The 115,343-nt window shown below is 71.6% G+C and carries 87 protein-coding genes, 2 pseudogenes and 2 riboswitches (2 of these 91 only partly in view); of the genes and pseudogenes, 43 read left to right on the top strand and 46 right to left on the bottom strand.

All coding sequences use genetic code 11. The features are described from left to right. Nucleotides 1-1,234 carry the 3' end of a serine/threonine-protein kinase gene (locus tag WME85_RS16655; RefSeq protein ID WP_437839423.1) on the top strand. Its footprint begins 3,224 nt before the window's first position, so only the last 1,234 of its 4,458 coding nucleotides appear in the window; its start codon lies off the left edge, out of view; the stop codon is at nt 1,232-1,234. Next, nucleotides 1,231-2,517, top strand: a complete 1,287-nt coding sequence (locus WME85_RS16650; protein ID WP_437839421.1) for a patatin-like phospholipase family protein — start codon at nt 1,231-1,233, stop codon at nt 2,515-2,517. Before WME85_RS16655 ends, WME85_RS16650 begins: the two co-directional genes overlap by 4 nt. A gap of 386 nt (nt 2,518-2,903) precedes the next feature. Here the strand turns inward: WME85_RS16650 and WME85_RS16645 are convergent, their stop codons facing one another. Further along, complete coding sequence (locus WME85_RS16645; protein ID WP_437839418.1) at nt 2,904-5,102, bottom strand: PilZ domain-containing protein; 2,199 nt, start codon at nt 5,100-5,102, stop codon at nt 2,904-2,906. A gap of 259 nt (nt 5,103-5,361) precedes the next feature. Between WME85_RS16645 and WME85_RS16640 the strand changes: the two genes are divergently transcribed. The 7 genes from WME85_RS16640 to WME85_RS16610 all read left to right on the top strand — a co-directional run bounded on the left by WME85_RS16640 (nt 5,362) and on the right by WME85_RS16610 (nt 14,283). Next, on the top strand, nt 5,362-5,727 hold the full coding sequence (locus tag WME85_RS16640) for a hypothetical protein (protein WP_437839416.1): 366 nt from the start codon (nt 5,362-5,364) through the stop codon (nt 5,725-5,727). 337 nt (nt 5,728-6,064) lie between these two features. Beyond that, nucleotides 6,065-6,706: an RNA polymerase sigma factor gene (locus tag WME85_RS16635; protein WP_437839413.1), complete on the top strand. Its 642-nt coding sequence runs from the start codon at nt 6,065-6,067 to the stop codon at nt 6,704-6,706. A 10-nt stretch (nt 6,707-6,716) separates the two neighbouring features. Continuing rightward, nucleotides 6,717-8,141, top strand: coding sequence for a FecR domain-containing protein (locus WME85_RS16630; protein ID WP_437839411.1), 1,425 nt, complete (start codon nt 6,717-6,719; stop codon nt 8,139-8,141). Between the two features lie 378 nt (nt 8,142-8,519). Beyond that, nucleotides 8,520-9,620: a phosphotransferase family protein gene (locus WME85_RS16625; RefSeq protein ID WP_437839409.1), complete on the top strand. Its 1,101-nt coding sequence runs from the start codon at nt 8,520-8,522 to the stop codon at nt 9,618-9,620. A gap of 6 nt (nt 9,621-9,626) precedes the next feature. Then, nucleotides 9,627-10,991 carry an MATE family efflux transporter gene (locus WME85_RS16620; protein ID WP_437839407.1) on the top strand — a complete coding sequence of 455 codons (1,365 nt, stop codon included), beginning with the start codon at nt 9,627-9,629 and terminating at the stop codon, nt 10,989-10,991. Nucleotides 10,992-11,200: 209 nt separating this feature from the next. Beyond that, the gene (locus WME85_RS16615; protein ID WP_437839405.1) at nt 11,201-12,355 is read left to right on the top strand and encodes a hypothetical protein; all 1,155 of its coding nucleotides are present in this window, start codon (nt 11,201-11,203) and stop codon (nt 12,353-12,355) included. Between the two features lie 422 nt (nt 12,356-12,777). Further along, nucleotides 12,778-14,283: a hypothetical protein gene (locus WME85_RS16610; RefSeq protein WP_437839403.1), complete on the top strand. Its 1,506-nt coding sequence runs from the start codon at nt 12,778-12,780 to the stop codon at nt 14,281-14,283. A gap of 211 nt (nt 14,284-14,494) precedes the next feature. On the opposite strand, the gene WME85_RS16605 is transcribed toward WME85_RS16610, so the two are convergent. Then, on the bottom strand, nt 14,495-15,805 hold the full coding sequence (locus tag WME85_RS16605; RefSeq protein WP_437839401.1) for an expansin EXLX1 family cellulose-binding protein: 1,311 nt from the start codon (nt 15,803-15,805) through the stop codon (nt 14,495-14,497). A gap of 504 nt (nt 15,806-16,309) precedes the next feature. On the opposite strand from WME85_RS16605, the gene WME85_RS16600 reads away from it, so the two are divergent. After that, nucleotides 16,310-17,860 (top strand): 3' terminal RNA ribose 2'-O-methyltransferase Hen1, encoded by a 1,551-nt coding sequence (locus WME85_RS16600; RefSeq protein ID WP_437839399.1) that lies wholly within the window; start codon nt 16,310-16,312, stop codon nt 17,858-17,860. Further along, entirely contained in the window at nt 17,857-20,424 is a 2,568-nt protein-coding gene (locus WME85_RS16595; protein WP_437839397.1) for a polynucleotide kinase-phosphatase, read from the top strand. The genes WME85_RS16600 and WME85_RS16595 overlap by 4 nt, the downstream gene beginning before the upstream one ends. Before the next feature lie 223 nt (nt 20,425-20,647). Here WME85_RS16595 and WME85_RS16590 read toward each other — a convergent pair whose 3' ends face one another. From WME85_RS16590 to WME85_RS16525, 14 genes are all read right to left on the bottom strand, one after another. Then, nucleotides 20,648-21,505 carry a formylglycine-generating enzyme family protein gene (locus WME85_RS16590; protein WP_437839394.1) on the bottom strand — a complete coding sequence of 286 codons (858 nt, stop codon included), beginning with the start codon at nt 21,503-21,505 and terminating at the stop codon, nt 20,648-20,650. A 1,833-nt stretch (nt 21,506-23,338) separates the two neighbouring features. Then, on the bottom strand, nt 23,339-24,352 hold the full coding sequence (locus tag WME85_RS16585; RefSeq protein ID WP_437839393.1) for a phosphotransferase family protein: 1,014 nt from the start codon (nt 24,350-24,352) through the stop codon (nt 23,339-23,341). Nucleotides 24,353-24,572: 220 nt separating this feature from the next. Continuing rightward, nucleotides 24,573-26,441, bottom strand: a complete 1,869-nt coding sequence (locus WME85_RS16580) for a cellulose binding domain-containing protein (RefSeq protein ID WP_437839391.1) — start codon at nt 26,439-26,441, stop codon at nt 24,573-24,575. Between the two features lie 630 nt (nt 26,442-27,071). Then, the gene (locus WME85_RS16575; RefSeq protein WP_437839389.1) at nt 27,072-28,457 is read right to left on the bottom strand and encodes an MFS transporter; all 1,386 of its coding nucleotides are present in this window, start codon (nt 28,455-28,457) and stop codon (nt 27,072-27,074) included. A gap of 440 nt (nt 28,458-28,897) precedes the next feature. Next, a complete protein-coding gene (locus WME85_RS16570; RefSeq protein ID WP_437839387.1) occupies nt 28,898-30,280 on the bottom strand; it encodes a sigma-54-dependent transcriptional regulator in 1,383 nt (460 codons plus the stop codon). After that, entirely contained in the window at nt 30,277-33,318 is a 3,042-nt protein-coding gene (locus WME85_RS16565; RefSeq protein ID WP_437839385.1) for an ATP-binding protein, read from the bottom strand. Before WME85_RS16565 ends, WME85_RS16570 begins: the two co-directional genes overlap by 4 nt. Further along, nucleotides 33,315-33,587 carry a hypothetical protein gene (locus WME85_RS16560; protein ID WP_437839383.1) on the bottom strand — a complete coding sequence of 91 codons (273 nt, stop codon included), beginning with the start codon at nt 33,585-33,587 and terminating at the stop codon, nt 33,315-33,317. Before WME85_RS16560 ends, WME85_RS16565 begins: the two co-directional genes overlap by 4 nt. Before the next feature lie 202 nt (nt 33,588-33,789). Then, entirely contained in the window at nt 33,790-34,752 is a 963-nt protein-coding gene (locus tag WME85_RS16555; RefSeq protein ID WP_437839381.1) for a macrolide 2'-phosphotransferase, read from the bottom strand. Nucleotides 34,753-35,046: 294 nt separating this feature from the next. Beyond that, nucleotides 35,047-36,315, bottom strand: coding sequence for a DTW domain-containing protein (locus WME85_RS16550; protein ID WP_437839379.1), 1,269 nt, complete (start codon nt 36,313-36,315; stop codon nt 35,047-35,049). Between the two features lie 47 nt (nt 36,316-36,362). Further along, on the bottom strand, nt 36,363-36,818 hold the full coding sequence (locus WME85_RS16545) for a cupin domain-containing protein (RefSeq protein WP_437839376.1): 456 nt from the start codon (nt 36,816-36,818) through the stop codon (nt 36,363-36,365). A gap of 38 nt (nt 36,819-36,856) precedes the next feature. Continuing rightward, entirely contained in the window at nt 36,857-37,849 is a 993-nt protein-coding gene (gene meaB, locus WME85_RS16540; RefSeq protein WP_437839374.1) for a methylmalonyl Co-A mutase-associated GTPase MeaB, read from the bottom strand. Then, a complete protein-coding gene (gene scpA, locus WME85_RS16535; protein WP_437839372.1) occupies nt 37,846-40,503 on the bottom strand; it encodes a methylmalonyl-CoA mutase in 2,658 nt (885 codons plus the stop codon). The genes meaB and scpA overlap by 4 nt, the downstream gene beginning before the upstream one ends. Continuing rightward, on the bottom strand, nt 40,496-40,957 hold the full coding sequence (locus WME85_RS16530) for a VOC family protein (RefSeq protein ID WP_437839370.1): 462 nt from the start codon (nt 40,955-40,957) through the stop codon (nt 40,496-40,498). Before WME85_RS16530 ends, scpA begins: the two co-directional genes overlap by 8 nt. Before the next feature lie 61 nt (nt 40,958-41,018). Next, nucleotides 41,019-42,524 (bottom strand): M14 family metallopeptidase, encoded by a 1,506-nt coding sequence (locus WME85_RS16525; RefSeq protein ID WP_437839368.1) that lies wholly within the window; start codon nt 42,522-42,524, stop codon nt 41,019-41,021. Between the two features lie 267 nt (nt 42,525-42,791). On the opposite strand from WME85_RS16525, the gene WME85_RS16520 reads away from it, so the two are divergent. The 4 genes from WME85_RS16520 to WME85_RS16505 all read left to right on the top strand — a co-directional run bounded on the left by WME85_RS16520 (nt 42,792) and on the right by WME85_RS16505 (nt 45,900). Next, nucleotides 42,792-43,427, top strand: coding sequence for a rhomboid family intramembrane serine protease (locus WME85_RS16520; RefSeq protein ID WP_437839366.1), 636 nt, complete (start codon nt 42,792-42,794; stop codon nt 43,425-43,427). Between the two features lie 54 nt (nt 43,428-43,481). Further along, nucleotides 43,482-44,177, top strand: a complete 696-nt coding sequence (locus WME85_RS16515) for a uracil-DNA glycosylase family protein (RefSeq protein WP_437839364.1) — start codon at nt 43,482-43,484, stop codon at nt 44,175-44,177. A gap of 392 nt (nt 44,178-44,569) precedes the next feature. Further along, nucleotides 44,570-44,890: a hypothetical protein gene (locus tag WME85_RS16510; protein WP_437839362.1), complete on the top strand. Its 321-nt coding sequence runs from the start codon at nt 44,570-44,572 to the stop codon at nt 44,888-44,890. Between the two features lie 200 nt (nt 44,891-45,090). Continuing rightward, the gene (locus WME85_RS16505) at nt 45,091-45,900 is read left to right on the top strand and encodes a class I SAM-dependent methyltransferase (RefSeq protein WP_437839359.1); all 810 of its coding nucleotides are present in this window, start codon (nt 45,091-45,093) and stop codon (nt 45,898-45,900) included. Nucleotides 45,901-46,162: 262 nt separating this feature from the next. On the opposite strand, the gene WME85_RS16500 is transcribed toward WME85_RS16505, so the two are convergent. Beyond that, a complete protein-coding gene (locus WME85_RS16500) occupies nt 46,163-47,257 on the bottom strand; it encodes an NADH:flavin oxidoreductase (protein ID WP_437839356.1) in 1,095 nt (364 codons plus the stop codon). A 505-nt stretch (nt 47,258-47,762) separates the two neighbouring features. Between WME85_RS16500 and WME85_RS16495 the strand changes: the two genes are divergently transcribed. Continuing rightward, on the top strand, nt 47,763-49,175 hold the full coding sequence (locus WME85_RS16495; protein WP_437839353.1) for an RICIN domain-containing protein: 1,413 nt from the start codon (nt 47,763-47,765) through the stop codon (nt 49,173-49,175). A gap of 37 nt (nt 49,176-49,212) precedes the next feature. Here WME85_RS16495 and WME85_RS16490 read toward each other — a convergent pair whose 3' ends face one another. Genes WME85_RS16490 through WME85_RS16480 form a run of 3 tightly spaced genes read right to left on the bottom strand, consistent with a single transcriptional unit; the run spans nt 49,213 to nt 51,575 of the window. Continuing rightward, the gene (locus WME85_RS16490; protein ID WP_437839351.1) at nt 49,213-49,905 is read right to left on the bottom strand and encodes a glycine-rich domain-containing protein; all 693 of its coding nucleotides are present in this window, start codon (nt 49,903-49,905) and stop codon (nt 49,213-49,215) included. Between the two features lie 3 nt (nt 49,906-49,908). Beyond that, nucleotides 49,909-50,922, bottom strand: coding sequence for a hypothetical protein (locus tag WME85_RS16485; RefSeq protein ID WP_437839349.1), 1,014 nt, complete (start codon nt 50,920-50,922; stop codon nt 49,909-49,911). Further along, nucleotides 50,919-51,575: a hypothetical protein gene (locus tag WME85_RS16480; protein WP_437839347.1), complete on the bottom strand. Its 657-nt coding sequence runs from the start codon at nt 51,573-51,575 to the stop codon at nt 50,919-50,921. The genes WME85_RS16485 and WME85_RS16480 overlap by 4 nt, the downstream gene beginning before the upstream one ends. Before the next feature lie 241 nt (nt 51,576-51,816). Between WME85_RS16480 and WME85_RS16475 the strand changes: the two genes are divergently transcribed. Next, nucleotides 51,817-51,972, top strand: a complete 156-nt coding sequence (locus WME85_RS16475; protein WP_437310246.1) for a hypothetical protein — start codon at nt 51,817-51,819, stop codon at nt 51,970-51,972. A gap of 164 nt (nt 51,973-52,136) precedes the next feature. On the opposite strand, the gene WME85_RS16470 is transcribed toward WME85_RS16475, so the two are convergent. Next, entirely contained in the window at nt 52,137-53,030 is an 894-nt protein-coding gene (locus WME85_RS16470; protein WP_437839345.1) for a LysR family transcriptional regulator, read from the bottom strand. Between the two features lie 157 nt (nt 53,031-53,187). On the opposite strand from WME85_RS16470, the gene WME85_RS16465 reads away from it, so the two are divergent. Then, nucleotides 53,188-54,474 carry an MFS transporter gene (locus WME85_RS16465; protein WP_437839343.1) on the top strand — a complete coding sequence of 429 codons (1,287 nt, stop codon included), beginning with the start codon at nt 53,188-53,190 and terminating at the stop codon, nt 54,472-54,474. A 250-nt stretch (nt 54,475-54,724) separates the two neighbouring features. Then, entirely contained in the window at nt 54,725-54,880 is a 156-nt protein-coding gene (locus WME85_RS16460) for a hypothetical protein (RefSeq protein ID WP_437839341.1), read from the top strand. Nucleotides 54,881-55,203: 323 nt separating this feature from the next. Here WME85_RS16460 and WME85_RS16455 read toward each other — a convergent pair whose 3' ends face one another. The 7 genes from WME85_RS16455 to WME85_RS16425 all read right to left on the bottom strand — a co-directional run bounded on the left by WME85_RS16455 (nt 55,204) and on the right by WME85_RS16425 (nt 64,952). Then, complete coding sequence (locus WME85_RS16455) at nt 55,204-57,315, bottom strand: ATP-binding cassette domain-containing protein (RefSeq protein WP_437839339.1); 2,112 nt, start codon at nt 57,313-57,315, stop codon at nt 55,204-55,206. Beyond that, nucleotides 57,312-60,131, bottom strand: coding sequence for an ATP-binding cassette domain-containing protein (locus WME85_RS16450; RefSeq protein WP_437839337.1), 2,820 nt, complete (start codon nt 60,129-60,131; stop codon nt 57,312-57,314). Before WME85_RS16450 ends, WME85_RS16455 begins: the two co-directional genes overlap by 4 nt. Next, nucleotides 60,128-61,279 (bottom strand): HlyD family secretion protein, encoded by a 1,152-nt coding sequence (locus tag WME85_RS16445; protein ID WP_437839336.1) that lies wholly within the window; start codon nt 61,277-61,279, stop codon nt 60,128-60,130. Before WME85_RS16445 ends, WME85_RS16450 begins: the two co-directional genes overlap by 4 nt. Before the next feature lies 1 nt (nt 61,280). Beyond that, the gene (locus tag WME85_RS16440) at nt 61,281-62,249 is read right to left on the bottom strand and encodes a sigma-54 interaction domain-containing protein (RefSeq protein WP_437839333.1); all 969 of its coding nucleotides are present in this window, start codon (nt 62,247-62,249) and stop codon (nt 61,281-61,283) included. A gap of 819 nt (nt 62,250-63,068) precedes the next feature. Continuing rightward, nucleotides 63,069-63,272: a hypothetical protein gene (locus WME85_RS16435; protein WP_437310238.1), complete on the bottom strand. Its 204-nt coding sequence runs from the start codon at nt 63,270-63,272 to the stop codon at nt 63,069-63,071. A gap of 100 nt (nt 63,273-63,372) precedes the next feature. Continuing rightward, a complete protein-coding gene (locus WME85_RS16430; RefSeq protein WP_437839331.1) occupies nt 63,373-63,906 on the bottom strand; it encodes an LEA type 2 family protein in 534 nt (177 codons plus the stop codon). 110 nt (nt 63,907-64,016) lie between these two features. Beyond that, entirely contained in the window at nt 64,017-64,952 is a 936-nt protein-coding gene (locus WME85_RS16425; RefSeq protein WP_437839328.1) for a hypothetical protein, read from the bottom strand. A 243-nt stretch (nt 64,953-65,195) separates the two neighbouring features. On the opposite strand from WME85_RS16425, the gene WME85_RS16420 reads away from it, so the two are divergent. Beyond that, nucleotides 65,196-66,863 (top strand): LamG-like jellyroll fold domain-containing protein, encoded by a 1,668-nt coding sequence (locus WME85_RS16420; protein ID WP_437839326.1) that lies wholly within the window; start codon nt 65,196-65,198, stop codon nt 66,861-66,863. 62 nt (nt 66,864-66,925) lie between these two features. Here WME85_RS16420 and WME85_RS16415 read toward each other — a convergent pair whose 3' ends face one another. From WME85_RS16415 to WME85_RS16395, 5 genes are all read right to left on the bottom strand, one after another. Continuing rightward, nucleotides 66,926-67,417 (bottom strand): hypothetical protein, encoded by a 492-nt coding sequence (locus WME85_RS16415; protein WP_437839324.1) that lies wholly within the window; start codon nt 67,415-67,417, stop codon nt 66,926-66,928. Between the two features lie 101 nt (nt 67,418-67,518). Beyond that, nucleotides 67,519-70,449, bottom strand: coding sequence for a CHAT domain-containing protein (locus WME85_RS16410; RefSeq protein ID WP_437839321.1), 2,931 nt, complete (start codon nt 70,447-70,449; stop codon nt 67,519-67,521). A gap of 142 nt (nt 70,450-70,591) precedes the next feature. Continuing rightward, entirely contained in the window at nt 70,592-70,855 is a 264-nt protein-coding gene (locus WME85_RS16405; protein ID WP_437839319.1) for a hypothetical protein, read from the bottom strand. 72 nt (nt 70,856-70,927) lie between these two features. Further along, nucleotides 70,928-71,167 (bottom strand): hypothetical protein, encoded by a 240-nt coding sequence (locus WME85_RS16400; protein ID WP_437839317.1) that lies wholly within the window; start codon nt 71,165-71,167, stop codon nt 70,928-70,930. A gap of 72 nt (nt 71,168-71,239) precedes the next feature. Next, complete coding sequence (locus WME85_RS16395) at nt 71,240-72,121, bottom strand: hypothetical protein (RefSeq protein WP_437839314.1); 882 nt, start codon at nt 72,119-72,121, stop codon at nt 71,240-71,242. A gap of 506 nt (nt 72,122-72,627) precedes the next feature. Here WME85_RS16395 and WME85_RS16390 point away from each other — a divergent pair. The 9 genes and pseudogenes from WME85_RS16390 (at nt 72,628) to WME85_RS16350 (ending at nt 90,931) form a co-directional block, all read left to right on the top strand. Then, entirely contained in the window at nt 72,628-73,341 is a 714-nt protein-coding gene (locus tag WME85_RS16390) for a hypothetical protein (RefSeq protein ID WP_437839311.1), read from the top strand. Between the two features lie 28 nt (nt 73,342-73,369). Further along, nucleotides 73,370-80,311 (top strand): eIF2A-related protein, encoded by a 6,942-nt coding sequence (locus tag WME85_RS16385; RefSeq protein WP_437839308.1) that lies wholly within the window; start codon nt 73,370-73,372, stop codon nt 80,309-80,311. Next, the gene (locus WME85_RS16380) at nt 80,311-82,260 is read left to right on the top strand and encodes a metallophosphoesterase family protein (RefSeq protein ID WP_437839306.1); all 1,950 of its coding nucleotides are present in this window, start codon (nt 80,311-80,313) and stop codon (nt 82,258-82,260) included. The genes WME85_RS16385 and WME85_RS16380 overlap by 1 nt, the downstream gene beginning before the upstream one ends. A gap of 305 nt (nt 82,261-82,565) precedes the next feature. After that, nucleotides 82,566-83,744, top strand: a complete 1,179-nt coding sequence (locus WME85_RS16375) for a polysaccharide deacetylase family protein (protein ID WP_437839304.1) — start codon at nt 82,566-82,568, stop codon at nt 83,742-83,744. Nucleotides 83,745-84,093: 349 nt separating this feature from the next. Further along, nucleotides 84,094-84,408 (top strand): annotated as a pseudogene (locus WME85_RS16370) (deoxyhypusine synthase family protein); the annotation flags it as partial. Nucleotides 84,409-84,451: 43 nt separating this feature from the next. Next, nucleotides 84,452-85,495, top strand: a complete 1,044-nt coding sequence (locus WME85_RS16365; protein ID WP_437839302.1) for an NAD-dependent epimerase/dehydratase family protein — start codon at nt 84,452-84,454, stop codon at nt 85,493-85,495. A gap of 146 nt (nt 85,496-85,641) precedes the next feature. Beyond that, nucleotides 85,642-87,528, top strand: a complete 1,887-nt coding sequence (locus WME85_RS16360) for an FAD-binding oxidoreductase (protein WP_437839300.1) — start codon at nt 85,642-85,644, stop codon at nt 87,526-87,528. A gap of 74 nt (nt 87,529-87,602) precedes the next feature. Continuing rightward, nucleotides 87,603-87,810: riboswitch (cobalamin riboswitch) on the top strand. A gap of 440 nt (nt 87,811-88,250) precedes the next feature. Further along, entirely contained in the window at nt 88,251-89,714 is a 1,464-nt protein-coding gene (locus tag WME85_RS16355) for a dockerin type I domain-containing protein (RefSeq protein ID WP_437839298.1), read from the top strand. A 68-nt stretch (nt 89,715-89,782) separates the two neighbouring features. Further along, a complete protein-coding gene (locus WME85_RS16350; RefSeq protein ID WP_437839296.1) occupies nt 89,783-90,931 on the top strand; it encodes a hypothetical protein in 1,149 nt (382 codons plus the stop codon). An 80-nt stretch (nt 90,932-91,011) separates the two neighbouring features. Here the strand turns inward: WME85_RS16350 and WME85_RS16345 are convergent, their stop codons facing one another. Genes WME85_RS16345 through WME85_RS16320 form a run of 6 tightly spaced genes read right to left on the bottom strand, consistent with a single transcriptional unit; the run spans nt 91,012 to nt 97,902 of the window. After that, nucleotides 91,012-91,605 (bottom strand): DUF7676 family protein, encoded by a 594-nt coding sequence (locus WME85_RS16345; RefSeq protein WP_437839294.1) that lies wholly within the window; start codon nt 91,603-91,605, stop codon nt 91,012-91,014. 36 nt (nt 91,606-91,641) lie between these two features. After that, the gene (locus tag WME85_RS16340; RefSeq protein ID WP_437839292.1) at nt 91,642-92,643 is read right to left on the bottom strand and encodes an ABC transporter substrate-binding protein; all 1,002 of its coding nucleotides are present in this window, start codon (nt 92,641-92,643) and stop codon (nt 91,642-91,644) included. Next, nucleotides 92,640-93,431: an ABC transporter ATP-binding protein gene (locus tag WME85_RS16335; RefSeq protein ID WP_437839290.1), complete on the bottom strand. Its 792-nt coding sequence runs from the start codon at nt 93,429-93,431 to the stop codon at nt 92,640-92,642. The genes WME85_RS16340 and WME85_RS16335 overlap by 4 nt, the downstream gene beginning before the upstream one ends. Then, nucleotides 93,424-94,485, bottom strand: coding sequence for a FecCD family ABC transporter permease (locus tag WME85_RS16330; protein WP_437839289.1), 1,062 nt, complete (start codon nt 94,483-94,485; stop codon nt 93,424-93,426). Before WME85_RS16330 ends, WME85_RS16335 begins: the two co-directional genes overlap by 8 nt. 31 nt (nt 94,486-94,516) lie before the next feature. After that, nucleotides 94,517-95,800: a hypothetical protein gene (locus WME85_RS16325; RefSeq protein ID WP_437839287.1), complete on the bottom strand. Its 1,284-nt coding sequence runs from the start codon at nt 95,798-95,800 to the stop codon at nt 94,517-94,519. Beyond that, nucleotides 95,794-97,902 (bottom strand): TonB-dependent receptor, encoded by a 2,109-nt coding sequence (locus WME85_RS16320; RefSeq protein ID WP_437839285.1) that lies wholly within the window; start codon nt 97,900-97,902, stop codon nt 95,794-95,796. The genes WME85_RS16325 and WME85_RS16320 overlap by 7 nt, the downstream gene beginning before the upstream one ends. 178 nt (nt 97,903-98,080) lie before the next feature. Continuing rightward, a riboswitch (cobalamin riboswitch) is annotated at nt 98,081-98,308 on the bottom strand. A 438-nt stretch (nt 98,309-98,746) separates the two neighbouring features. On the opposite strand from WME85_RS16320, the gene WME85_RS16315 reads away from it, so the two are divergent. The 5 genes from WME85_RS16315 to WME85_RS16295 all read left to right on the top strand — a co-directional run bounded on the left by WME85_RS16315 (nt 98,747) and on the right by WME85_RS16295 (nt 102,592). Beyond that, on the top strand, nt 98,747-99,649 hold the full coding sequence (locus WME85_RS16315) for an MbnP family copper-binding protein (protein WP_437839283.1): 903 nt from the start codon (nt 98,747-98,749) through the stop codon (nt 99,647-99,649). Nucleotides 99,650-99,734: 85 nt separating this feature from the next. Next, on the top strand, nt 99,735-100,184 hold the full coding sequence (locus WME85_RS16310; RefSeq protein WP_437839281.1) for a hypothetical protein: 450 nt from the start codon (nt 99,735-99,737) through the stop codon (nt 100,182-100,184). Next, nucleotides 100,181-101,320: an MbnH family di-heme enzyme gene (locus WME85_RS16305; protein ID WP_437839279.1), complete on the top strand. Its 1,140-nt coding sequence runs from the start codon at nt 100,181-100,183 to the stop codon at nt 101,318-101,320. The genes WME85_RS16310 and WME85_RS16305 overlap by 4 nt, the downstream gene beginning before the upstream one ends. Before the next feature lie 604 nt (nt 101,321-101,924). Next, on the top strand, nt 101,925-102,266 hold the full coding sequence (locus tag WME85_RS16300; protein ID WP_437839277.1) for a transcriptional regulator: 342 nt from the start codon (nt 101,925-101,927) through the stop codon (nt 102,264-102,266). Beyond that, a complete protein-coding gene (locus WME85_RS16295; protein ID WP_437839275.1) occupies nt 102,263-102,592 on the top strand; it encodes a hypothetical protein in 330 nt (109 codons plus the stop codon). Before WME85_RS16300 ends, WME85_RS16295 begins: the two co-directional genes overlap by 4 nt. 109 nt (nt 102,593-102,701) lie before the next feature. On the opposite strand, the gene istB is transcribed toward WME85_RS16295, so the two are convergent. Genes istB through WME85_RS16280 form a run of 3 tightly spaced genes read right to left on the bottom strand, consistent with a single transcriptional unit; the run spans nt 102,702 to nt 105,362 of the window. Continuing rightward, nucleotides 102,702-103,526, bottom strand: a complete 825-nt coding sequence (gene istB, locus WME85_RS16290) for an IS21-like element helper ATPase IstB (protein WP_437839273.1) — start codon at nt 103,524-103,526, stop codon at nt 102,702-102,704. Continuing rightward, nucleotides 103,495-104,994, bottom strand: coding sequence for an IS21 family transposase (gene istA, locus WME85_RS16285; RefSeq protein WP_437839271.1), 1,500 nt, complete (start codon nt 104,992-104,994; stop codon nt 103,495-103,497). Before istA ends, istB begins: the two co-directional genes overlap by 32 nt. After that, nucleotides 104,991-105,362, bottom strand: coding sequence for a hypothetical protein (locus WME85_RS16280; protein ID WP_437307435.1), 372 nt, complete (start codon nt 105,360-105,362; stop codon nt 104,991-104,993). The genes istA and WME85_RS16280 overlap by 4 nt, the downstream gene beginning before the upstream one ends. Nucleotides 105,363-105,950: 588 nt before the next feature. On the opposite strand from WME85_RS16280, the gene WME85_RS16275 reads away from it, so the two are divergent. Then, a complete protein-coding gene (locus tag WME85_RS16275) occupies nt 105,951-106,265 on the top strand; it encodes a JAB domain-containing protein (protein ID WP_437839269.1) in 315 nt (104 codons plus the stop codon). A 19-nt stretch (nt 106,266-106,284) separates the two neighbouring features. Here the strand turns inward: WME85_RS16275 and WME85_RS16270 are convergent, their stop codons facing one another. Continuing rightward, nucleotides 106,285-106,776 (bottom strand): hypothetical protein, encoded by a 492-nt coding sequence (locus WME85_RS16270; RefSeq protein ID WP_437839267.1) that lies wholly within the window; start codon nt 106,774-106,776, stop codon nt 106,285-106,287. A 92-nt stretch (nt 106,777-106,868) separates the two neighbouring features. Between WME85_RS16270 and WME85_RS16265 the strand changes: the two genes are divergently transcribed. From WME85_RS16265 to tnpC, 4 genes are all read left to right on the top strand, one after another. Further along, on the top strand, nt 106,869-107,147 hold the full coding sequence (locus WME85_RS16265; protein WP_437839265.1) for a helix-turn-helix domain-containing protein: 279 nt from the start codon (nt 106,869-106,871) through the stop codon (nt 107,145-107,147). A gap of 93 nt (nt 107,148-107,240) precedes the next feature. Next, the gene (tnpA, locus tag WME85_RS16260) at nt 107,241-107,564 is read left to right on the top strand and encodes an IS66 family insertion sequence element accessory protein TnpA (RefSeq protein WP_436617722.1); all 324 of its coding nucleotides are present in this window, start codon (nt 107,241-107,243) and stop codon (nt 107,562-107,564) included. Then, nucleotides 107,561-107,917: an IS66 family insertion sequence element accessory protein TnpB gene (gene tnpB / locus WME85_RS16255; protein WP_436617721.1), complete on the top strand. Its 357-nt coding sequence runs from the start codon at nt 107,561-107,563 to the stop codon at nt 107,915-107,917. Before tnpA ends, tnpB begins: the two co-directional genes overlap by 4 nt. A gap of 50 nt (nt 107,918-107,967) precedes the next feature. After that, nucleotides 107,968-109,875, top strand: a complete 1,908-nt coding sequence (gene tnpC, locus WME85_RS16250) for an IS66 family transposase (protein ID WP_437839263.1) — start codon at nt 107,968-107,970, stop codon at nt 109,873-109,875. A gap of 570 nt (nt 109,876-110,445) precedes the next feature. On the opposite strand, the gene WME85_RS16245 is transcribed toward tnpC, so the two are convergent. Next, nucleotides 110,446-110,721 (bottom strand): plasmid mobilization protein, encoded by a 276-nt coding sequence (locus WME85_RS16245; RefSeq protein WP_437839261.1) that lies wholly within the window; start codon nt 110,719-110,721, stop codon nt 110,446-110,448. A gap of 213 nt (nt 110,722-110,934) precedes the next feature. Here WME85_RS16245 and WME85_RS16240 point away from each other — a divergent pair. Continuing rightward, nucleotides 110,935-111,861 (top strand): annotated as a pseudogene (locus tag WME85_RS16240) (IS1 family transposase); the annotation flags it as partial. 155 nt (nt 111,862-112,016) lie between these two features. Beyond that, complete coding sequence (locus WME85_RS16235; RefSeq protein ID WP_437839259.1) at nt 112,017-112,838, top strand: DUF6602 domain-containing protein; 822 nt, start codon at nt 112,017-112,019, stop codon at nt 112,836-112,838. Between the two features lie 109 nt (nt 112,839-112,947). Here the strand turns inward: WME85_RS16235 and WME85_RS16230 are convergent, their stop codons facing one another. Both WME85_RS16230 and WME85_RS16225 read right to left on the bottom strand, forming a co-directional pair. After that, the gene (locus WME85_RS16230) at nt 112,948-113,211 is read right to left on the bottom strand and encodes a hypothetical protein (protein WP_437839257.1); all 264 of its coding nucleotides are present in this window, start codon (nt 113,209-113,211) and stop codon (nt 112,948-112,950) included. Next, a complete protein-coding gene (locus WME85_RS16225) occupies nt 113,208-113,915 on the bottom strand; it encodes a hypothetical protein (RefSeq protein WP_437839255.1) in 708 nt (235 codons plus the stop codon). Before WME85_RS16225 ends, WME85_RS16230 begins: the two co-directional genes overlap by 4 nt. A gap of 317 nt (nt 113,916-114,232) precedes the next feature. Between WME85_RS16225 and WME85_RS16220 the strand changes: the two genes are divergently transcribed. Both WME85_RS16220 and WME85_RS16215 read left to right on the top strand, forming a co-directional pair. Further along, the gene (locus WME85_RS16220) at nt 114,233-115,039 is read left to right on the top strand and encodes a phosphorylase family protein (RefSeq protein ID WP_437839253.1); all 807 of its coding nucleotides are present in this window, start codon (nt 114,233-114,235) and stop codon (nt 115,037-115,039) included. Nucleotides 115,040-115,188: 149 nt separating this feature from the next. Then, a protein-coding gene (locus WME85_RS16215) for a hypothetical protein (protein ID WP_437839251.1) crosses the window boundary here: on the top strand, nt 115,189-115,343 show its start. 730 nt of this gene lie beyond the right edge of the window; 155 of the gene's 885 nt are visible here — the first part of the coding sequence; it begins with the start codon at nt 115,189-115,191; its stop codon lies beyond the right edge, outside the window.

Below are 115,343 nucleotides of genomic sequence, written 5' to 3'. Positions count from 1 at the left end.
GCTGCGCCAGCTCGCGAAGGAGAGCGGGCAGGCGCGCTGGGCGGCGCTCGCGCTCGTGCGCACCGCGCGGCTCGACCTCGACGACGGCCACCTCGCCCGCGGCCTGCCGGTGGCCCAGCGCGCCGCCGAGATCGCGCGCATCGCGCGCCGACCCGCGCTCGAGGTCGAGGCGCTCACGATCCTCTCGGAGGTGCTGCGCGAGCTCGGCGACGTCCAGGGCGCGATCAGCGCGGCCGACCGGGCCTTGCGGGTGACGCACACGGGCGGGCTGACGCCGCGGGCGCGCGCGGAGGTGCTGCGGACGAAGGGGGTGCTGCTGCGCCGGGTCGGCCGCGTGCAGGAGGCGGTGGAGGCCTACGCCGAGGCGATCGCCGTGTTCCGCGCGGTGGGGGCGCGCCGCAGCGAGGCGCGCGCGAAGAACTCGCTGGCGGTGGCGATGTTCGTGCTCGAGCGCTTCGAGGACGCGATCGCGGTCGGGCTGTCGTCGATCTCCATCGATCTCGCGATCGGCGGGCGGTTCCAGATCGCGAAGACGCTGAGCAACATCGGCCACGCGTACGCCAAGCTCGGCGACATGCCGCGCAGCCTCGCGTACATGAAGCGGGCGCGGGAGGCGCACGAGCGCTATGACGATCAGGACGCGCGGGCCGACACGCTCCTCTGCTCGGCGGGGATCCTCCTCGATGCGGACGAGCTCGACGCCGCATACGCGCTCTGCGCCGACGCGGGCGCGCTCATCGCGGTGACCGGCAGCGTCTACGACATGATCCACGAGCGCAACGTGCGCGGCCTCATCGCGAGGGCGCGGGGCGATGTCCAGGAGGCGATCGCGAACGCCTCCGAGGCGCGGCAGCTCGCCGAGTCGCAGGGGCTGATGAGCTACCACGCCTACGCGACGGCGATCGAGGCGGCGGCGCGGGTGGACGCGGGCGAGGTGCACTCCGGGGTGCTGCTCGCGCGGACGGCGCTCGGCGCGGTCGAGGCGAGCAGCTCCGAGTACGGCATCGAGGTGCGCGACCTCTGCTGCGCGGCGCTGCAGAAGGGCGCGCCGGCGAGCGCCGTGGACGCCTACCACCGCGCCGCGACGCACGTGCGCCAGGTGGCGGGCTACATCCGCGACGCGCGGCTCAAGGCGCTGTTCCTGGAGCGCACCGTGGTGCGGCGCATCCTGGCCGCGGAGGCGGAGGGTCCGGCGGCGGGGCAGGACCCGCTCCGCCGCGGGGAGATGGCATGAGCGGTACGGGTACAAGGGCAGCGACGAAGCCGCGGCGCAAGGTCGCGGTGATCCTCTCGGGCGGCGGCGCGCGGGGCGCCTACGAGGTCGGCGTGATGTCGTACGTGCTCGACGCGTTCGCCCGCCTCCGCGGGGCGCCGCCGCGCATCGACATCCTGTGCGGGACGTCGGTCGGCGCGGTGAACGCGTGCTACCTCGCGGCGCACTTCGACGACCCGACGCTGGGCGTCCGGGGGCTCGTCAACCTCTGGACGCAGCTGAAGCTGGAGACGGTGCTCGGCTTCGGGGTCCGGCAGGCGATCTCGCTGCCGAAGCTCCTGTTCGGCGGCGGGTCGGAGGGCGTGGGCCTGTTCGACGTCTCGCCGATGCAGAAGCTCGTCGAGCGCGAGATCCCGTGGCGCGCGATCGCGCGCACGCTGCGCCACGGCTACCTCTCGGCGGTCAGCGTGTCGGCGACGGAGATCGGGACGGGCCGCACGGTGATCTTCATGCAGACCGGCCCGGACGGCGCGCTGCCCACGACGGCGCCGCCGCGGACCATCATCCGCGGGGCGCTGATCGGGCCGCCGCACGCGCTCGCGTCGGCGGCGATCCCCATCCTGTTCCCGCCGGTGCGCATCGGGCGCGACCTGTACATGGACGGCGGCGTGCGGCAGAACACGCCGATCGCGCCGGCGCTCCGGCTGGGGGCGACGCACGTGCTGGCGATCGGCCTGTCGCGGGAGGTGCGCAGCATCGACGCGGGCGACAGCGGCAAGCCGCCGGGGATGGCGCTCGTGCTGGGCAAGGTGCTGAACGCGTTCCTGCTCGATCACATCCAGACGGACTTCGAGGTGCTGACGCGGGTGAACCACATGATCGAGGACGGCGAGCGGGCGTTCGGGCCGGATTTCCTGCACTCGATCAACGGGGCGGCGGCGCAGCGCGGGGCGCTGCCGTACCGGCGGGTGGAGACGCTGGTGGTGCGGCCGAGCGTGGATCTCGGGCGCCTCGCCGCGGAGCACGTGAAGGCGGGGAAGGTGCAGGGCGGGCCGGCGATGATGCGGCGGCTGCTGTCGCTGGTCGACGTGGGGGCGGAGAACGACGCGGATCTCGCGAGCTACCTGCTGTTCGACGGGTCGTTCACGAAGAAGCTGATCGAGCTCGGGCGGGCGGACGCGGAGGCGAGGCGGCACGACGTCGCGGATTTCTTCGGGAGCGCGGCGGAGGAGACGGAGCCGACCCTCTCGGACAGCGCGGAGTGGTCGATCCCGCCGCCGGTGGGGCCGGGGGGATCCATCTAGTCCAGGCGGGCGCCCTCGGAAGGGGGAGTCGGCCGGCATGGAGCCGGGGGCCCGGCCCTCGGAGGGGGTGTTCGTGGCGCGGTGTGGGGCCCCGCCGAACTCGCCCGGACCCTTGTTCCTCCGGCTCTGCCGGAGGAACAAGGGTCCGGGCTCAGACATCGGCCCATCCCCACACCGCGCCACGAACACCCCCTCCGAGGGCCTACGGGATGGCTGTGATTCAGCCGCTGAGACATCCCCGGATCGAGCACGGGAGATCCCGCGTTGCGCACGAGGGCTGGTGAAAACGGCACGGCCGCGAGGCGCTCTTTCGAACGCTCCGCGGCCGGATTACCTCGAAGGCGACGCCTTGGGGGGCCTCTCGCGCCGGTGCCCGGCGCTGTCCCTCAGCGCTCCTTGCCCTTCTTGTCGCTGCCCTTCTCGGACTTCTTCTTGGCCTCCTGGGCCTTCTTCTTTTCCTTCTTCGACTTCGACGCCACCTTCTTGGGCTCGTCGCGGCCGAGCGAGATCTCCAGGCGATCGCCGCGCGCCTTCGCCTTGTAGGCGGGCACGCCGTCCTTGAACTGCAGGGTGATCTCCGCGCCGTGGGCCGTGTTGACCACGCGCACCGAGGCGATGCGCTTGTCCTTGCGGGCGAGGCCGCTGCCCGAGGAAAGCGCGCGCCGGTCAGGCAGCGACACGGTGAAGCCCATCGCGCCGGCGGCGCCGTTCAGCTCCTCGACCGGGCCGTCCATCTTCAGCTTCAGCACGATGGGGTTCCGCACGACGCCCTGGCCCCACTCCCGCGGGCTCGCCTGCTCGTCGCCGTCGTCCGCCTCGGCCGCATCCTCCTCGCCCGGTCCGCCCGGGATCGCCGCGCCCTGCGCGAGCGGATCCCCGGCCAGCGCGCTCGGGTCGGCGGGCGGCGTCGGCGGCACCGGCTCCGTCGTCGACAGCGGGGTCGCGCCGAACAGCGGGACGTTCGCCGTCAGCACGCCGCCCGGCGCGGCGGCCGCGCCGCCCGGCGCCGTCGGCGCGGCGGCGGCCAGGGCAGGCGCGCCCGAGGATGCCGCCGGCAGCGCCGGAGCGCCCTCGGCCGTCTCGGAAGGCCCGGCGGCCGGCGCGTCGCCGCCGCGCAGGCCGAGCAGGCGCGCCGCGCCGAACACGACGAGCACCGCCGTCAGCCCGAGGAAGCTGCCGATCGCGGCGGCCTTCTTGTTGAAGCGCGGCGGCTCCATCGCCTCGCCCGCCGCCTCGTCGGCCTCCTCGCGGACCACCCGGCGCCGGCCCGTCTTCAGCGCGCCGGCCGGCGGCGGCGCCGTCTTGCGGCGCGGGCCGCCGTCCTTCGCCGCCCCGTCCTCCTCGCCCGCGCCGCGCGCCGCGCGCCGCGCCTTGATCCTCGCCACCATGCCGGCCATCGCCGTGGCCGCGCGCGCCCCGGCCCCGGCGAGCGCGGGCGCGATCTTCCCCGCCACCGCCTTGCCCGCCTTCGCGGCCTTCTCACCGACGTCGCGCAGCCGGCTCGGCTCGGCGGCGGCCGTCTCGGCGCCCGCCTCGTCCGCCCCTTCCGGCGCGGCGTCCTCTGCCGACGGCGGCGCCGCGTCTGCCGCCCGCGCCGACGGCGCCGACGGCGCCGGCGACATGTCGCCGTCGTGATCGTCCTCCGCCTCGGCCGCCGCGCGCTCGACCGGCTCGCGCACCGGCGCCGGCGCCACCGACGCCCGCGCCGAAGCGCGCTCGACCGGCTCGCGCGCCGGCGCCGGCGCCACCGACGCTCGCGCGGCCGCGCGCTCGCCCTGCAGCGGCGCCGATGACGCCCGCGCGCCCTCGCCGTGCGGCGGCGCCGACGAGGCGCGCGCGCCCGCGCCGGCCTCCAGCGTCGGCGCGGACGGCCTCGGCGGGGGCAGGCTCTCGGACGACGCGGACCGCGGCCGCGGCGCCCTGGCCGCGCGGGGCGCCTCGTAACGCAGCGTCACGACGAGCTGCGGAACGCTCGTCGCCGCGTCGACCTCGACCTTCACGTGGTCGATGTACGCCTCGCGGCGCGTGCCCAGCTCGACCTCCTCGAGCTCGAGGGAGCGGCCGACCTTGAGGAACTCCAGGTTGGAGCCGACCTCGAGGTCGTCCGGGCCGCCCGTGCGCACGCGCGCCTTCATGGGCGAGCCCAGGCCGTCGATGTGGAGCCGCACGCGCGCGCCGCGCTGCGCGGTCTCGGCCGCCGAGCCCGAGGGAACGGTGAGCGCCGGCGCGGAGCCCCCGGCGCCTGCGTCCATCGACGAGCACATCGCGCGCACCGCCTCCTCGGCCTCGCCGTCGAGGCCGGTGAAGCGGAGGCCGAACTCGCCGCCGCGCGCCTGCTCGGCACGCCAGCAGACCTCGCCCTCGACGACCAGCTCCTTGCCGAGCCCGTCGAACCGGCAGATCAGCGCGTCGCCGACCCGCGGCAGGTACGCCGTGCGCAGGCGCATCCCCTCCGGGGACATATCGATCGACTCGGCCTCGAAGCCGCCGCCGGACGTCTCGCCGACCGCGACGAGCGCCTCGATGCGGACCCGCTGTCCGGCGCCGGCGCGCCGCTCCCCGCCGCCCTCGCGATCTCTTTCCAAGGACTCCGGCGCCTTGCGAACGCCATCTCCCTCTGCGCCTCGAACGTTCATACGCCCATTCCTCCGCCTTGGCCGCGAAGCCGCGTCCGCGATCGCGGGACCTCCGCGGTGCAGAGGGCCCTCTGGCCGGCAGTACGGCGTAAGCCCCGGGCTGGCCAAATTTTGGAGGCCACGCGGCCCTCCGGGACGCGCGCGCAGCGTGGACCAACCGCTCGCTTCGCCTGGCGCGTGGGGGGCCAGACGTGGGAAGCTCTCGGCGATGGGCAAGGACGAGCCGCCGGAGAAACACGACAAGCCCGCGCCGGCCGCGAACCAGGATGTCGTCTTCATCCACAGCCCCGTCGAGCAGGGCGAGGGCTTCCGGGTGATCCGGAGCCGCGAGGACCGGATCGAGATCGGCGAGCTGCGCCCCACCGAGCACGGGCGCCCGCTGACCGGAGATCTGGTGAAGCTGACGCAGCGGTCCGAGCACGCCCGGCTCTTCGACGTGGAGGTGCTCCTCCCGGCGCAGCGCGCGCCCGAGGCGCAGCGCTCCGGCCCCGCGCAGGTCGCGACCGACACTTACCGCTCGAACTGGGAGGCGATCTTCGGCCGGCGCGAGGAGAGCAACAAGCTCTCCAACTGAGCCCGGCGCAGCCCCGCCGGGCGCCGGGCGACAGCGACGTTGCTGGAGGTGAACTCCCCAGTTCCCTCGGCAAGAGGGATCGCTCACGGGAGATCACATCGGCTCACCCCGGTCCTGCGCCGGAGCTGCTCCCCTGCCCTCCTTGCGTCCCGTCGCCTTCGCATCGACTCATCGCCTTCGCCGGAGCGGCTCCGGGGCGAGCGGAGGGCATCTCCTTCCACGCGTCGATTGTTGAGCCGCGGAGGGCACCTGGGGAACACTGCTGGGCGTGATCCGAGCGCGCCGATCGACCGTACCCCCCTTGACAGGGGTCGCGTCGTCCGCGCAGAGCGGTAACGTGCAAGCGCTGCCGCTGTCTGCCACGGACGACGAGACGCTCGCGCGCGCCGCGGCGCAGGGGCATCCGGGCGCCGCGCCCGTCGTGTGGCAGCGGTTCGCGCCGCTCGTGCGCCGGATCCTGAAGCGCACCCTCGGCCCCGGCGACGAGGTCGACGATCACGTCCAGGACACGTTCCTGCGCTTCTTCCGCGTGGCCAAGGACCTGCGGGACCCGTCGCTGCTCTCGAGCTTCATCGTCGGCATCGCGGTGCGCGTCGCGCGCGCCGAGCTCAGGCGCAGGCGCCTGCGCCGCTGGCTCCAGCTGTCGCCCTCGGGCGAGCTCCCGGACGTCGGCGGCGCGCAGCAGGATCCGCAGGGGCGCGCGGCGCTGGCGCGGCTCTACGGCATCCTCGACCAGGTGGACGACCGGTCCCGGACGCTGTTCGTCCTCCGGTTCATCGAGGGGCTCGAGCTCACCGAGATCGCCGCCGCGCTCGGGTGCTCCCTGGCCACGACGAAGCGCCACCTCGCGCGCGCGTCGCACCGGATCCTCACCGCCGCGCAGCGCGATCCCGCGCTCTCGGCCTACCTCACGAAGGCCCCGCAAGCGCTCGATCAGCCCGGGAGCCTCCTTGCCTGCGAAGGAGAGCATGATGAATGAAGCGGAGAAGTTGAGCCGTCTCGCTGACATCGCGCGGGAGGGCATCCCCGCCGACGTCGACGCGGCGCACGACGCCGCCGAGCGCGCCCGCTTCGTGGAGGCGGTGAGCCGCGGGGCAGCCCGGCGCCGCGGGGGAGCCTGGGGTCGCATCGCGTCGTGGTTGCGCGCGCTCGGGGTCTCGACCGCGCTGGCGGACCGGCCGCGGTGGGCGCTCGCGCTCGCGGGCGCGGCGGCGCTCGCTGTCGCGCTCGTCGTGCTCTGGCCGGCGCGGCGGCTCGACTACGCGGTCGAGGGCGCGCCCGTCGCCCCCGGCGGGTACATCTCCGCGGCGGCGGGCGACGGGGCCCGGCTGAGCTTCACGGACGGCACCACCGTCGCGCTCTCGCCGGGCAGCGCGCTGCGCGTGGCGGAGGTCGAGGCGACCGGGGCGCGCATGCTGCTCGAGCACGGCCGCGCGTCGCTGCGCGTCACGCCGCGGCCGAAGGCGCGCTGGTCGGTCGAGGCGGGGCCGTTCGCGGTGCTGGTCACCGGGACGGCGTTCGACGTGTCCTGGACGCGCGGCGACGGCACCTTGCGCGTCGATCTGCACGAGGGGAGCGTGACCGTGCGCGGTCCGCTCGCGCCCGACGGCCTGCCGCTCCGCGCGGGGCAGCGGCTCGTGGCGCGGATGCACGAGGGCGACGTGCAGATCTCGAGCGCCGACGCGGCGAGCGCGGCGGGGCCGGCGCAGGGCGGGCCGTCGTCCGCGCAGGCGGCGCAGCCCGGAGCGGCGCAGCCCGGACCGGCGCAGCCCGGAGCGGCGCAGCCCGGAGGCGACGACGGCGCGGCTGGCCCCGGCGACGCAGCGGAGCCGGGAGCGGAGGGCGACGCCGGGGCAGCGCGGCCGGAGGGCTCGCGGGCGGAGGGGTCGCCCGCGGGCGCGGCGGCGGACGGCGCGGCGGCGGACGGCGCGGCGGCGGACGGCGCGGTGGCGGCGCCGAGCTGGTCGAAGCGCGTGGCGGCGGGCGATTTCGGCTCGGTCCTGGCCGAGGCGGAGCAGCGCGGCCTCGGCGGGGTGCTCGAGCGCGGCTCGCTCGACGACCTCGTCGCGCTCGCGGACGCGGCCCGGTACGCGCGCCGCGGCGATGTAGCGCAGCGCGCGCTCACCGCGACGCGCAAGCGGTTCCCCGGGACGAGCCACGGGAAGGCGGCGGCCTTCCTGCTCGGGCGCATGGTCGATGACGGCGGCTCGCCCGGCGCCGCCGTGGCCTGGTACGACGCGTACCTGGCCGAGTCGCCGGGCGGCCCGTTCGCAGCCGAGGCGCTCGGCCGCAAGATGGTCGCGGTCGAGCGCACGAGCGGCCGGGCGGCGGCGCGGCCGCTCGCCGAGCTCTACCTGAAGCGCCACCCGCGCGGCGCGCACGCGCCCGTGGCCCGCGACCTGATGAAGCCGTGAAGCAGGGCGGGTGACGCCGGGGCGGCCGCGGCCGCTGGAGCACAATCACGCCAGAACCGCGCGAAAACCAGCTCACGAGAAGGGACCGCAAGGGCGCAGGGGACGCAAGGAGAGAGAGAGTAGATTTCTATCCATGTTCCCTCGCGCCTCTTGCGCCCTGGCGAACTCCCCTCTTACTGCTCCACTGGTCCCGATGTTCGATCGTTCGCGACAACCATCGAGGCAGCTCCGCGCAACACGTCGCGTCTGTGTCGCCGTCGCGCTGGCCGCGTCCTACACGGCCGGGGAGCGCCTCGCGCACGCCGCCGACCACAGGAACCCACCGGGGAGTATGCCCTCCTGCTCCTCCGCGAGCCCGGGTTCGACGAGGATCGGCGTATGCTCCGGGCGGAAATATTCACGGGGCTGCGGGACGAGCGGCGGCGGGGCGGCGGCCGCCAGGGCCGGCCCGGCGAACACTGGTATAGTCGCCACACCAGCCGCCGATCGACAAAGGAAGCCGTGAAAAGCAAGACCAAGAACACAAAGACACGCCCGCAGATCGCAGCCATGGTCGCCAGGGCCTTTGGCGGCATGAAGCTCGCGGACAGCGAAGATGCCGTGCTCGAGCTGAAGGAAGGCTGGTTCAACGCGGCCTACGACATCCGGCTCGCCGATGGCCAGCAGGTCATCCTCAAGATCGCGCCGCCGAGAGACGCGGAAGTCCTGCTCTACGAGAAGAACATCATGACCACCGAGGTCGCTGCCATGCGCCTGGTCCGGCAGAACCCCGCCATTCCAGTACCCGAGATCTACTTCCACGATGACTCCCACGACGTGTGCGACTCGGATTACTTCTTCATGGAGAAGATCGCCGGGGACAACCTCGAGCACGTGAAAGCGGGCCTGTCCCCCGAAGCGAAGGAGTCAGTCGAGCTGCACATCGGCGAGATCATCCGGGAGATCAACGGCTTTACCGGCGCCTATTTCGGTTACGAGGGGAACCAGGACCTGCGCGCGAGCAGCTGGAAAGAGGCGTTCATCAAGATCGTGGAATCGGTCCTGGAAGACGGCGCCCGCAAGAGCGTGGTGTACGACCACGGCCATGACGAGATCCGCGCCGCCGTGCTCAAGCACGCTCGCGCGCTGGAGGAGATCACCACGCCCCGCCTGGTCCACTGGGACGCCTGGGACCCCAACTTCTTCGTCAAGGAGGGCCGGATCGCCGGCATCATCGACTTCGAAAGGGCGCTCTGGGCCGATCCCCTGATGGAGGCCCAGTTCCGGCCGCTCCTCAGCGACGGGATCACGAGCAGCATGCGCGGCTACGGCAAGACCTCCTTCACCTTCGAAGAAGAACAAAGGTGTAGCCTGTACTCGCTGCACCTCGCCCTGGTCATGAACACGGAGTGCTATTACCGCAATTACGACACCGACTTCGTCTACGACCTCTCCAGGCAGCTGATGGGCGCGAGCATGGAGTGGCTGAAAGCGAACTGAACGCTCATGAGCGGCATGTCCAGGGTTGAACGCCTGGGGACCGAGAAGGTCGGCAAGCTCCTGCTGGAGATGTCGTCCCACACCACGCTCTCGCTGCTGGTCTATGCCGCCTACAGCGTCACGGACATCTACTTTCTCTCCGTGGGCATCAGTTCGCTGGCGGCCGCCGGGGCCTCGATCATCTCGCCGGTCCTGATCGCCCTCGGCGCCGTGGCCACGACCGTCGGGGCCGGCGGCGCCTCGGTGGTCTCCAGGGCGCTCGGCGAGCAGAACGTGGAGAAGGCGGCCCGGACGGTGGCGAACATCTTCCTGATCTTCTGGACGGTGGCGCTCGCCATCGCGGTCCTGGGCTCGGTTTGGATCGCGCCGATCGTCTATCTGCTCGGGGCCACCGACAGCATTGCCCCCTATGCCATCGAGTACGGGCGGATCATCTTCCTGGGCGCCATCACCAGCACCGGCTACTCGGCCATCGTCAGGGCGGATGGCAACACGGGGTACTCGACGGCCATGTGGATCATCCCCATCTGCGTCAGCATCGTGCTGTGCTGGCTCTTCATCATCGTCTTGCAGCTCGGCGCCTCGGGAGCCGCCCTGGCGACGGTCTGTGGTCAGACCATCTCGACCGGCATGAGCGTCCATTTCTTCTTCTTCCGGAAGAACCGCTCCTATCACATCAAGGCGTCTCACTTCAAACCGGACTGGCCCATCATCGCCGAAGTGCTGATGATCGGGCTCCCCTCGCTCATCAAGAACCTCAGCGCCAGCCTGATCGCCATCGCGACCAACAACCTGCTCAGGCGGATGGGCGGCGACAGCGCCCTGAGCGTGTTTGCGATCGTCAGCAGGCTCTATTCCGGGCTGATGACGCCGCAGACAGGCATTGTCCAGGGGATGCAGCCGCTGGTGGGGTACAACTTCGGCCTGAAGAAATTCGAGCGGGTGCGGGAGGCCATCCGGCTCTCCCTCGGCGCCGCGGTCGCCTATGGCTCGCTCGTCTGCGGCATCTGCCTGATGATACCGGCCGCGCTGATCGCCCTGCTTTCCAGGGAGAGCGCGATCGTCGCCGAAGGGCAGACCGCCTTGCGGCTGCTGGCGCTCTCCTATCCCCTGACCGGCGTGGCCATGGTCACGGCGGCCTCATTTCAATCGGTCGGCCGGGCCAGGGAGGCGCTGCTGTTCACCCTCGGGGGCATCCTCCTCGTCAAGCTGCCGGTGCTGCTGCTGGCCTCACGCCTGTTCTCTCTGACCGGTATCTGGGCGGCGGAGGCGAGCTCGGAGCTGATTCTCTGCGTCGTCTCCTTGATCATGCTGAACATGCTGAAGAAGACGCCGCGCTGGTCCTGGTCATGGCGTGACGAGAGGACGTAGCCGCGGCGTCGCCCGGCGGGGGACATGGAATAACCCGCTTTGCCGCCGGCGCTCTCCCGTGGCGCGGCGTCCTCCCGGAGACGCCGCGCCCTCTCCCGGGCCTGCGCGCGGGCTGCCCTCGAGGCCTCCTGAAATGGACGAGGGGGCGTCCCTGGAACCGAAGAGGACGCGTCTCCGCCCCTGCCCGCGATCTGATAAAGCCCTGGCGTGTGCGCCCCTACCCCCTGCTGACCTGCCTCCTGCTCGCCCTCGCGCTCCCCCCGGCGCGGGCCGAGGCGGCCCCCCCTGCGCCCCCGCAGGAGGCCGCGCCGGCCGCCTCGCGGGTCGCGATCGTCGAGGCCGACGCGGACGATCCGCTGGTCCGCGAGGCCGCCACGCGGCTCCGGGCCGAGCTCGGCGCCGCGGGGTTCGAGGTGGTCTCCGTCCCGCGGGCGCGCGACGCGGACGCGCGTCCGCGGGACGGAGACGCGCGCGCGGCGCTGGAGCGCGCCGCGCGGGACGAGGGCGCGTTCGCGGCCGCGGCGATCTTCCGCTCCCGGGCCGGCGCCACGGCGGACCTGTGGATCGTCGACCGGGTGACGCAGAAGACCGTGGTGCGCACGGTCGAGGTGGCCGGCGCGGCGGCGCCCTCGGTGATGGCGGTGCGCGCGGTCGAGCTCCTGCAGGCGAGCCTGCTCGAGGCGAACCTGCTGACGTCGCGCCCGCCGCCCGGGGGCGGGGCGGCCGGCAGCGTCGCGGTCCCCGACGACGTGCGGCGGTGGATGGCGCCCGTGCGGCGGCAGGCCGCGGCGGATCCGGCGGCGGAGCGGCCCGGCATGCTCGCGGGCATCGGCGTCGAGGCCGGCCTCGCGGCGCTCCAGAGCACGGGCGGCATCGGGCCCGCGCTCGGGCCCGCGCTGCGGCTCTCGTACGGGGGCGGCGCGGCCGGCGGCGGCGTGCTGCCCGCGGGGCTCGCGGCGCGGCTGACGTTCGCGGGGCCGACGCTGGCGCCGGCGCTCGGCGACGCGCGCGCGCTCGGCACCGTGTCGGTCCGGCAGGAGATGGCGTTGCTGGAGGCGGTCTGGGCGCTGGAGACGGGCGGCGCTGTATCGCCCGTGCTCTCGGCGGGCGTGGGCGGGTTCCACCTGTTCATCAGCGGCGACCCCCTGCCCCCGCTCCGCAGCGCGACCGGCGAGGTCTGGTCGGTGGCCGCGGCCCTGGGCGCGGGCGCCGGGCTGCGCGTCACCGAGCGCGCGGCGCTCCTGCTGGACGCGCACGCGATCTTCGCGGAGCCGCGCGCCGTCGTGACGCTCGGCGGCGAGCGGCTCGGCTCCGCGGGGCGGCCGACCTTCGCGGGGTTCCTGGGCCTGCTCGTGCGGCTCTGACGCGGGGCGGCCGACCTTCGCGGGGTTCCTGGGCCTGCTCGTGCGGCTCTGACGCGGGGCGGCCGACGCTCGCGGGGTTCCTGGGCCTGCTCGTGCGGCTCTGACGCGGGGCGGCCGACCTTCGCGGGGTTCCTGGGCCTGCTCGTGCGGCTCTGACGCGGGGCGGCCGACGCTCGCGGGGTTCCTGGGCCTGCTCGTGCGGCTCTGACGCGGAGCGGCCGACCTTCGCGGGGGTCTCTCCGGGGCTGCTCGCCCGGATCTGACGCGGGCTCATTCGCCGGCGGGGTGCAGGGGAGGACGCCTGCGCACGCATGAGCGCGTTTGGCCGTGCTGGAGCAGCTCCGATTCCGTTACTGTCAGGAAAACGGACAGGGCGCGCCCGGTGTGGGCAGGGGCTCCTGGCTCGGGAGGCATCGATGACCATGCGAAGATTCTCGGCGACGTTGCTCGCTACGTTCGCTTTCTCGACAGGATTCCTTGGTTGCTCCGATGACTCGAGCGACGGCACTGGCGGGAGCGGGACGGGGACGAGCTCCGCCTCGGGCAGCGCCAGCTCCGGCGCGGGTGGCGAGGGTGGGCGTGGCGACGGCGGCTCGAGCAATGGCGGCTCTGGCGGCGGTGACGGCGGCTCCAGCGCCGACGGTGGCTCCGGAGGAGACGGCGGCGGGGCCGGCGGCTCCGGGGGAGCCTCTGGTGGGGGTGGCGACGGCGGCTCCAGCGGCGGGGGAGGCCCCGCCGCGCGGTGTGAGGCTGACGCTGACTGCGGCCCTGGCGGCCTCTGCATTCCGGAGACGGACTTCGACTTCTTCGGCGGGGGCCCGGCGGGCGGGTACTGCACGACAGCGTGCGGCGCGGACAGCGACTGTGCCGGTGAGGGCAGCTTGTGCGTGAACGGCGTGTGCCTCCTCGGCTGCACCCTGGGAGAGCCTGTGCTCGAGCGCCTCGATACCGCGCTCGATCCGGGGAAGTGCCAGGGTCGCGAGGACCTGCGCTGTGACGTGCTCGACGACGCGTCGATCTGCGTGCCGAGCTGCGGCTCGGACAGCCAGTGCACCGGCGGCCGCAAGTGCGACCCCCGGTGGAACCTCTGCGTCGACGAGCCGACGACAGGGCTGCCGGACGGCTCCCTGTGCGAGATCGGCCCCGACGACACGGATCCCTGCGCGTCGTGGTGTATCGGTTTCGGCGACGACTTCGGCGTGTGCAGCGGGCTGTGCGTGCTCGGCGGCGAGGTCGCCAACAAGGACTGCGGGGGTCTCGAGAGCGGAATCTGCGTCTACAGCCTCATGGAGGATGCCGGCGCTGGCGACGTCGGTGCGTGCGCCACGGCGTGTACGAGCCACAGGGACTGCCCGTTACCGCAAGCCTCGTGCGTGTCCGTGGGGCTCGATACCAACGGATTCTGTCTCGTCGGCGTGACGCCGTGTCCGCGCGGCCAGCGGCAATGCGCGTCGGGCGAGGTCTGCACCAGGACGCCTGAGGGCTCGTTGTGCCTCGACGAGAGCTATCCGCTCGAGGACGCGGGAGCTGGTGGTGCCGGCGGCGCAGGGGGTGCCGGCGGCGCAGGGGGTGCCGGCGGGGCTGGCGGCGCAGGCGGGGCTGGCGGCGCAGGCGGGGCTGGCGGCGCAGGCGGCGAGGCTGGCACCGGCGGCTCCGGCGGCGGGGCTGGCACGGGCGGCGCGGGCGGCGACGCTGGCACGGGAGGCGCGACCGGCACGGGCGGCTCCGGCGGCGGGGCTGGCACGGGCGGCGCGGGCGGCGACGCTGGCACGGGAGGCGCGACCGGCACGGGAAGCGGCGCGGGTGGTGTGGGCGGCGCAGCCGGCACGGGCGGCGGCGCGGCTGGTGCCGGCGGCGAGCCTGGTACGGGCGGCGCGGCTGGCACGGGCGGCGGCGCAGGCGGGGCTGGTGGCGCAGGCGGGGCCTGAGGCGCCGGCGGGGTTGCCGGTGCCGGCGGTGCGGGCGGGCTCGGCGGCGGCGCCTGATCCGCTGAGCTGAAGCGGCCAGGGAATCCACCGGCTCGCAGGGCTGCTGCGAGCAGGCGCCGCCCCGCTCGCGGGCGGCGCGGCGCCGGCCGAACGGTCCGGCGCCGGCATCACCCGATCACGAGACGCGCTGGACGAGCGCGGCGCAGCGGGATCACTCGCAGGCAGAGAACTGGGCTGAAGCGGGCTGCTCGGCCGTGCTGACCTCGACCGTCGTCTCGATCGCCTCGCCGAGGACGTCGGTCACGCGCACGCGCCACGGCCCCGGCGCCATGTTGCCGTCGCCCACGCGCCAGTAGTTGTACGATTGCCGCCTGGCCTCCTTCCAGCTCCCGTTGAGGTACACCGCGAGCTTCGCGATCGGGGTGCGGTGGCCCTGCACGCGGAACTCGTTCCACCAGGCGTTCTGCTCCTTCAGCACGAGAGAGATGTTCCCCTCGACCGGACAGGGAACGTACTTCCAGGAGATCTTGCCCCTGGCCCCGCCGTTGCCGGTCCCGAGATACCCCTCGTCCGCCGACCCGATCTGCAGAAACGCGTCCCGGCTCAGATCGATGTGCCCGGCCGTGCACTTCGGGTTGCCGTCCGAAGGGCACTGATCGACGACCGTCGCCACCACCTTGCGCCCGTCGTCGCGGCTCACCTCCACGCAGGCCCCGCACGCGGCCGCGCTGTTGTAGTCCGCCGTGTTCATGGCCGCGAAATACCGCCCCTCGCCGGTGGCGACGTGCGCGACCCGGTCCCCCTGGACCGGGAAGCTGCAGTTCACCGCGCCCGCGGAGCCCTGGTCGAGCGTGTACCACGTCACCGAGCCGTCGCCGTCCTCGTAGCTCGGGAGCGGGATCGAGCAGGTGCCGCCGCTCGCACCGCCGGTCGTCACGCCCCCGCCCGCGGAGCTGCTTCCGCCGCCGCTCGCGCTGCCGCCCGAGCCGCCGGCGCCGACCGTCGCGCTCGAGCCGCTTCCCCCTGCCCCGCCCGCGCCGCCCGCGCCGACGGTCGCGCCCGAGCCGGTCGTCTGGCCCGAGCCGCCGTCTCCCGATTGCGTCATGGACACCATCACCGGCTGGTAGTCGCTCCCGGTCGCGTTCGCGCAGAATCCGAAGCTCGTCGCGCCACCCACCGGGATCGCCGCGCTACCCGGCTGTGAGGTCGCCGTCAGGAGCGAGCCACTCCGGCTGGACGCGGCGTTCCATAGGCTGCTCACGGCGGACTGCCTGAGATCGATCACCACGGTCCAGGACGTCACCGGCGTGTTGCCCTGGTTCGCGACGTTCACGTTCGCGCAGTAGCCGCTGCCCCAGTCGGCCGCCCTCGTCAGCGCCGCGACCCCGAGTCCGTCGGTCGTCACCACGGAGCTGGTGAGGTCGTCCGCGGCCTCCTCGCCCGGCGCCGCGGCGGTGCACCCCGCGACAAGCAAGCCAAGAAAAGATAGTGCAACAGCGGATCGGTAAGCCAAGGATCGCATCGTATTCTCCACGTCGTGGGGGGCGCCGAGAAGGCGCGACCGACGACCTCTTCAATAATGCAGATTCCGCAGCTCGCCATCTCTCGAATGCACAACAGAGCATTTTGATAAACAAGCATTCTGGAATGTTCCCCTCTCAGCGAAGAAAAGCCCCCAATCTGTCGAATATTCCACCTTGAACAAAATCATTCACACGGACGCAGATTGACCACATCGAGCCCCACGAGCGCCCACATCACCACCGCAGCTCCCCCTCGAACACTCGATATGAGCCAACGTCAGCTCGCCTTTTTTCGTCGCTGTCAAGAGCCCTCGTCGGGTCGAGCGCCGGCGCGGGAGCGCCCTCCGCGCGCCACGTTCGACGCGCGCCGCTCGCCCCCGATCTCACCCCATCGCCGCTCCACGCACGGCGGGTGACTCGCGCTCTGCCGCGCGTGGCCCGCGCGGGCGCCGAGCAGCCGAGATTGTCGCCGATTGCCCCTCTCACGTAGACTGTGGCGCCCGATGCTCCTCACGCTCACCACCACGCACCGGCCGGCGACCGACCTCGGCTACCTGCTCGTCAAGAACCCGGCGCACACGCAGTCGTTCTCGCTCTCGTTCGGCAAGGCGCACGTGTTCTATCCCGAGGCCACCGAGGAGCGGTGCACCGCCGCGCTCCTGCTCGACGTCGACCCCGTGGACCTCGTGCGCGGGCGCGGCGCGGGCGAGCCGGGCACGCTCGCGCAGTACGTGAACGACCGGCCCTACGTCGCCTCGTCGTTCCTCTCCGTGGCGATCGCGCAGGTCTTCGGCTCGGCGCTCGGCGGCAAGTGCCGCGACCGGCCGGAGCTCGCCGACGTGCCGCTCCCCCTCACCGCCACCCTCTCGGCGCTGCCGTGCCGCGGCGGCGAGGGGCTGCTCCGGCGGCTGTTCGAGCCGCTCGGCTACGAGGTCGCGGCGGAGCGCCTCCCGCTCGACGAGGCGTTCCCGGAGTGGGGCCAGAGCTCGTACCTGCGCGTCTCGCTCGCGAGGACGTGCCGGCTGAGGGAGCTGCTCGCGCACCTCTACGTGCTCGTGCCCGTGCTCGACGACAAGAAGCACTACTACGTGGGCGACGCCGAGGTCGACAACCTCCTCGCCAAGGGCGAGGGGTGGCTCGCGCAGCACCCCGAGCGCGAGGCGATCGCGCTCCGCTACCTCAAGCACAGCCGCCCGCTCTTCCGCGCCGCGCTCGCGCGGCTCGTGGCCGACGAGGACGCGAGCCCCGAGGAGACCGAGGACGAGAAGGCCGCGCCCGAGGACCGCGCCGAGGCGCGGATCAGCCTCGACGAGGAGCGCCGCTCGGCGGTCGTCGCGGCGCTCCGCCGGGTCGAGGCGAGGAGCGTGCTCGACCTCGGCTGCGGCGAGGGGAAGCTGCTGAAGCGGCTCGTCGACGAGCGCGTCTTCGAGCGCGTCGCCGGGGCGGACGTCTCGATGCGCAGCCTCGAGATCGCGAAGAACCGGCTCCGCCTCGACGACCTGCCCGACAAGCAGAAGCGGCGCATCCAGCTCTTCCAGGCGTCGGTCACCTACCGCGACGCGCGCTTCGCGGGCCACGACGCCGTGACCCTCGTCGAGGTCATCGAGCACGTGGACCTCTCGCGGCTCGGCGCGCTCACGCGCAGCGTCTTCGAGCACGCGCGGCCGCGCGTCGTCGTCGTGACCACGCCGAACGCCGAGTACAACGAGCGGTTCGAGGGGCTGGCGCGCGGCGCGCTCCGCCACGGCGACCACCGCTTCGAGTGGACGCGCGCCGAGTTTCACGCCTTCTGCGAGCGGGTCGCGGTCGCGCACGGCTACACGGTCGAGCACCTGCCGATCGGACCGATGGATCCGACGCTCGGCGCGCCGACGCAGATGGCGGTCTTCGTGCGCGCGGGCGGCGAGGACGGCGAGGACGGCGCTGGCGGCGCGGATGGCGCTGGCGGCACAGGCGGCGCGCGCGCCGCCGGCGGCGAAGACGACGCGAGCGGCGCTGGCGGCACAGACAGCGAGGACGGCGCCGGGGCGCGGAGCGAGGAGGTGCCGGCGTGAGCGAGCAGAAGCCCCTCGTCGTCCCCGACCTCTCGCTCGTCGTGCTCGTCGGCGCGTCCGGCTCCGGCAAGAGCACCTTCGCGAGGGCGCACTTCAAGCCGACCGAGATCCTCTCGTCGGACCACTACCGCGGGGTCGTGTCCGACGACGAGAACGACCAGGCCGCGAGCGCGGACGCCTTCGAGGTCCTGCGCTTCATCGCGGGCAAGCGGCTCGCGGCCGGGCGGCTCGCCGTCGTCGACGCGACCAACGTGCAGGCGGACGCGCGCAGGCCGCTCGTCGCGCTCGCGCGCGAGCACCACGTGCTGCCGGTGGCGATCGTGCTCGACCTGCCCGAGAAGCTCTGCCACGCGCGCAACGCCGGCCGGCCGGACCGGCAGTTCGGCCCCCACGTGGTGCGGGGCCAGAGCCGCGAGCTGCGCCGCTCGCTGCGGGATCTCCGTCGCGAGGGCTTCCGCTACGTCCACGTGCTCTCCTCGCCCGAGGAGGTCGCGGCGGCCACGATCGAGCGGCAGCGCCTGTGGACCGACCGCCGCGACGACCACGGGCCGTTCGACATCATCGGCGACGTCCACGGCTGCTTCGACGAGCTCGTCGAGCTGCTCGAGGCGCTCGGCTACCGCCTGGAGGGCCTGCCGGACGCGCCGCGCGCCTCGCACCCCGAGGGCCGCCGCGCGCTCTTCCTCGGCGACCTCGTGGACCGCGGGCCGCGCTCGCCCGACGTGCTGCGCCTCGCGATGGCGATGGTCGAGGCGGGGACGGCGCTGTGCGTGCCGGGCAACCACGACGTGAAGCTCCTGAAGAAGCTGCGCGGCCGCGACGTGAAGCCGACCCACGGCCTGGAGCTGACGCTCGCGCAGCTCGAGGTCGAGACGGACGAGTTCAAGGCGAAGGCGGCGGACTTCATCGACGGCCTCGTCAGCCACTACGTGCTCGATGAAGGCAACCTCGCCGTCGCGCACGCGGGGGTGAAGCAGGCGTTCCAGGGCCGCGGCTCCGGGGCGGTGCGCGAGTTCTGCCTGTACGGCGAGACCACGGGCGAGACCGACGAGTACGGCCTGCCGGTGCGGTACAACTGGGCCTCGGAGTACCGCGGCAAGGCGATGGTCGTCTACGGCCACACGCCGACCACGGTGGCCGAGTGGGAGAACCGCACGATCTGCATCGACACGGGGTGCGTCTTCGGCGGCGCGCTCACGGCGCTGCGCTACCCGGAGCGCGAGCTCGTCGAGGTCAAGGCGCGCCGCGTCTACTACGAGCCGAAGAAGCCGCTCGCGCCGCTCGCGGGCGAGCCGAGGGCCGCGTCGCGCGGGCAGGACGCGGACGTGCTCGACATCGACGACATCCGGGGCCGGCGCGCGATCCGGACGCGGGTGCACGGCATGGTGACGATCCGCGAGGAGAACGCGGCGGCGGCGCTCGAGGCGATGAGCCGCTTCGCCGTGGACCCGCGGTGGCTCATCTACCTGCCGCCGACGATGTCGCCGAGCGAGACGGCGAAGGACGGGGGCCTGCTCGAGCACCCGCGCGAGGCGTTCGCGTACTTCCGGCAGAACGGCGTGGGCCGCGTCGTGTGCGAGGAGAAGCACATGGGGTCGCGCGCGGTGCTGGTGGTGTGCCGCGACGAGGCCGCGCGGCAGCGGCGGTTCCGCCTCGACGAGGGGCCGCTCGGCGTGTGCGTCACGCGCACGGGCAGGCCGTTCTTCGCGGACGAGGCGCGGAGCCGGGAGCTCATCGACCGGGTGCGGGCGGCGATGGATGGGGCGGATCTGTGGGCCGAGCTCCGCACGGACTGGGTCTGCCTCGACGCGGAGCTCCTGCCCTGGTCGGCGAAGGCGCAGGACCTCCTGCGCGGGCAGTACGCGGCCGTGGGCGCTTCCGGCCGCGCGTCGCTCGACGCGGCGGTGCGGGCGCTCGGGATGGCGGCCGCGCGCGACGAGAGCGCGCGGGTGTTGCTCGAGCGGCACGCGGCGCGGAAGGCGGCGATGGACGGGTACGTGGCGGCCTACCGGCGCTACTGCTGGCCGGTGCGGTCGCTCGCGGACATCCGGCTCGCGCCGTTCCACCTGCTCGCGAGCGAGGGCGCGGTGCACGCCGCGCGGGATCACGGCTTCCACCTGCGGCAGCTCGCGCGGCTCTGCGAGGTGGATCCGGCGCTCTTCGTCCCGACCCCGCACCTCGTCGTCGACCTCTCGGATCCGCAGAGCGAGGCCGCGGCGGTGGACTTCTGGACGGCGCTGGTCGAGCGCGGCGGCGAGGGGATGGTGGTCAAGTCGTGGGAGTGGGTCGTCCGCGGCCCGCGCGGGCTCGTCCAGCCGGCGATCAAGTGCCGGGGGCCGGAGTACCTGCGCATCATCTACGGCCCGGAGTACCTGATGCCGCAGCACCTCGCGCGGCTGCGGCACCGCAGCGTCTCGTCGAAGCGCGCGCTCGCGCTCCGGGAGTACGCGCTCGGCCTGGAGGCGCTCCACCGATTCGTCGAGGGCGAGCCGCTCTACCGCGTGCACGAGTGCGTGTTCGGCGTGCTCGCGCTGGAGAGCGAGCCCATCGATCCGCGGCTGTGACCCGGGAGCGGGAGCGCGGGAGAGCGGGAGCGCGCACGCGATGGGGCGGATCGGGCGCTGAGGGCGCCGCGGCCAGACGTCTGGCTGTCCGTGGCCAGACGTCTGGTGATGTCCGGAACCACATCGGCGCCACCCGCATTCGGGACACTCACGCGACGCGTTCCGGACACCCCGTTCTACTGAATGCACCGCATGCGGCCGACACGGCTCAGATGCTAGCCTCCTACAGAGTCCTAGCGCACCGGGCCCCGATGAAGTAATTGCGCACCGACGGGACGTTGGAGTTGCGGGTGTAAGAGAGCAGGTACGTCGCACCGCTGCCCCAGCTCCCGCCCCGTGCCGCCCGCTTCGAGGCAGTGGTCATATTGGAGCAGTTGTTGCACTCGTTGGGGTAGTCTGCGTACCAGTCCAAAACCCACTCCCATATGTTCCCGGCCATGTCTGCCTGACCCCACCTCCCATCTCCTGCGGGCGACCTCGACCCGACGACCTGGATATCGCTGAACTCGCACGAGCCGTCCCACCCGCAGCCATACACTGCATACGTGCCATCGATCGTGGTCGAGCTCGCCGGCTTCGACCACGGATACGTTCGCTGCTCGTCTCCACCTGCCGCCGCGTAGTTCCACTCCGCCTCCGTCGCCAGCCGGCCCTCGTCCCAGGCACAGAAGGCGAACGCGAGATACCAGCCTGCGCAGTTGAACGGCAGATGCTCGGTGCCTTCGTCGGTGTCCCGCCATGTCGTGTAGGTCGGGTCGCACTTCACCGCAGCCTTCAACGCCGCCGCATCCTCAGGCAGGTTGCCGTCCCACGCGGCATCCCACCCACTCCCGTCGATCCGCGGATGCGCGCCCGCTCCCGCCGCCGGCTTGCTTCCGGGATACGCCTCCACGAACTTGCGGAACCGCCCTACCGTCACCTGGAACCGATCCAGCAAGAACCCGCTCACTGTCGCCGGGTACCTCGAATCGTTGCTCCGGTTGAACGTTCCCCCAGACACCGCCTCGGCGGTCGCGCAGCAGCTCTCGTTGCCGCCAGGACCGCACGTCTCGGCCAGCCCGACACAGCTCGGCGGTATCACGCATGCCCCTCGACTGCACACGGGCGCTGCCACAGGACACGGCTCCGCGTCGTCCCACGTCCCGCGCTCATCGCACCGCTGTGGCCGGTTCGCGGAGCAGCGTACATCTTCCGGGCCGCACTCCCCGATGCACGTTCCGTTGACGCACGTCTGCCCGGCGCATGGATCGCCATTCTCCCACCGCCCATCGACGCATCGCCGCGGCGTGTTCTCCCAGCACTTTTCGTCGTCGGCAGAGCACTGCGTGCCGCCCGCGCCGCCGCTGCCACCCGCCGAGCCGCCAGTTCCACCAGCCCCGGTCCCCTGCTCGGCGCCGCTGCCAGCCCTCCCGTCGCTGCCAGCCGCACCGCCCGACCGTCCACCTCGTTCGTAGCTGGACCAGTCCGCGCCGATCAGCCATGCGCAGCCGCCCGACGCGGACACCCCAATCCCGGCCAAAGCCGTCGCCACCGACACGTCGAACCACTTCAAGCCCGCCATGCTGGTGGAGCCTCGTTCTCTTGCTCCCTCATAGTCAAGGGAACAGAGGACGTTTCCGCTGCGGACGCATGTTCGCGCCCAGCGCGCTGCGCTCAGCGTCGTGCTCCATGCTGGCTACGCGACGCCCCCCGGGCCGCCATGACGACCGCGCCCACAGCGGTCGTCTGATGCACCCCGGTCTCGGCCGACAGCGCCACCGCCGTGGGTCCTCCTGGGGCGAGGAGCCGTTGGACGATTTTTCTTTTGAAGGATTCTGAGTACTCTCTCACCTCAAAGCCTGTCTCCGCTCCCCGGAACTGGTGATCTGAGCCTCCGTCAGCGGATCAGATCAGGCGACAACTTCTCTGACATGGGGGGCGACGCGCCCACGCGCTGTTGACGTAGTGCGACACGTTGTGCATCGCTGTGCGTGGCTCGACCCCGGGGGCCGGTCTGTACATGCCTCGGCGCACGGAGCGCCACGCGCCGAGCAGGATCCCCTGCTCCAGGTCGGCGCGGTCGCGAGCCGGCACGCCGTTCGCGATGAGCAAGGCGAGGATGACCGAGCGCTCCGCGAGGATCGCCTCGATGCTCGGTCGCTTGCTTCGATGTCGTGCGGCAGGCGGGCGGCGAGCCCCCTTCCGCGGCTTGGTCACCCAGACCTCCCGCAGTGCGGGCAGCGATCGGCCGCTGCTGGCCGACCGAGGATGCGCTCCAGCGTCGTCCCGGCCGCCTTCGCGGCATGCAGGGCCCATCGCATGCGAGCCGCCGTTGCCGCTGGCGAGCTGCTGGAGCGTCCCAGCGCTGACGCCCATCACCTCGGCCAAGCAGGCCCAGGTGCCGTACAGCGCGCGGAGGTTCGCGGAGGTTGCGGACGGCGGCGCGGAGCCGGATGCGCTCCACGTCGCTCAGGCGGAGGATGGAGGAACGTGGGCGTCGGCGGCACGCGGGCGCACCTTCGCGTTCTTGCTCGCCCGAAGGCGAACGGACTACCGTGAGCATGTCGGACCTCGAGTCAGGTTCGGTCACGCTGCCCGGGGTGTTACCAGCACCCGCGGGCAGCACCACTTGGGGCGGAAGCCTACGGACCGATCACGAGGTCACAACAGATATCAGCATTCCGGGCACTGCATTTTTAGGTTCCGGACACTCGCTCTGAGAGAGCCGCTATCCCCGACACCACCAGACGTCTGGCTGTCCGTGGCCAGACGTCTGGCTGTCCGTGGTCAGACGAAGTCTGGGCAGGCTTCATCGAGCGCGTGGGCAGTGGTCCTGCCCCGCTTCCGTGAACACCCTCGGAGGCACCAGGAGGCAGGGATGGGACGGAGAAAAAGGAGGGCGCTCACGCCCGAGTCCAAGGCGGCGGCGGTACGGCTAGGGTCGCAGCCGCGGCAAGGCCTCCACCACCTCGCGCAGCTCGCGTTTTCCCCGGCGCACCATGTCGTCGTGGCCGTGCCGCGCGGCCCAGGGCAGCGCGATGCCGACGTTCATCGCCTCGTAGACCACCGCCCTGAAGGCGCTCGCCCGCGTCGGCTCCGGCCGGCCGTAAGCCTGCCAGAAGCGATCGTACAGAGGCCGCGTGTCCGGCGACGCCGACTTCGACAGCACGAACATCGTCCAGTCGGCCATCGGGTCGCCCCAGAAGGCCCGATCCGCGTCGATGACGCCGACGATCGAGGCCCCCGGAGGTCCGCGCTCGATCAGCAGGTTGAACAGCCACAGGTCGCCGTGCATCAGGCGCGGCTCCCGGATCTCGTCGAGCACGGCCTTGTGCGCCCGGATGACGTCCAGCGCCGCCGTCATGTCCGCCACCTCGAGGCCCAGCTCGGACATCGTCTCCAGCGAACGCTCCAGTCGGTACAGCACCGCCTGGCTCCAGCTCGGGAACTCGGGCGCCGGATGTGGCCCGCCGAAAGCTGATCCGACCGTGTCGTGGATGGTCCTCGTGACGCGGCCAAACTGCTCCCAGAGGGCGCCTGCCTCCTCGGGCGACAGCGCGTCGGCCACGTGGTCCCAGCGCTCGCCCGGGAGGAAGGTCTGGAACATGTAGTCGCGGTCGACGAGCTGATGCGTGAAGTCCGCCGCGAGGGTCCGCGGCATCCTCGCCGCGAGCGGGGCAAAGAAGGGCTGGATGTGGATCTCGCGCCGCATGAGCGCGGCCTCGTCCCATGACAGAGCGGCCTCCGGCGGCGGGGCGACTCGCAGGATGACCTGCTGCTCGTCGAGCGCGACGAGGTAGGTCGTGTTGAACGTTCCGCCGCCCAGCTCCCGGGCCGACGTGACGACGACCCGCTCTCCGAACGCGCGCCGGCAGAGGGCGACGATCTGATCGGCCGTCAGCGAGCGGGCAGCGGCGGAGAGATCTCGCTCGAGGGTGATGAGCTCCATGCAGCGGTCTTCGTGCTCGTACACCACCGCAGCGACGTCTATCAAGCCGTGGAGCGCCGTCCGCGCTCGATCGGCCCTGGTCGCGGCCTCCCAGCAGGACAGCTGAAAGGGCCAGACCTAGCGCGGACACCCGTCTCCTCGCCATCGAGAGGAGCGATGGTCCCTCCGGAGTCGCGCTCCGCGGCGAGGCGCTGGCCGGACGCGCCGCGCCCGGCGAGCCTCAGGGCACCGGCATCTCGAACGCCACCGCGTAGTTCGGCTGCGCGACCCGCGTCATCGACCCCACGAAGGGATCCGAGTCGCGGAGCTGGCCCGACCGCCACGTGCGGCCGGCGAACGCCGTGCCGTCGCTGGTCATGGCGTAGCCGACATAGAGGCCGGTCGTGGGGAGATCGCTGCCGCACGTGATGCGCACCGTGTCGCCGGAGATCTCGACCGAGGTGATCCGGATCCGGGAGCTCCCCGTGCGGACCTCGAAGCCGCGCCCCTGCGCCCACTCGGTGAGCGCGCCCTGGTGGGGCGCGGGCAGCGAGCTGTCCCAGGCGAGCGGCGGCACGGGCACGTGGAAACGCACCGTGATCACGCGGCCGCTGCGCCCGACGCGGATCGGCTCCAGCGGACGCCAGTCGCGGCCTTGCACGACCTTCTCGTGATAGATCTGCCCGAGCTTCTCGCCGAGCCGCTCGTAGCCGTCCGTCGTCATGTGGAGGTTGTCGCTCGCGTACGGATACTGGTACTTCGGCCCGGAGCAGATGATCTCGCCCGGACGATCGACGCCGGCCTGCCACTGCGCGAGCGTCGCGGCGGACCGCTGGTTCGCGCCGCTCGGATACGCGTGCTGCTGCGACACGAACATCGGGATCGCCTGGGTCTGCCCCGTCAGCGGCTTGAGGTCATTGTTGTAGTCGCGCCAGAGCTGGATCAGGTCGTTCTTGTAGGTCGAGCTGCCGGCGTCGGACTCTCCGTGGGTGATCACGATCGCCCCGACGCCGTACGTCTTGCCCTGCGCGCTGGCGAGGCGGGCGATCGCGCCGGCCTCGAACAGCGACGCCGCGTACGCCCGACCCGTGGTGCCGGTGTCGGAGGCGCCCTTCTTGATGACCGACATGGCCTGTCCGCTCTCGCCGACGACCGTGTGCACGCTGATGAGATCGCTGCCCGTCGCGGCCTGCGCCAGCGTCGTGATCTGGTCGCCCATGGCCGTGTGCGGCGACTCGCCGTAGATGTTGCGCGGATACGGGCTCGGGTAGCCGGTGGCCATCGCGCGGATGGGCTCGACCAGCGGCACCATGGAGAGCGACCTGTTGTTCGTGTCCCACGGGGGCACGCTGGCGCTGCCCAGCGAGAGCTTGAGGTTGTGGTAGCGCTGGGTGGTCGCCCTGACCGGCGTGGCCTGCGCTCCGACGGACAGGCTCTGACCCGTGCCGATGATCCCGGACCACGTCCAGGCAGGGCCCGTCGTTCCCCCGCCGCCCCCGCCACCGCCGCCTGCCCCGCCCGCGCCGCCTGCCCCGCCCGCGCCGCCTGCCCCGCCCGCGCCGCCTGCCCCGCCCGCGCCGCCTGCCCCGCCCGCGCCGGAGCTGGCCGAGGAGCTGCTGCTGGAGCTCGAAACGCTGCTGGAGCTGCTCGAAACGCTGCTGGAGCTCGAGGTCGACGTCGAGCTGCCGGTCCCGCTGCCGTTGACCGACGTGAGCGCAGGCCTCCCGGCGCCGTTCGCGCAGAAGCCCCAGCTCGTCGACGCGCCCGCGCTCAGCGAGCCGTTGTAGGTCTCGTTGACCGCGCTCAGCTGCCCGCCCGACGGCGTGACCCGCGCGCCCCACGCGTTGCTCATCGTGGAGCCGTTGAGCGAGACGAGCATCCCCCAGGCCGTGGTCGGACCGGTGCTCGTGTTCTTCACGGTCACGTTCGCGCAGTACCCCGTCGACCACTGCGACTGCAACGTGAGCTCCGCCGACATCGTCCCGTCGCCGCTGCTCAGCTCGTTTTCCAGCGACACGATTTCTTCGTCGTCGGAGGGCGCTCCGCTGCAGGCGATAAGGCCGCAAGCGATCGAGACCGAGCAGTAGCTCAGTAAGCGGGTAAGACGCATGAAAGTTCTCCTCGAAGCGGAAAGTTAAGCCGCGTGTCCTCGCGGCGAGACGTCAAGCCACCGTGCTGAGGATGAAGCGCATGACACGGTGGGCTCAGGCTGCATTCCCGGTCAGCGGCCCTTTGATCATGACGCATGCGGAATCGAACAGGCGTCGATCTCTCAGCCAGGTGAAGAATCAATGGCAATTGTCGCTGGATGTAATCAATATACCCATCGTATGTGCGCGAAGGCGGGAGGCGACGAGGGCAGACGGAGCGTGGCAGACGGACTGATCACTCTGGCCGTCACGCGAGGTGATGCCGTCAGCGTTCGGCCCGGTCTTCGAAAAGAAAATTGAACCACAGAGGCACAGAGGACACAGAGGAGAGAGAGAGAAAACTCTTTCCCCTCTTCGTCTCTGTGCCCTCTGTGCCTCTGTGGTTTGTCTTCTTTTATTCGATTATTTCCGGTGCCCGGAGCCGGCATCGCCCAAGGCGCTCCGCGCGACGTGAGCCGCGCGCGCTCGCCCTGTCCCGTAAATGGACACGCGCTCCCTCGGAGGTTCCGGGGAGCGCGGTCTGATCCAGCTGACCTGGAGCGGCGGCGCGTGGAGCCGCCGCGGTGGACGAGGGGTCGCCCCCCCGGCCGTCAAGCGGCGCGGTCGATCTCGTCCCAGAGGCGCACGTCGCTGCGCTCCTTCAGGAAGATGCCGCCGACGACCACGGTGATGAGCGCCACCGTGATGGGGTAGAGGAGACCCGCGTAGATGTTGCCGGTCGCGACGGTCACCGAGGAGGCGATGAGCGGCAAGAGCCCGCCGAACACGCCGTTGCCGACGTGGTACGGGATCGACAGCGACGTGTAGCGCACCTTCGCGGGGAAGGCCTCGACGAGGTAGGCCGCGATCGGGCCGTAGACCATCGTGACGAAGAGCACGAGCACGAACACGAGCGCGGTGAGCGCGACCGGGCTGTCCGCGTTCTGCTTCATCGCCCAGAACACCGGGAAGAACCCGATCGCGCCGCACAGGTTGCCCGCGATCATGATCTTCTTGCGGCCGATGCGATCCGAGAGCGCGCCGAAGAACACGAAGAACGGCATGCCGAGGGCGAGCGCGGCGGCGACGATGATCGTGGCCGTGATGAAGGGGACCTTCAGCGTGTTCTGCAGGAAGTAGAGGGCGTAGAACTGCCCCGTGTACCAGACCACGCCCTGGCCCGCCGTGGCGCCGAACAGGGCGATGAGGATGACCTTCCAGTTGCGCTTGTTGCCGAGGCTGTCCTTGATGGGGGCGGCCGACGTCTTGCCCTGCGACTTGAGCTTGGCGAAGATCGGCGACTCCTTGAGGCGGGTACGCACGTAGAAGGACACGGCGACGAGGAGGACCGAGAGGAGGAACGGGACGCGCCAGCCCCATGCCTTGAAGTCCTCCTCGCCGATGGCCAGGCGGGTCCCGAGGATCACCGCCAGCGAGACGAACAGGCCGAGCGTCGCCGTGATCTGGATGAACGAGGTGTAGAAGCCGCGCTTCTCGTCGGGCGCGTGCTCGGCGACGTACACCGCCGCGCCGCCGTACTCGCCGCCGAGCGCGAGGCCCTGCACGAGGCGGATCAGGACGAGCGCGAGCGGGGCGGCGAGCCCGATCGTCTCGTACGTCGGCAGGAAGCCGATGACCGCCGTCGCGCCGCCCATCAGCAGCAGCGTCACGAGGAACGCGTACTTCCGGCCCACGATGTCGCCGACACGACCGAACACGAGCGCGCCGAAGGGGCGCACGACGAAGCCGGTGGCGAAGGTGCCCAGCGTCAGCAGGAAGCCCGCTGTCGGGTTGTCCTTCGGGAAGAAGTGGGTGGAGATGATCGCGGCGAGGCTCCCGAAGATATAGAAGTCGTACCACTCGATCATCGTGCCGCCCGCGGACGCGAAGATGACCTTCCAGAGAGTGGAGCTGCTGACGACCTCACGCGCGCCCTCGCTGTCGTGGGCGCGGATGCCGGGGGTCACGGCAAGGCTTTCGGGAGACGACTGTGCCATGGGAGCGATTCCTCGATGTAAGGAGTGGCAGCGCTTGTCGAGCGGCTCGACGCAGGCCCCTGGCCGGCGTCGAGCCGTGGAGAAGGAGCTACGGTGTCTTTCATCGTCCCTCCTCCCGCGCGGCGGCGTCGCAGCCGCGGCGCGCCAGGAGCGAGGGGCGGGCAGCGCGCGAGCGCGCGCTGGTGCCAGTGATGCCAAGTCCCCCGGCTCGCCGCGTGCTGAACTCCATCATCCGAATACCACGCGAGGAGCCGGGAGAATACCCGTTCCGTCATCGGGGTAGCACGTAGGCGTCCTCGTCCGGAGATGTCGCGTTACGATCGGTAACACCAGGCGGCGAGTCGCGGGCACGCGTTGGCGTTGAACGGTAGATGAACGGTAGGACCACCTCGCCCTGCCGTCCCGGCCCGGGCGCGCGCCTCGCACGGCGCCCCGCCGGCTCAGGAGCGCGGCCGGGGTATCCCGAGCCGCTGCCGGCGCTCCCACAGGGCCTTGCGGCTGATGCCGAGGCGGCGGGCCAGCTCGGTCTCCGTCAGCTCGTGCTGGTGCTCGAGGACGAAGCGGCGGAAATAGCCCTCGAGCGAGTCGGACGAGGGGACTCCGTCGAGCGCGGCCGCGGGAAGAGCGGGCGCTGGCGGCGGCGGGGCGTCGAGCCCGAGCTGGGCCAGGCCGATCTCGCTGCCCCCGGCGAGGACCATGGCGCGGTGGACCGTGTTCTCCAGCTCACGGACGTTGCCAGGCCAGGGCGCCGCCGCGATGGCGGCGCGCGCCTCGGGCGACAGCGTGAAGGGCGCCCGGCCCGTCGCCAGCGCGCGCCGCTCGAGCAGCGACGCCGCCAGGCGCACGGCGTCGCCAGGGCGCTCGCGCAGCGGCGGGAGGTGGATCTCGAGGACCCGCAGCCGGAGGTGGAGATCGCTCCGGAACGACCGCTCGCGCACCATCGCCGCGAGATCCCGGCTCGTCGTGGCGATGAGGCGCACGTCGACGCGCCGGGCACGCGCCGCGCCCACGCGACGCAGCTCGCCTGTCTGCAGGAAGCGGAGGAGCCGCGCCTGGACCGCCGCCGGCAGCTCGCCGACCTCGTCGAGCAGGAGGGTGCCGCCCTCCGCGGCCTCGCACAGCCCCGCGCGCGCCGAGAGCGCGCCGGGGAAGGCGCCGCGCTCGTACCCGAACAGCTCGGCCTCGATCAGCCCCTCGGGGATCGCCGCGCAGTGGACCGGCACGAACGGGAGCTGCCGCCGCGGGCTCAGCCGGTGGACGGCGCGGGCGAGCGTCTCCTTGCCGGTGCCGCTCTCGCCGAGCACGAGCAGCGTCGCCTCGCTCGGCGCTACCCTGCGCACCAGCGCGAACACCTCCCGCATCGCCGCCGAGCCGCCGATCATGCCCTCGAGCTCGTCGTCCGCTAGCGCGGGTAGCGCGGGAAGCGCGGGCAGCGCGTGCGGCGCGATGTCCGCCGGCGCGGGCGGCCGGGGCCGCGCGGCGGCGAGGTGGTGGTCGACGAGGGCGAGGAGCTCGGCGTGGTCGAACGGCTTCGACAGGTAATCCGCGGCGCCGCGCTTCACGGCGTCGACGGCCGCCTTCACCGTGGCGTAGCTCGTCATCAGCACGACAGGCGCGTCGCCGCACCGGCCGACGAGCTCCGTGCCAGGCGCGCCGGGCAGGCGCACGTCGGCCACCACCAGATCGAACGCGCAGAGGTCGTGCTCCGCCTCGGCCTCGGCGATCGATCCCGCCTCGACGACGGCGTGCCCGTGGCGCTCGAGCAGCCGCCGGAGCTCCGCCCGGATGACGACCTCGTCCTCGACCAGCAGGATCCGGCTCATGGCTCCGCCTCGGCCCCGCGCCGCGCCCCGGCCGCGCCCGCGAGCGGGAGCCGGACGATGACCGTCGTCCCCTGCCCCACCGCGCTCCGCAGCGAGAGCGTCCCGCCGTGATCCTGGACGATCGAGCGCGAGAGCGGCAGGCCGAGCCCCGTGCCGCTCGGGTCGCGCTTCGTCGTCACGAACGGCTCGAGCACCTCGGCGAGGAGCTCCTCCGGGATGCCGCTGCCGTGGTCCTCGACCTCGACGACGATCTGGCCAGCCTCGAGGCGCCCCCGGACGGCGACCGTCGCGCCGGCCTCGGAGGCGTCGCGGGCGTTGGCGAGCAGGTTGACGAAGACCTGCACGAGCTCGCGCCGGTCGCCGATGACGACGAGCGACTCCGGGCAGGCCTGCTCCACCTGGACGCGCGGCGCCGCGCGGTCGAGCCGGATCAGCCGCTCGGCCTCGGCGATCACCTCGGCGAGCGGCACGCGCCCGACCCGCGCGCGCGGGATCTCGCCCGGCGACGGCACGGCGCCGGTGCGGCTGTGGTCGAGCAGCGATCGCAGGATGGCCTCGATGCGCGCCGCCTCGCCGAGGATGAGGCCCGCGCGCGCGCGGAGCTCGTCGCTCTCGGCCTCGGCCCGGAGGTTCTGCGCGAGGCAGGCGATGCCGGTGAGCGGGTTGCCGACCTCGTGCGCCACGCCCGCGGCGAGGCGGCCGAGCTGCGCGAGGCGATCGCGGTGGGCGAGCTGCCGCTCGAGCGCGCGCTGCTCGGTGCGGTCCTCCACGAGCAGGACCACGCCCCCCGAGGCGGACCGCGCGTCGAGCGGGTCGAGCGCGGCGCGGTGCACGCGCAGCGCGCGCGCGCGCCCCGCCACGCGCGCCTCGATCTCCTCGGCGCCCGCGCCGGCCTCGCCGGCGGAGGCCGCGCTGGCGGCGCGGGCGAACAGCTCCGCGAACGGGGCTGGCAGCCGGTCGAGCGGCGCCCCGACGAGGTCGCGCTCCTCGGCGTCGACGAGCGCCTCGAAGCGCCGGTTCACGAGGCTGATCGCGCCGTCGGCCCCCACGGCGCAGACCCCGAGCGGGAGCTGCGCGAGCACCGAGCGGAGCCACCGCCGCAGCAGGTCGAGCTCCCTCGCCGCCCCGACGAGCGTCGTCTCGCCCCGCGCGAGGCGCCGCTCCAGCCACCGGAGCTCCTCGGTGAGCGCGCCGCTCGCCTCGCGGCGCGGCGCCGCGGCGGGGGCGTGGGCCTCCTCCGCGGCCGTCCTCGCGAGCACGGGGCCGACGAGCGGCGACAGGTTGCGGTGCAGGCGCTCCTGCAGCGCGTGGAGCTCCGTCGGGCGCGTCTCGTCGCGCGGGATGTCGAGCTCGATCCGCGCGCGCGTGACCTCGATGCCGGCCGCCTCGCGGCCGAGGAGGCGCGCGAGCCGCTCCTCCAGCGCGCCCACGCTCGCGGGCACCGTCGCGCGCTCCACCGAGGGGCCGATCTCGCGGCGCGTGCACAGCCGCGCCGCCTCGCGCTCCTCCTTGGCCGGCGGGCGCAGGAGCGAGACGAGCCCGAGCGTCGCGCCGTTGACGGCGAGCGACGCGAACGTCGGCAGCGACCAGGTGTCGAGCGGCCTCGCGCCCAAGGCGCCCGCCGCGTGCGCCGCGGGGTCGAGGCCCGCGCGCAGGGCCTCGAGCCACGCCGGATCGAGCCCGGTCATCTCGGGCAGGAGCGGCGCGAGGCACGTGGCCGTCCAGGTCGCGATGCCGGCCGCGAGCCCGGCGATGAACCCCGCGCGCGTCGCGCGCTCCCAGAAGAGCGCGGCGAAGAGCCCCGGCAGGAACTGCGCGAACGCGACGAACGACACGATGCCGCTCTCGACGAGCAGCCCGCGGTGCTGCTGCGCGCGGTGGAAGAGCCACCCGCCGACGAGGATGGCGGTCAGGAGGCCGCGCCGGAGCCAGAGCACGCGCGCGTAGACGTTGCGGCGCAGGGTCCTGCGGGCGAGCGGCAGGAGCAGGTGCGTCGCGCTGTCGCTCGCGAGGGCGACGGCCGTGACCATGGCCATGGCGCTCGCCGCGGAGATGCCGCCGATGAAGGCGGCGAGCGCGAGCCAGCCGTGGCCGAGCAGCTGCGGCACGAGCAGCACGTAGCTGTCGGCCGGCTCCGCCGGGGCGAGGCGGGTCCCGGCCCAGAGGACGGGCAGCACGGGCAGGTTGAGCGCGAGCAGGAACAGCGGGAAGGCCCAGGCCGCCCTGGCGAGGGCGCGGTCCCCGGCGCCGCTGGCGAAGGCCATGTGCCACTGCCGCGGCAGCAGGAACGCCGCGGCGAAGCTGATGACGAGCATCGAGGTCCAGCCGCTGTCCTCGCGCACGGGGCGGCCGAGCGCCTCGACGTCGGCGGCGTGATCGCGGAGCCAGCCCGCGAGCCCGCCCATCCCGCCGAACGCCCCGAGCACGGCGAGCAGGCCCACGGCCGCGAGCACGGCGAGCTTCGCGGCCGACTCGAACGCGACCGCCGCCGCGAGGCCGTCCTCTCGCCGCTGCCCGGCGGAGGGGCGGGCGCCGAAGAAGGCGGTGAAGAGCGCGAGCAGCGCGCAGAAGATGGCGCCGACGGCCTCCTCGTGCCCCGGCCCCGAGAGCACGCGGACCGACTGCTCGGTCGCGCGGAACTGCTGCGCGATGTAGGGGACGCTGGCGACGAGGGAGAAGGCGGCGGCGAGCGCCCCCGCGGCGGGGCTCTGGAAGCGGAACGCGAGCAGGTCGGCGAGCGAGGAGAGGCGCTGCTCGCGCGTGATGTGGAGGACGCGCGACCAGAGGAGCGGCGTGGCGATGCACGCCAGCGTCGGGCCCAGGTAGACCGCGAGGAAGACGAGCCCGTGGCGCTGCGCGAAGCCGACGCCGCCGTAGTACGTCCACGACGAGGCGTAGACGCCGAGCGAGAGGGCGTAGACGAGCGGGTGCCGCGCGAGGGAGCGGGGGATCCACGCGCGCTGCGCGGCGAGCGCGAGCGCGGCGAGCACGCCGAGCCAGGCCACCGTGGCGAACAGGAGGACGCCCACGTCGATCACGGCGGGAGCTCTCGATCGGCGCGGGGAGGCTCGCCGCGGACGGCGTCGCCGCGGGCGGGCGTGGCGCGATCGACGTCAGCGCGGTCGGAGCGCGTCGCGAGCGCGGCGAACACGATCAGCGCGAGCCACACCGCGAAGACGGCCACCACCGCGAGCAGGCCGCGGGCCCAGAGCAGGCGCGCCGGCGAGACGAGGAGGACCGTGCCCAGCAGCATGAGCACGAGCGCGCGATCCGCCGCGCCGACGTCCGCTCCGTGTCCTCCGCTCATGAGATGAGGCTATCCAGGGCCGCAGCGGCTGAATACGCGCGGGCGCACGACGCAATGCGTCATGAGGTAGCCGGCGAGCTGGCGGCGAGCCGCAACGTGGGTCGCCGGTCCAGCGGGCGGGGGCGATCGCCACGCCCGCGCTCGGCCGTGCCCTCGGCGCGCGCGACGCCCGTGATGCGATGGGCGTCGCGCGCGCCGCCGGTCAGCCTCCCTCGGCCGCGATCCCGGCGAGCATGCTGCGCGCGTGCTCGATGACGCCCTCGTTGCCCGTGTCGACGCCCCACTTGGCCGCCAGCGCGGGCCACGCCGCCCAGCGCTCGGCGGCGTGGGCCGCGAGGCCGGGCCACGTGGCGCCGCCGGCCGCCTCGAAGCGCGCGATGAGCTCGTCGAGCACCCCCTTGCCGAAGGCGCCGGCGAAGAGCGCGAAGTCGTTCGCGGGGTCGCCGAGATGGGCCTCGGTCCAGTCGAGGATCCCGGTGAGCCGGCCGCCCTCGTCGACGAGCATGTGCCCGGGGTGGAGGTCGCCGTGCACGAGCGCCAGGTGGCGCGGCCAGATCGCGTCGTTCGCGAGCCAGCGCTGCCAGCGCGCCCACAGGGCGTCCGGCGGCGCCAGCACGGCGCGCGTCTCGTCCATGGCGCGCGCGACGGTCTGGCGCGCGTCGTCGATCGACTTCACGGGGACGCCCGCCGCCTCGGCCTCCGCCGCGTCGATGCGCTGCAGCGCGGCCAGGGCCTCGGCCATCGACGCGATGAACGCCGCCGAGGGCGCCGCCGGATCGACGCGGTTCCAGCGCACGCCCGCCTCGGGATCGATGGTCACCGCGGGCACGTCGCCGAGCCGCGGATACGCGATCACCTGGTCGGTGTGCACGCGCCAGTCGGGCACGGCCACCGGCAGGCGCTCGCGCACGAGGGCCAGCACGCGCGCCTCCACGCGGGCCGACGCGACCACCGCGGGCCGGCGCGGCGTGCGCACGACCCACGGCACGCCCTCCTCGTCGTGGGCGTGCACGACGAGGAAGTCGAGCCCGCTCTGGTCGAAGTCGGCGTGGTTCGTGGCGACCGGGAGCCCCGCGCGGCGCGCCGCATCGAGGAGCGCGCCGGCGGACTCGATCGGCGCGAAGGAAGAAGGACCCGTGGACGAGGTTTCGTTGCGTTCGGTCATGGTGCGAGCCTCTTCGCGCGCCGCCGTCAGGGCGGCGCGCGTGGCTGGGGGAAGACTCGCGGCGCGAGCTCACGACCGACCCGACGTGCGTGGCGTGCTCCCTCCAGGCTGCCGGGCGTGAGTCGACGCACCCCGGTCTTCCACGTTTCGAGGGAACTCGAGACAACGAGGGAAGACGGAGCACGGACAGGCACCCGCGCGCTCGCCACGTATCCCCGGCCGGACCGGGGGCTACTCAGGAGGGCGAGGATGCCGAGCTCAGCGGAACCGGATGGACTTCACGGCCGGAGGGTCTCATGCAGCGCCGCGCGCCGCAACCTCCTCTTCGCCCGCGAGGGCGAGGAGGCGCGCGAGGACGACCTCGAGCCAGCCCAGCGTGCGCCCGGCGCGGCCGCTCCCGCGGGGCGCCGGGTCCCCGGCCAGGAGCGCCCGCGCCCCGCTGGCGATGCCGCCGGGCCGCCGCCGCAGGTGCCGCGCGCAGAGGTAGCGGAGGTCGAGGGACGGCGGCCGCCCGAGGCCCTCCTGCGCGAGCAGGTCCGCCGTGAACGAGCCCCAGGCGCCGAGCACGCTGTCGTGGCCCACGAACGCGCGGAACCGGGCCAGGGCCGCGCCCGCCTCCTCGCCGTCGAGCAGGCGACGCTCGGGCACCTCGAGCTGGTGCGCGACGCTGGGGCCCAGCGGCCGCCGCGGGCGGAGGAAGGCCTCGAAGCGCTCGCCCGACGGGCGGCAGGCGACGAGGTGTACGAGCTCGGACCGGGGCTCGGCCTCGCCGGCCCCCGCCGGCCCCTCGGCGCCGGCGGCATCGGCACCCGGCGGCCCGGCTGCATCGGCACCCGGCGGCCCGGCTGCATCGGCACCCGGCGGCCCCCCGGCGCCGGCTCCCGCCGGCCACCCGGAGTTGGCCCCGCCGTCGACGAGCACCACGCTCGACGGCGCCGCGAGGTAGGGGCGCAGCGGCGACAGCGGCGAGGCGGCCTGCGCGCGCCGCCGCCGTCGCGGGGCGTCGCTCGTCGCCTGGTACGCGATCTGCCGGTCGACCATGAACTCGAAGGCCCGCAGCATCGCGTCGAAGCGCGCGGGCTCTTCCTCGAGCGCGGCCAGCGCGCTGGCCACCGCCTCGACCGTGGCGAGGCACTCGGGCCGCGGCTCCCTGCGGATGCGGTAGTTGCCAGGCGCCCGCGGCGTCACGCCGATGCGGCGCACCGAGGCCAGGCGCGGGTTCAGCGCGAGCATCTTCCTCGCCTGCCACCACGTGCCGTCGACCACGATGAGCGACCGCACCGGCGGGCCGCAAGCCGGGTCGGCGTCGCCCCCGGGGAAGAGCACGGCGGTCGTCGGGTCGCTGGCGAGCGCGATGATCCGCGCGTCCTCCTCGAAGATCACCCCCTCGTGCAGCTCGGAGTTGGGCAGCGACAGGTGGGTCATGCGCGCGGTGCCGATGCCCACCCGCCGCTCGCGCGGGTGCTGGAGGAGCACGACCCGGGTCCGCGTCGGCAGCGAGGGCAGGAGCGCGCAATAGCAGACCGGACGGGGGCGCCGGCAGCGCCAGCAGACATCGCGCATGGGCGAACCCTAGGCCGCGTCGTCCGGGAGATCCACGGGGGCAGGCCTCACCTGGGGCCGTACGGTGTCCCGTCCTTGTGGACGTAGGCGTCGGGCAGGGCTCGCAGGTCGATGTCGGGGTAGTCGGCCACGTCGTCCGGGGGGTTCGTTCCCACCTCGAGCACGACGGCCTCTCGATCCGAGCGGTTCTGCAGGTGGTGACCGTCGGGATCCCCCGCGCGAAACCCGGCGCAGTCCCCCGCGCGCAGCACCTCTTCGCCCGCGTCGGTGACCAGCACCACCTCGCCTTCGAGCACCATGACGAACTCTTCGCTCGCGTGATGCCAGTGCCGCTGGCTCGACCACTGGCCGGGGGGCAGGCGGAGCTGGTTGACGCCGAGCTGCTTCAATCCCGCCGCGAGGCCGAGCCGCAAGCGCTTCCGCTCGCGGCACTGGGCGTCGTAAGGCGGTGGATACGCGGTGCCGACACGGACCGGGGCCTGAGCGAGATCGATCTTCTTCATCTTGTGCAAACACCCTTCTGCGCCCGATGGCGCGGAGTCTACCCCTTCGCCGCCGGCTCCCAGGCGCCGAGCAGCTCTCGCGCGGCCCTCAGCGGGCTGAGCGCGCCGGCCTCGACGAGGCCCTCCATCGCGGGCATCCGCTCGCGCACGGCGGCGCTGCGCAGGAACGTCTCGCGCAGCTGTCCCTCGATGAGCTCGAACAGCCAGCGGCGCGACTGCGCGGCCCGGCGGCGCTCCAGCCAGCCGCCGGCCTGCATGTGCGCGCGGTGGCGCAGCACGATCTCCCACGCTTCCCGGACGCCGCGGTTCTCCTGGGCCGAGCAGACGCCGACCACGGGCGTCCAGCCGTGAGGCGCCGGCGGGAACAGGTGCAGCGCGTTCTCGTAATCGCGGCGCGCTCGCGCGGCCCTGTCGGCGTTGCCGCCGTCGGCCTTGTTGATGATCACGAGGTCGACGAGCTCCATGATCCCGCGCTTCACGCCTTGCAGCTCGTCCCCTGCCCCCGGGAGCATCAGGAGCAGGAAGCAGTCCGTCATGCCGGCGACCGCGACCTCGGACTGGCCCACACCGACGGTCTCGACAAGGATGTTGCGGTACCCGGCCGCCTCGCAGAGCAGGACGGCCTGGCGCGTGGCCCGCGCCACGCCGCCGAGCGAGCCGCCCGACGGCGAGGGGCGGATGAAGGCGCGCGGATCGCTGGCCAGCCGCGGCATCCGGGTCTTGTCGCCGAGGATGCTCCCGCCGTGAACAGGGCTGCTGGGGTCGACCGCGAGCACGGCGACCGTCTCCGCCCGCTCGCGCACGAGGTGAGCGCCGAGGGCGTCGACGAACGTGCTCTTGCCGACGCCGGGGACGCCGGTGATGCCGAGCCGCACGGCGCCGCCGCTGTGAGGCAAGCAGAGCTCCAGGACCTCCTCGGCGAGCGCCTGGTGGCGCTGGAGCGAGCTCTCGGCCAGCGTGATGGCGCGGGCGAGCGCCGCGCGGTCGCCCGCGAGGAGACCGTCGACGAGCTGCCTCGGGCTCGGATTCAAACCTGGCGATCCTCCTGCGCGGACAGCCGCTCGATCAGCGTGCGGACGATCCGCGCCGCGGCGTCCGGGATGACCGTCCCCGGGCCGAAGACGCCGGCGACGCCGCGCTCCTCGAGATAGCGGTAGTCCTGAGGGGGGATCACGCCGCCCGCCACGACGAGGATGTCCCCGCGGCCGGCCTCCCCGAGCGCCTCGATCAGCTGCGGCACGAGGGTCTTGTGGCCCCCCGCGAGCGACGAGATGCCGACCACGTGAACGTCGTTCTCGACGGCGTGGCGGGCCACCTCCTCCGGGGTCTGGAAGAGCGGGCCTATATCGACGTCGAACCCGAGATCGGCAAAGGCGGTGGCGATCACCTTCATGCCCCGGTCGTGGCCGTCCTGGCCCATCTTGGCGACCAGGATGCGCGGGCGGCGGCCCTCGAGCGCGGCGAACTCGCGGACGAGCGCCTCCACGTCGCGGGCGGCCCCCGCCTCGCGGATCTCCGCGCCGTAAACGCCGCTCACCGTGCGCACCGGGGCCTCGTAGCGGCCGAAGACGCGCTCGAGCGCGTCGGAGATCTCGCCGAGCGTCGCGCGGCGGCGCGCGGCCTCCACGGCGAGCTCGAGCAGGTTCCCCTCGCCCGTCTCGGCCGAGCGGGTGAGCGCGGCGAGCGACTCGCCCACGGCGGCCTCGTCGCGGGCGGCCTTCACGGCGCGGAGCCGCGCGACCTGCTTCTCGCGGACCGCGGAGTTGTCGACCTCGCGCAGCTCGAGCGGCGCCTCTCGCTCCAGCCTGTACGCGTTCACGCCGACGATGACGTCGCGGCCGGCGTCGATGCGGGCCTGCTTGCGGGCCGCCGCCTCCTCGATGCGCATCTTGGGCAGGCCGTTCTCGATCGCCTTGACCATGCCGCCGAGCGACTCCACCTCCTGGATGAACTGCCACGCTTGCCGCGCCAGCCGGTCGGTGAGGCGCTCGACGTGGTGGGAGCCGCCCCACGGGTCGATGACCCGGCAGACATCGGTCTCGCCCTGCAGCAGGAGCTGCGTGTCGCGCGCGACCTTGGCCGAGAAGTCCGAGGGGAGCGCCAGCGCCTCGTCGAGGGCGTTCGTGTGCAGCGACTGGGTGCCGCCGAGCACGGCCGCGAGCGCCTCGATCGCCGTGCGCGCGATGTTGTTGTACGGGTCCTGCTCGGTGAGGCTCCAGCCCGAGGTCTGACAGTGGGTGCGCAGCGCCATGGTCCTCGGGTTCTTCGGGTGGAAGCCCTTCACGATCTTCGCCCAGAGGAGCCGCGCCGCCCGCAGCTTCGCTATCTCGGTGAAGTGGTCCATGCCGATCCCGAAGAAGAACGAGAATCGCCCGGCGAAATCGTCGATATCCATGCCCGACGCGATCCCGGTGCGCAGGTACTCGAGGCCGTCGGCGAGCGTGTAAGCGAGCTCCAGCTCGGCTGTCGCGCCGGCCTCCTGCATGTGATAGCCGCTGATGCTGATCGAGTTGAACCTGGGCGTCTTCTCGGCGGTATAGCGGAAGATGTCGGCGACGATCCGCATCGAGGGCGCCGGCGGGTAGATATAGGTGTTCCGGACCATGAACTCCTTGAGGATGTCGTTCTGGATGGTCCCGGACAGGAGCTCGGGCCTGACGCCCTGCTCCTCGGCGGCGACGATGTAGAACGCCATGATGGGCAGCACGGCGCCGTTCATCGTCATCGACACGCTCATCCTGTCGAGCGGTATCTGGTCGAAGAGGATCTTCATGTCCTCGACCGTGTCGATCGCGACACCGGCCTTCCCCACGTCGCCGACGACGCGCGGGTGGTCCGAGTCGTAGCCGCGGTGGGTCGCCAGATCGAAGGCGACCGAGAGGCCGGTCTGCCCGGCGGCCAGATTGCGCCGGTAGAACGCGTTCGACTCCTCGGCCGTGGAGTACCCGGCGTACTGGCGGATGGTCCACGGGCGGACCACGTACATGCTCGTATACGGCCCGCGCAGGAACGGCGGGAAGCCGGCCGAGAACCCGACGTGCTCGGGGGGCGCGGCGTCGCCGGACGGCGCCGCGCCCGGCTCGGGGAGCTCCGCCGCCTGGTCGAGCTGCCGCAGGGCCGAGCGCGCGAGGCTGCGCGTGAGCTGCTCGATGTACCAGGAGCCGGCCGCGGGGCTCTCGGCGGCGTCGAAGCGGGCCTCCTCGCGGAGGATGACCCGGGCGTTGCCGAGCAGGCGCTCGGGCGGGGAGATCTCGAGCTCGTCCGCGCCGCCGGCCAGGGCCGCCATCATGGCGACGATGCCGCGGAGGAGGTTCTTGTGCGGCTCGTCGCCGGGCACGGCCGCCGACGGGACGATGGCGGTGACGGTGGCGCCCGGCCGCAGGCGCTCGGCCAGGAGGCGCGCGGCGCGCAGGCGGGCGATCTCGAGGAAGTAGCTGCACCCCACCGTGAAGCGCAGCTCCGGCGCGCCGCCCCGGAGCTCGGCCACGAGCGAGGCCACGAGCGGGCCGCCCTCCGCCGGCGGGAGCGCGGGGCTGTCCGGCGCGAAGAGCGGCGGCACGAGGAGCCCCTCGGCGCTCGCCCAGGCGAGATCCTCGGCGCTCTTTCCCTTGAGATCCCGCCCGAGCGCCTGCTTCCAGGCCCCGAGCGCGACCGGCGCGAACTCCGCGAAGAGCTTCTCATTCATGGGATTCATTGGACTGCACGACCTCGATGAGATGGCCGAACGGCGCGTCGTCGCGCGACTTCGGGTGCAGGAAGAAGATCGTCGTCCCCCGGGAGCCGGGCCGGGGCGCCGCGTCGATGATGCGAAAGCCCCTCGCCTTGAGCTCGTCGAAGGCGACCTGCGCGTCGCGGACCCGGTAGGCGACGTGGGCGAAGCCCCCGCGGCCGCCGTTCTTGTCGATGAGCTTCTGGACGGGAGAGTCGGGCGAGAGGGGCTCGAGCAGCTGGATGAGGTTCTCGCTGTCGCCGATGCGGAGCAGCGCCTCGCGGACCTGATCCGTGCCCCGGACCTCCTCCCGGTGCACCTCGCGGAAGCCGAGCAGCTCGTACGCGTTCACCTGCGCCTCGAGCTGCCCGGCGGGCACGGCGATGGCGAGGTGGTCGATGAACAGAAATCCGGGGATCTGGTCCTTCATACGCTCTCCTGGATCCAACAGAGAGGTTCTAGCGCAGCGCTCGGCCGCTGCGGGTGGTGGATCATGCTCCCCGGACGCGCCAAGCCGGGTGTTCATCCCCGATCGCGGGCATCTCCACGAGGCCGTTCTCGACCGCCCCGTCGTCGCTCTCGGGCTCGCACAGGTACACGGCGATCGCGCCGAGCGGCTGATCCGTGTCGACGCGGGACCAGCCCTCGGGGGCGCGCCGCGCCTCCTCGCGCCACCGCACGGCCACCTCGCCGACCCGGGCCGCCTCCAGGATGGCGCGGCCGCCCTCGGCGCCCAGCGACGCTACCTGGGCGACCTCGACGTCGTGGACGCCCTCGGCCGGCGCCACGCGGAGCCCGTGCCGGCGCAGGGCCTCGGCGATGGCGGGCGGCACCAGGTAGGCCCGCGGCCGGTCCACCACGGTGGTCCCCACGAACCGCGCGTGGTGCGGGATCCGCAGCGTGACGGGCGCGCCGTCGAACGTCCGCGGGCTGCGCGTGAGGATGTCGATCGGGGTCCCGGTCGGCTCCAGCCGGTAGCGGACCGCGACGCGGTCCGGCGGCCGCGCGCTCGCGGCGACCACCTCGCGGATGGCGTCCGCGTGCGCCGCGGCCCAGGAGAGGGTCTCGATCTGCCAGGCCGAGGCGGTCTGCACGCGCTCCTCGAACGGCAGGTAGCTGTAGCACTCGAGCAGGAGGTCGAGCCGGCCCGTGAGCCCGCGGTAGTTCGAGCCGAACCGCGGATGGTGCGGGTAGGTCATCCAGCCGAGCCCGACCGGCGCCGCGGGGTCGACCTCGCCGTCGGCGTCGAGCACGCGCTCGTCCTCGACGAAGTTGCCGTACCAGCAGCTGTCGAAGCCGCGCTTCTTCACCGCGGCGATCACATCGGGCACGAGGCGGTCGCGCACCATCGCGATCGGCTCGGCGCGGCCGGACTCGACGGTGTGCGGCACGTCGACCGTCATGTGGAACCGGTGCACCGAGCCGTTCGTCGCGTGGTTGTCGATCGTGAGGTCTGGCGCCCACGGGACGCACACGTGCTGCTGGAGCAGGCGCATCTCGGGCGCGGCCTGCCGGAGGTAGTCGCGGTTCAGGTTGATGCCCTGGCTCTGGGTGCGGGTGCCGACGACGGGACCTGGCTGACCGGCGAGCTTCTTCAGGTCCAGGCGGCGGTTCTGCGGGTCGAGCGCGTCGTTGCCGTCGGGGTTGAAGAGCGGCGCGACGAGGAGCACGAGCGTGTCGAGCCAGTCGGGGTGCCGGCCGTCGAGCAGGTCGCGGACGAGCGCGAGGCTCGCCTCCTTGCCCTCCACCTCCCCGGGATGGATCCCGTCGAGCATCAGCACCACGGGGCGACCGGCGCGGCGCGCCTCGGCCGGGGAGCGCACGCCGTCCTTCGACAGCACGAGCAGCGGCAGCTCGCGCCCGCCGGGGCTGGTCCCGAAGGTCGTCACGTGCAGGCGCGGGTCGTCGCGGGCCGCGAGCTCGCGCACGAACCGCATTACGTCCGCGTGCAGGGATGTCTCACGGAACCCGGTGGCTTCGGCGCGGGTGAGCAGCATGAGGTCGAGTTCTACCCCGCTGCCCCCGACGGCGGGCAGCTATCGACGTCGAAGCAGCGTCCGGGCGCCCGGTCCTCAGGCTCGGGCGACGTCGCCGGCGGCGCGCGGCTCCCCTGCCCCCGGGACGGGCCGGCGCGGCTGCCTCGCGCTGGCGGCGAGCTCGACATGCCCGGCTTCGCGATCGCGGGAAGACCGCGCGCGCGTGGCGGTTGCACGAGCTAGGCTTCGGTCGTGGGCTCCTCTGCGCGGGGCTCGCGAGGGATCAGGATGAGCACCATCGAAACCAGGTCGATCACCCGTGAGCTCAAGCTCCATGCGGCGTTGCTCGGAGGCTTCGTCGCGCTCCTCTGGAGCATCGAGATCCTCGATCTCGTCGTCTTCCATGGATCGCTCGACGCGCTCGGGATCCGCCCACGCACGGTCCCGGGCCTCGTCGGCATCGCGCTCGCGCCGCTGCTCCACGGCGGCTTCGCCCACCTCGCGGCGAACACGCTGCCCTTCGTCGGGCTCGGCTGGCTGATCATGCTGCGCAAGAAGCGCGATCTCCTCCTCGTAACGCTCGTCGCGGCCCTCGTGGGCGGCCTCGGCGTCTGGCTCCTCGGGGCTCCCTCGTCGGTGCACATCGGCGCGAGCGGCGTGATCTTCGGCTATTTCGGCTTCCTGCTCCTCCGCGGCTGGTTCGAGCGGAGCGCCCTCTCGATCGCGCTGTCGCTCGTCGTCGGCCTCGTCTACGGCGGGATGATCTGGGGCGTGCTCCCCACGCGGATGGGAATCTCCTGGGAGGGCCACCTGTTCGGCTTCCTCGGCGGCGTCCTCGCGGCGCGCCTCGTCGGCGGCCGCCTGCGCGCGCAGGCCGCCCGCGCCGGAGCACGGCCGCTCGCAGGCCGCCCGCTGCGCGGATGAGCCGATGAGCGCGCTTGCGCGGCCCGCCCCTGCGCCTCATCCCACGCGGATTCGATGAGCAACCCTGCGGTTCGCCTTTCTGTCATGAGCGTGGAGGAGCGGCTCGCCGCGGTGCATCGCGAGCTCGAGGCGTGCCGGGCGTGCCCGAGGATGATCGGCCCCGTCGTCCACGGCCCGGCCGTCCCCAGCCGGATCCTCCTCATCGGCCAGGCGCCCGGCCCGCGCGAGGGCAGCCTCGGCCGTCCGTTCGCGTGGACGGCGGGGCGCACGCTGTTCCGCTGGTTCGAGGGGGCGCTCGGCGTCAGCGAGGCGGACTTCCGGCGGCGCGTCTACATGTCGGCCGTCGCGCGCTGCTTCCCGGGCAAGGCCAGGGGCGGCGGGGACCGGAAGCCGGATCCCGAGGAGATCCTGCGCTGCCGGACGCACCTCGAGCGAGAGGTCGGGATCCTCGAGCCGCGGCTGCTCCTGCCGGTGGGAGGCCTGGCGGTGGAGCAGGTGCTCGGCCACAGAGGGCCGCTCGCGAGCGTGATCGGCGAGGTGCGCCGGGCGCGCTACCACGGCGTGGAGGCCGACGTCATCTGCCTGCCGCACCCGAGCGGCGCGTCGAGCTGGCACAAGACCGAGCCGGGGATCTCGCTCCTGCGACGCGCGCTGCGCCTCGTCGCGGAGCACCCGGAGACGCGGAAGACGTTCGCCGGCGCCTCCCCCGCGACGCCCGCAACGCCCGGCGAGCCGCCGTATTCCCGCTGAGACGGCGCTGCCCGGGGAGCGGCGGACACCGCGTCCGTGCAGGCCACGACGTCATGACGGGGCCGACCGGGTAGCGCCTGAGGCTCGCGAGACACGCCGGACGCGCTGCGCCCCGCACACCCTCGTCTCCAGGCATACCCAGATCGCATCGCGGTCGCCGGACGGATTGTCATTCTGGCAGGATGAGCCATTGTTCATGCAGCCGGCGTGTCCACTTTGGCAGAGCGACACCAGAACCCCCGCGATCCATGCGATGTGACGCCGATACGACCAGCCGCCGGCTGCTGGCATGAGGCTCGCATTCACTGGAGGCGTCGCGAAGACGCTGGCAGCGCCGGACATCACCGGACGCGCGCGGCGAGCGGGCGCTGGACGACGAGGCAGGTAGCACCATGATGCAGACTCTCCGGAAGATGAACGAAGGCAGCCTCCTCCAGCGCACCATGCTGCATATCGCCCTGTTCGTCCTCGGGTCGGCGAGCGTCGTGGCGCTGGCGAGCGTGCTCCTCGTGTCGACCGCGAAGGCCTTGCTGCCGCCTCACGACGCGACAGACACGGGCGCTGACAAGGCGGAGCAGGAGCAGGACGAGGAGTCGGGCGGTGATTCGAGCTCGCCCGAGGCCGCGGCGGGCGCCCCCGGCGCCAGGACGGGGACGAAGGCGCTCGCGCAGATGCGCCTGGCGAACCGCCGCGAGAGCGCGGTCACGCGGTGATCGTCGCGCCGCTCCTCCACCACCCCGCGCGCGAGAGCGAGAGCTCCAGGGAGGCGCACCCGACACGCGAGCGGCGCTCTCCCACAGTTTCCCTGCTGTAGGTTTCTTCTCCTTCTCTGAGCATCCTGCGACTGCCACACGCATCGCGCAGAGCAACACACAGCTGCCGTGGGCGGCGCGTCCGTGATAGCACCGCTGCGATGACGCAGCCCCCGAGCCCCCTCGCCACCCCCGTCGCATGGGACATGGTCGCCGACGATTACGCGGTCGACATCGTCCCGCACTTCGAGAAATACGCCGCCGACGCGCTCCGGCTCGCGGACGTCGAGCCGGGCGCCCGCGTGCTCGACGTGGCAGCCGGGCCGGGCACGCTCTCGCTGCTCGCCGCGCGGGAGGCGCGCGTCACCGCCATCGACTTCGCCCCCGCGATGGTCGAGCGGCTGCGCGAGCGCGCCGCGCGCGCGGGGCTCGCGGTGGACGCCCGCGTCGGCGACGGCATGGCGCTGCCGTTCGAGGACGGCTCGTTCGACGCCGCCTTCTCGATGTTCGGGCTGATGTTCTTCCCCGACCGCGACCGCGGCTTCCGCGAGCTCTTCCGGGTGCTGCGCCCCGGCGGCCGGGCCGTCGTCGGGAGCTGGACGCCGATGGACAGGGACCCGATCGCGGCGGAGCTCTTCTCGGCCATCCGGGCCGAGATGCCCGGGCTCCCGTTCGGAGAGGGCAAGGCGCCGCTCGGCGACCCGGACGAGTTCCGCGCCGAGATGGCGGCGGCGGGGTTTCGAGACGTCTCGGTGCGCGAGGTCGCGTACGCGATGGAGGCGGCCTCGACCGAGGAGCTCTGGGGCTCGATGCGCCGGAGCAACGCGCCGCTGGTGCTGCTGCGGGACAAGCTCGGCGCCGAGCGCTGGGACGAGGTCGCCCAGGCGATCCTCGCCAGGATGCGGGCGCGGTTCGGCGACGGCCCTCAACGCGTCTCGATGGCGGCCAACCTGGGTACCGGGACGCGGTAGCACCGCGCCACCCGGGTTCGTTCGCGATTCCTTGATAAGGGAGAGAATTTGAACCACAGAGGCACAGAGGGCACAGAGGAGAGAAGATTGAACATGAAGGCGGGAAGGCGGGAAGAAAACCTTAATAATCTTCCCGCCTTCCCGCCTTCATGTGGACTCTCTCCGGGCAAAGTTGACCACTACCAACTCTGTGCCTCTGTGCCTCTCTGTGGTTCGATTATTCTCCTGAATTCAGGGACGAGCTTGTCCTGTCAGAAGTCTGTCAGAAGTACTGAGCGAGGCTCTCCTTGGTGAAGCGCTTCAGCTCCGAGGTGCGCCCGGTCCTGATCTTCTCCACCCAAGCAGGGTCGTCGAGGAGGGAGCGCCCGACCGCGACGAGATCGAAGTCCCCGCGCTCGAGGCGGCGCACGAGCTCACCGAGGCCCCGGGGCGCGGAGCTCTCGCCGGCAAAGGCCGCCACGAAATCGCCGTCCAGGCCCACGGAGCCCACGGTGATGGTCGGCTTCCCGGTGATCTTCTTCGCCCACCCCGCGGTGTTCAGATCGGAGCCGGCGAACTCGGGCTCCCAGAAATGTCGCTGGGAGAGGTGGAACACGTCGGCGCCCGCCTCTGCCAGGGGCAGCAGCCATTGCTCCATCTCGTTCGGCGTCTTCGCGATCTTGAAGTCGTACGCGCCGACCTTCCACTGCGATAGACGGAGGATCACCACCATCTCCGGCCCGACGGCCTCTCGAACCGACCTGAGGACCTCCACGGCGAAGCGATTGCGCTCGCCGATGGTCTTTCCTCCGTACTCGTCGGTGCGCTGGTTCGTCACCTCGTAGAAGAACTGATCGATGAGGTAACCGTGGGCGCCGTGGATCTCGATGGCGTCGAAGCCGAGGCGCTTCGCGTCGGCCGCCGCCTTGCCGAAGGCCCGCACCGTGGCCTGCACGTCTTCACGAGACATGTTCGCGGGGCCTTCCAGATCCGCGGGCTGCTCGAGGCCGTTCCCGTTCCGATGCGCGAGGCCGACGTGCCACAGCTGCGGGGCCATCTTCCCCCCCTCCTCGTGCACGCGGTCGATGACCTTCTTCCATCCATCCAGCGCTTGTTCGCCGTAGAAGTGCGGGACGTCGCGGTAGTGAAGCTTGCCCGGCCGCTCCACGACCGTTCCTTCCGACAGGATCAGACCGACGCCGCCGGCAGCGCGCCGCGCGTAGTACTCGACGTTCGTTTCGCTGGGCGCGTTCCCCGGCGAGCGCTGGCGCGTCATCGGCGCCATGACGAACCGGTTCTCGAGCGTCAGCCTCTTGAGCTGAAATGGCTTGAACAGCGCGCTGACGTCCTCGCTCTTCTCTGGATGCTCGCTCGTCATCTCTCCGTCCCTTCTTCCATCCTCTGCTCGCTGCTCGCGTCACCGCGCCGCGACCCGCAGCGCCCCTGGCGCTCCGGTCACGCGCGCGACGAGAGCGACCGCATCGCCGAGAAGGCCTGCGCGAACAAGCAGGCCATTTACGCCTACTTCGGCTCGAAAGGAAGACCTGTTCCGGTGCGTGCTCCAGGAGCGGTGCGAGAGCGCGCTCGACGCCGTGGCCCTCTGAAGACGATGACGAAGAAGAAGCGATAGAGAGGTCGAGCGCGGGAGCGCTCTCCGGGATCGCCCCTGCGTGGCGGCGGGTGATCTGCGGGATCGCCCCTCGGCGCGCGGGGGCGATCTCACGGATCACCCCCGGCTCCCTTCGGATCCCCGCGAAATGATTACGAAACCTGGCGGGACGTGGCCATGCGACCGGTGCGGCCCAGCAGGAACGCGACGTGCAGTGTCGCCCCAGGAGAGGCGCCCCGGGACTCAGGGCGCACCGCAACGACGAGGAGGGCTCATGGCTCGCAAGATCTACGTGGGTGGTCTGGCGCTGGCGCTGGGGTGGACCCTGCTGCTGGGGGGGTGTCTGGTCGCCGACAACGAGACGGCGATGACCGAGGACAGCGTCGAGGACTCGGACGCGGTCATCGTCTCGAGCATCACCGAGGGGGACTACGTCATCCGCTCGGTCGCCACCAACAAGTGCCTCGACGTGCCCTCGGCCAGCACCGCCGACGGGACGCGGATGCAGCAGTGGACCTGCAACGGCTCGAACGCGCAGAGGTTCCACATCTCGCCGACCACCGACGGCTATTGGAAGATCGTCAACGTCAACAGCAACAAGGCGCTCGACGTGCGCGACGTGAGCACCGCGCCGAACGCGGTCATCCATCAATGGACGTACGTCGGCGGCGCCAACCAGCAGTGGAAGCTGGTCAATCGAGGGGGCACCGAGTTCAGCATCCACGCCCGCCACACCGACCAGGTCGTCGACCTGGCGTGGGGCAACGCCGCGGACGGGACGGACATCCTGCAGTACCCCTACGGCGGCACCACCAACCAGCGCTGGACGCTCGACCGGGTGAGCGGGGGCACCTCCACCGGCGGCGCCCGCACGCTCAAGGTCATCAACAACTGCTCGGCGCCGATCTGGGTCGCCCACTCCACCAACGTGGAGGGCGCGCAGAACGTCAAGCTCACCCGCGGCGCCGCGTACACGTACAACGTGCCTGAAGGCGGCATCAGCGCGACGCGCTTCTGGCCGAAGACCGGCTGTGACGAGAGCGGCCGCAACTGCACCACGGGCGACAGCGTCGCTCCCTGCCCGGCCGGCGGCTGCCAGCCGCCGTTCGAGTCGAAGTTCGAGGCCACCTTCGCGGCCAAGGGGAGCGCGGCCCAGACCTGGTACAACCTCAGCCAGGTGGACGGCTATACCCTGCCCTTCAAGGTCGTCCCCAGGGGCGTCGGCGCCGAGCAGGGCAGCTGTATCACCTCGGACTGCTCCGGGCTGTCGCTGGCGCAGTGCCCCGGCGACGAGGATCTCGGCAACGGCCAGTTCCCGGCGTACGCGCACCAGGACCTCCGGGTCCGCGACAGGAACGGCGTCGTGGTCGGCTGCATGGCGCCTTGCAAGAAGTGGAATTATCCGGCGCCCTGGGGCCTGGGCCAGCCGGAGAGCGCCGATCCCGGGCTCCACCTCTGCTGTCCGACGCCCATCGATCCGGCCACGGGCCAGTGCACCGCCGCCAACGCGTGCATGACGTCCGACGCGTGCCGGAACACCGCGGACCCGCGCAGCGTGGAGCACACGGACTACGTGCTGCGGATGCACGACATGTGTCCCACCGCGTACAGCTATGCTTACGACGACGCCGCCGGGCTCCACGCCTGCTCGTCGGAGACGAGCTTCGAGGTCACCTTCTGCCCTTGATCGACGATCGGCGCTGCCCGCGGCGCGACGTCGCAGGCTAAGGCACGACGCGGAGCGTGCGCGACGCGACGAGCGCCTTGCAGAGGGCGATCCGGTCGTCGAGGTCGAGCCCGGGGAGCTCGCGCACGTAGAAGATGCCGTGCCGGGCGATGAAGCGCAGCGCGGCCTCGCCCCAGGCGTCGATGCGGACGAGCACCGCGTCGCCGTCGACGAGCTCCGCCTTGCCGTCCTTCAGCCGCACCGACACCTCGCGATCCCGGATCACGCGCCGCGGGCCGCACACGGACGCCGCGTCGTTCCACACCTCGGGCGGCGGCTCGCCGTAGAGCGCGCCGTACGCGGCGACGAACTCGTCCCACGTCGCCTCGCGGACCGCGTGCGTGACCGGCGCGTTGCCGGGCGCGTGGTGCAGGAAGCGGCCGAAGAAGCGCTGGCAGAAGTCGGCGTACTCGATCGTGAACAGGACGAACTGGTGCCATGCCTCGTCGACGCGCAGCGAGAACATCGGATAGGCGCGGGTGCGGTCCGACTCGACCAGCCAGAGGTAGCGCGCGAGCTCCCGGAACAGCACCTCGGCCTCGTGCTCGGTGGCCACGGTCTTGTTCATCAGCAGCTTGGAGATCACGAAGGGCGCCCGGTAGGCGAAGAGATCGGGCCGCCTGCGCGCGCTCGACGTGCTCGACGTGCTCGACGTGCTCGACGTGGAGAGTTCCGTGTGCATGAGTTCCATGGGTCAGTTCTCCTGGGCTTCGAGGGGCTGAAAGGTCCCCCAGTCGACGAGCGCGCGGGCGAGCGCGAGCTGCTCCGCCTCGGCGAGACCGGGGATGTCGCGGGGGCGGAGCTCGCCGGCGGCGGAGAGCGCGCGGAGCGCGGGCGCGGCCCACGCATCGACGCGGAGCAGGGGCTGCGCGCGGCCGCCGCAGCGCGCGAGGAGCTCGGCGTGGCCCGCGCCCTGAGCCACGTCGAGGTCGACGCCAGGCCACCGGCGCGCGAGGACCGTTTGCGCGTCGAGGTCCTCTGTCCGGCCGAGCGCGCGGGCGGCGCGCCGCCGGGTCCCGGCGTCGCCGCGGGCGTGGAGGCGGGCGAGGAGCGCGGCGGCCGCCGGGCCCCGCCGCGCGAGGGCGTCGACCTGCGCCCGGCGCACGCACTCCCGCTCGTGCCCGAGGAGCGCCGCCGACAGCGCATCTTCCGCTGCGGCCCGCGGCGCCGGGGCGCTCAGCCCCTCGATGGGGCCCACCTGCTCCTCGAGCACGGGACCGTCGTGAGGGCCGAACAGGTGCAGCGAGATGGACCAGCTCCGGGTCGGGTTCCGCGGATCGTGGATGCACGGCCCGTGGATGTGTCCGACCCGCCCGGCCTCCGCGGAGAACAGGCGCTTCGGCACGAGCCGCCGCGCGCGCACCGTCTCGTCCAGGTCGAAGGTCGCCACGTCGAGCGCGTTGTGGAGCACCGCCGTGACCGTCCAGTCCGAGTGCTCGTGCGCGCCCGCCGCGCGCCCCGGACGCCAGTACGCGAACGCCATGCGGACGCCGAGCCCGGGGACCACGTGGAACGGCGCGAGGTCCGGCGCGCCGTCCCGCCGCTCGATCTCGAGCGCGAGGAGCTCCAGCGGGAGCTCGTCGTCCGAGAGCCCGGCCCGGACCGCGCCCTCGACCGCGCGGACATGATCGCGCGGCGGCCGGATGCGGTCCTCGGCGCGCGGGAAGTCGAGCTGCCCGAACAGGGCCGTGAGCTCGGCGAGCCTCATGGCGCGATCCGGAGGATGTCGCCCTTCACGAGCGGACGGCAGAGCGCCACGCGGTCGCCGTCCTCGAGGCCGGGGAGCTCGCGGACATAGAAGTGGTCGCAGTCGACGATGAACTGCAGCGCTTCCCTGGCCCACGCGTCGATGCGCAGGAGGACGCGCGGCGGCTCGAGCGACCACACGAGCTCCGCCATCCCCTGCTCGACCTGCACGAAGATGGGGCGGCCGAACTTCACGCGGATGAGGCGCGTGTCGAGCGTCACCGCGAGCTCGTCTCTCCACGCCTCCGAGATGGGCCCGAACAGCGCCTCGTACTCGGCGCGGTACTGGGCGAACGTCATCTCGGGGCGCGCGCCGAGCTCGCCGCGAGGGGCGGTGTTGGCGGTGTGGTGGACGAACTCGCCGAAGAAGCGGTGGCCGAAGGCCGCGTACTCCTCGGTGAAGAGGACGAACTGGTGCCAGACCTCGTCGATCCGCCGCGAGAACATGGGGACCTGACGGGATCGGTCCGCGCGGCAGACGAAGATGTACTTCTTCACCTCGTCGAAGAGCCGCGCCGCCTCCTCGCTGGAGGAGGCCATGCGGTCCTTGACGAGCTTCTCTTCGAGCCACGGCGCACGGAAGGAGAGCAGCTCGGGGATCATCGACGTTTCCATCGACGGTGGCTCGGTGCGAAGTCCGTGCCGCGCGCGGGATCGCCGCGCTCCCCGTCCGGGCGCGGCGCTCGGGAAGGTCGATTCCCGAGGCGCTTCCCCAATTGGGAAAGGAATTGCCCAAGCCGCCCGGGAGGGGCCGTTTCACCGCGAAAACCGCGGTGGCACGGCCGCTGCACTAGCCCTCATCGCACGACGTCGAGTGCGCAACTGAAAATAACCAACCATCCACGGAGCGATCACCATGAGCGAGCAGATCAAGATCGAGGTCGAGGGCGAGATCGAGCAGAAGCAGGAGAAGATCGAGGAGCGCCCTGCGCGCCTGACGGTCGAGGTCCCCACGGACCTCCAGGCCGGCGCCAACGTCGTCTGTACCTGCCCGCCCGGCTGCTGCTGCTGACAAGCCCGCGAGGGGCCGCGCACCGCTGCCCGCGGCGACCGGCCCCTCGATCCTGACGGCACGACACGACCGCGAAGGCCCGCGCTGCGATGAGCAGCCGCGGGCCTTTCCGCGAAGGCCCGCGCTGCGATGAGCAGCGGCGGGCCTTTCGCGTTTTGACCGGCTCAGCGCGCCCGGGCCGGGCGGCGGGCGAGATCCGCCTCGATGAGCGCCCGGAACGCCGCCACCGCGGGGTTCGGCTGATCGCGGCGCCACACGGCGCCGACGCGCCAGAGCGCCTCCGCCGGAGGGAGCCGCAGCGCCGCGACGCGCGCCGAGCGCGCCTTCATCGCCGACGCCGGCACCAGGGCGACGCCGACCCCCGCCGCCACGAGCGCGAGCACGGTGGCGAGATCGCGCGCCTCCTGCGCGACGCGCGGCCGGAAGCCGAGGTGCGCGCAGACGCGCAGCACGTGGTCGTAGAAGCTCAGCGACACGGCGCGGGACACCACGACGAACGGCTCGTCGCCGAGCGACCGCAGGCCGGCCGCCTCGATGGCCGCGGCGCGCCCGCGCGGCACCGCAGCCACGAGCCTGTCGCGCACGACGGCGAGCGACGCGAGGTCGGGCGGCGCCGGCAGCCGCGCGAAGCCGAGGTCGAGCGCGCCGGCGCGCAGCGCCTCGAGCTGGGCGGGCGTCGACATGTCCTGGAGGTCGATGTGCACGTCCGGAGCCCGCTGGCGGAAGCGCACCACGACGCGCGCGACGAGCGCGGCGGACGTGACGCCGAAGCCGAGCCGCAGCGCGCCGGCCTCTCCGCGCGCGATCCGCCGCGCGCGCGAGAGCGCCTGGTCGGCGTCGCGCAGGAGCGCGCGCGCGTCGTCCGCGAACTGCCGGCCCAGCGCCGTGGGCGCGACGCCGCTGCGGCCGCGCACGAAGAGCGCCCCGCCCAGCTCTTCCTCGAGCTGCTTGAGCTGCTTGCTGAGCGCGGGCTGGCTGACGTGCAGCGCCCGCGCCGCGCGCCCGAAGTGCAGCTGCTCGGCCAGCGCCGCGACGGCCCGGAGGTGGTGGAGGTCCATTCGATTCCTCCAGGTTATCGAACCCGGCGCGAGATGTCATTGGACGCATCGAACGCCCGACCCCAACTTCCGGACAGGCAGAGTTCCCGGGGGACACGCGACCAGGCGCCTCGCCGCGTTGCCGCGCGCGAGGGGCCTCTCACCGCCGAGGAGACCTATGGAACCAGGGTTCGTGATCGAGACCGATGGCATGCTTGCGCCCGCGCATCCCGGCCGGGGCGGAGCGGCGACTCGCCGCCGTCCCGGCGCGGCGCCGGCGCTCCCCGCGCCGCGCTCCGCGCCGCCCCACCTGCGCGCGGCCCGCATCGGCGTCGGGGCGACGTTCTTCGCGTACGGCGCGGCGTTCGCGAGCTGGATCGTGCGCATCCCCACGGTGCGGGAGGATCTCGCGCTGAGCCCGGCGGCGCTCGGCGGCGCGCTGTTCGGCGCCTCCGCGGGCGCGCTCGTCGCGATGCCGCTGGCCGGCTGGCTCGTCGAGCGCGCCGGCAGCCGGACGCTCATCCGGGTCGCGCCCCTCGCGCTCGGCGCGGCGCTCGTGCTGCCCGCGCTCGCGTCGAACCTGCTGGAGCTCGCGCTCGCGCTCGTCGCGATGGGCCTCGCGGGCGGCGCGCTCAACCTCGCCGTCAACGCGCAGGGCACCGCGGTCGAGCGCGCGTACGGGCGCCCGATCTTCGCGTCGTTCCACGGGCTCTACAGCCTCGGCGGGCTCGCCGGCGCGGCGCTCGGCGGGGCGCTCATCGGGCGGGGCGTCCCGACCCTGGCTCACCTGGCGGCGACCGGCGCGGCGATCGCCGCGCTCGCGTGGTGGGCGACGCGGCACGCGCTCCCCGCGGCTCCCGCGCCGGCGGCCGGGCCCGCCGCCGCCGGCAGCCGGCCCGGCCTCCGCGCGCTCGCGCCGGTCGGCGTCATCGCGTTCTGCGTGCTCGTCGGCGAGGGCGCGGTCGCCGACTGGAGCGCCGTCTACCTGCGCGATGTCGTCGGCGCCTCGCCCGCGGCGGCCGCCGCCGGCTATGCGGTGTTCTCGATCGCGATGACGAGCGGCCGGCTCGTGGGCGACCGGCTCGACGCCGCGCTCGGGCCGCGCCGGCTCGTGTACCTCGGCGGCCTCGCCTCGGCGCTCGGGCTCGGGCTGGCGCTCGCGGCCCCGGGCTTCTGGACGGTGCTCATCGGCTTCGCCGGCGTCGGCGCGGGGTCGTCGGTGGTGTTCCCGATCGCGCTGCGCGCCGCGAGCCGCGACGGCGGCCCCGGGTCCGACGCGGCCATGGCGGCGGTCTCGACCGCAGGCTTCCTCGGCTTCCTGATGGGTCCGCCGCTCATCGGCCTCACCGCGTCGTACGTGTCGCTCCGCGGCGCGCTCGTGTGGGTCGTCCTCGCGAGCGCCGTGATCGCCGTCCTCTCGCCCGCCGTGCAGCGGCGGGCCGGGGCGCTCGCCGGCGGGCGGTGACCGCGTTGCGGGGAGAGCCGCGCGCGGCCGCGGAGCACAGCTGAAGCACGTCCGAGCAGCAAGCCTGGGAAGGTCGATTCCCGAGCCGCTTCCCCAACTGGGAAAGGCGTTGCCCAAGGAGGGCCGCAGGTTGCCCGAAGGAGGCCGCTACAGCGCGAAAACCGAGGTGGCACGACGGCTGCACTAGCCCTCATCGCGCGACGTCGAGCGCGCAACTGGAAATAACCAATCCGCCTACGGAGCAATCACCATGAACGAGCAGATCAAGATCGAGGTCGAGGGCGAGATCGAGCAGAAGCAGGAGAAGATCGAGGAGCGCCCTGCGCGCCTGACGGTGGAGGTCCCCACCGATCTCCAGGCCGGCGCCAACGTCGTCTGTACCTGCCCGCCCGGCTGCTGCTGCTGACAGGCCCGCGAGGGGCCGCGCACCGCCGCCCGCGGCGACCGGCCCCTCGATCCTGACGGCACGACACGACCGCGAAGGCCCGCGCTGCGATGAGCAGCGGCGGGCCTTTCGCGTTTGGGCTGCGCGGACGTGCCCTCCGCGATGTCCCCGGACGAGGAGGCCCGCTGACGCAAGCAGCACGTGAGGGGAATGGAAAGACGCGTGAGCCGTGCGATTTTATCGACGGATTTCATCGCTCGGGCGGCACTTGCGTGCAGACCCGTACGCCTCGAGATGCGCAGTGCCCGGGGAGCGCCGCACAGTACTGTGAACCATCCACGCCCTCACGGATGCGCGATGACCACCAGCGCCGGCGCCCTCTCGATCACGGCGCCCACGCACTCGCGGGCCGTGAGCGGATCCAGCGCGCCGAAGCTCTCGTCGAGGATCACCGCGTCCGCGCGCTGCAGCAGCGCGCGCGCCAGGAACAGCCGGCTCCGCTCGCCGTGCGAGAGCTGCCACCCCGTCTCGCCCACGACCTGATCGAGCCCCGACGGCATCCGGTCGAGCAGCGGCCCCAGGCCGAGCTTGCGGCAGACGCTCTCCGCCTCCCGGCGGTCCTCGGGCGACGCGGGCCAGGCGCGGCCCATGAGCAGGTTGAACGCGAGCGTCCCCGAGAGCACGTGGTTGTCGTGGAACTGCGGCGCGCTCGCGACGCGGCTGCGCCACGCCGCGCCGCCCAGCGTCCGCCGATCGAGGCCGCGGAGGAGCACGAGCCCCGACGCCGGCGCGTGCAGCCCGCTGAGCACGCCGGCGAGCGTCGACTTGCCGCCGCCAGACCGCCCCTCGAGCAGCAGCCGGTCGCCTTTCGACAGGACCAGACCGCAGTCGCGGAGGACAGGCTCGCCCCCTTCCCCGTAGCGGAACGACACCCCGCGCGCCTCCAGGATCACGTCCGACGTCGCGGGCCGCCCGAGCACGGCCTGCGGGATCCCGGGCGGCTCTCGGTCGGCGGCCGCCGTGAAGAGCCGCGCGATCGAGCGCCACGAGACGGCCGCGGAGAGCAGCGCCCCGAGGCTCGTCGCCAGCATCGCGAACGCCGCCTGCGCCTGGAGGATCCCGCCCGTCGCGACGACCAGCGGCCCGACGGTCACCCCGCCGAGCACCGCCGGGACGAGCCCGAGCAGCCCGAGCGCGAGCCACCCGCGCGCCGGCAGCGACGAGAGGAGATCGCCCACCCGGTCCATCGCGCGCGAGGCAACGTGATAGCGCTCGAGCACCGCGTCCTCCTCGACGTGGTGCAGCTGCGGCAGCTCCTGGGCGACGCGCGTCCGGTGCCCGACCACGTTCTCCACGAAGCCGCTCGTGATCGCGAACCGCTCGCCGGTCCACGCCGCCCGCTGGCGCGCGAACCGCCGCGCGAGCAGCGCCACGACGAACGCCCACCCGAACAGCAGCGCGACGTGCAATCCGCCCCCCGCGCCCGCGGCGAGGACCACCGCCGCGCTCGCGAGCTGCACCACCCCGACGATCGCCCCGAGCGCGCCGCCGAGCCCCGCCGTCTCGACCGCCTCCGACTCGGAGACCATCGCCAGGAGCGCGCCCGACCCGCGCGTCCGGATCGCCGCCGGATCCAGGCGGAGCGCGCCGCAGAGCAGGCGCTGCTTGAGGAGCGCGGCGACGTCGATCGTCAGCAGCCCGCCCGTCCACGACGCGAACAGCTGCACGAAGATCCCTGACAGGGACAGGAGCACCCACGCGACGAGCCACCCGGGCTGCACGTCGCCGTCGAGCGCGCCCGCGCCGATCAACCACCACGCGAACACCCCGAGGGCGATCTGCAGCGCGGCGGCGCCCAGGAAGACCGCGCCCCGGCGGAGCACGCCGCGCATCGACAGCAGGCGCCGGAAGCTCGACCCGGGGTCAGCGCGCAGCAGCCACATACCGCTGATCGGCTTGTCCGCGACGAGCTGGGCGAGCAGCTCGGCGCGCGCCCGCGCCGCGCGCCGCGGGGAGACGCGCGCGGCCGCGAGCCATTTGTCCACGTGCGACGCGGGGCGGTCCTCGAGGTGGGCCGACAGCGCCCGCCGCACGGTCTCCAGCGGTACCCGCGCCCGCGTGAGCGCCGGCGTCAGCACCGAGAGGCCCCGCCCGCTCGTGGACGTCACCGCCAGGTATCCCTGCTCGACGCGCACGATCGACGGCCCGAGCGACGCGATCGCGCGCGGCAGGTCGGCGAAGCTCGACTCGACCGCCTCCGCCTCGACGCCCATGCAGCCCGCGTACGCCTCGATCCACGCGGTCGGGTCGCTCGCCGGCGGCGCGCCCGGCGACGACGCCGCGCCGCTCGCGAGCCCGCACGCGGCCGTGAGCGCGCTCATCGCCTGCCCGAGCGCGGCCGGCTCCCACGCGACAGCGGCCAGCGCCGCCGCGCGATCGGTCTCGTCCGCCTTCATACAGCCTCCTCGAGCAGCCGCCCGCTCTCCATCGTCGCGCTCCGGAAGCGACCCTTCGACCACACCTCGTCGCGCGCCCGCGCGTCCGCGTCGGCCAGGGCGCGGTAGCGGCTGCGCGGGTCCTCCATGAGCTCGCGCGGCGCGCCGTCCTCCACCACCTTGCCCCCCTCGATCACGAGCACGCGATCGAAGCCGAGCGTGTCCATGACGTCGTGGCTGACGAAGACCAGCGTCGCGCGCCGCCAGTGCTCGCGCGCGCGGGCGAGGAGCGCCCGGCGCCGCTCGCGCTCCAGCCCGCGGAACGGCTCGTCGAGGAGCACGAGGCGCGCGTCGCCCTTCATCAGCGCCCGCGCGAGGCGCACGCGCTGCCCCTGCCCTCCGGAGAGGCGCGCGCCGCCCTCGCCGATCGCCGCCTGCAGCCCGTCGGGCAGGCTCTCGAGGACGTCGGTCAGCTCGGCCTGGCCCATGGACTGCGGCACGCGCGCGAGGGCGTCGCCGGCGTGGCCGAAGGTGATGTTCTCGAGGAGCGTGCGGTTCCAGAGCTGGATGGCCGGGTCCACCCACGCGGTCCCGCGGCGGAGGCGCGCGACAGCCGCGTCGTCGAAGGGCCGCCCGTCGACGAGGAGCTCGCCCCGCGCCGCCCGGAGCCACCCGAGCAGCAGCGAGAGCAGCGACGATTTCCCCGCGCCCGAGCTCCCCACGATCGCCACGTGCTCCCCGGCCGGGACGCTCAGCGAGACATCGGAAAGGAGCGTGTGGCCGCCCGCCTGCACGCTGACGCCCCGCAGGTCGATCGACGCCGCGCCCGCGGCGCCCGGGGCCCCCGGCGCGACGCCCTCGCCCGGCGCGGCGCCGTCCCCCGTGTCGCGCGGAACGTCCATCTCCGGCGCCGCCAGCGGCGCGAAGAGGCGCACGGACGCGTTGCGCACGTTCTTCCAGCCGAGGAGCGCCGCGACGAGCTCCTGCGCCACCACGGGCAGGCGCAGCGACCAGAACACGAGCAGGAGCAGCGCCGCCGGCGGCCCGCCGGAGACGACGTATCCGCCGACGATCGCGACCGCCACCGCCGTGCTCGCGAGCCCCTGGACCGCCTGCATCGCGGTCGACTGCGCGTGCACCAGCCGCCCCGTCCGCGCCCACTCGACGAGCAGCGCCTCGTGCTCGCGCCGCACCGCCCGCTCCGCGCCGTGGACGCGGATCGGCACCACGCCGAGCAGCGCGTCGAGGTAGAACCGCTCGAGCGACGCCGCGTGCGTGCGCAGCCGCATGAGGCTCTCGACGAGCGGCCGCCGCGCGAGGTACGGGGCGACGAGCGCGACCGCCGCCGCCACGAGCGACAGCCGCGCCCCGCCCGGGTAGAGCCAGAGGACGCCGAGCAGCGTCGCCGCGAACGAGAGCCCCGCGCGCGCGATGCGCGAGAAGAGCGCCGGGGCCTCGCGCATCAGGTGCATCGCGTGGCCCCGCGCGGTCATGTCCGAGGTGGGCCGGCTGCGCAGGTAGCGGTCCTCGAGGCGCGGCAGCTTCTCCAGGAAGGCCGCGCGGAAGCGCACCTCCAGGGCGCGGCCGAGGCGAGAGACCGCGTGGGCCGCGAAGAGCTCGAGCAGGAGGCCCCCGGCGGCGAACGCGACGAGCGCGAGCAGCCCGAGCGCGCGCTGGTAGTCGACGGTGATGTGCTTCACGGCGTCGAACAGACCGCGCAGGACGACAACGTCGATCGCGGCGATGGCCGCGCTCGCCGCGAGCGCCACGAAGACGAGCGCGAGCGCCCGGCCCGCGTCGGCGCGCAGCATCCAGAAGAAGAGCCGGGAGGGCGACGGCGTCGGCAGCTCCAGCTCGCGGCGGACGGGCGCCGGGAGCACCGCTGTCGCGACAGCGCGCGGCGCCTGCTCCGCCGGCGCGGCCGGCGGCGCCGCGCTGCCGCGGTAGCTCGGCGGCGGCGGCGTGCGCTCCACCGGCGCGGCCGCGCGCGCCCCCGCGCCCACGGCGGCGCCGGCCCCGGCCGCGCCCACGGCGGCGCCGGCCCCGACCGCGCCGCCCTCGCGCTGGGCGAAGTGCACGATCACGGCGCCGTGCACGAGGAGCTTCCCCTGCCCCTTCCCCTCCGTCGCCCAGAAGAACCCCTTCGGGATCGCGCCCGCCTCCCCGGCGAGCGCCCGGTCGAAGACGCCCTCGAGCACGCGCTGCGCCTCCCCCCCGCGCGAGATCGCGCCGCCGCGGACCAGCCGCGCCGCCATCCGCACCGCGGCGTCGAGCGCCGCGAACGGCCGCCACCCCGGGTCGGCGTCGGCGCGGGCGATGAGCGCCTCCCCGCCCGCGCCCGACACGCCCAGCGCGCGCAGCTTCGCGCGGAGCGGCCCGAGCGAGTCGTCGGACGACACCCACCGCCGCCACCTCTCGATCGAGATCGGGATCGGGAAGTGCGGCATGTCCTCCATGAAGCGCTCGCCGTGAACCCAGCGGCGACCGCTCCCGGGGTCGAGGATCTGGACGAACGGCCCGAGCCTGCGCCAGACGACGACGAAGTGCAGCGTGTCGCCCGCGCCACGCTTGACCACGATCGCGGGGAGGCAGTCGGCCTCGGGCAGCAGAAAGCTGTCGTGCGGGACCACCATCTCGGCGGTCGCGAGCCCGAGCTCCTGCCCGAGCGCGGCGAGCGCGTCGATCGACGTCCCGTCGACGTCCGTCTGGCACCTGTCGCGGAGCCACTCGTAGTGCACGTCGACGCCGAACCCCTGGAGCACGGCCTTGAGCGCGGCCGGCCCGCAGTCCATGAGCGACGTCTGCAGCACCTCGGGCACGAGGAACGCGCGCTTCATCGCGGACCTCCCGGCGCCACGGCGCGCAGCAGCAGCGTCCACGGGGAGACGCGCTCCACCTCGACCTCGGTCGTCCCCGGCATGCCGTGCTGCACCGGGATCGACCCCGCGCTGTCCGGCCGCACGAGGAGCTCGACGCGGATCGCGCCTTCGAACGGCTCGCTCGCCACGTGGGACACCTCCCCCTCGAGCATCCCGAACTGCGTCCACGCGAAGCCGTCGAGGCGCATCCGCGCCTTCTGGCCAGGGACGATGCGCCCCACCGCGTCGGAAGGCGCGAAGAGCGCGACAGCGTGCACGTCCTCGCCCGGCACGACCGTCGCCACGACGTCGCCGGGCTTCAGCACGTCGCCCACCTGGAGCGCGGCGATGTTCCCGAGCTTGCCCGCGATCGGCGCGCGGATCTTCCGCCGCTCGATCTGCGCGAGCGCCGTGTGCACCGCGGCCTCGGCCGCCCTCTGCTCGGCGAGGAGATCGCCGAGCGAGCGCTCGAGCTCGGCGACGTGGGCCGCCGCCTGCCGCTCGTCGTGGCGCCGCGCCACCGACAGCCGGTGCAGGTCGGCGCGGGCCCCCTCGGCCTTGAGGAGCTCGTCGGCGGCGCGCGTCTTCGCCTGCAGGTGATCGGCCTTCGAGGCGAGCTGCTCGTCGCGCAGCCGCTCGGAGATGGCGCGGAGCTCCTCGCCCTGCGCGGCGGCCAGGTCCCGCTGGCGCAGGTCGATCCTCGCGCGCGCAATCGACGCGTCGGACAGCCTGTCCTGCCACGCGCGCACCTCCTCCTCGACCGCGATCTGGCGCCGCACCGCCTCGAGCTTCGGCGCGAGCACGGCCACCTTGGTCTGCTCCTCCTCGAGGCGCTTCTCCTCGACGGCGGCGTCCAGCTCGACGAGCACCTCGCCCTGCTCGACCTCTCGCCCGAGCTCCACGCGGACGACCGACACGCGCCCTGGCTCGGCGGCGGCCACGCGGTGGGCCATCCGGCTGACCTCCAGGCGCGCCTTCGCCGTCGTGGCGTAGACCGAGACGCGCGCCGCGTGCATCCAGGCCGCCCAGGCGCCGAGCACGGCGAGGATCACCGCGAGGCGCACCCAGGTCCTCGACCCGCGCTCGATCTCGAGCGATCGCATGGTGCGGAGGAACGGCGAGGCCACGTCAGCACTCCTCCAGCGCGACCTTCTTCCGGGGTCGCGCGATGCCGTAGGCGTTGAGCTTGTTGGTGAGCGTGCGCCGCGACACGCCGAGCAGCTCGGCGGCGCGCGTCTGGTTCTGGCGGGTCTGGTCGAGCGCGGCGACGATGCGATCTCGCTCGAACAGGCGCACGTCGCCCCTGATCCCGGCGACCTCGACGTGGACGCGCGGCGCCTCGAGCATCAGGTGGGCCGCGAGGATCGGCCCCCCCTTGGACATGACCACCGCGCGCTCGATCACGTGGCGCAGCTCCCGGATGTTCCCCGGCCATGTATGGGCGAGCAGCGCCGCCGTCGCCTCGGGCGCGAGCCGCGGCGCCGGGCGCTCGAGCCGGCGCGAGAGGCGCGCCGCGAAGAGCTCCGCGAGCGGGAGGATCTCGGTGATGCGGGCCCGGAGCGGCGGGATCCGCAGCGTGACGGCGTTGAGGCGGAAATAGAGGTCCTGGCGGAAGTCCCCGTCCCTCACCATCTGCTCGAGATCGCGGTGGGTCGCCGCGATGACGCGCACGTCCACGCGCCGCGGGCGCGTGCTCCCCACGCGGACGATCTCGCCGTACTCCAGCGTGCGGAGCAGCTTCGCCTGCGTGCGCGGGGACAGCTCCCCGACCTCGTCGAGGAAGAGCGTGCCCTCGTGCGCGGCCTCGAACAGCCCCTCACGGGGCGCCACCGCCCCGGTGAACGCGCCGCGCTCGTGCCCGAACAGCTCGCTCTCGACGAGCGACTCCGACAGGCTCGCGCAGTTGACCTTCACGAACCGATCGCGCGTGTGCCGCGACATGCCGGCGATCCACTCCGCCACGACCTCTTTCCCCGTCCCTGTCTCGCCGAGGATCAGGACCGGAAGCGGCGTGGGCGCCACGGTCTCGAGGGCGTCGCGCAGGCGCCGCATCTCCGGATCGAGCGCAAGAAAACCGTTGTTACAGTCGTCCACCATGAACGCTCCCCATCACACGGAATGCGTGATTCACGTCTCCCACGGAACCCCGCGGCCATCGCCGCACGGCCACCCCGCGGCGCATCACCCCTCGGCAGGGCGACGCAAAACCCTCTGATATAACTCTCACCCTCGTACGCTGACAGACCGCGGTTGGTTTCGACGATGTCGCCGGCGCCTGCGGGCCGCCCGGAGTCCAGCGCCACGGCGGGCGGCTCCGCTGGAGACGACACGCTGCTGTTGGCCATCCTCCGATGCTGCGAAGGGCCTCTCGCCGCGGCGTCGCCGGAGCCTCCGCGCGGGCCGCGCGCGGCGCTCGGTCGCCGCGCCGGCGAGAGGGGTCGGAAGCGTGTCCAAGCAAGTCGGTGGCCAACGCCTCAGCCCGCCGGCGGCGTGCTGTCCGCCGCGGAACCGGCGGGGGCCTCGGGTCAGGTCTGCACGACGATCTCTGCAGAACCGGCGCAACCTGGACCAAAGCCGCACAATCCGTGCGGCGCCGGAGACCGCTGCACCGAGGTCTTGACGGACGGCGATCGGGCCGGCGCTCCGGCTCGGCGTGGTTGCGCGGAGCACCGTCGGCGCCTGCGCGTGGCCGTCGAGCGGCTGCCCCACGAGGTGGTCGCGCGTCGAAGCGAGTTCACGGCCTGAGGGCTGCAGCCTCCAGCTGAGGGCGGAGGCCACCACCAGCGGGATGGATCATGGAAAGTCGCGCGATCGCACGGCAATCAGGCCGCGAGCTCAGCTTCGAGGTGGCCGGCCGGCCGGCCAGCTGGCCGGATAGCGCAGGTGTCCTGTCGCGCGCGACCGCGAGACCGAGCGTCACGTCCTGCGGTTGGCCTCACCTGCCAGACTCTTCCACTCCCAGAACCACATCACGATGCCGTCCGCCGCCGCGGAGCCGGTCATCGTCCACTCCCCATCAGCCCTCACGTGGTCTGGCTCCTGCGGGTCGTCGCAGTAGGCGTTGCCGTTCGTCAGCCTGCCGTAACGCCCGAGGGTCGTCGCCCTGATCAAGCCGCTCATGAGCTGTCACCTTTCCGCCGCCGCGGGCGCGCGGTCAACCACCTGTCCGCGAGCGGTTGGCGGCGCGCGCCGCGCGGCGCGCGCTGAGCGCTGCGGGCGCCTACCGCATGACGCCGAGCGCGGCCTCGATCTGGTTGCGGAAGATGACGCCGTGGTCGTCGACCGAGTAATCGTCCGCCTCGAGCCGGAACGTGCGGGTCGCCGTGACGTCCGCGCGGCCGCTGAAGCGGTACGGGATGACGGGCGACGAGAACGACTCGCGCAGCAGCTGGAAACCGAGGTCGACGGGGATGCTGATGGGGACGCGGACCTGGGTCGTGCGGTCGGAAGGCAGCCAGACGCCCTCGCCGTCGGCGCGGAAGTCGACCGGCAGCATGTAGCGGCCGGCGAGCATGACCTGGCCGCGGACCGCGCGCACCGCGACGTCGTACGAGTTCGGGTTGTGGACGTTGACGACCACGGTCATCAGGACGCCGAGGCTCGGCGGGAAGGAGATGCGGATGCCGGTGATCTCGGCGTGGTCGAGCTGCATCGTCGGCTTGCTGACGCAGGCGGGACCGGCGATCGAGGTCAGGGCTGCGAGCGCGAGCGCGGGCAGGCGGCTCAGGGCGTTGGTCTTCCGGGGGCTCGGCACGGCGAGAGCTTACCCGCGCAGGGGCCCCCCGTCACCTCGCAGCCAGACGTCTGGCCACGCACAGCCAGACGTCTGGCCACGCGCGGCCAGCCCGGCCCCGGCGGCGCCGATCAGGCGCCAGCACGCCGGAAACGCACCCTGCGGAGGCCGCCGTCGGAGATCTGCTCCACGAGGACCTCGTCGCCCGACGCGATCCATTGCACGATGCCCCCGTCGTCCGCGAGCGCGAGCGCGCCTGTCGGATCGCCGTCGTCCCACCGCTCGTACAGGACGCCGGCGGGCATCTCGGGCGCCGGCTCGCCGCTGCGCTCCTCGCCCTGCGCCCCCGCGACGCGCACGCTCACGCCGACGTCGGGGAAGCCCTCGCGCACCGCCGCGAGCAGCGCGCGCACGCTCGCGACCTCGGTCGCCACCGCGGTGCACGGCGCCACGCTCATCTCCGCGAACGCGGGCGGAGACCAGATCGCGAGATCGCCCCTCTGGAACACCGCCTGGCAGGCGTCGCTCAGCTCCTCCACGCGCTCGGCGCCGACCGCCGCCGCGAGATCGACGGCGATGTCCGCCATCAGCTCCACGGCCATGCGACCAGGCCAGCTGAACGCGGCCACCGGAACCTCCTGCCCGATCGCGAACCGCTCGAAGAGGCGCCGCGCGTCCTCGGCGAGGACGAACGGCTCGACCACCCCGTCGTCGACGACGACCTGACCGCGCGCGTCCATCCAGTAGCTCCCGTGCGGGTAGTCGCCCATCACCACCCGGGACTTCCGAGGCCGCGCGCCTCGCTCGAGCGCCAGCCCGATCCCGAACCAGAGCGCCTCGCCCTCCTCCGACGGGACGCAGGTGCCGCCAAAGGCCGCCTCGAACCGCAGCAGGGCCCCCACGTCGGTCAGCCCCCAGCGCGCGAGCTGCTCGCGGAGGGCCTCCGGCGCCATCGCGCGCTCGGGACGGCGCACGGCGCCGCGCTGCCCGAGCCACGCCGTCGCGCGCGGCGAGAGAACGCCCGCGGGAATGGCCGGAATGTCCGGCACCGGCGCGGTTCGAGCCATGGCGGGGATCTTTCCCGCGCGCGAGGCGCGGATCAAGCGGCGCGTTCGCGCAGGGATCGGCGGCGTCGCGCGTCCGCCGCCATTTTTTATCGTGGTCGATGTCAGACGCCGGAAGAGCGCGGCGAAGTAACAGGCAAGCAGGCAGCTCGGGGCCGACCCCAGGGCGCTGCCGCATTCCGCGGCGCGGGCCTGCCGGCGCAACGCGCTCTCGAGAGCGCGCGCCAGCAAGAAAGGAACGATTCCATGCTGAATTGCGTGCACACGGGATACCGAGCGGCTTCCCTCGCCTTGATGGCGAGCCTCGCGGGCTGCGTCGCGCCTGGGCCTGCGGAGGAGCCTGCAGGCGAGGAGGTCGACGCGGCGGCGGACGCGCTCGTGACCGACCGGGCCAGCCTGCCGACGCCGGCGGCCTACTGGAGCTTCGATACGTGCGCGGCCGGCGCGATCAAGCGCGTTCGCGAGGACTCGGGCCAGGGGGCGTTCGGGGTGATGTCCGGCCGCGGCCTCTGCAGCGCGGGACAGTTCCTGTCGGCCGGCGACTTCGACGGGGTCGCGGATCAGGTGGAGATCAGCAGCGACGGGCGGAGCTTCCTCCACTTCCAGGACCAGATCACGGCGGCGGCCTGGGTCAATCCGCGGAGCGTGACCGGGACCCGCACCATCGTGAACCAGTGGTACGGGGCAGACTCGTTCCTGCTCGGCATCGACAATGGCCAGTACTTCTTCTCCGTGGCCTTCCCCGACGGGGGCGCGGGCCGGCACGAGATCGTCCAGGCCCCGGCCGTCGCGAACGCCTGGGCGCACGTCACCGGCGTGTACGACGGCGCGGCGCTCAAGCTCTATGTCAACGGCGTGCTCAGCGCGTCGACGCCCACGTCGGGCACGCTGCAGCAATCGACGCGGCCGATCGTGATCGGCGGACACCCTTCCTGGAACGCGTACAACGGCCTTATCGACGAGGTCCGCCTCTACCAGCAGGCGCTGAGCGCCGCGCAGGTGGCGCAGCTCGCGGCGGGCGAGGTGTACCCGGTGAGGGCGTATTACGTTTATCCGAACGACCAGCCGTATCACCAGGAGTACGTCGACGCGATCAACACGTACCTTGACGAGCTGCGCGGCTGGTACCGGCAGGAGTCGGGCGCCTCGTTCCACCTGGTGGGCTCCGTTCAGGCGGTGCGCTCTCCCCAGAACTACCTGAACATGCGCTGCGGCGCGTCGCCGACGAGCGCCTGCCAGAACGACCCGCAGGACCTCACGAACTGGCTGAACGCTGTGTCTCAGGCTGTCGGCGGCTTCCCGGCGCGGCAGTCGACGCTCGTGTTCGCGCAGGGCGGCGGCGGCTGGGCCGGCGCCAACCTCACCGGCGACTATACCGGGTTCGCGCTCGTGGGCGACTGGGTGCTGGAGCCCATCTCCGGCGTGCGCGAGCCGCTGGCGATCCATTGCGGATACGCCACCTGGCAGTGCGGCACCGGCGTGCCGAAGGGGACCGTCGCGCACGAGCTCGGGCACTCGTTCGGGCTGCACCACCCGGACGGCTATACGGGCACGACGATCATGGGCTGGCACGGCGACTACCCGACCACCGATTTCCTCGATCACGAGCAGCTGATCCTCCAGGAGAGCCCGATGCTCTCGTCCGGGGTGTTCGTGCGAGGCGGGCTCTGGCTCGACTTCGGCAACGCCGACGTCATGCACTGGGGCACGACGGTGACCCTCGCCGGCTCCGGCTTCGCTCCCGGCGCGCAGGTCGAGTTCGTGGACGCGACGCACACCGCCGTCGCCACCCCGACGAGCGTGAGCGCCACGAGCCTCACGGTGCAGGTCCCGAGCGGCGTCGGCCCCGGGTACATCCGCGTGCGCAACGGGGGCGCCGCGAGCAACAAGGTCCCGGTGAATATCTATCCCTGACGACGGGGCCGGCAGCGGCCGAGCTCGCTCGCGGGCGAGCTCGCCGCTGCCGGCCTTTCATCTCATCGGTGAGCCTGGCTGGGCCACCCGCCCCACTTGCTCTGCACGTCGATGCTGACCTGCTGCGACTCGCCCTGCTCCTGCCATTGCACGCTGCCCCACCCCACGTTCTCCGTGGCTGCCCGGGGCACGAGGTAGGAAGCCTTCCCGTGGCCGCCGCTGGCGGGTATCGGCTGGAGCGGCGGGGACGTCGTGAGCCTCTTACCGGTCGTCGAGTACAGCGTCAGCGAGACCGTGGGCATCTCGGCCATGCGGTCGATGGCCAGGTAGAGCGTCGAATTGCTCCAGACGTACGTCCCGCACGCGCCGCACTGGGGGATGACCGGCTTGGGCCGGGGGTCCCCGGTCCGACCTGGCCGCTGCAGCCGCGGATCGATCGACAGCGCCTGCGCCGCCTGCCCTGTGCCCGCGACCGATTCGGCAGGCACGGCGTCCATCGACGGACCGCACGCGATGAGAACAAGGGAGCTCAGACCGAAGACCAGAGCACGCATGATTCCTATCCTCCGTGAGGGGTTTCCGGGATCGATCTATTCTTCGCCGCCGCCGCCCGGCCTCTGACAGCCGCAGTTCATTTCTCGGATTCCCGGGTGCGTCAGGGGACGAGCGCCCGGAAGCTGGCCCAGTCGCACGACGGATCCGCGCGCAACGCCGCGAGCGTCGCCTCGCGCAGCTGGGCGCCGGGGTCCCGCTGCTCGCCGGGCTGCTCGCCGGGCTGCTCGCCGGGCTGCTCGTCGGCGTAGAGCGCGGCCATCACCCGCTCTGCCAGCGCGTCGTCGACAGGGCGCGTCGCCGCGATGACCGAGCGAGCGCCGGCGACGAGGAGCGCCTGGGCGAGGCCGAGCCCGAGCCCGCGCGCCCCGGGCGAGGCCTCGGTACGCGCCGTGTCGCAGCCGGACAGGACCACCCGCGCGGGCGCTCGGCGCAGCGCGAGGATGTCGCCCACGGCGAGCTCGCTCCCGCCGGCGAGCGCGAGGCCGCTGTCCCAGCCGTCGAGGCCGCCGAAGAAGCCGTGACCCGCGTAGTGGAAGAGCTCGATCCCGGGCTGCTCCAGCGCGCCGGCGACCGCGCGGTGCGTGGCGAGCCCGCCCGACAGCCGCTCGACGCGGAGCCCCCGCCCTTCGAGCGCCCTCGCGACAGCGTCCGCCTCGCGCCGCGCGGCCGGCAGATCGCGCCGGGGATCGGCGACGACGAGCGCGGCCCGGGGCGCGCTGGCGGCGTCCGCAGGACGACGGGTCGCGCCGGCGGCGCCCGCGGCTGGAGGCACGCCGGCGGCATCCGCGGCCCGGATCGCACCGGCGCCGCCCGCGGGCCGGGCGCCGCGCTCGGGCAGGTCCAGGCCGTACGTCACCGGCATGCGGGCGACGAGCGGCGCGCCGTCCCAGGGCAGGGCGTGGAAGTCGATGCGGTCGAGCTCGCCGTGGGCGGCGACGCGGAGGCGCACGGCCGCGCGGAGCGGCGCCGCGAACGGCGCGAGCAGCCCCGCGGAGAGCTCCGCGGCCGGGGACGAGAGGTCGAGCGCCGGCAGGCGGCGGGCCGCGACGCCGCCGCGGGAGACGGCGAAGCCGGCCCATCCGTCGCGGATCGGGTGGAGCACGAGCATCAGCTCGCCCTCTGCAAGCGCGGGCGCTTCCGCGAGCGCCGCCAGGGCGGGCTCCCCGCGCCTCGCCAGGAACAGCGCCTCGTCGAGCAGCGCCCGGATCGACCGGCCGCGCGACGCGCGGGCCGCCCTGGCCGCCTCGAGCTCGTCCGACGAGAGCCGCCAGTCGTCGCGGCCCTCCTCGTCGAAGGCCGCGCGCGCGTCGCGGTAGGCCGCGAGGGCGCTCTCCCAGCGCGCCCGCTCCTCGCCGCCGAGCGCCTCGATGCCGTCGATCCACCGGAGCGCCGCGAGCGCGAGGGCGCGCGAGCGCCGGGCGGCGCGGAGGGCGCGCCGCGGGTCGCGCCGGAGCAGGAGGTCGACCTCCAGCCGCGCGCTCTCCTCGAAGCGGCCGAGGTAACCTCCCCTGCCCTCGCCGAGCGGCACGAGCAGGCCGAGGTCGCTCCGCACCGCCTCCGCGCCCTCGTAAGCCGCGATGGCGGCGTCGAGCTGCCCCAGCGCCTCGAGCGCCCGCCCGCGGCCGAGCGCCGCCCGGTAGCGGCCCTCCGGCAGCTCGCTCGCCTCCGCGAGCCGCGAGAGCCGATCGTAGATCCGCAGCGCGCTCGCGGGGTTGCCGCTGCGCAGCGCGATGCGCCCCTCGATCTCGATCCAGTACATCGCGACGCGGGCGTCGGGGCGCGGGTCCGTCCGCCGGGCCTCGTCGAGGAGGGCGCGCGCCGCGGCCGTCTGCCCGGCCTCGAGCTTGGCCAGAGCCAGGTTCGTCAGCACGTTGGCCTGCTCCGCCGGCCTCGGGCACGGGCCCCGGTACAGCGCGAGCGCGGCGGAGAGCGGCGCCTCCGCGTCCGCGAGCGGCCCGCTCGATCCGCGGCTCGCCCACGCGACGTGGAGCGCGTTCCAGCCGATATCGTTCAGCAGGGAGGCCTGCTCGCACGGGGCGCTGCTGGCCGGGAACAGCGCCTTCACCTCGCGCAGGAGCGCCTGCGCCTCCAGCGGCCTGCCCAGCGTCTGGAGCAGGTCGGCGCGCATCTGCAGCACGTGGAGCCGGTGGCCGCCGAGGCCGAGCCGCTCGGCGCCCGCGGCCGACGCGTCGAGCTGCCGGAGCGCCGCGCGCAGGTCGCCGGACTCGGCCGAGAGCAGCGCCTCGTAGTACGGCTTCAGCGCGCGCCCCTCGGGGTGGATCGCCTCGAGCGGCCGGAGCGCGCCGAGCGCCGCCCGGACCTCCGCGAACCTGCGCCCGTTGTAGAGGAGCGTGTACGAGAGCGCGAAGCGGTCGAGGAACTCGTCGGACACGCGCCCCGCCGCCCGGTGCGCGCTGATCGACGCCTCGAAGCCCGCGATCGCCTCCGGGATCCTGCCGCGCGCGAGGTCGACGCGCGCGCGCTTGCCGATGGCGAGGGCCTGGACGGCGGAATCCGGGCCGGACGCCAGCGCGTCGAGCGCCGAGGACGCCTCGTCGAGCTTGCCGTTCCGGCGCAGCGCCTCGGCTTCCTGCAGCCGGGGCGCGTCGAGGGGCGGGAGGAGCGGCAAACGGAAGGAAGCGCGCGCGCCGTCCCGCTCGGCGGTCACCGAGAGGGCGCGTGCGCCGTCGGGGACGGGGACGCGCGCCAGCACGCCTCCCTGGACGGGCGCGCCGTCGAGCGCGGCGAGCGGGGCGTCCGCCGCGACGGTCGCGTCGACCTCGATCACGACGCGGGCGTCCATGGGGGCCTTCACCCAGAGGCGGAGGGTCCGGTCGCCGGGCAGCGCGCAGGCGGGGCCGGCGTGCACGGCGCTGCACCCGGCGAACTCCACCTCGAGGGGCGGCGCGGGCGCCGGGGACGCGGGCGTAGCGGGCGCCGGCGGGCGGTGCGCGTCGCCTGCGAGGGAGAGCGCCATCGCGCCGAGGATCGCCGCTCCCAGCGCCGGCCGGAGCGCTCGACGGCGCGTCACGGGGCCATCGGCGGTGCGGCGGGCGCCGGGATCGCGGCCGGATGAGCCGGTCGATGCCACCGGCGCTCGTGGCGGCCGCTGCTGCGGGGGGAGCGCCGAGCTCGCGGGCGCGTACGCGCCCGCGGGCGCCGGGGGGTGGAGGTCAGGATGAGCGTCCGGCAGCGCCCGCGGAGAGGGCGTCGTCCACCTCTTCGCGCTTCCCGATGCCGGCGAGCAGGATCCACCTCTGGAGCGTCGGCAGATCGCGCATGGCTTCCACGGCGGACCGCAGCGCCGGCGGCATCGATCCGAACCGCGCCTCGTACAGCGCGATGGTGGCTTGCGCGATCCCCTGGACGATCCCCTGCGCCATCCCCTGCTTGCGCCCCTCCTCGATGAGCTGCTCGATGAGCTCCTGGGTGGTCATCACGAACTCCTCTTCTTCCGGCGTCGCCGGCCCGGGTCCGGCGATCGCCGCCCGGAAGCGTGGCAGCGGAGGTCAGGACGAGCGTCCGGCAGCGCCCGCGGAGAGGGCGTCGTCCACCTCTTCGCGCTTCCCGGTGCCGGCGAGCAGGATCCACTTCTGAAGCGTCGACAGATCGCGCATGGCTTCCACGGCGGACCGTAGCGCCGGCGGCATCGACCCGAACCGCGCCTCGTACAGCACGATGGTGCCTTGCGCCATCCCCTGCGTGCGCCCCTGCTCGATGAACTGCTCGACGAGCTCCTGGGTGGTCATCACGAACTCCTCTTCTTCCGGCATCGTCAGCCCGGGTCCGGTGAGCGCCGCCTGGAAACGGAGCGGCGAAGGTCAGGATGAGCGTCCGGCAGCGCCCGCGGAGAAGGCGTCGTCCACCTCTTCGCGCTTCCCGGTGCCGGCGAGCAGGTTCCACTTCTGAAGCGTCGCCAGATCGCGCATGGCTTCCACGGCGGACCGCAGCGCCAACGGCATCGCTCCGAACCGCGCCTCGTACAGCGCGATGGTGCTTTGCGCCATCGCCTGCATCACCTGCGTGCGCCCCTGCTCGATGAACTGCTCGACGAGCTCCTGGGTGGTCATCACGAACTCCTCTTCTTCCGGCGTCGCCGGCCCGTGTCCCGTGATCGCCGACCGGAAGCGTAGCAGAGGACCGACCGCGATGGCGCGCTCCGGCGCGTCGTCCGGGAGCTGGCGGAGCTCCTCGATCGCCTCGCGGAGCACGCGCCCGCCGCCCATCAGGCGGATGAGGAGGGTCGAGCGCTCGCGCGGCAGCTCGCCGAGCACGACGACCACGGTCCGCAGCAAGCCGGGGCCTTCGTACACGCCCGCGGGCCAGCCAGCCATCGGCGTCACGCGCAGTCCGTCGAGCACGGCCGCTGGTCGGCCGGTCGACATGATCCACAGGAACGGCGCTTCGGCCGCGCGCTCCCGGCCCGCGAGGCTCCGCCACGCGCCGAGGTGCTTCTGCAAGCACGCGCGCGCCTCGTCCGCGCTCGGCGTGTCGCTGTACGCCTCGATGGTGCACGCCGTGGCCGCGATCCGGCCGAGGAGCCCGAGCCGATCTCGCCCCGAAGCGCGCGCCGGATCGGGCTCATACCACACGTCGGCGTGCTGCGTCTCTCCGGCGACCTCCGCATTCGTCACGACCTTGCCAGTCGGCCCGAGCCCCTCCTGGGCAACGTCCTTTGCCAGTCGATCGAACCGGTTTCGCATGGCGGGTTCAGGCTCGCATGCGTGCAGACGATATCCAAGTCCAAAACACGCTTTGACGAGACCAAAAGCGCGCCGTTCAGCGCGCGTTAGCACTTACGTGGATGACGGCACAATGATCTCACTTTCTGCTCACGCAGCGCGCGCACCGCTGCTCTGGCCAGATCATGGCCAGACGTCTGCGTGACGCCACATCGGACATCGCTCGAGAGCAAGCGTGCCAGTGGCCGAGCGCGGCCGTGCTCCGGCCAGGAGCGCCGCCCGATGCGGCCGACGGCGTGGCTCCCGCCGGCGTGGCCAGACGTCTGGCCACGGACAGCCAGACGTCTGGCCACGGACAGCCAGACGTCTGGCCACGGACAGCCAGACGTCTGGCCACGGACAGCCAGACGTCTGGCCACGGACAGCCAGACGTCTGGCCACGGACAGCCTTATGCTCCGCTTTCGCTTCCACGCGCCGCGCCCGCGCGATAGCCTCGCGGCCTCGGGGCGCAGACAAGGAGCACCGGATGGCGGGGAAGACGGGGAAAAGCTCGGGTGCTGCGGGCAAGCGAAGGCCTGCGAGCAACGCGTCGGCGCCCGCGAGCGGCGCGCTCGCGCGGGTCGGAGCGGAGGCGACGAAGGGCGGCGCCGCGGCCGAGAAGCGGGCACAGGCGCTGCTGGAGCTCATCGAGCGGCGCAAGGCGCGCATCGCGGAGGACTTCTACGAGATCGGCGAGGCGCTGCGGGAGCTCCAGCGCAAGAAGCTGTATCTCGCGCTCGGGCACGCCTCGTTCGGGGAGATGCTCAAGGCGCGCGACCTCATGGGGCTGAGCCAGGCCAAGAAGCTCATCGGCGTCGTCGCGGCGCTCCCGCGCGACAGGGCCCTGGCGCTCGGGCCGGAGAAGGCCTACGCGCTCACGCGGTACACGGCGGCGACGCCGGAGGTCGACACGCCGGCGTGGCTCCTCGATCAGGGGGCCACGGTCGCGGGGAAGAGCCTCGAGGAGATCTCGGTCCGCGAGCTGACCGCTGAGGCCGGCAAGGTGCGCACGCAGGCTGCAGGGCCGAAGCGGCGAGACCCCGAGGAACAACGGGCCAGGTCGGCGGCCCGGGCGGCGCAGGCGGCGCTGCGGAAGCGCGGGGCCAAGGGGGCGACCGTCGAGGCGCGCCGCGCGAAGGGCGGCTTCTGGCTGCGCGTCGAGGTGCCCCTGGAGGCGGCCGCGGCGCTGCTCGGCGAGTAGCGAGCGCGGGCGGAGATCGAGCGAGCGAATGCAGAGAGCAGTGGGGGGATCCACGACCACGCGGGTTGCCGTCGTGCAGCTCGCCTATCACCCGGCGATCGTCCTGGATCGGAGATCGCCGCTCGAGGACCCGCTCTTCGATCCAAGGGCGGCATCGGACTCGCTGCTCCCGTCGCGGGGTGAGGTGCCCGAGTCGATCAAGCCGAAGCTCGACGCGCTCCGGCGGCGCATCCGGGAGGCGTACGGCGCGCAGTTGCTCGCGCGGATCCGGGCGATCCTCTCGGCTTGCCGGGAGTACGGAGCGAGGATCGTCGTCTTTCCCGAGTACAGCGTCCCGTGGGAGATCCTCGGGGGCGTCGCCGAGGCCGCGGCGGACATGGTCGTCGTGGCGGGGTCGCACACCGTGGATCGCGCGGCGCGGCGGTCCGGGGCGTACGAGCGGCTCGGCGCGACCGCGCTCCCGGCGATCGGACAGTCGGTGTGCCCGGTGCTCCACAGCGGCAGGCTGCTCGCCCTGCAAGCGAAGCGGAACGCGGCGGCGGTGGAGCGGAGCACGATGCGCGCGGGCGAGGCCTGGACGCCTCTGGAGATGCCGGATGGCCTCCCGGGCCCCATGGGCGTGATGGTCTGTCTCGACTTCCTGCTTCGCGAGGGCGAGCCGCACCGCGCGGCCGGCGCGGAGCGGCTCGGCGCGTGCCGCTTCCTCGCGGTGCCCAGCGCGACGCCGCACACCACGCTACCAGAGCTCGCGGGAACGGTCTGGGAACAGGCGCGCCGGTATGGGCGGCCCGTGCTCTACGCCGATGGAGCCGAAGGCGGCGGGACCACGATCCACGTCGACGAAGCCCAGGCCCATGAGCTGCGACGATTCCCTGATCGTGCGGGGTACCTCGATCCGGGCGATGAAGGGGTGATCGTCGCGGACATCGACCTCGGGTACGGGCGGACGAGCGCCGGCGTCGGTCGTCCCGCGCGCCCCACGGCGCCGCGGCCCGTCGTGCCGGTGGCCGAGGCGACCCTCGTGTACCGGGGCCATCCGGCGGGAGAGGCCTACGCGCGGTGGCTCGACGGGGCGCGGGAGATGCTCGGGCGGGACGACGACGCGGCGCTGGAGGCGCTCGTGGCGCGGCTCGAGGAAGCGCGCGATGTGCTGTTGAACGCAGGCGCCCTGTCCGGGGCCGCGGCCCGAGGGAGGCGGCTGCGCCGCCTGTACGGCGAGCTCGACAAGGTGACCCGCGTCGAGGAGATACGGCAGTTCACGCGGGAGGTCATCATCCCGCCGGAGGTGCTGCCGCTCGATGTCCTGCGGGCGGCGATGGCAGGGGCGGCCGCCGACGTCGTGTTTGCGTGGATGACCGAGCGGGAGGCGCGGGAGGCCGGGTTCGTCGAGGTCGAGGCGCGCCTCCGGAAGGCAGTGGACGCGAAGCGCGGCAACGGAGAGTGGACAGCCGACGGGATGGCGGCGCTCAGCGCCGTCGCGCAGGCAGTACGCGGCGCGCCGGAGGCGAGCGGCGAAGAGCGGGAGAGCTCGCTGCCGGCGGAGGTGCGGGTCGAGCTGCCAGGACGGCTGAACCTGGCGGCGCTGGGAACGCAGACGCACCGGGGCTGGACGCTCTCCTTTCGGCGACAGCCATCCGACTTCCGCGCGAGGACGGCCGACGACGTGCCGCGCGCCTCCGGCGGCGCCGGGGCACCGCAAAGCCTGGCCGCCGAGCTGAGCACGAGAGAGCCCACTCCGCCGTTCTCCGAGCATCAGATCGTCTCCGCAGACACCCTCTATCTCCTCGCGGTGGCAGAGGGCAGCGAGCACGTGGTGGCGGTCGGCGTCTGGCCTGAAGGCCGCCCTACCTCGTGCACGCTCATGGTTGCATCCCTCCGGGACGAAGGGTGGGCCCTGCTGTGGACCGACGGTCACGAGCGCTGGGCAGAGCCCAGGCGAGAGTGGGAGAAGCTGCCCGCGGCGGCCGCCGGGTCAGGGCTGGTGAACGCCACGCTCGAGCCGATCCCGCCGGACGCGCTGGCGCGCCGGATCGGGCGCCTGCTCCCCGGCTTCGACGGCGCGCGCACCATCGTCGCGGCGTTCCGTGAGCAGCGCCTGCGCGAGGTCGCGGGGCAGTTCGTCGAGCCCGACGCCCGCCTCGACGGGCACGATGAGCCCACGCCCCTCCTCGGCGCCCTCGACGCGTGGCTCTCGTCGGGCGAGAAGATCGCGCTGGTGCTCGGCGAGTTCGGCCTGGGGAAGTCCACCGCGCTCGCGTCGTGGGCCGAGCGGCGGTGGGCGTCAGCCGAAGGGCCGAGACCCCTGCTCGTCAACCTGGCAGGGGCCTCTCCCGACATGAACCCGGAGCAGCTCCTGCTCCAGGCGGCCGGGGCCCCGGACCTCCCCGCGAACCGCGCCGCCCTGCGCCTGCTGATTCGCCACCGGCACCTCGTACCCTGCTTCGACGGATTCGACGAGATGGCCACCCGCCTCGAGGCCTCCGAGCTCGCCGGGCGGCGCTCCAGCCTGCTCGAGGTCGCGGCGGGCGGCGGGAAGGTGGTCGTCTCCTCGCGAGATGACGACTTCCCCGCCGAGGCGCACGCCGCGATGGCCACGGAGAACGGGTCCGCTCAGGCGTCCGGCACGTCCCCTGGCATCCGGCGGTTCACCATCCAGCCGTTCACGGACGCGCAGGTGCGCGATCTCGTGCTGCAGATCCGCGGAGAGGACGGCGCGGCGGCGGCGCTCTCGCGCATCGCTGCGATCTACGACCTCAAGGATCTCGTGCACCGGCCGCTGCTGCTCGGGATGGTGCTGGCCACCCTGGACGACCTCGCCTCGGGGGCGAAGGTCGGGCGAGCCGACCTGTACGAGGCGTACCTGCGGCGGTGGCTCGACAACACGCGGAAGCACGACCCCAGGTGCTTCACCGACGAGCAGAAGAAGGAGTTCGCCGAGGCGCTCGCCGAGCAGCTCTGGCGGTCCGGCCGGCCGGTTTGCACCTGGCAGGAGCTCCAGCAGTCGGTCCGCGCTCGGCTCTTCCGCTTCTTGCCCGAGGGCATGCCGGCGGACGCCGCGTTCCTGGACCTCCAGGGGGGGACGTTCCTCGTGCAGGAGGGCAGCGACGGCTACCGCTTCGCGCACAAGTCGTTCCTCGAGTACTTCCTGGCGCGCGCGCTGGTGGCGACGCTGGCCGAGCGGCCGCTCGAGGCGCTCCGGACCAAGCCGATCACGAGAGAGATAGCGGCGTTCGTGGGAGAGATCCTGAGGACGTCCGGCGAGCCGCGGCGCGCAGGGGCGGTGCGCTCCGTCCAGTCGTTCTTGAAGATGGACAGGCAGCTGACCCCTTCGACGCGCGAGCCGGCCGAGAACGCCCTCCGGCTGCTGCTCGGCCTCGCGCGGTGGGCGGAGGAGACGGCCGGGTGGCTCCCGGAGGGCGCGGATCTCCACGGCGTGCAGCTCACCGGCGAGGACCTGCGCGGCGCGCCGCTCGTCGGCGCGAACCTGAAGGACGCGAATCTCGCCGGCGCCGACCTGTCCGGAGCCGACCTGACGGAAGCCGCGCTGAGCGGAGCTACGCTGTCGGGCGCGAAGCTCGACGGGACGGTCCTCCGGCGCGCGACCGCGCACCGAACGGACTTCACGCAGGCCGAGGCGAAGGGGGCCATCGTCGAGCAGGCGCAGCTCAGCGGCGCCATCCTCCGGCAATCGACCTGGACCGGATGCCGCTGGAGCGGCGTGCAGGCCGAAGGCGCCGACCTCAGCGCCTGCGCGATCGCGGGGAGGGGCGCGCTGCTGGAGCGCACGCGGAGGCTCGCCGCGACGCCTCCCCTCGCCTACGCAGAGCTGGTGTCCGGACACACCGGCACCATCAACACGCTCGCGTGGTCCCCGGACGGAAAGCGCCTGGCGACCGCGGGATACGACCATACCGTGCGCCTGTGGCACGCGGACACCGGCAAGGAGCTCGCTCGGCTCGAGGGCCACTCCGACTGGGTCCTGATCGTGGCGTGGCGCCCGGACGGCGAGCGCCTGGCCAGCGCTGGATACGACATGACGGTGCGGGTCTGGCACGCTGGTACCGGCAAGGAGCTCGCCCGGCTCGAAGGCCATTCCGACTGGGTGAGAGCCGTGGCCTGGCACCCGGACGGCGAGCACCTGGCCAGCGGGAGCGACGACCACACGGTGCGCATCTGGGAGCCGAGCACGGGCCAGGAGCTCGCTCAGCTCGAGCGCCACATGGGCGTGGTGAAGGCAGTCGCATGGCATCCGGACGGCACGCGCCTGGCGACCGCGGGCCACGGCAACACCGTGCGCATCTGGGATGCGGGCACCGGCAAGGAGGTCGCGCGGCTCGAGGGGCACGCGCAGGGGGTCGCGGCCGTGGCCTGGCACCCGGACGGCAAGCGCCTGGCCAGCGCGGGCGACGGCAACACCGTGCGCATCTGGGACGTGAGCACAGGGAACGAGATCGCCCGGCTCGAGCGCCGCTCCAGCGGGGTCACGGCCCTGGCCTGGCGCCCGGACGGCAAGCGACTGGCCAGCGCGGGCAACGGCAACACCGTGCGCATCTCGGACGCGAGCACGGGCCAGGAGCTCGCGCGGCTCGAGGGCCACGCCAACTGGATCAGGGCGGTGGCGTGGCACCCGGACAACAGGCGTCTGGCGACCGCGGGTGACGCAAACATGGTGCGTATCTGGGATGCAGGCTCCGGCCACGAGCTCGCGCGGCTCGAGGGTCACCTGAGCGGCGTCCTGGCCCTGGCCTGGCACCCGCTCGGCAGCCGGCTGGCGAGCGCAGGGCACGACGGCGCGGTGCGCGTCTGGGACACCCGGACTGGCAAGCTGCTGAACCTGCTGGAGGGTCATTCCAACTGGGTGCTGACCCTGGCCTGGAGCCCGGACGGCAAGCGCCTTGCCAGCGCGGGAGACGACCAGACGGTGCGCATCTGGGAAGCAGCGACCGGCGAGGGGCTCGCGCGGCTCGACGGCCACCGGAACGGCGTCCTGGGGCTGGCCTGGCACCCCCGCGGCGAGCGCCTGGCCAGCGCGGGGCACGATGGCAAGGTGCGCCTCTGGGAGCCGAGCACGGGCCAGGAGCTCGCGCAGTTCGCGGAGCACTCGAACTGGGTCCTGGCGGTCGCCTGGCACCCGGACGGCGACCGCCTGGCGAGCGCCGGGTACGACAAGACGGTGCGGATCTGGGATGCGGGCACCTGCAGGCAGCTCGCGCAGCTCGAGGGTCACGCGCGCGACGTCAAGGCCCTGGCCTGGCGCCCCGACGGCGAGCGCCTGGCGAGCGCGGGCGACGACGCGACGGTGCGGATCTGGCACGCCAGGACGGGCGAGGAGCTCACCCGGATCGCGGGCCACACGCGCGGAGTCACGGCGGTGGCCTGGGCCTCCCGCGGCGATCGGCTGGCCAGCGCGGGGCACGATGGCACGGTGCGCATCTGGGACGCGGGCACGGGCGAGGAGCTCGCCCGACTCGAGGGTCACTCGCGAGGCGTCATGGCGATGGCCTGGCAGCCGCGCGGCGATCGGCTGGCCAGCGCGGGGCACGATGGCACGGTGCGCATCTGGAGCGCGGGTCAGCGCAAGCTCCTCGCGTCCTTCGTGTCTGCTGGCCTGACCGCGCTCGCCCGCACGCCCGGGGGCTTCTGCCTCCTCGATGACGCGGAGCCTGACCGCGCTCGCCTCGCCCTTCGCCGCCCCGACTCCAGGACGACGCTCTATCTGCCCCTGGCCGGCTTTCGCGACGTCCTGCGTCGCCCCGACAAGGTGATCGCGGCCCTCGCCGGGGATCTCAGCGGCGACAATGTGGACGAGGAGCTCGCGAGGCACGGCTACGCGGGCGGCGTCCCCTGGGACGGCAAAGAGCGCTTCATCTCCGAGGGTCCCGTGGCGCTGGTGCCCCGAGCTGTCAGCTCCGCGCCCCCGCGCGCCTCCACGGACAGGCCCCCTGCCGTCGAGGCTCCGCCGACAGGCGCTCTCACGAACCCCTTTCGCCCCGGTCCGGCCCTCATCGACGCGCCTTCTCTCCCGGGCCGCGCCCCCGTGCTCGCCGAGCTCTTCGCCTTGATCGAGAGCCGCAGCCCCGCGATCCTCCGCGGGCCGCGCCGCTCGGGAAAGACATCCATCCTCCATCACCTCGCGGCGCGCCTCTCATCGACCCGCTCCGTCCATCACCAGACCCTCGAGGGCCGGGCCGAGCCCATTCGCACCGCCGACGAGCTCGCGGTCTTCCTCGACCCCTCCCTCGTGTCCGACGCCGCCCCCGCGCTCACCCTCCGTAACCGCCTCTCCAGCGCCGGCAACGCCGTCCTGCTCCTCGACGAGGTCGCCAACCTCGACCAGGCCGACGCCACCGTCTTCGCCTGGCTGCGCGCCGTGGGACAGGAGCAGACCAGCGTCGTCCTCGTCGGCTCGCACTGGGACTGGGTCACCATCGTCGAGCACGCGTTCGACACGGCCCCGGGCTCGTCGTTCGGCAACGACGTCACCCCGGTCAACCTCGGTCCCCTCGGCGAGGCCGACGCCATCCGCTTCCTCGTCGACACCGCGCCTCCGGACGTGCCCGTCGAAGCGGAGCGCACCGCCCGGTGGGTCGTGGAGATCTGCGGCCCGTGGCCCTTCTATCTCCAGGTCATGGGCTACGCCCTCGTCCAGGCCGTCCGCGCGGGCCACCGCCGCGCGCTCGTCGAGCGCGCCGGCGTGCGCGACCTCTACGAGCAGCGCCTGCTCCTCGACCGCGACGCCGCCTTCTTCCGGCCGCGCTGGGCCGAGCTGCCGGGGCGCGCGCGGGCCGTGCTCGGCGGGCTCCGCGGCTCGCCCGACGCGGAGCTGCCCGAGGTGCGCAGGCTGCCCTCCGAGGACGTCGCCGTCCTCTGCGACGCGGGACTCTGCGACGCGCTCGGGACATGGCTCGCGGATCCGCCGTTCTTCGACTGGATTCGACGGGTGGCCAGGGAGCGAGGGAAGGATTCGTGATGCGCGCTTTCGACGTGAGGAGACCCTACTCGCCGGAGCGCGACGTCCGCGATCACGGCCACCTCCTGGATCTCCTGCTGTCGCTCCCCGCGAACGGCGTCGTCTGGCCGCTCGTCGGCGCGCGCAGGGCCGGGAAGACGTGGACGCTCAAGGCGCTCGAGCACCACCTCGGCAGCGCCGGCGGGATGGCCGTGCGCTACATGGATCTACGCAAGGCCGGGCCCACGCTGCCTGTCGTCCCTTCCGGGATCACGCTCCTCCTCGACGAGCCGCAGCTCGCCGGCAAGGGCGGCAGCCCGCGCGACGCGACCGCCTTCCTCAGGTGGTGCGACGATCTCTACCGCGCGAACACGAGGGTCCTCCTCGCGATGAGCCCCGCCGAGTGGGTCGCGCTCGAGCGCGCGGCCGGCGGGAACGCGGGGCTGCTCTCCTCGCAAGACATGCGCTTCCTCGACCCGCTCACGCCCGACGAGGCGCTCAAGCTCGCCCGCACCGACGCGTCGAGGGCGCTCCTTCCCAAGCTGCCCGCGATCTGGCGCCGGAACCCCTTCCTGCTCGAGTTCGTCTTCGAGCTCGCGGAGCAGTCGCCCGATCTGGCCGAGGAGCCATGGACGCTCCTGTGGACGGCGCGCGTGCGCAGCGAGCTCAAGGAGTTCGCCTACCACCGGGCCGTCTTCGAGGACGGCCTGACCGACGCGCAGCGGGGCGTGCTCCGCGAGGTCGCGCGCGGCGCGGCGCCCCGCGACGAGAACGTCGATATCCTCGAGCGCTGCGGCCTCGTCCAGCGGCGCGGCGGGCGCTCGGTCCTCGCCGACCCGATCCTCGAGGCGAACCTGTGCCCACTGCGGATCCACCACGTCTCCGATATCCACTTCGGGCCGAAATCCGCCGAGCGCGTCGACGTGAAGGAGAAGGGCAAGCACGGCGACACGATGGCTCCGGCCCTGGGGCCTCCGCGCGTGTGCGACCATTACGTCGATCACGTCGCCGAGCTCGCCGCCGCCGGGCGCGCGCCCCACCTGCTCGTCGTCTCCGGCGATATCGCCGAGTGGGCCGACGACGCGCAGTACGCCGAGGCGCGGGTCTGGCTCCAGAAGCTCTGCAGGCACCTCGCGGATCACCCCCGCTTGCCGCCGGACGAGCCCAACGTGCTCCTCGTGGGCGGCAATCACGACGTCGACTGGCGGCAGGCGGCGAGGCCGGCGCCGGCCGGGACGCAGGCGCGCCACGCGCCTTTCGCGAGGGCGTTCGACGACCACCCGCGCTGCGCGCGGCCGCGGCTCGAGGATCCCCCGGAGGCGCGGGCCCTCGCGGTGGCGCGGTACGCGGATCTCGGCGTCGAGTTCGCGCTGCTCGGGTCGGCGGAGTTCGGCGGCCAGGAGGACGCGGATCCGGTGCGGGACGAGCTCCTCTCGCTGATCGGCCGCCTGCGCCAGGGCGCGATGGAGGAGCCGGATGCCGACCGCGCCGCGGTCCTCCGCGATCACGTGGCGCGCATCGACCCCGGCCTGGTCCACGACGCGGACCTCCAGCGCGTGCGCAGGGCGCAATGGCACGCGCCGATCCGGATCGCGGTGCTGCACCACCCGGTCTCCCCGCTCCCGTCCACCGAGCTCGCCCGCTTCGGCGGCCTGATCAACGCCGGCGAGGTGAAGGACGCGCTCGTCCACAAGGAGTTCTGCCTGGTGCTCCACGGCCACAGCCACACTGGCTGGTTCGGCAAGGAGCAGTGGCCGGAGCGGCACGAGGACTGGACGATCCGGATCGCCGCGGCGCCGTCGCTCTCGAGCCGCGAGGTGCAGGAGCACAACGGCTACAACGAGATCGAGATCGCGCGCGACGGCGCGGGCGGCGACGTCAGCTATCGAATCCACGTCCATCGCGTGGTGAGAGAGGGCGGGACCTGGACCCGGAGGTCGTCGATGGGGCCGTTCGCTCCGGGGAAGTAGCGCGGCCAGGCGAGCGGGACGATGAACGAGGTCGCGAGGCCGAGCACGGCGCCGCACGCGAGGCCGGCGCGAAGCTCGGGATGCTCGCGCGATCGCCGTATCGCTGGACAAATCCGACGGTGCGCTCCCTCAAGCGGCCCTCGCTCCTTCCTGCCACCGGCGAGCGGCTCGTGCGCTACGTCGATCTGCTTGCGGCGTGATCATTCCGGCGACTTGTGGGAATCTTTACCACCATGTCTAAGCTCTCACGATTGCGCTACCTTGGGAATTTTCCTGCATCACTGACACCAGCGCTCGGCGCGCTGGTGTTGTTGGGCACGCTACAACTCAGCGGCTGCGGCGACGACGATGGGGGTGGCACCGGCGGTGCCGGTGGCCAGCCGACGACGGACGGCAGCAGCACCACGGCTGGCAGCGTCACCTCCAGCGGTGAGGGCGGCGCCACCTCGACGTCCAGCGGAGTCACCACCAGCGGGTCGAGCACCACCACCACCACCAGCAGCGGTGGCGACGGCGGCGGCGGAACGGGCGGTGAAGGCGCGGGCGGTGAAGCACCGCCGGTCGATTCCGGCCTTCCGCCGGCCCCCGGCGCCGGCGGCGTGCCGAAGCCGTCCGGCGCGGCCGGCGGATTCAAGGTCATCGACTGGGCCGGCTTCGCGGGCGCCGTGTCGTACACCTTCGACGACTCGAATTCGAGCCAGATCCAGAACTACGACGCGCTGAACGCGCTCGGCGTGCCGTTCACCTTCTACCTCCAGACCGGCAAGAGCGAATCGAACGACCCGGTGTGGCAAAAGGCGCTGGATGACGGGCACGAGCTCGGCAACCACTCGAAGAGCCACTCGAGCAACGACGACGGCTCGGACACGGACGCCGCGACGAAGTTCATCGAGGACAAGTTCGGCATCAAGGTGTGGACGATGGCGGCCCCGAACGGCGCGGCGGTGTACACGGGCATCGCCCGGACGCGCTTCCTCATCAATCGCGGCGTGTCCAACGCCCTGATCGGCCCGAACGACTCGACCGATCCGTTCACGCTGCCCTGCTATATCCCCCCGACCGGCGCCTCCACGGCGGCGTTCGACGAGCAGGTCACGAGCGCGCGGACGGCCAAGAAGTGGCGCACCGTCCTGGTGCACGGCTTCACCGGCGGCAGCGACGGCGCCTATCAGCCCGTGCAGCTCCAGGCCTTCGTCGATCACGTCAAGCACGCCAAGGATCTCGGCGACATGTGGCTCGACAGCGTGGTCAACGTCGGCGCCTACTGGCGCGGCCAGAAGGCGGTCACCTCCGGCACCAGCGCTCCGTCCGACGGCGGCACGACCTACAGCTGGCAGCTCCCCGACCACTTCCCGCCGGGCAAGTACGTGCGCGTGACCGTCACCGGCGGCACGCTCAAGCAGAACGGCGTCGCGCTCCCCTGGAACCCGCACGGCTACTACGAGGTCGCGCTCGACCCGGAGTCCGTCACGCTGTCGCCGTGAGGCGAGCGAGGCGATTCACCGTCGATATGCGCGAATCGTCTTGAGTTTCCCTCCCTCAGACAAGCTGGCTCAATACTGAGCACGTGCGCAACGTTAGACGTCTGGCCGTCCGTGGCCAGACGCCTGGCTGTCCTGCACGGTTCCCGCCCGTCGAGACGGGCTTGACACGATCCTCGCGATTCGTGCTACGGTGCCCCCCGAAGCCACCTGACGCTGCGATGGCGGCCCGGCCTGCGCCGGTCCGTAGCGCGTCCCTGGTGGCCTGCGCGACCCGAGACCACCGGGACGACCATCGTGGTCGCCGAGGTTCGGTGAAACATGGCTGGAACGAAGTGGGCGTCCACGACGCTTCCTCCAGATCGGCGGGGGCATCGCAGGGGACTTCCCCATCTGCGTGGTGCCGTCGCTCAAGTACGATCTCGACGAGCCGGCCCAGCCCTGGGCCTACTTCTGCCAGATCTCCGATTCGACGACGTCCTGCGGCTCGTACTCCGGCGCCACGCCCAACGAGAAGATCACCTGGGACAAGCTGACCGCGGACACGCCCATGTTCGTGATCGAGTCGGACGCCACCATCGTGGCGCCGCTCCTGCTCGGAGCGCTGCTCGAGTGCAAGCGCCACCCGGCCGAGGCGCGGGCCATCATCGAGGCGCGCGGCGCGTGAGCGCCGGCGGCTTTCCTTATCCCTGCAGCGAGGTTACAAGACGATGAGCAAGAAGAAGGTCCTGATCACGGGCGGCGCAGGCTTCCTCGGGATCAATCTGGTGCGGCACCTGCTCGAGCGCGGCTATGAGGTCACGTCGCTCGACCTCCTCGATTTCGACTACCCCGAGCGGTCGCGCATCCGCGAGGTGCGCGGGGACATCCGCGACGCAGCGGTCGTCGACGAGGCGATGAAGGGGCAGGACTTCGTCGTGCACACGGCGGCCGCGCTGCCCCTGTACACGCCGGAGGAGATCTACACGACCGACGTGATCGGCACCCGCGTGGTCATGAGCGCCGCGCGCCGCCACGGCGTCGAGCGCGCCGTGCACATCTCCTCCACGGCTGTCTACGGCATCCCCGACCACCATCCGCTCTGCGAGGACGACCGGCTCGACGGCGTGGGCCCGTACGGGCAGGCCAAGATCCAGGCCGAGCTCGTGTGCCTGGAGGAGCGCGGCCGGGGGCTCGTGGTGCCCATCATCCGGCCCAAGTCCTTCATCGGCCCGGAGCGGCTCGGGGTCTTCGCCCTGCTCTACGACTGGGCGCTCGACGGCAAGGGCTTCCCCATGATCGGCAACGGCAAGAACCGCTACCAGCTCCTCGACGTGGCCGATCTCTGCGAGGCGATCACCCTGTGCATGACGAAGGACGCGTCGGTCGCCAACGACACCTTCAACATCGGCGCGAAGGACTTCACCACCATGGGAGAGGACTACCAGGCGGTGCTCGACGCCGCGGGCAAGGGCAAGAAGATCGTGCCCTTCCCGGCGGCGCCGGCGGTGCTCGGCCTGCGCGCGCTCGAGGCGATGGGCGTATCGCCGCTCTACAAGTGGGTCTACGAGACGGCGTCGAAGGACTCGTTCGTGTCGATCGAGAAGGCCGAGCGGGTGCTCGGCTACACCCCGAGGTATTCGAACAAGGACGCGCTGGTGCGCAACCTCGAGTGGTACCGGGCGCACCGGAGCGAGTTCGAGAGCCGCTCGGGCGTGACCCACCGCGTGCCCTGGAAGCAGGGCGCGATCGGCCTGTTGAAGGCGTTCTTCTGAGCCAGCCGGGGCCGAGAAAGCGAAGGTTTCGACTTGCGCGCAGAGACCCTGGAGACGAGCGCCGGGCGAGTGATTCGCGACGTCTGGCCTGCGATCTCACAGGGTCTCGAGGCGCGGCGCTTACACTGGATCGTCGAGGTGATGCTATGGATCAGGAGCGAGGGTTGCGGTCGCGCATCGAGCGCGCAGGAGCGAAGGTCGCGAGCCGGCTGGGCTGGGCTTCGCGGGGTCATGGCGGCAGGACACCGGCGCCCGCCGCGCCGCTCGATGACGAGGAGGAGGCGCTCGACGGCTGGGGCTTCAAGGACACGCGCTTCGTCGTGAAGCCGGACGGCCAGGTGACCCTCACGGGACGCCGCTACAACCTCAGCGGGCTCGATCTACCGAAGTTGCTGCCGTGGCTGTCGGGCATTCTTCAGGCGCCGCTCGCCTATGACAACCGCAACGCGCCCCACTATCCGCCCGCGGTTCCCGCCGCGCGGCGCGACGAGGCGCTGCTCGAGGCGCTGCGCGGCTTCCTCCGCGACGATCAGGTGAGCGACGAGCCGCTGGTCCGGCTACGGCATGGCCACGGCCACACCGGGGCCGAGATCTGGGCGATTCGCTACGGTCGGCTCCCCCGCGTGCCCGATCTCGTCGTTTTCCCCGAGGCACACGCCGAGGTGGAGCGCCTCGTCGAGGTGGCGCAGGCGCGCGGGGCCTGCCTCGTCCCCTTCGGCGGCGGTACCAACGTCACCGACGCCCTGCGCTTGCCTGTCGACGAAGCGCGCGTCGTCGTCGTGCTGGACATGCGCCGTATGAACAAGCTGCGCTGGGTGGACCCGGTGAACCGCACGGCGTGCATCGAGGCGGGCGCCACCGGCCGGCATATCGCCGCCGAGCTGGCCAAGCACGGGCTGACGCTCGGACACGAGCCCGACAGCGCGGAGTTCTCGACGCTCGGCGGGTGGATCGCCACGAACGCCAGCGGGATGAAGAAGAACCGCTACGGCAATGTCGAGGACATCGTGCTCGATGTCACGGCAGTGACGGCCCGAGGCGTGATTGAACGTCCCGCCGTGGGCCCGCGCGAGAGCGTCGGCGTGAACCCGAAGACCTTCCTGTTCGGGAGCGAGGGGAACCTCGGCATCATCACCAGCGCGGTGGTCAAGGTCTGGCCCCTGCCCGAGGTGCAGCGCTACGCGAGCGTGATCTTCCCGGACCTCGAGCGCGGCTTCAAGTTCCTCTACGACCTGCAACAGAGCGGCGCCGTTCCCGCGAGCGTGCGCGTGATGGACAACACCCAGTTCCACTTCGGACAGGCGCTGAAGCCGGCCTCGAAGGGCCTCGCCGCACGGCTCAAGAGCCGAGCAGAGGCGCTCGTGGTGACGCGGATCAAGGGCTTCGATCCGCACAAGATGTGCGTGGCGACGGTGGTCTTCGAAGGCACGGCCGCGGAGGTCGCCTTCCAGGAGCGGACGCTCGGGGATATCGCGGCGCGCCATGGTGGCCTCCAGGGAGGCGCCGCCAACGGAGAGCGTGGCTACCAGCTCACTTTCGGCATCGCGTACATCCGCGATCTGGCGTTCGAGCACTGGGCCATTGCGGAGAGCTTCGAGACGAGCGTGCCATGGTCGCGCGCGCTCGAGCTCTACGAGCGGGTCAAGCGCCGCGTGGAGCTCGAGCACGAGCGCCGCAGGCTACCCGGACGACCCTTCTTCACCGGTCGGCTCACGCAGGTCTATTCGACTGGCGTCGCGATGTACTTCTATCTCGGTTTCTACGCGAAGGGCGTCGCCGATCCCGTCGCGGAGTATGCCGCCCTCGAGCACGCGGCGCGTGAGGAGATCCTCGCCTCCGGCGGCACGCTCTCGCACCACCACGGTGTGGGGAAGATCCGGCAGGACTTCCTCGACGTGGTGTACTCCGAGGGCGCGCGGACGGTCGTCCGCGAGGTCAAGCGCGCGCTCGATCCGGACAACCTCTTCGGCGCCTCGAACCACGGCGTGCGCGGCGCAGTGGCGCTGGCCGGCGAGACGGAGCAGGCGCCGTGACCGCGCAGCCGTTCGGCGCGGCGGAGATCCTGTGATCGGCGGACATCTCGCTTGACCTGCGCCCCGCACCGCAATATGTAGTGCCCTATGTTGGTGCCTCGGGCTTCGGCCCGGGGCTCAAAAGGGAACCCGGTGTGAATCCGGGGCTGCCCCGCAGCGGTAAGCGAGAACGATCTCCACGACGAGCACTGGCCCTCGGGCTGGGAAGCGGTGGACCGTAGGAAGCCGGCGAGAGCCGGAGCGCTCGCAAGCCCGAAGACCTGCCAACATCCAGCGTCGGGGAGACATCCCGCGCCGGTTTGACCTGGAAGCCTCGAGGGAGGCGGGGAGGTCCGAGCTGGCGCAGACCCTCGCGCCTGTCCCGGTTCCGACCCGTTCCCCGCGCTTTCTTCTCAGTCGCCCGCGGGGGCGAGGGGTCGGTCCGATGATCAATTCCGAAGGTTCAGCGCCGCTGCGCTTCGCGGCTGGCTCCGTGGTGCGCTCCGCTCTCGCGTCGCGCGGTCGGGCGTCCCCACGAGCGCAGCGGGCGAAGAGAGGCTTCGTATCGAGCCATTCCGGTCGAAGATCGACAGGACGCCGTCGTCCCGCATGTCGTCGCGACAACGCGTGACCACGCGCGCTCCGTCGCGCTCCGGAGACAGCTCAGCTGTCGAGCGCGACGCGGGTGCGCAGGCGCGCGTCCTCTCCTTCACGGCAGTAGGGTTCACATCGAAAGAGGCCTCATGCGCACTTCTGCATCTCTCGTCGCCGCAGCGTTCCTCCTGCTCTCACCGCCGGCGTTCGCGGACGCCTTCGACGAGTACGCGGGGAACACGTCGTATACGTTCAACCTCCCCGCCATCGCCGACGGGTGGTCCGTGGCCCTGGACGGGTTCCCCACGACACTAGAGGAGATCGACGGCTACGAGCTGGCCGGTCGGCTCCTCGTCGCCAACGATCAGACCTTGTACCTCCAGAAGAACTATGGATCGAGCGTCTACGTGCCTGTCGCGACGCTGAGCGACGGGCCGATGGATCCGAGCTTCCTCGCCATCTCGCCGGACGGCAGCACGATCGCGCTCGGCGTCGGCTACGGGGCGCCGCTGCTGGTGTTCCCGAGCTCGATCCTCAGCATCACCTCGCCGCCCGACCTGCTCAGCCACGTGGACGTGATCGAGCTCGACGTCGAGTACTACGACGGAGCCTGGTACGGGAACGACGCGCTCGTCGTCAACGGCGGCTGGAACGGCCCGGGCGGCTACGCGAGCGGCGTCTACGCCCTGGATCTGACGGCGTCGCCGATCGCGGAGATCCCGCTGATCACGAGCATTCCCGGCGCCTCCGGGGGGATCGCGGTGGACTCCGAGGGCAACCTCGTCACCGGGATCGGCTACAAGACCTCGCCCAACCGGACGGGCGAGCTCCGGATCTGGGCGGCGGCCGACATCCAGGACGTCATCGACGGCACCTCGAGCGCTTACGCATACGGCGGCAGCGAGGGCTCGCTCCTGGCGAGCAACGTGCTGAGCGCGGCGGCGCTCGGCTTCGACGAGGACGACACCCTGCACGTGGGCGGCGGAGACGCGTTCGGCGTCGGCGGCGCCAGCGAGAACGGCTATGCCGCGCTCATCCGCGCCAGCGTCGTCGCGAGCGTCGTCGGGGGCAGCCAGACGCCGGTGAACGAGGCGAGCTCGTCGCAGTACCTCGAGCTCGTACCCGACGCCTGCGAGGACGACGGCGCGACGTCGCCCATCGCGTTCGTCGGCCACACGAGCGCCCTGGCGATCGCCTGGAACCCGTCGGGGGACGAGTACTCGTCGCCCGCGGGGCAGTGCTACTCGGCCGGGAGCGCCTCGGATTATTGGGAGATCGGGGTGACACCGAAGGTGACGCTGTACTTCCCCGACGGCGCGCCGGACGCCGACAGCGACGGCGTGCCCGACGGCGCGGACAACGCCTACCTGACGGCGAACGCGAACCAGCGAGACACCAACGGCGACGGCTTCGGGAACATCGCGGACGCGGATCTCGACAATGACGGCGACGTGGACACGGGCGATTACAGCATCCTGATGGCGGCGTGGAACACCCAGCTGGGCAACCCCGGGTACAACCAGCACGCCGACTTCAACGGCGATGGGAACATCAACACCGCCGATTACAACATCTATCTCGCGCGGTACGGCACGTCGGCGCCGTTCTACTGAGCAGCACGCGGGCCGCGCGCCGCGTCGGAGCCGTTCCGACGCGGCGCGCGGCCGCTTTCGGAGGTCTCATGATGTATCGTATCGCGCGCGCAGGCGCGCTCCTGTCGTTGCTCACGATCATCGCCTGTTCCTCGGAGGACTCCCCTTCCGGGAGCGGGTCCGGGGGAGCGGGCGGAACGGCCGCGCAGGGCTCCGGCGGCGCGGCAGGTCAGGGAGGGGCCGCTGGATCGGGCGGCGGGGCGACCACGTCGTCGAGCGACGCCGGGAGCGGCGCGGGCGGCGCGGCGACCACCAGCGGCTCGGGCGGCGCAGGCGGCGACGGCGGCGCGGGCGGGAGCGGCGCGGGCGGAGGGGCGACCACGGGCGGCGCTGGGGGCGACGGCGGCGCTGCGACCACGGGCGGCGCTGGGGGCGACGGCGGCGCGGGCGGGAGCGGCACTGGCGACGCGGCGACGACGGGCGGCGCTGGGGGCGACGGCGGCGCTGCGACCACGGGCGGCGGCGCTGGGGGCGACGGCGGCGCGGGCGGCGCGGTGACCACGGACGGCGCCGGGGGCGACGGCGGCGCGGGCGGCGCTGCGACCACGGGCGGCGCAGGGGGCGACGGCGGCGCGGGCGGCGCGGGGGGCGGCGGCGAGGCGTGCACGGGCTTCGAGACGGTGTTCGCCTCCGAGGTCGTGACCCACCTCTTCGGGCCAGGTCCGAGCTATGGACAGGACAAGTTCCCGGAGATCGCCTTCGGACCTCCCAGGGGCGGCGGTTGCTGCGGGGGCTCGACCGACGTGGTGTCTCTCGGCAACGGCGGCACCGTCACATTCGGCTTCTCCGGCAACCTCATCGTCGACGGGCCAGGCCCGGACTTCATCGTGTTCGAGAACGCGTTCGAGACCAGCCCGACGACCGTCTTCGCCGAGCTCGCGACCGTCGAGGTGAGCCAGAACGGCGTCGACTGGATAGCCTTTCCATGCACGGCCACGGCGGCCCCCTACGGCTCCTGCGCCGGCTGGCACCCCGTGCTGGCGAACTCCAAGACGAACTCCATCGATTCGACCGACCCCGAGGTCGCCGGCGGCGACGCATTCGACCTCGCCGACCTCGACCTCCGCTTCGCGCGCTACGTGCGAATCACGGATCGTCCGGACTTGACCGGAGCGACAGGCGTCTTCGATCTCGACGCCGTGGCGATAGCGAACGCATCCTGCCCCCAGGGCCGGTGATTCGGCCGATCCATCTCGGCAGCGCCCTCGCTCGCTCGCCCGGCCCGCAGCTCACGCCGTCGATCGGGCGGAGGCTCCAGCTACCCGCACATGCGCGGGCGCCGAGGGTCATCGACCGGCGCGGGCTCGGGCGGCACGCCCGCGAAGCGCGCGCGCAGGTCCATCCAGAGCGCGAGCCTCGACCAGTCCGGCTCCTTGACGGGCTTCGTGCGCTCCGGATTGAGCCACGGGTTCGGGAAGAACACCGTCATCATCTGCTCGTTTCGACCGTTCCAGAGCCTCAATCCCCAGCTCCTCGCCCGTCCATCCGCGTCGCGGTCGCGGTAGAACGCGGCCCGCGCGCACTGCCGCCATCGCGCGAGCTCCGGGGGCGTCGGCCGCGCCTTCGTTCCCTTGTGGTCGCCGACGCAGAGGTGGAAGTGCCACGCGCCCGGCTCGTCCGGCCCGATCGTGAAGTAGCCGTCGAGGTAGCCGACCCGGGGCTTGCTCGCGAACCGGAGCTCGAACACGGCGCCCTGGAGGCACGGGCCGAAATCGATGTCGCTCCAGTGGTCCTCGAACAGGACCCTCACCAGCTCACGATACGTCGCCTCCGCCAGCGGCACATCGAAGTACTCCGTCGTGGTCCCGTCAAGGTTGCGCTCGGTCGAGCGTTCAGCCGCGTCGTCGCTCATCTTGTCCATCTCCAGCTTGGCAGCGTTGCAAACGGGTCACTCGCCGCCCGCGCGCGCTTCGCCCAGCGCCGGGGGAGCGCCATGGACGGCCTCTCGAACGGCCAGGGCGGCGTCGAGCATCGATGGCCCCGGATCGCCGAGGAGCGCGTCATCGAGCTCGACCACGCCGCCGGGCGCGCTGCAGGCGCGGAGCCGGTCGAGACCGGCCTGGCCGCACAAGATCTTCCGCATCCCCGTGTTCGTCACCAGGACATCGGGATCGAGCGTCAGGACCTGCTCCGGCGTGTACTCCGGCCAGTCGCGGTGCACGGCCGCTGCCGCGTCGATCAGCCCTGCCGAGGCGAGCACGTCGTGGTAGCTGGTGCCCGCCGTGCCTCCGAAGAGGCGGCCGCCGTAACCGCTCAGGTACATGCCGCGACGGCGCTGCCGGGGCTGGATATCGGCGGCCACCGCGGCCATGCCCTGCACGAGGGCCGTCGCGAGCCGCCGGCCGCGCTCCGGGTGGCCGACCAGCGCGGCGACCTCGTGCACGTTGGGGACGAGGGTCGCGAGCCCGCGCATCGGGCCGAGGTCGTAGACGGTCAGGCCCGCGTCGCGCAGGCGCGCGATCCGGCGCGGATCGCCGTAGCCGTTGAGGAGGACGAGATCCGGCTGGAGCGCGAGGAGCGCCTCGATGTCGGCGGTGTCCTCGACGCGGGCCTTGCTCGCGTACCGGTAGCCGCGCGGCGAGCGGCGCGCGCCATACCCGGTGAACGCGACGACGCGGTCGGGCTCGCAGAGCTCCACGAGCAGCTCGTCCGCAACCGTGCTCGCCGACGCGATCCTGCGGAAGTCGCGGAGCGTGACCGCGACCCCCGCGTGATCCTCGAGCGAGGTCGAGCTCCCCTCGGGAACGGCGGCGTCGACCGAGCGCGCGGCCGCGTCGTGCCGACCGGCCAGCGCGCGCTGGTCGGAGGAGCGCGGCAGCGCGGCCGCGGCCACCGACAGGGCGAGCGCGCCGGTGAGCGCGCCATGGTTGAGCCAGGAGATGGCCTTCATGGCAGCGATCCTCCGCGACGGGCCTCATTTTCAGCGGGCAGCCGGAAGCCGAGCGCGCCGCCTGGAACGAGCCGCACGTCGTAGATCGACTCCACGGCGCCGGGCTTGATGACGTCGCGCGTCTCGCCCTGCTGGCGGAGCCGGCCGCCCTCCATGAGCACCGCGGCGTCGGTCCAGTCGAGCGCCTCCGCCAGCGGGTGGAGCACCACGACGACGCAGTAGCCGTCGGCCGCGAGGCGCCGGAGCAGCGCGTAGAGGCGGAGGGCGTGCCCGACGTCGAGCGCAGCGGTGGGCTCGTCGAGCAGCAGGATCCTGGCCTCCGTCGCGATCGCCCGCGCGAGGAGCACGCGCTGCCGCTCGCCCTGCGACAGCGCGGTGAAGGGGCGGGAGGCGAGCGGCGCGGTGTTCGTCAGCCGCAACGCGCGATCGACCGCTTCTTCGGCGGCCGCGGTGGCGCGCACGCGCCCGACGTGGTGCGCGTACCGGCCCTGCGCGACGACGCTCGCGACAGCGAGCGGCGAGCGGAGCTCGGACTGCTGCGGGACGTACGCGGCGAGGCGCGCCCGCTCGTGCGCGTGGAGCTCGCGCGCGCGAAGTCCGTTCAGCCGGATGTCCCCGTCGAAGGGCACGACGCCGGCGAGCGCCTTGAGGAGGGAGGATTTGCCCGCCCCGTTCGGGCCGAGCACGGCGAGCACGCCGCCGAAGGGCGCCGTGAACGACACGTCGTCGACGACGACCCGCCCCCCGCGACGGACGCGCAGCCCGGACACACCGACGGCTTCAGGCACGCTCCGCCTCCCGCTGCGAGCGCGCCAACAGCACCAGGAAGGCCGGCGCGCCGATGAGCCCGGTGATGACGCCGAGCGGCACCTCCCCGCGCGCAGGCAACAGGCGCGCGACCAGATCGCACGAGGCGACGAAGACGGCGCCGCCCAGCGCCGCGACGGGGATCAGGCGCCGGTGGTCGACGCCGAGGAACGGCCTCAGCGCGTGCGGCACGAGCAGCCCCACGAAGGCGACGTTGCCCCCGAGCGCGACAGCGCCGGCCGTGAGCACCGCCATCCAGAGGATGCAGAAGCGGCGCACCAGGGGCACGTCCACGCCGAGCGACGCCGCTTCCTCCTCCCCGGAGAGGAGCAGGTCGAGGGGCTTCCCCCAGAACCACGCGGCGACGACGCCGGCGAGCACCAGCGGCGCGGCCAGGGCGACGTGCCTGGGGCTCGTGCCCGACAGGCCGCCGAGCGCGAAGGCGACGACGGCGCGGCCGAGCTCCCACCGCTCCTGCGCGAGGCTCGTGGCGAGGCTCCCGAGGCTGAAGAACAGCGAGGAGAGGAGGAACCCGACGAGGAGGAGGCTCAGGAGGTCTCCCGGCGCGCGCACGAGCACGAGCACGAGCCCCAGGCTGACCATCGCGCCGGCGAGACATCCGGCCGGGAGCACCATCTCCGGGGGCAGCCCGCGGATCCCGCGCTCGGCGACGACGAGCTCCACCACCAGGAGGGCGATCTTGCCGCCCAGCGCCGCGCCGGCGGTCGTGCCGAGCACCGACGGCTCGGCGAGCGGGTTCCGGAACAGGCCCTGCACCACGACGCCCCCGACCGCGAGCGCGGCGCCGACGAGGAGCGCCGCCCCGAGGCGCGCGGCGCGGAGCGTCAGCAGGGTCGCCCGGAGGCCCGCGTCGGAGAGGCTCGCCGTGCCGAGCGCGAGCGAGGCCGCGGCGACCGCCGCGAGCGCGGCGAGCAGGACGGCGTACGCGAGGAGCGCGCGGCCGCCCGGACGCGAGGCCGTCGGCGCTTCACGCGCGCTCGCGGCGCGCTCGGCGCCGATCCCTTGCATGGTCATCTCACCCGTCCTCCGCCGCTGGAGCGCCGCATCAGATTCCGCCGATCGATCGCGGCGGGAGCCCGATCTCGGTGTCGACGGTCACGTCCTCCAGCGGCTCGAGCGCGCCGTTCGCGGTCACCTTCCAGCGCCGGAGCTTGTTCTTCTCCGCGTCGCTCACCAGGCAGACATCGCCGCAACCGGGCGAGCAGTGCACGCCGCCGAGGACGAAGGGCTGCGTCGCCTCGCCGAGCGTTGCGACGTCGCCCGTGGTGATGTTCACGGAGAACACGGTGTCTCCGGGGGACGCGTTGCCTCCGTAGGTCTTCGCGAGGAGGACGTCCTCGGACGCGAAGGCGAGCGAGGGCTGGATCCCCGCGTCGAGCTTCCTGGCCACGCCGAGCCGCTCGAGCTCCCTGGGAGGGGTGGAGCGAGCGTCGTAGATCACGATGTCGCTCGTCGCCGGATCGAACTTCATCGCGTCCGCGTCGAAGCGGCTCGAGCAGGCGACGGCCAGCCGATCGCCCGAGGGCGACACGGCGACGCGTCCGCAGCTGTAGAGCCCCTGGATGTCGACCGTCCACGCGACGGCGTTCTGCTCCGGCGAGACGCCCACGAAGCGCCCCTCCCCCTCCCGCGAGAAGTCGGCCGCGAGCCGATCGAGCGACACGACCACGTCCTCGCCGACGCGCGTCATCCCCGACGGGCACGGGAGGAGACCCTCGTCCTCCTCCGGGAGCGCGATGCGCCCCTCGATGGTGTACTTCTTCGTGTCGAGGACGAGGAGATCGCCGCCCTCGTCGAAGGGCTCTGCGCCCGGGGCCGGATTGCTCCCGAAGCGCGACACGAAAGCGCGCTCCTCGCCCACCTCGATGTAGTCGTGAGGGTTGGACTCGAACCCCTGCCCGACAGGGAGCTGGGCGATGACCTCGGCGGTCTCGAGATCCATCCAGGTGAGCACGTTCGTGCCGTACCGGTCGATCAGGACGACGCGTCCGGACGGCGGCGCCGTCGCCGGGACGTCGACGTCGCCCGACAGCGCGAGGCTGAGCCCCGGCTTCGTCGCGCCGCTCGACACGAAGGAGGGCGAGAGCGTGGTTCCGTCGAGCTCCGAGATCGCGATGTTGGTCGACTGGTAATCGCTCGTCACGATCACGACGCCGCGCTCGCAGGCGCCCGGCGTGTCCGGACCGCCTCCACCGCCACCTCCGCGTCCGCCGCCACCTCCACCGTCACCGCCGACGTGAACACCGCCCGTCGACGGCGGCGGCGGATCCACGTTGCACCCGAGGAGCGGGATCGAGAGTGCGATCGCGCAATGAATGATCTTCACCATGTTGACTCCAGTGTGAAAAACACGCTCCGTCCCGGGAGCGGATACCCGACGACGTCCGTTCGCCGCGAGTCGAGGAGATCGGCGATGCGCGCTCTCCCCGCGAGGTGCCCCCGGAACCACCTCGCCTCTGCGTCGAGGTCGACCGTCGCTTGCTCCGCGATCACGCCGAGGCCGGCGGGGTCGGCGTACCGGCTCGACTGGTACACGGCCCGGAGCTCGCCGGAGGCGCCCGAGAACACGGTGTCTCCCGGGCGCTTCCATCCGGCGTGGAGGCGCGGGGCGACGACGAGGCGAGAGCGGAACGGAAGGACGTCGTTGGCGGTCATCCGGTCCGGGGTCGTGTCCCGCGGATCGAGGAGCGTCGCCGCGACCTCGGCGCGCAGGAACGGGGTGACCTCGATCCCCGTCAGGAGCTCCGCGCCGAGCACGCGGGCGCGGCCGACGTTGTACGGGGCCACGTAGCCCTGGCCGGCGCGCGCGTAGGCGATGAGCCCGGAGGCCGCGCGCCCGAACAGGAAGGCGTCGACGTAGGCGCCGCGCAGCACCGCGCCGCGCCGCGTCTGCGCCCGGATCCCGGCTTCGAGCGTGACGCCGGACTCCGGCTCGAGCCCCGCGTTGCCGTGGACGACGCCGGAGAGGCCGTACACCTCGCCGAGCGTCGGGACGCGGAGATAGCGGCCCACGGTCGCGAGCAGCCGGATCCTCTCGCTCCCGGCTTCCACGCCGAAGCGCCCTGCCGGCGCGAGGACATCGCAAGGGCGCTCGGGGTCCGCGCCGGTGGCGTGGCACTCCCCGCTCGCGAGGGCGTGCAGCGTGACGCTCTCCCCGAGGCGCGCTTCCGCGCTGACGGCGCCGCGCGCGAAAGAGCGCCGCGCGCGCGCGAGCGGGATGTCGTCCGGCTCGCGCGAGATGCCCTCGCGCGCGACCGAGAGCATGGGTCGCACCCGGAGGTGGTCGGAGAGGTCGAGGGTCGCCCCCAGCGTCTGCTCCAGGCGGCGGCCGCCGACGCGGAGCTCGCGCGTGAAGAGCGCGAGCTCGAGGAGCGGGTCATCGAACTCGGAGCGCGCCTCGATGAACGACGTGCGCGCCTCGAGCGTGTGCTGCGCCTCGGCGCCGAACGGGACCCGCGCCACGATGGACGAGAGCGCGCGCAGGGAGCCCCCGCGGGCCCTCCGGGACGGCAGGAGCGCGAGCCGCGGCACGCCCTGCTCGCGGTCGGTCGCGTTCGCGAGCACGTCGAGGGTCGCGCCGTGGCCGAGATCGACGCGCGCGAGCGCCCAGGCGTCGATCGTGCGCACGTCGGCGTTCCGCCGGCGCTGCACGGTGTCGTCGCTCGCGTCGAAGAGCGTCCCGCGATCGTCGACGAACGCATAACGGTTCGCCGCGGCCTCGGCGCTCACCCCGACGAGCGCGCTCACCGGGCCCGCGCTGGCGCCGGCGAACGCCCACCCGCGCCTGGCGCCGAACGAGCCTGCCATGGCGCCCACGCCGGCCGTCGCCCGGGAGGGCCGGCGCGGCTCGAAGAAGATCGCGCCGCCTGGCCCGAGGCGGTCGGCCTCGATGGGGGCGTTGCCGCGGTAGATCTCGATCCGCTCTACCAGCCAGAGGGGCACGAGCGAGAGATCCGCTGTCCCCGCGACATCGTCGTTCAGGCGGACGCCGGCAAGGTACACCGGCGTCTGCGCGGCGGTCGCGCCCCGGATCGCGGCGGTCGCCGGTCCGCCGAAGCCGCCCGACTCCGTCACCTGGACGCCCGGCTGCGTGCGGAGCACGTCCGCGGCTTCGAGCCCCGCGCCGGTGAGGCGGTCGCGGGTCAGCACCGATCCGGCAACGGATCTGTCCCTGGGCGGCGCGGGCGCGCGCACGCTATCCCCTTCGACGCGCACCTCCAGCGGGGCTGCGGCTGCGGCCGCGTTCAGCGGGGCTGCGGCTGCGGCCGCATTCAGCGGGGCTGCGGCTGCGGCCGCGTTGCCGCCGGCCTGCTCGCCGCCTGGGCTGCGCAGCTCTTCCGCGCGGGCGGCCCGCGGGCCCGCCACCGCGCTGCCGGCCGCGAACGCGAGCCAGCACGCTGCGCCGCCGCGCCGCCGCGGAGGTCGAGTCACACGATGAAGCCATGATCCCATTCGCGCCCGCCTGCCCGCGTCGACCCAGCACTGCTCGGGTGAGCTGAGAGCCGAAGCGAGGGAGCTGCGTGACGGGCCACGGCACCGCGCGAGAGCGAGGTGATCCAGAGCCTGCGCGCCTTCCCCTCGAAGGCTCAGGTCAGCGCGCGCCGGAGCACCGGCACGCGCACCTTCGGCAGGTCTTCGGACTCACGGGCGCTGCGGCCGTCGCCGGTCGCTCTCCTACTGATCACCGCTTCCCAGGCCGCTCGACTGCTTGGCCCAGTGCTTGATGGTGATGGTCGTTCCCGTTCACCGCTGCGGGGGCAGTCCCGGATTCTCACCGGGTTCCCTTTTCAGCTCGCCAGGCGATGGCCGGACGAGCACCGATGGCGGGGCGACTCGTTGCAGACTTCGCGCGGGGTGTCAACACCGAGGTGCCGGCTCCGCCCGGATGCCAGCGCGGCGCGGTCATCCAGCGCGTCCCAGATGGCCGGCCTCGACCGCGCAAGGCCAGGCGTGCCGACAAGGGCGTGCCTTTCTGTCTGGGATACCGAGATCAACGAGGGCGCTATCTCCAGGCGGCCCGGAGCCTCTCACGCGCTCCGAGGCGTCGCTTCCTCGAGGTGTCTCTCGGTGGCCATGTTGCCTGTGCATGCAACCCCGACAGCCATCTGTCTGAGCTGCCTCAGGTGCGTCTACACTGGCTTTTCATCGGCGCTTTTGGGACACATCTTCTCATGGATGCCGCCGGCGCCCCCCTGGAGGACGGCCGCGAGGTGCGACAAATTGATGCATCCCAGGAGAGCCAACTTTCGAGTAGGGTGTGATCCGCTCCGGCGCGGTGGTGACGACGCTGCGGCCTCGTAGCTTGAAAGGTTGTCCGATGGTTGTTTCGATGGCTCGTGTCACGTTCCTGGGCGTGGCCTGTCTCGCGGCGTTGAGCGGGTGCAGCGGGAGCGACGAGGACGTCGCCGTGAAGACGTTTGCGTTGAGCTTTGCCGCCAAGGTCGGCGAAAAGCCATTCTCCTGCGCGACCACATTCGATGGAGTCGGCACGACCCGATCGGCGGTAAAGCCGCTCGATTTCCGCATGTACATCCATGACGTCCGGCTCGTGCACGACGACGGTTCCGAGGAGCCGCTCTCGCTCGAGCAGGACGGCATCTGGCAGCGCGACAAGGTCGCGTTCCTCGACTTCGAGGACGGCACGGGCTCATGCGAGACCGGCAGCCCGGAGACAAGGACGGAGATCGTGGGAACCGCCCCGGCCGGCGACTACGCCGGTATCAGGTTCAACCTGGGTTTACCCCCGGAGATGAACCACCTGGACGCGGCGACAGCCCCGGCGCCCCTGAACATTCCCGGCATGTGGTGGTCGTGGAAGGGCGGCTACAAGTTCGTCCGCCTCGACCTCATCTCGACGATGAACCCGACGTACTTCTTTCACCTTGGAGGTACGAAATGCGAGGGTACCGTCAACGAAGGCTTTTCGTGCGCCGCCGACAACGTCGCCGATATACGCATCGACGGCGTCGACCCGGAGTCGAGCACCATCGTCTTCGACATCGCCAATTTCTATGCTGAGTCCGACCTCGACCACCAGGTCGACGGCATGACGGATCGCACCTCCGGCTGCATGTCCTTCGAGGGCGATCCCGAGTGCCCGCCTGTCTTCAAGGCGCTCGGGATGGGCTTCGATGGCGCGAGCCCGTCCGCTCCGCAAACCGCGTTCCGGGTGGAGTGAGATGTACCTTCATAGACCAGCGGCCAGTCTCCTCGCGCCGCTCTTGATCTGTGCGCTTGCCGGCTGCGGCTCCTCCGACGAGGACATGGACGAGCCGAGCGACGCGGAGGTCCTTCCGGGCGACCCTGGCTTCCAGCGCGATCCGGCGCTCAACGTGGACAACATCAGCGCTGCTGCGGAGACGCGCAGCCACAACATGGGGCTGAACTGCATGGGCTGCCACCAGCCCCATGGGCCTGGCAAGGGGCTCTTCACCGCTGCCGGGACGGTGTACGCGCCGTCGGGCACGCCGGTCCCAGGCGGAACGGTCGAGCTCCGCACAGACGCCCAAGGCGAAGGAGATCTCGTGCTCTCGCTCGCCGTCGACGGGAACGGGAACTTCTTCACGACCGAGTCGCTGCCCTTCCCGGACCAGGAGCTGTTCATCTTCCTGCGGGCACCGGCCGGAGGGGGGACCAACAGCATGCCATTTCCAACCATCTCCGGAGCTTGCAACCTGTGTCACAACGAGCAACGCCGCATTCTGCTGGAGTGACCCGCGCGAGCACGTCGGCGGCGCTCCTCGCGCTCGCGGTGGCGTCGTGTGCGGGCGAGACGGAAGCGATTCCGCCTGTCGACAGCTACGAGCTCGCCCTGCCCGTCGGCTTCCCGAAGCCGTGGGTGCCGCCCGACAACCCGATGACCGAGGAGAAGGTCGCGCTCGGGCGCGCCCTGTTCTTCGACAAGCGCCTCTCGGGCAACGGGACCATGGCGTGCGCCTCGTGTCATGAGCGCGACAGGGGGCTCGCCGATGGCAAGGTGACCCCGACCGGCTCGACGGGGGACGCGATTCCGCGCAACGCGATGGGGCTGGCCAACGTCGCCTACTTCCCGCTGCTCACGTGGGGCAACCCCACGCTGTCGTCGCTCGAGGAGCAGGCGCTCGTCCCGATGTTCGGCGAGAGCCCGGTCGAGCTCGGGATCACCGGCGCCGAGGACGTCGTTCTCGGCCGGCTCCGCGGCGACGATGCGTACAAGGCAGCGTTCGTCGCCGCGTTCCCCGGCGAGAGCGAGCCGATCACGCTCGACACCGTCGTGAAGGCGATCGCGACGTTCGAGAGGACGCTCATCTCCGGGCGCTCCGCGTACGATCGTACTACGTACGGCGGAGAGGCGGGCGCGATGTCCGAGGCCGCGTTGCGCGGCATGGATCTCTTCTTCTCCGAGCGGCTCGAGTGCTATCACTGCCACAGCGGGATCAACTTCACGACCGCCTTCCGGAGCGCCGAGACGAAGCAGGAGGAGATGGATTTCCACAACACCGGCCTGTACAACCTCGACCCGGACGGGGGTTATCCGCCCGGCGGAGAGGGGCTGTTCGAGTTCACCGGCGACCCGGCGGACAAGGGGAAATACCGCGTTCCTTCGCTGCGCAACGTGGAGCTGACGGCGCCCTACATGCACGACGGGAGCGTGGCCACCCTGGAGGAGGTCGTCGACCACTACGCCGCAGGAGGCAGGACCCTCGACGACGGGCCGTTCGCAGGTGTGGGCAGCGAGAACCCGAACAAGAGCTCGCTCATCAGAAGTTTTACCATCACGCCAGAGGAGAAGGCGGATGTCGTGGCCTTCATGAAGAGCCTGACCGATCCGGAGTTCGCGGCCGTGGTGGATGGCGCGCAGGCGCCGTAGCCCGTCGAGCGCGGATCGGTCGCGAGCGCTCGACCTGCGGGGCGCGATCCGGCTGTCCAGGGCTGCCGCGCTGCCCTCGCGGCACCGCAAACGGTCCGGGTGGGGCTGCCGCGCTGCCCTCGCGGCACCGCAAACGGTCCGGGTGGGGCTGCCGCGCTGCCCTCGCGGCACCGCAAACGGTCCGGGTGGGGCTGCCGCGCTGCCCTCGCGGCACCGCAAACGGTCCGGGCAGGGCTGCCGCGCTGCCCTCGCGGCACCGCAAACGGTCCGGGAGGAGCTGCCGCGCTGCCCTCGCGGCACCGCAAACGGTCCGGGCAGGGCTGCCGCGCTGCCCTCGCGGCACCGCAAACGGTCCGGGCAGGGCTGCCGCGCTGCCCTCGCGGCACCGCAAACGGTCCGGGCAGGGCTGCCGCGCTGCGCTGCCGGCACCGCAAACGGTCGGGGCGGGGCTGCCGCGCGGTGGTGAGGGAATTTGGAGAAAACTGGGGGAGTTTGCCCGCAACCTCGCGCGGAAGGGCTAGGTTTCGGCCCGAAGTAAGTGCTGCCCGCGGGTGTTCCAGCACCCCGGGCAGCGTGGCCGCACCCCGCTCGCACGAGGTACGACATGCTCACCCTAGTACGTCCCGAGGACGTGGGCCAAGACGAAGCCCCGTCCAAGCGCCGCCGTCCACGTTCCACCGCCCTCACCGATGCCGAGGCGATGCGCCTCCGAGCCGCCCTCAAAAACATCAAGGGGCTGTTCGGCTCTTGGGACTGCCTCGCCGAGGTGATGGGCGTCCCGAAGACGACCATCACTAATTTTGTGTACGGCTCGCACCCGAGCACGACCCATGGTCTGGCCCTGCGCGCCGCCAAGGCTGCCGGGACGACCGTGGAGCAGCTCCTCGGTGGCCTCGCTGCGGCCGACCGTTGCCCACATTGTGGGACAACCTTGGAGGCGCCATGACTGACGTCACAAGCGTCGACATCACCGCCGCCACCGAGGTGCAGCTCGTCGAGATGGTCTTGGGGGTTCCAGGGATCGGTACGCAGCTCGTTACAGCACACGGATTGCTGGGGGTTGCGCGGCTCAGTCCCCATGTTCTGGCCGAGCGTGCAGAGATGGCCCTGCCGGACGCTACTCGGTTGGCAGCGGCCTTCGAGTTGGGTCGCCGTCTTCAAATGATCATGGGACAGCGCCGAAAACGGCTGAACACCCCCAAGGACATTGCCACGTTCTTTGCTCCGCGGTTCACCATGTGTAGATGGCCTCGGAGATCCGCAGGAATCTAACCACGGAGATCCGCGTAAACGTGACCCTCGCGTCCGCAGAAAAATGACCGCGGCACCCGCGGAAACCTGACCCCGGGCGCCGCGGGAATCTGACGTGGCGTCGGCCGGGTCAGCGCTTCTTCGCTGCTGCCGGGGCAGACGGCTCGGCGGTCTCCGGTCTCGGCTTGGGTCGCGCCTCGCTCATGGCCAGCGACTCCTTCTGCCGCCACGAGTCGGCGTCGATGTCGAGGATGTGGCAGTGCTGGACGAAGCGGTCGATCAGCGCCGAGACGCACGCTGCGCCCGGAAAGACCGTGCTCCACTGCTTGAACGGCAGATTCGTCGTCAGCACGAGCGATCGGCTCTCGTGCCTGCGGCTGATGATGTTGTAGAGCAGATCGGCGGACTGACGGCTGCACGGCAGATAGCCGATCTCGTCCAGAATGAGCAGCGACGGGGCGGTGTATTTCCGCAGCCGTCGCTCAAGGGCCGGCAGCGACTCCTGCTTGAGCAGATCCGCGAGGGCGGCCGACAGCGTCGTGAAGCGTACGGTGTGACCGCGCTGGAGCGCGAGCATGCCGAGGTTCTGGGCGAGCATCGTCTTGCCGACGCCGCTCGGACCCCGGAGCAGGACGTTGTGCCCCTTGGCGACGAAGTCGAGGGTCATGAGCTCCTCGACGAGCTCACGCTGGATCGTGCGCGGGTGGTTCCAGTCGAAGCGCTCGAGGGGCTTGAAGGTGCCGAGGGTCGCTGCCTTGGCGCGCGCGGCGAGATTGCGCTCGGCGCGCTCGCGGTGGGCGATGGCGACGAGCTCCTCGAACGTCTGCACCGGCGACAGGCGCGCCGTGGTGGCATGCGCGATCAGCGCGAGCAGCGCCTCGCGCGACACGCGTACGCCGAGGGAGCGAACCAGCTCAGCGACGTCATCGTTGGGCATCATAAGACTCCAGGTCATGGGGAACCACGTCGCGATCGGGGACATGGGCTCCGAGGTCGATGTCGACGGGGACAGGGGCATCGGCGGCGCGGCGGCGCTCCTCGCAGAGCACGGCGAGGGCACCGGGATCGTGCGTGCCGCGGGCGATAGCCTCGCGCGCCGCAGCGCCGAGGATCTCGACGCCGTACAGGTCGAGAAGGCGCAGGGCCTTGGCGGTCATGAAGCCGACGTTGCGACCGGCCTCCACCCAGCGCTCTTGCAGGATCTCGAAGCCGGGGATCGCGACGCCGAGCCGATCGCGTCCCTTCGCCTCGCGCGCGGCGCGCTTGTGGTCGAGCAGCTCGGCACGGTGCTCGGGCGCCTCGATGCTCTGGTGTCGTCCCCAGCAGCGCACGTGCCGCGCGAGCTCCGTGCCGCCGTCCGAGAGCCGCACGGTGGTGTCATTGGCGACGAGCATCAGCGTCTTGCCGTGGTGGATCGACGGCGCCGAATAGCGGTTTCCGTCGAAGTGCACGAAGGCGGTCTTGTCGACGGGCACGGGCTCGACGAGGTCCGTCTCCGGCAGCGGATCGGGCAGCGCGAGCAGCGTCGTCCTCTCCTCCGCGAGCACCTGGTCGACGCGCCGCTCAGGCCATCGCGGGTGCGGACGCACGTTGGCGATCTCGTCGAGGAAGACGAGCAGCTCGGCGTTGCCACGGTCGAGATCACGAATCGTGCGCGCGGCGAAGAAGCGGTCGCGCAGGAAGCGGATCGCTCGCTCGACCTTGCCCTTTTGCTGCGGTTTGCGCACGGCGCAGAGCCGCGGCGCGACGCGGAGCTGACCGGCGAGCGCGAGCAGGTCCGGGTGGAAGCGCACGGCGTCGCCGTGGCGCTCGAGGACAACGGTCTTGGGGTTGTCGAAGAGCCATTGTCTCGTCGCGCCGCCAAAGTAGCGACACGCGCGCACGAGAGAGCGGCGGAGCGAGCTCGCGGACAGGTCGAGCACGAGCTCGCCCCAGATCGCGCGCGAGTACGACAGGACCATGACGAAGGCCCAGAGCTGGCGTGTGCCGCCCGCGACGCGCAGCTTGCCGACATAGGCCCAATCGACCTGAGCCTGCTCGGCGATGAGCGGCTCGACGCGGAGGAACACCTCGCTCTTCGGTGCCGGGCGCACGAGCCGGACATGCCGTCGTACCGTGCGCACACTGCCCTCATAGCCGCGCTCCACCAGCATGTCGTACAGGCGCGTGGCGCGGAGCCGAGGATACTGTGTCAGCGTCTCGGGGACGAAGGCCTCGTAGCCGCGCAGCGGCAAAGGCACCTCGCTCACCGCGGCCTCCGCGCCGCGAACGACGGGCCGCGAGCGCGCCCCCTTACCCAGGCCGAGCACGCGCTCGACCGCGTCGTGGTGCAGGCCGAGCTGCGTCGCGATGGTGCCGATCTTCCAGTGCTCGGCGAAGTGCAGGCGGCGGATCTCCGCCTCCTTGGCCTCGTCGATCGTCATCGACCGAGGCTCCTGCGAAGGCGATGCTCGCCACGGAAGTTACCGAGTCCCGGCAGGCGTTGCCCGCGGCGGGGCGGGGCGTCCATGAAGAGAGGCTCGACGACGTAGTGTAGCGTCGCGCGCGCGACGCCGAGGCCGTCGCACAACCCCAGCGCGAACAAGATGTCCTCGGACTCCGCAGAAACGACAGCACGGACCCTCTGGTCGTGCCAGAGCGCCATCGACTCGCACAGCATTGGCCCGGCAAACCGATGCGCCGGCGTGGCCACCGATCGCAGCCGGGCCTTCATCACCTCGTCGGGCCCCTGCGTCAGCAGCACCCGCGTCTCCTGCGGCGTCGCGGAGATCGTCATCACGAGCTCGTCCATCCATCGACTCCTGCGGGCCGGCGGCGGCCACGTCGTCCTTCGACGTCGGCGCGCCGGTCCGCGGGCACACGCTGGCGGATGCGGGCAAGTTGTCGGAACCCCTATCCATCACGCGCCGGCCCTGTCGGGCGCGGTAGGCCCGCTGGCGATCACGGTGATCGAGGCGCCCCTCGTGGGAGCGCTGGTGCCGCAGCCGAGCCGCGCGTTGCGCCCGGTGGCGAGCCGCGTCGCGGCAGGCGCTGCCGCAGTAGAGCTGCCCTCGATCACACCGGCCGCAGACAAAGAAGATCGCGGCGCAGAGCCCGCAGCGCGCGAGCCGGAAGCTGTCTTGCACGAGTCCCCGGACCAGCGCGCCGGGAAGTTGCCCTCGCTGCCTGGGTCGTGCGAGACAGGCCGGACATCGGTCTGTCGCCGATCCCCGGAAGGCCCTGGTCGCTACCCAGGGCCTTCTTCTTTTCGGCGCGCCGCTTGGGCGCGATCTCTACCGCCGCGCCTCGCGCTGGCGAACTTCCCGGCCGCCCGCGCTCGCCCCCAGGCGTCACGAGGTGAGGGGCAGAAATCTGCGGATCGCGGTGGCTACTAACAACCATGCAGGTACACGAAGAACTGTGGATCGGAGCTCTAGACGCCAGAAACGGTGTGCGTGGGGTTAGCCTCGTCTCTCGTGGGGGTCTCCACGGGACGTGGGTACGTCCTGCTGATGTTCTTCGGGTCGCTCTGGAGCTCGGCGCGGTCAATTTTGTCATGGTTCACAACCACCCGTCCGGCGATCCCACGCCCTCGGACGATGACGTCGAGCTGACGAACGAGATCGAGCACCGGGCGCACCTCATCGGCATCGAGTTGAAAGATCACGTGATCGTCTGCCCGAGCGGCAGGTACGCCTCCGTTTTCAAGAGATAGACCTGCCCCGGTCATCGAGTCATCGAGGACAGCAGAAAACGGAGTCGTTCATGTTGTTCCGCCGCTGGAACAGGTGAGCGCAACCGTCCGCTTCTGCAACCAGCTCGTCCTCCTCGAAGGTACCTCCCTCGTAGCTCTTACGAAAAGGCGGCAGCCCCATGCCGCTGCATTCGGCGTCGGGCTCTGCCCCCCACGATTTGACGCGAACTTTGCTCTTGAGGGAAGCCGCTTTGGCGGCTCGGGCACCGTCGTCAGACGGCTGACTATCCTCATAGGCCCGGCGATCTGCTGCTCGTTGCGCGTCCAGCGCGGGTTGCATGCCCTTTAACTTGGCTGCTGCTGCCACGCCGGACTTGGAATGCGGATCCGCTCTAATCGCTGCCTCGCACGCTCGCGCCGCTAAGACAAGCTCTCCCTTTTGCTCCATGGCTAAGCAGCGGGTGTACTCCGGATCCGCCTCATCCTTACATCCACCAGCGCCGAGTACGCTCGCCAGAACGAGCGCCCCCATGACCTGAACCCTCAGCCTCATGTGTGCCTCCGTGGGACATAAATCACATATGAGGGTTTTAACGGCGATGCAACCGGGTCCGAACCACGGGCGTGCAGCCCGAGGACCCGGAGCTCGTCATCGCGACCGTAGGACGCCGCATCGCCGAGTTACGCGCGGGGGCCGGACGAACGCAGAACGAAGTAGCCGAGGCGCTCGGCACTACCGTGTCAAATGTTCAGCGCATTGAGCACGGCCTACAAAATGTAACCCTGCGTACGCTTACGAAGATCGCCAACGCGATCGGCGTTAGGGTGGCCGAGTTCTTTCAAGAGCCGGCAGCTCCAGCAGCTCCACGAAGGAGAGGACGACCGCGGAAGGCGAGGGACTAGATCCGGCCCGCTCGCCGGTCAAGATTCCCTCTTGACGTTTAGAAGTAAGCGCTGCGCGAAGCGCCGTCTCACCCCGGCCGCGCTGTCCAGTTCATGATGGCGTGCATGACAAGGACGAAGGCGACCGAAGTGATGTGGTCCGAGCGCGTTCGGGCATGGCGCGAGAGTGGTGAAACGGCGGAGGAGTTCGCTCGAAGCCGCGGATTTGCGGCCTCGACGCTGCACGGCTGGTCGAGCCGGCTGTCGCGGGCCGAGCCACCGCGCTTTCTTCGCCTGGTGCCGAAGGCGCCCGCCGTGACGAGCAGCGCTGCGGAGCTCGTCGTCGAGGTCGGGGGCGCGCGGGTGCGCGTCGCCGCAGGGTTCGACCCCGCGCTGCTGGCGGAGGTGGTCCGTGCCCTCGGCGGAGCGGCGCGATGATTCCGGCGGGCGTGCAGGTGTTCGTCGCGCTGGAGCCGGTGGACATGCGCTACGGCTTCGAGCGGCTTTCGGGTCTCATCCGTGAGCGTGTGGGGTACGAGGCGCGCTGCGGAGCGCTGTTCGCGTTCGTCGGCAAGCGGCGGACCACGATCAAGATTCTCTTCTTCGATGGCAGTGGAATCTGCCTGTTTTCAAAACGCCTTGATCGCGGAGCGTTCGCACTTCCCGACCCCCCGACCGAGGGCGCCACGCACGTCGAGGTGGACGACGCCACGCTCGAGACGCTGCTCGACGGCATCGAGATCGCGCCCACGTCCAAACCGCGAAGGCGCGCACCGCGCCGCGTCCACTGAGCCGCACGAATTCGCTCGACAAGTACGCGCGGCTTACGTAGAGCGGCGTCGTGCACGACGCCGCCGCCAAGCCGACGCTCTCGGCCGAGCAGCAGCGCATCGCGCAGCTCGAAGCGGATCTCGCCGCGGCAAAGAGCGAGCTCGTGGGAGCGCGCGATGCGCTCGCGCAGCTTCGGCGCGCCTACACCCGTGCGCTCGAGCAGCTGCAGCTTCTGCGACGTCGACTGTTCGTGGCCAAGGCGGAGCGCGCCGAGGTGAGCGCGGAGCAGCTGGCGTTCGACTCGATGTTCCTCGAGGTCCAGCGCCTCGAGAAGGCACTCGACGCCGTCGAGCGCAACACGGGCGACGAGCGGCAGCACGACGACCCCAAGGGGCCGAAACGAAGGTCCGGCGGCAAGGGACGTCGCGATCTGTCCGAGTCCGACCTGCCCGTCGTCCGCATCGAGCTCTCCTGCCCCGAGCTCGATGCGACGGCGACGCGCATCGGGGTCGAGGAGACCTCGCGACTCGGCTACGAGCGCGGCGGAATGCGCCGCATCGTGCTCGCACGCGTCGTGTACAAGGCCGAGCGGTCCGTCACGGATGCGAGCAGCTCTGGCGAGGGGGAAGCGGCCCCGCTCCAGGTCGTCGCGAGAGAAGCCCTGACGCCGACGCCCGCTGCGAGCGTCAGCCCGGAGGACGCGGCAGCGGCCGGCGAGCCGAGCGCTTCCTCCACAGCGCTCGACGCGCCCTCGCTCGATGCGCCGCCGCCGGCGCCGAAGGGCGAGACCTGCACGGTCTTCATCACGACGCCGCTTCCGAAGGAGCTGTTCCGGCGGTCGTTCCTCGCGCCGTCGATGATTGCGCACATCCTCACCAGCAAGTACCTGCTCGGTGTGCCATTCTATCGACTGGAGCAGCAGCTGGAGCTTCAGGGCGCGTCGCTCGATCGCGGCACGATGTGCCGCTACGCCGAAGACGTCGGTGCGTCCCTGGGCGCCATCGTCGAGGCCGCGCGCAAAGAGGCCTTCGAGACCGCCTTCTGCCTGTCCACGGACGCCACCGGGGTCTCCATCCAGCCTGGGCCCATCCAGGAGCGCAAGGACAAGAAGCCCGGGCCGTGCCGCAAGGCACACTTCTTCGTCGTCCTCGCGGACAAGGATCACGTCTTCTTCGAGTACCAGCCCAAGCATACCAGCGCTGCGGTCTGCGATATGTTCCGCGGCTTCTCTCGGTATATTCAAGCTGACGCTCACGCCATCTATGACGCCCTCTTCCGCGGCACACCACCAAGAGGCGCTGCTGCCGACGAGAAGCGCGGTCCGCCCCCGACCGAAGTCGGATGCTGGTCGCATTGCCGTACCAACTTCTGGGAGGCGGCGGTCTGCAAGCACGAGCTCGGTGTCGAGGGGCTGCGGCGCATCAACGTCATCTTCGCTGCCGATCGCGCGCTGGCGGACCTGCCGCCCGCGCAGCGCAAGGTGCGTCGCGATGTCGTCGTCCGCCCTCTGGTGGACGCGTTCTTTGCCTGGGCCAGGGCCGAGCACGCTCGTCCCCGCGAGCGCGGCCTGGTCTCCACCGCGCTCGGCTACGCCCTCCATCAAGAGCAGCCCTTGCGGCGCTTCCTCGACGACGGTCGCCTGCGCCTGGAGAACAACGCCAGCGAGCGAGCGCTGCGATCCATTGCGGTTGCGAGAAAGTCCTGGCTCTTCTTCGGCAGCGACGACCACGCCTCCGCCGCGGCCAACCTCTTCTCGCTCGTGGCGAGCTGCAAGCTGCACGGGCTCGACCCGGAGGCCTACCTGGCCGACGTCATTCGCGCGATGCCCTACTGGCCGCGGGAGCGCTACCTCGAGCTCGCCCCCAGGTACTGGGCGCGCACCCGCGCCCGGCTCGTCGACGACGAGATGAACCTCGCCCTCGGGCCGATCACCGTCCCGCCTCCGCTTCCCGCGGAAGAGCAGCGCGCGACGAGCTGACCGAGCCGGTTCCATCGCCCCCATCCTGCACCAGCTGCCCGAGGTTGGGGCCGACGGCGCTTCATGCAGCGCTTACGTTTAGAAGAACTCGTACCGAGCCAGCCTGCTCGCAAAATCGACCGATCGACAGCAGGCAAAAGTTCCGAGTGTTATTTCTAAGTAGATATTTCGTGGTACCGCGTTGGTTGCGCGTTGCCGGACATGGGGATAGACAGTCCTGCGCGGTCGGACTAGCCGACCCTCTAAAACCAGCTCAGCGTCGCGTTGCCTGTTACGGGCTCCCTTTCGGGCCCGTGAAAGGCGACGACCATGGGAGGTCGAAACTCCCATGGTCGTCGGTCGCATACGCGACGCGGTGACGATCCCCATTCGTCTCGGATCGATCGTCACCGGGCGCCATGACACGCCCACAGTCCTCTACACCGCCAGTGAGAGGGCTTATGAGGCTTCATGTCATGGCGTCCTGATTGTTCCGCAAAAGAACCATGATGAAAAATAGTCCCATTGGGAAGCCCACGCCTGTATCTCCTCGCCCGTTGCTCCAGCGTGTGCCGCCGACCTGCCCCGTTACTATTCGGGAGCATTGGCGGACGGGTCGCCCCCCCCGGGCGAGGCGCTAGCTTCTCGCAGACCCAACCGCCGTAGCCAGGCCGAGACGTCGAGCCCCTCGCGGTCGGCGGCCTCAGTCAGGGTCCGCTTCTGTTCCTCCGTGACCCTGATCTTGATGACGGCTTCCTTCCTTTGCTCGTCGGGCTTCCGGCGGATTTGGGGCGCGTCTTGTGCAGGTTGAGGGGGGTCCGAGGGCCCCGCCCTCGGTACCCCCTTCGTCTTTGTCGTGGGTCTCATCGGCCCTAGTGTAGCCACACTAGGGCCACAGGCAACCCTTGACACGTGGCCCTAGTGTGGCCACACTAGGGCCACCGGTGAACGACCGGTACCAAAAAGCCCCGCCCTCGGCTGGAACCCGAGGGCGGGGCCCTCAGAACTCCCGGCGGTTGCCCGCGCGAGCGTCCCGCATCGCGATCGTGGGCTACCAGCCGGAGAAAGGCAAGACCTACGTTGGCGTACATCTTGTCACACGAAAAGCGCTTAGCAGTTTGTGCTGCTCTCGTTGACGGCAATAGCGAGAGGGCGACCGAGCGGATGACATCGGTAAGCCACAAAACTATTCGACGCTTCGCCCTTCAATGTGGTGCGGGTGCTCAGCGGCTTCATGATCGAGTGGTTCGGGACCTGCGATGCTCCGCGATTCAGGTCGACGAGATCTGGTCGTACGTTGGCAAAAAGCAAGCTCGCGTCAACGAGAACGATCCACCTGGCACAGGAGAGGCATACACTTTCGTGGCGCTCGATGTTAACAGTCGCCTTGCGATCTCAGTTTACGTAGGAAAGCGCGACGAAGCGAGCACTCAGGCGTTCATCAAAGACCTGCGTTCACGTCTTGTGGTGATGCCCGCCATGACATCTGATGGGTTCGCTCCGTACGTCAGTGCGATCGGTGCAAATTTCGGGGCCTCGATCGATTATGCGCAATGTAAGAAAAATTACACACAACAGGGGCGCCGGGACGACCACCGATACGAACCGCCTCGTGATCCGTTTATCACCAAGAAGGTCATCTACGGAGCCCCAGATCTTGAAAAAGCCTCAACGTCGTACGTTGAGCGCCAAAACCTCACGATGCGTCATCAGATTGGCCGGATTCGGCGGCTGTGCCTCGCGTTCTCAAAGAAGATAGAAAATCACAAGGCAGCAGTGGCACTTGCCTACTGTCACTATAATTTCTGCCACGTTGTCAAAACGCTTCGTGTGACTCCGGCCATGCAAGCAGGGATCACAGATCACATCTGGAGCCTGGACGAGTTCATGGAGGCGATCTTGAACGAGCCCGAGGGCGGGAAGCCGACGCCGAAGCCTCTCGCGGTTCGGCAGCCGGAGGGACCGGCCCGGGAGCTGCCGGGCGGACGGGGCTGGCTCAGGCTCGTGTGAGGTAACTTCGCGCAGCTTGACGTTCTTTTAGGGATGCTGCAAGGTCGGCGATCAAGCCGACCAGCGCCGACCTGCGATTCATCTGAAGCAACCGCATGCTGGCGATTCGGGACGGGTGGACTCTACCAGCGAATTCATAATAAAGGATACCCATGGCTCGTCCCTATCGTGAGATCATCAGAATAGAATCAGACAAGATGCGTGCAGCGGCAGTGTCGGCCTTTGATCATCCTACGGGGAAGGGGGATCATCGGGAAGATCTCGTCCGCGGCATGTTAAGCGAGCGAATCGGATCGGCCTTCGACGTTGTTAAGGCCGAAGTTATCGACAGCTTCGACAATACCACAGGAGAATACGATGCCGTTATATTTGATCATCGTACGGCATCCTGTGTGCTGTCGGAGGCCGGAAGGAAAGTGGTAAGGGTTGAGTCCGTGGTGATGACGATCGAGATAAAATCTCGATTAGAAACTGAGCATCTAAAGGAGACGTTGCGACGCGGAAATAAACAACTATCTTCGCTTAGGCGATGTTACAGCCCCAACCAGGTGCTCAGGGCAAAGGGTCCTGACGCTCCAAACTGGGACGAGACGCAGAAGATCTTTCGCGACGGATTGAGTCCTCTATGCGCCCACGTGAGCATACCAGAAGTCATAAACTGCGTGTTTGCATTCGATGGTATCACCTTGAATGCCGCAGCGAATGAACTTTGCCATCCTATGGTCGATGCAGTTTGCGTACTTGGTCGTTATACAGTCGCCAAGAACAGAGGCGGATTTGAGCACGATGGATCTGAGCTGATTGTCATGGGCGAAAACGAGGATGCACTCGGTGGGTTCCTTCAGCTTATTGAGACGGTGTTGGAGCGCTATCTTGAGTCCCGTTTTTGGGTCTCACCGGACTGGAGAAGATACTATGCAGCGTCCTCGAACATAGATGCGACCGGAAGCCGAAGTGAACAAGGAGCAATTTAGCGCTTCGGCCGAAAGTACGGCGCAACGATGTCATGATAGACATTCCTATGCCTTGGCCCAGTGGGTTCAGCCGTGTGAGTTGTGATGCAGTGCTCTCTCGGGCCAGCGGTCACGCGCGATTATTGATCCATTCCCAAAAATTCTGTGTCATCAAGCCCTGCGTATTATGCCCGTCGACAGCAATGATCAAATGCATCCCACTTTTCTTTAAGACTGGGCGAAGCTTCTGGGCGAGCAACTCTGCCGAACGGTTACTTTGAACGAGCCACGTCATCTCGTCGAAGCGAATCCAGTCTTGTTCTTCATTGAGCTTTTGTTCAACGAGCTCATTGGTCAGGGTCGCATTGGGCCATACACGGAGAAGATAGATCATTTCTCCACCTTCTGAGTCGTATTGGTCGTTTCCTGCGAGAGTGCCGGGTTTGGACTCACGGCAGGGACGACGACACCTGAAGCGACAGAGGCCGCGACTATATCCGCTTGGCCCTTCATCACGGGCGCTTTCGCTCGGCTGGCCTTACTGAGCGAAAATTCCAACTGCGCCGAAATAGACGTCAGTGGAGTCCTGTTCCTGTCGAACAGACGCGTCACATCGACTCCCTCATACAAATGATCTATTGTCACCTGGTACGTTTCATGGTCTTGTTGGTGACGAACCGTCCCGATGCCAATGTGCTCCTGCCATTCACCACGCAGGCAGAAGAATGTCACGGTCGCATCAGGAGGAAGACCATCGGGAGCTTTGAGGATGATGAGGGCGTGAGCCTCTGCGTATGGACCGCTCGCCTTCATGCATTCAACGACGGTGATCTTGCTGGGTACCTTTGCAATGGATACAGCCTTCATTAAGGCGTCGGTTAACGCTATAATAATAAGGGCCAGCGGGGTTGCTAATATCGCCACGATCCACAGAGGAAGTGACACGTCTACAAACTGCTTGAGAATGATGCTCATAATTAGGGAGATCGCGAATGTAACCAATCCCTTGATCTCCTTAAAGCTCGTCCAGAAGAGTGAGAAGGCGGATAGGTCACGCTTGTCATGGCGCGTAGCCAACTCGTCCCGCTTGCCAGCCATGCGCAGATACTACACAAAACGCTGCGTTTGGCGTGCTCCGCGTACGCATGGCCGAGCCCCGCCTCAGCTTGAACCCGGAAGAACCCTACCGTGTGAGCCTCGCTCGATCATTCGAGGTGCGTCCTTTTTAGTCAGGTGAGACAGCGCGGACATAATCGTGTTGAGTTGGCGAGTGCGTCCTGGGCGCAATTTTCTAGTGCGTTCTATACCTTTGGCTGATGGGTCGACCCGCGAGGGCTCCCGGTTGCGTTCCCTACGGCGCCCGGCCGGCTTGATCCCCCGCGGGAGGTGGGCGTAGCCTCTACCTGCACACCTCCATGACCACTCCGCCTCCTACAGATGGGCCCATCGATTTCGCCATCCTCACCGCCATCGAGGTCGAGCGTGAGGCCGTCTGCGCCGCGTTCGGTCTGACCGATGAGAATCGGGCCAAGAAAGACGACCGGTGGTACTGGCGGGGTCGCCTCGCGTTGAAGCAGGGAGGGGCCTATGAAATCGTGGTCGCCCAGCCGGTGGACATGGGTCAGGTCGAGGCTGCGCTCCTCGCATCGGACGTGATCCGCCACTGGAAGCCGCGCGCCGCCCTCTTGGTCGGGATCGCCGGCTCTACGCAGGCCGAGAAGGTAAAGCTCGGCGATATCGTGGTGGGGAAGAGCGTCTGGTACTACGAGCACGGCAAGGTCACGCCGGAGAGAACCACACCGCAGCCAGAGATGATCCCGGCCGATGCGGCTCTACTAAAACACTTCACCGGGATGATGAAGTGGGGCGGAACTGTGCCCACCGCGAGACCCGATCGAGAGCGAAGGGGGTCGAAGGTTCACCTGGGGGTTATTGCCTCGGGGGAGGAGGTGATCGCCGATGCAGCGGCGCGCGACGAGATCGCCTCTGGACACCGGAAGATCCTGGCCATCGAGATGGAGGGTTACGGCTTCAGCCGAGCTGTCTGGCAGAGTTTTGAACGAGTGCGTCATCTGGACATCCGGGGCATCTGCGATGACGCGAGCTTGAGTAAGGGTGACGGCTGGCACGAGTATGCCGCAGCGGCTGCGGCGAGATTCGCCAAGCATTTCTTGCTGGACAGACCATTGGAACCGAGGGACGGGGCAGGCCAAGTCCCTTAAAGCGCTCGGACGAGGCAGCGGTTGCTCCTCCGAGCGAAGACGATTCCAAGCCGCATTCTGATGGGACAGCGAAAGCCGTCGATGGCTCAGATGCTGTCATTCGCCTTTCGACCCAACGCGCCTCTATAAGAAGCAGCTCAAGAAAGCGGATGACCTTTGTGGTAGGCGCATGCGCCGCGGGAACATTGGGAGCCATAGGCACCGGTGTCGTCACATTCCTAAGCGAGCCTCCAATTGCGGGACATGTTCTAGAGCGCGAAACACATAAACCGGTGACGCGAGCCAGCGTTCTACTTACTGGCAC

Origin of the sequence: Sorangium sp. So ce1153 (assembly GCF_051521595.1) — a bacterium.
Lineage (GTDB): Bacteria > Myxococcota_A > Polyangia > Polyangiales > Polyangiaceae > Sorangium.
The sequence above is the reverse complement of the archived record's forward strand: the minus strand, read 5'-3'. Positions and strand labels throughout refer to the sequence as shown.

Bases quoted from the DNA above. Each gene is read 5' to 3' on its own strand.
- WME85_RS16650 (WP_437839421.1), top strand. From the start codon at position 1,231: ATGAGCGGTACGGGTACAAGGGCAGCGACGAAGCCGCGGCGCAAGGTC.
- WME85_RS16640 (WP_437839416.1), top strand. From the start codon at position 5,362: ATGGGCAAGGACGAGCCGCCGGAGAAACACGACAAGCCCGCGCCGGCC.
- WME85_RS16625 (WP_437839409.1), top strand. From the start codon at position 8,520: ATGCTCCGGGCGGAAATATTCACGGGGCTGCGGGACGAGCGGCGGCGG.
- WME85_RS16620 (WP_437839407.1), top strand. From the start codon at position 9,627: ATGAGCGGCATGTCCAGGGTTGAACGCCTGGGGACCGAGAAGGTCGGC.
- WME85_RS16610 (WP_437839403.1), top strand. From the start codon at position 12,778: ATGCGAAGATTCTCGGCGACGTTGCTCGCTACGTTCGCTTTCTCGACA.
- WME85_RS16605 (WP_437839401.1), bottom strand. From the start codon at position 15,805: ATGCGATCCTTGGCTTACCGATCCGCTGTTGCACTATCTTTTCTTGGC.
- WME85_RS16600 (WP_437839399.1), top strand. From the start codon at position 16,310: ATGCTCCTCACGCTCACCACCACGCACCGGCCGGCGACCGACCTCGGC.
- WME85_RS16585 (WP_437839393.1), bottom strand. From the start codon at position 24,352: ATGGAGCTCATCACCCTCGAGCGAGATCTCTCCGCCGCTGCCCGCTCG.
- WME85_RS16580 (WP_437839391.1), bottom strand. From the start codon at position 26,441: ATGCGTCTTACCCGCTTACTGAGCTACTGCTCGGTCTCGATCGCTTGC.
- WME85_RS16575 (WP_437839389.1), bottom strand. From the start codon at position 28,457: ATGGCACAGTCGTCTCCCGAAAGCCTTGCCGTGACCCCCGGCATCCGC.
- WME85_RS16570 (WP_437839387.1), bottom strand. From the start codon at position 30,280: ATGAGCCGGATCCTGCTGGTCGAGGACGAGGTCGTCATCCGGGCGGAG.
- WME85_RS16560 (WP_437839383.1), bottom strand. From the start codon at position 33,587: ATGAGCGGAGGACACGGAGCGGACGTCGGCGCGGCGGATCGCGCGCTC.
- WME85_RS16555 (WP_437839381.1), bottom strand. From the start codon at position 34,752: ATGACCGAACGCAACGAAACCTCGTCCACGGGTCCTTCTTCCTTCGCG.
- WME85_RS16550 (WP_437839379.1), bottom strand. From the start codon at position 36,315: ATGCGCGATGTCTGCTGGCGCTGCCGGCGCCCCCGTCCGGTCTGCTAT.
- WME85_RS16545 (WP_437839376.1), bottom strand. From the start codon at position 36,818: ATGAAGAAGATCGATCTCGCTCAGGCCCCGGTCCGTGTCGGCACCGCG.
- scpA (WP_437839372.1), bottom strand. From the start codon at position 40,503: ATGAATGAGAAGCTCTTCGCGGAGTTCGCGCCGGTCGCGCTCGGGGCC.
- WME85_RS16530 (WP_437839370.1), bottom strand. From the start codon at position 40,957: ATGAAGGACCAGATCCCCGGATTTCTGTTCATCGACCACCTCGCCATC.
- WME85_RS16525 (WP_437839368.1), bottom strand. From the start codon at position 42,524: ATGCTGCTCACCCGCGCCGAAGCCACCGGGTTCCGTGAGACATCCCTG.
- WME85_RS16520 (WP_437839366.1), top strand. From the start codon at position 42,792: ATGAGCACCATCGAAACCAGGTCGATCACCCGTGAGCTCAAGCTCCAT.
- WME85_RS16515 (WP_437839364.1), top strand. From the start codon at position 43,482: ATGAGCAACCCTGCGGTTCGCCTTTCTGTCATGAGCGTGGAGGAGCGG.
- WME85_RS16510 (WP_437839362.1), top strand. From the start codon at position 44,570: ATGATGCAGACTCTCCGGAAGATGAACGAAGGCAGCCTCCTCCAGCGC.
- WME85_RS16505 (WP_437839359.1), top strand. From the start codon at position 45,091: ATGACGCAGCCCCCGAGCCCCCTCGCCACCCCCGTCGCATGGGACATG.
- WME85_RS16500 (WP_437839356.1), bottom strand. From the start codon at position 47,257: ATGACGAGCGAGCATCCAGAGAAGAGCGAGGACGTCAGCGCGCTGTTC.
- WME85_RS16495 (WP_437839353.1), top strand. From the start codon at position 47,763: ATGGCTCGCAAGATCTACGTGGGTGGTCTGGCGCTGGCGCTGGGGTGG.
- WME85_RS16490 (WP_437839351.1), bottom strand. From the start codon at position 49,905: ATGGAACTCATGCACACGGAACTCTCCACGTCGAGCACGTCGAGCACG.
- WME85_RS16485 (WP_437839349.1), bottom strand. From the start codon at position 50,922: ATGAGGCTCGCCGAGCTCACGGCCCTGTTCGGGCAGCTCGACTTCCCG.
- WME85_RS16480 (WP_437839347.1), bottom strand. From the start codon at position 51,575: ATGGAAACGTCGATGATCCCCGAGCTGCTCTCCTTCCGTGCGCCGTGG.
- WME85_RS16475 (WP_437310246.1), top strand. From the start codon at position 51,817: ATGAGCGAGCAGATCAAGATCGAGGTCGAGGGCGAGATCGAGCAGAAG.
- WME85_RS16470 (WP_437839345.1), bottom strand. From the start codon at position 53,030: ATGGACCTCCACCACCTCCGGGCCGTCGCGGCGCTGGCCGAGCAGCTG.
- WME85_RS16465 (WP_437839343.1), top strand. From the start codon at position 53,188: ATGGAACCAGGGTTCGTGATCGAGACCGATGGCATGCTTGCGCCCGCG.
- WME85_RS16460 (WP_437839341.1), top strand. From the start codon at position 54,725: ATGAACGAGCAGATCAAGATCGAGGTCGAGGGCGAGATCGAGCAGAAG.
- WME85_RS16455 (WP_437839339.1), bottom strand. From the start codon at position 57,315: ATGAAGGCGGACGAGACCGATCGCGCGGCGGCGCTGGCCGCTGTCGCG.
- WME85_RS16450 (WP_437839337.1), bottom strand. From the start codon at position 60,131: ATGAAGCGCGCGTTCCTCGTGCCCGAGGTGCTGCAGACGTCGCTCATG.
- WME85_RS16440 (WP_437839333.1), bottom strand. From the start codon at position 62,249: ATGGTGGACGACTGTAACAACGGTTTTCTTGCGCTCGATCCGGAGATG.
- WME85_RS16435 (WP_437310238.1), bottom strand. From the start codon at position 63,272: ATGAGCGGCTTGATCAGGGCGACGACCCTCGGGCGTTACGGCAGGCTG.
- WME85_RS16425 (WP_437839328.1), bottom strand. From the start codon at position 64,952: ATGGCTCGAACCGCGCCGGTGCCGGACATTCCGGCCATTCCCGCGGGC.
- WME85_RS16420 (WP_437839326.1), top strand. From the start codon at position 65,196: ATGCTGAATTGCGTGCACACGGGATACCGAGCGGCTTCCCTCGCCTTG.
- WME85_RS16415 (WP_437839324.1), bottom strand. From the start codon at position 67,417: ATGCGTGCTCTGGTCTTCGGTCTGAGCTCCCTTGTTCTCATCGCGTGC.
- WME85_RS16405 (WP_437839319.1), bottom strand. From the start codon at position 70,855: ATGACCACCCAGGAGCTCATCGAGCAGCTCATCGAGGAGGGGCGCAAG.
- WME85_RS16400 (WP_437839317.1), bottom strand. From the start codon at position 71,167: ATGACCACCCAGGAGCTCGTCGAGCAGTTCATCGAGCAGGGGCGCACG.
- WME85_RS16395 (WP_437839314.1), bottom strand. From the start codon at position 72,121: ATGCGAAACCGGTTCGATCGACTGGCAAAGGACGTTGCCCAGGAGGGG.
- WME85_RS16390 (WP_437839311.1), top strand. From the start codon at position 72,628: ATGGCGGGGAAGACGGGGAAAAGCTCGGGTGCTGCGGGCAAGCGAAGG.
- WME85_RS16385 (WP_437839308.1), top strand. From the start codon at position 73,370: ATGCAGAGAGCAGTGGGGGGATCCACGACCACGCGGGTTGCCGTCGTG.
- WME85_RS16380 (WP_437839306.1), top strand. From the start codon at position 80,311: ATGCGCGCTTTCGACGTGAGGAGACCCTACTCGCCGGAGCGCGACGTC.
- WME85_RS16365 (WP_437839302.1), top strand. From the start codon at position 84,452: ATGAGCAAGAAGAAGGTCCTGATCACGGGCGGCGCAGGCTTCCTCGGG.
- WME85_RS16360 (WP_437839300.1), top strand. From the start codon at position 85,642: ATGGATCAGGAGCGAGGGTTGCGGTCGCGCATCGAGCGCGCAGGAGCG.
- WME85_RS16355 (WP_437839298.1), top strand. From the start codon at position 88,251: ATGCGCACTTCTGCATCTCTCGTCGCCGCAGCGTTCCTCCTGCTCTCA.
- WME85_RS16350 (WP_437839296.1), top strand. From the start codon at position 89,783: ATGATGTATCGTATCGCGCGCGCAGGCGCGCTCCTGTCGTTGCTCACG.
- WME85_RS16345 (WP_437839294.1), bottom strand. From the start codon at position 91,605: ATGAGCGACGACGCGGCTGAACGCTCGACCGAGCGCAACCTTGACGGG.
- WME85_RS16340 (WP_437839292.1), bottom strand. From the start codon at position 92,643: ATGAAGGCCATCTCCTGGCTCAACCATGGCGCGCTCACCGGCGCGCTC.
- WME85_RS16330 (WP_437839289.1), bottom strand. From the start codon at position 94,485: ATGACCATGCAAGGGATCGGCGCCGAGCGCGCCGCGAGCGCGCGTGAA.
- WME85_RS16325 (WP_437839287.1), bottom strand. From the start codon at position 95,800: ATGGTGAAGATCATTCATTGCGCGATCGCACTCTCGATCCCGCTCCTC.
- WME85_RS16310 (WP_437839281.1), top strand. From the start codon at position 99,735: ATGGACGAGCCGAGCGACGCGGAGGTCCTTCCGGGCGACCCTGGCTTC.
- WME85_RS16300 (WP_437839277.1), top strand. From the start codon at position 101,925: ATGCTCACCCTAGTACGTCCCGAGGACGTGGGCCAAGACGAAGCCCCG.
- WME85_RS16295 (WP_437839275.1), top strand. From the start codon at position 102,263: ATGACTGACGTCACAAGCGTCGACATCACCGCCGCCACCGAGGTGCAG.
- istB (WP_437839273.1), bottom strand. From the start codon at position 103,526: ATGACCTGGAGTCTTATGATGCCCAACGATGACGTCGCTGAGCTGGTT.
- istA (WP_437839271.1), bottom strand. From the start codon at position 104,994: ATGACGATCGACGAGGCCAAGGAGGCGGAGATCCGCCGCCTGCACTTC.
- WME85_RS16280 (WP_437307435.1), bottom strand. From the start codon at position 105,362: ATGGACGAGCTCGTGATGACGATCTCCGCGACGCCGCAGGAGACGCGG.
- WME85_RS16275 (WP_437839269.1), top strand. From the start codon at position 105,951: ATGCAGGTACACGAAGAACTGTGGATCGGAGCTCTAGACGCCAGAAAC.
- WME85_RS16270 (WP_437839267.1), bottom strand. From the start codon at position 106,776: ATGGGGGCGCTCGTTCTGGCGAGCGTACTCGGCGCTGGTGGATGTAAG.
- tnpA (WP_436617722.1), top strand. From the start codon at position 107,241: ATGATGGCGTGCATGACAAGGACGAAGGCGACCGAAGTGATGTGGTCC.
- tnpB (WP_436617721.1), top strand. From the start codon at position 107,561: ATGATTCCGGCGGGCGTGCAGGTGTTCGTCGCGCTGGAGCCGGTGGAC.
- WME85_RS16245 (WP_437839261.1), bottom strand. From the start codon at position 110,721: ATGAGACCCACGACAAAGACGAAGGGGGTACCGAGGGCGGGGCCCTCG.
- WME85_RS16235 (WP_437839259.1), top strand. From the start codon at position 112,017: ATGGCTCGTCCCTATCGTGAGATCATCAGAATAGAATCAGACAAGATG.
- WME85_RS16230 (WP_437839257.1), bottom strand. From the start codon at position 113,211: ATGATCTATCTTCTCCGTGTATGGCCCAATGCGACCCTGACCAATGAG.
- WME85_RS16225 (WP_437839255.1), bottom strand. From the start codon at position 113,915: ATGGCTGGCAAGCGGGACGAGTTGGCTACGCGCCATGACAAGCGTGAC.
- WME85_RS16220 (WP_437839253.1), top strand. From the start codon at position 114,233: ATGACCACTCCGCCTCCTACAGATGGGCCCATCGATTTCGCCATCCTC.